The sequence below is a fragment of the Corynebacterium testudinoris genome (assembly GCF_001021045.1).
Taxonomy (GTDB): Bacteria; Actinomycetota; Actinomycetes; order Mycobacteriales; family Mycobacteriaceae; genus Corynebacterium; species Corynebacterium testudinoris.
In genome coordinates this window covers 1488343-1603685 of the sequence record NZ_CP011545.1, presented here as the reverse complement: position 1 = coordinate 1603685, position 115343 = coordinate 1488343, and the positions used below count along the sequence as shown (strand labels likewise).

108 protein-coding genes and 7 tRNA genes (2 of these 115 only partly in view) are annotated in these 115343 nt (G+C 62.6%); 70 read left to right on the top strand and 45 right to left on the bottom strand.

Features of this window, described 5'->3' with window-relative positions:
* The 3 genes in view from hflX to CTEST_RS07710 are tightly spaced (at most 38 nt apart) and all read left to right on the top strand, a layout consistent with a single transcriptional unit that may run on beyond the window.
* Positions 1-437 carry the final stretch of a GTPase HflX gene (gene hflX / locus CTEST_RS07720; RefSeq protein WP_047253252.1) on the top strand. It extends 1108 nt beyond the left edge of the window, so 437 of the gene's 1545 nt are visible here — the last part of the coding sequence; its start codon lies beyond the left edge, outside the window; it ends in the stop codon at positions 435-437.
* Positions 438-475: 38 nt separating this feature from the next.
* Positions 476-1762: a uracil-xanthine permease family protein gene (locus CTEST_RS07715; RefSeq protein WP_047253251.1), complete on the top strand. Its 1287-nt coding sequence runs from the start codon at positions 476-478 to the stop codon at positions 1760-1762.
* Positions 1763-1796: 34 nt separating this feature from the next.
* A complete protein-coding gene (locus CTEST_RS07710) occupies positions 1797-2678 on the top strand; it encodes an ADP-ribosylglycohydrolase family protein (protein WP_047253250.1) in 882 nt (293 codons plus the stop codon).
* On the opposite strand, the gene CTEST_RS07705 is transcribed toward CTEST_RS07710, so the two are convergent.
* The 5 genes from CTEST_RS07705 to CTEST_RS07685 all read right to left on the bottom strand — a co-directional run bounded on the left by CTEST_RS07705 (position 2675) and on the right by CTEST_RS07685 (position 9504).
* Positions 2675-4696, bottom strand: coding sequence for a YhgE/Pip domain-containing protein (locus tag CTEST_RS07705; protein WP_047254307.1), 2022 nt, complete (start codon positions 4694-4696; stop codon positions 2675-2677). The two genes, CTEST_RS07710 and CTEST_RS07705, sit on opposite strands and share 4 nt — an antisense overlap.
* Positions 4696-5532, bottom strand: a complete 837-nt coding sequence (locus tag CTEST_RS07700) for a hypothetical protein (protein WP_052844326.1) — start codon at positions 5530-5532, stop codon at positions 4696-4698. Before CTEST_RS07700 ends, CTEST_RS07705 begins: the two co-directional genes overlap by 1 nt.
* Before the next feature lie 607 nt (positions 5533-6139).
* Positions 6140-6403 carry an HPr family phosphocarrier protein gene (locus tag CTEST_RS07695; RefSeq protein WP_047253249.1) on the bottom strand — a complete coding sequence of 88 codons (264 nt, stop codon included), beginning with the start codon at positions 6401-6403 and terminating at the stop codon, positions 6140-6142.
* A gap of 53 nt (positions 6404-6456) precedes the next feature.
* Complete coding sequence (locus CTEST_RS07690) at positions 6457-8517, bottom strand: PTS fructose transporter subunit IIABC (protein WP_047253248.1); 2061 nt, start codon at positions 8515-8517, stop codon at positions 6457-6459.
* A gap of 9 nt (positions 8518-8526) precedes the next feature.
* Positions 8527-9504 carry a 1-phosphofructokinase family hexose kinase gene (locus CTEST_RS07685; protein WP_047253247.1) on the bottom strand — a complete coding sequence of 326 codons (978 nt, stop codon included), beginning with the start codon at positions 9502-9504 and terminating at the stop codon, positions 8527-8529.
* 334 nt (positions 9505-9838) lie between these two features.
* Between CTEST_RS07685 and ptsP the strand changes: the two genes are divergently transcribed.
* Positions 9839-11521, top strand: a complete 1683-nt coding sequence (gene ptsP, locus CTEST_RS07680; RefSeq protein ID WP_047253246.1) for a phosphoenolpyruvate--protein phosphotransferase — start codon at positions 9839-9841, stop codon at positions 11519-11521.
* 72 nt (positions 11522-11593) lie between these two features.
* On the opposite strand, the gene CTEST_RS07675 is transcribed toward ptsP, so the two are convergent.
* Together CTEST_RS07675 and lexA are read right to left on the bottom strand one after the other, a co-directional pair.
* On the bottom strand, positions 11594-12373 hold the full coding sequence (locus tag CTEST_RS07675; protein ID WP_047253245.1) for a DeoR/GlpR family DNA-binding transcription regulator: 780 nt from the start codon (positions 12371-12373) through the stop codon (positions 11594-11596).
* 321 nt (positions 12374-12694) lie between these two features.
* Positions 12695-13423, bottom strand: a complete 729-nt coding sequence (gene lexA / locus CTEST_RS07670; RefSeq protein ID WP_047253244.1) for a transcriptional repressor LexA — start codon at positions 13421-13423, stop codon at positions 12695-12697.
* A gap of 788 nt (positions 13424-14211) precedes the next feature.
* Between lexA and nrdR the strand changes: the two genes are divergently transcribed.
* The gene (gene nrdR, locus CTEST_RS07665; protein ID WP_047253243.1) at positions 14212-14685 is read left to right on the top strand and encodes a transcriptional regulator NrdR; all 474 of its coding nucleotides are present in this window, start codon (positions 14212-14214) and stop codon (positions 14683-14685) included.
* 13 nt (positions 14686-14698) lie between these two features.
* On the opposite strand, the gene hrpA is transcribed toward nrdR, so the two are convergent.
* Positions 14699-18604, bottom strand: a complete 3906-nt coding sequence (gene hrpA / locus CTEST_RS07660) for an ATP-dependent RNA helicase HrpA (protein ID WP_047253242.1) — start codon at positions 18602-18604, stop codon at positions 14699-14701.
* A 74-nt stretch (positions 18605-18678) separates the two neighbouring features.
* Here hrpA and CTEST_RS07655 point away from each other — a divergent pair, with 74 nt between their 5' ends.
* Positions 18679-19563 (top strand): hypothetical protein, encoded by an 885-nt coding sequence (locus CTEST_RS07655; protein WP_047253241.1) that lies wholly within the window; start codon positions 18679-18681, stop codon positions 19561-19563.
* Here the strand turns inward: CTEST_RS07655 and CTEST_RS07650 are convergent.
* A complete protein-coding gene (locus CTEST_RS07650; RefSeq protein WP_047253240.1) occupies positions 19554-20495 on the bottom strand; it encodes a hydrogen peroxide-inducible genes activator in 942 nt (313 codons plus the stop codon). The two genes, CTEST_RS07655 and CTEST_RS07650, sit on opposite strands and share 10 nt — an antisense overlap.
* A gap of 181 nt (positions 20496-20676) precedes the next feature.
* Here CTEST_RS07650 and CTEST_RS07645 point away from each other — a divergent pair, with 181 nt between their 5' ends.
* Both CTEST_RS07645 and CTEST_RS07640 read left to right on the top strand, forming a co-directional pair.
* Positions 20677-21273 carry a peroxiredoxin gene (locus CTEST_RS07645; RefSeq protein WP_047253239.1) on the top strand — a complete coding sequence of 199 codons (597 nt, stop codon included), beginning with the start codon at positions 20677-20679 and terminating at the stop codon, positions 21271-21273.
* Between the two features lie 3 nt (positions 21274-21276).
* Entirely contained in the window at positions 21277-21801 is a 525-nt protein-coding gene (locus CTEST_RS07640) for a carboxymuconolactone decarboxylase family protein (protein ID WP_047253238.1), read from the top strand.
* A gap of 71 nt (positions 21802-21872) precedes the next feature.
* Here CTEST_RS07640 and CTEST_RS07635 read toward each other — a convergent pair whose 3' ends face one another.
* From CTEST_RS07635 to CTEST_RS07625, 3 genes are all read right to left on the bottom strand, one after another.
* On the bottom strand, positions 21873-22433 hold the full coding sequence (locus CTEST_RS07635; RefSeq protein WP_376701788.1) for a PepSY domain-containing protein: 561 nt from the start codon (positions 22431-22433) through the stop codon (positions 21873-21875).
* A gap of 130 nt (positions 22434-22563) precedes the next feature.
* A complete protein-coding gene (locus CTEST_RS07630) occupies positions 22564-25098 on the bottom strand; it encodes a DEAD/DEAH box helicase (RefSeq protein ID WP_047254304.1) in 2535 nt (844 codons plus the stop codon).
* 65 nt (positions 25099-25163) lie between these two features.
* The gene (locus tag CTEST_RS07625) at positions 25164-26168 is read right to left on the bottom strand and encodes a PAC2 family protein (protein ID WP_047253237.1); all 1005 of its coding nucleotides are present in this window, start codon (positions 26166-26168) and stop codon (positions 25164-25166) included.
* A gap of 368 nt (positions 26169-26536) precedes the next feature.
* Here CTEST_RS07625 and CTEST_RS07620 point away from each other — a divergent pair, with 368 nt between their 5' ends.
* Positions 26537-27670 (top strand): DUF4192 domain-containing protein, encoded by a 1134-nt coding sequence (locus CTEST_RS07620; protein ID WP_158408154.1) that lies wholly within the window; start codon positions 26537-26539, stop codon positions 27668-27670.
* Positions 27671-27682: 12 nt separating this feature from the next.
* Here the strand turns inward: CTEST_RS07620 and galE are convergent, their stop codons facing one another.
* The 6 genes from galE to CTEST_RS07590 form a co-directional block, all read right to left on the bottom strand.
* Complete coding sequence (gene galE / locus CTEST_RS07615) at positions 27683-28666, bottom strand: UDP-glucose 4-epimerase GalE (protein ID WP_047253235.1); 984 nt, start codon at positions 28664-28666, stop codon at positions 27683-27685.
* A 43-nt stretch (positions 28667-28709) separates the two neighbouring features.
* A complete protein-coding gene (locus CTEST_RS07610) occupies positions 28710-29390 on the bottom strand; it encodes a metal-dependent transcriptional regulator (RefSeq protein WP_047253234.1) in 681 nt (226 codons plus the stop codon).
* 188 nt (positions 29391-29578) lie between these two features.
* On the bottom strand, positions 29579-30571 hold the full coding sequence (locus CTEST_RS07605) for a sigma-70 family RNA polymerase sigma factor (RefSeq protein ID WP_047253233.1): 993 nt from the start codon (positions 30569-30571) through the stop codon (positions 29579-29581).
* A gap of 87 nt (positions 30572-30658) precedes the next feature.
* Positions 30659-31081 (bottom strand): D-aminoacyl-tRNA deacylase, encoded by a 423-nt coding sequence (dtd, locus tag CTEST_RS07600; RefSeq protein WP_047253232.1) that lies wholly within the window; start codon positions 31079-31081, stop codon positions 30659-30661.
* A complete protein-coding gene (locus CTEST_RS07595) occupies positions 31078-32601 on the bottom strand; it encodes a N5-glutamine methyltransferase family protein (protein WP_047253231.1) in 1524 nt (507 codons plus the stop codon). The genes dtd and CTEST_RS07595 overlap by 4 nt, the downstream gene beginning before the upstream one ends.
* On the bottom strand, positions 32598-33068 hold the full coding sequence (locus tag CTEST_RS07590; RefSeq protein WP_047253230.1) for a DUF3099 domain-containing protein: 471 nt from the start codon (positions 33066-33068) through the stop codon (positions 32598-32600). The genes CTEST_RS07595 and CTEST_RS07590 overlap by 4 nt, the downstream gene beginning before the upstream one ends.
* A 44-nt stretch (positions 33069-33112) precedes the next feature.
* On the opposite strand from CTEST_RS07590, the gene CTEST_RS07585 reads away from it, so the two are divergent.
* The 4 genes from CTEST_RS07585 to CTEST_RS07570 all read left to right on the top strand — a co-directional run bounded on the left by CTEST_RS07585 (position 33113) and on the right by CTEST_RS07570 (position 37130).
* Entirely contained in the window at positions 33113-33364 is a 252-nt protein-coding gene (locus CTEST_RS07585) for a DUF3039 domain-containing protein (RefSeq protein WP_047253229.1), read from the top strand.
* Positions 33361-35070, top strand: a complete 1710-nt coding sequence (locus tag CTEST_RS07580) for a DEAD/DEAH box helicase (RefSeq protein WP_047253228.1) — start codon at positions 33361-33363, stop codon at positions 35068-35070. Before CTEST_RS07585 ends, CTEST_RS07580 begins: the two co-directional genes overlap by 4 nt.
* A 132-nt stretch (positions 35071-35202) precedes the next feature.
* Positions 35203-35832: a hypothetical protein gene (locus CTEST_RS13075; RefSeq protein WP_052844324.1), complete on the top strand. Its 630-nt coding sequence runs from the start codon at positions 35203-35205 to the stop codon at positions 35830-35832.
* 38 nt (positions 35833-35870) lie between these two features.
* Positions 35871-37130 (top strand): DUF418 domain-containing protein, encoded by a 1260-nt coding sequence (locus CTEST_RS07570; protein WP_047253227.1) that lies wholly within the window; start codon positions 35871-35873, stop codon positions 37128-37130.
* Between the two features lie 67 nt (positions 37131-37197).
* Here CTEST_RS07570 and CTEST_RS07565 read toward each other — a convergent pair whose 3' ends face one another.
* Both CTEST_RS07565 and ppgK read right to left on the bottom strand, forming a co-directional pair.
* The gene (locus tag CTEST_RS07565; protein WP_047253226.1) at positions 37198-38604 is read right to left on the bottom strand and encodes an RNA polymerase sigma factor; all 1407 of its coding nucleotides are present in this window, start codon (positions 38602-38604) and stop codon (positions 37198-37200) included.
* A gap of 236 nt (positions 38605-38840) precedes the next feature.
* Entirely contained in the window at positions 38841-39593 is a 753-nt protein-coding gene (gene ppgK, locus CTEST_RS13735) for a polyphosphate--glucose phosphotransferase (protein WP_047254302.1), read from the bottom strand.
* Positions 39594-39629: 36 nt separating this feature from the next.
* Between ppgK and CTEST_RS13730 the strand changes: the two genes are divergently transcribed.
* Both CTEST_RS13730 and CTEST_RS07550 read left to right on the top strand, forming a co-directional pair.
* A complete protein-coding gene (locus CTEST_RS13730) occupies positions 39630-40487 on the top strand; it encodes an inositol monophosphatase family protein (RefSeq protein ID WP_047253225.1) in 858 nt (285 codons plus the stop codon).
* Positions 40488-40576: 89 nt separating this feature from the next.
* Positions 40577-40870 (top strand): DUF4193 domain-containing protein, encoded by a 294-nt coding sequence (locus CTEST_RS07550; protein WP_047253224.1) that lies wholly within the window; start codon positions 40577-40579, stop codon positions 40868-40870.
* 75 nt (positions 40871-40945) lie between these two features.
* Here the strand turns inward: CTEST_RS07550 and CTEST_RS07545 are convergent, their stop codons facing one another.
* A complete protein-coding gene (locus tag CTEST_RS07545) occupies positions 40946-41500 on the bottom strand; it encodes a DUF3093 domain-containing protein (RefSeq protein WP_047253223.1) in 555 nt (184 codons plus the stop codon).
* Positions 41501-41576: 76 nt separating this feature from the next.
* On the opposite strand from CTEST_RS07545, the gene dut reads away from it, so the two are divergent.
* From dut to dxs, 4 genes are all read left to right on the top strand, one after another.
* Positions 41577-42032, top strand: a complete 456-nt coding sequence (gene dut / locus CTEST_RS07540) for a dUTP diphosphatase (protein ID WP_083985496.1) — start codon at positions 41577-41579, stop codon at positions 42030-42032.
* Between the two features lie 91 nt (positions 42033-42123).
* Positions 42124-42837, top strand: a complete 714-nt coding sequence (locus CTEST_RS07535) for a DUF3710 domain-containing protein (protein ID WP_047253222.1) — start codon at positions 42124-42126, stop codon at positions 42835-42837.
* A 34-nt stretch (positions 42838-42871) separates the two neighbouring features.
* A complete protein-coding gene (locus CTEST_RS07530) occupies positions 42872-44092 on the top strand; it encodes a class I SAM-dependent RNA methyltransferase (RefSeq protein WP_047253221.1) in 1221 nt (406 codons plus the stop codon).
* A 117-nt stretch (positions 44093-44209) separates the two neighbouring features.
* Complete coding sequence (dxs, locus tag CTEST_RS07525; RefSeq protein WP_047253220.1) at positions 44210-46105, top strand: 1-deoxy-D-xylulose-5-phosphate synthase; 1896 nt, start codon at positions 44210-44212, stop codon at positions 46103-46105.
* Here dxs and CTEST_RS07520 read toward each other — a convergent pair.
* Positions 46094-47302: an HRDC domain-containing protein gene (locus CTEST_RS07520; protein WP_047253219.1), complete on the bottom strand. Its 1209-nt coding sequence runs from the start codon at positions 47300-47302 to the stop codon at positions 46094-46096. The genes dxs and CTEST_RS07520 overlap by 12 nt on opposite strands.
* 4 nt (positions 47303-47306) lie before the next feature.
* Positions 47307-47909, bottom strand: a complete 603-nt coding sequence (locus tag CTEST_RS07515; protein ID WP_047253218.1) for a DUF3000 domain-containing protein — start codon at positions 47907-47909, stop codon at positions 47307-47309.
* A 308-nt stretch (positions 47910-48217) separates the two neighbouring features.
* Between CTEST_RS07515 and hemQ the strand changes: the two genes are divergently transcribed.
* Positions 48218-48886 carry a hydrogen peroxide-dependent heme synthase gene (hemQ, locus tag CTEST_RS07510; protein ID WP_047254300.1) on the top strand — a complete coding sequence of 223 codons (669 nt, stop codon included), beginning with the start codon at positions 48218-48220 and terminating at the stop codon, positions 48884-48886.
* A gap of 296 nt (positions 48887-49182) precedes the next feature.
* On the opposite strand, the gene msrB is transcribed toward hemQ, so the two are convergent.
* The 9 genes from msrB to CTEST_RS07465 form a co-directional block, all read right to left on the bottom strand.
* Positions 49183-49587 carry a peptide-methionine (R)-S-oxide reductase MsrB gene (msrB, locus tag CTEST_RS07505; RefSeq protein ID WP_047253217.1) on the bottom strand — a complete coding sequence of 135 codons (405 nt, stop codon included), beginning with the start codon at positions 49585-49587 and terminating at the stop codon, positions 49183-49185.
* 30 nt (positions 49588-49617) lie between these two features.
* Complete coding sequence (locus CTEST_RS07500) at positions 49618-50910, bottom strand: glycosyltransferase family 87 protein (RefSeq protein ID WP_311775627.1); 1293 nt, start codon at positions 50908-50910, stop codon at positions 49618-49620.
* 31 nt (positions 50911-50941) lie between these two features.
* A complete protein-coding gene (locus CTEST_RS07495; RefSeq protein ID WP_047253216.1) occupies positions 50942-51634 on the bottom strand; it encodes a dihydrofolate reductase family protein in 693 nt (230 codons plus the stop codon).
* Between the two features lie 49 nt (positions 51635-51683).
* A tRNA-Gly gene (locus CTEST_RS07490) sits at positions 51684-51759 on the bottom strand.
* A gap of 19 nt (positions 51760-51778) precedes the next feature.
* Positions 51779-51850: transfer RNA gene (locus CTEST_RS07485), tRNA-Val, on the bottom strand.
* Positions 51851-51863: 13 nt separating this feature from the next.
* Positions 51864-51934, bottom strand: a tRNA-Cys gene (locus tag CTEST_RS07480).
* 43 nt (positions 51935-51977) lie between these two features.
* Positions 51978-52050, bottom strand: a tRNA-Gly gene (locus CTEST_RS07475).
* Positions 52051-52069: 19 nt separating this feature from the next.
* Positions 52070-52141 (bottom strand) — tRNA-Val (locus CTEST_RS07470).
* 36 nt (positions 52142-52177) lie between these two features.
* Positions 52178-52250, bottom strand: a tRNA-Gly gene (locus CTEST_RS07465).
* A 200-nt stretch (positions 52251-52450) separates the two neighbouring features.
* Between CTEST_RS07465 and CTEST_RS07460 the strand changes: the two genes are divergently transcribed.
* From CTEST_RS07460 to CTEST_RS07400, 12 genes are all read left to right on the top strand, one after another.
* Positions 52451-52522 (top strand) — tRNA-Val (locus CTEST_RS07460).
* Between the two features lie 781 nt (positions 52523-53303).
* The gene (locus tag CTEST_RS07450) at positions 53304-54653 is read left to right on the top strand and encodes a TrkH family potassium uptake protein (RefSeq protein WP_047253214.1); all 1350 of its coding nucleotides are present in this window, start codon (positions 53304-53306) and stop codon (positions 54651-54653) included.
* Complete coding sequence (locus CTEST_RS07445; protein ID WP_047253213.1) at positions 54646-55326, top strand: potassium channel family protein; 681 nt, start codon at positions 54646-54648, stop codon at positions 55324-55326. Before CTEST_RS07450 ends, CTEST_RS07445 begins: the two co-directional genes overlap by 8 nt.
* Before the next feature lie 188 nt (positions 55327-55514).
* Entirely contained in the window at positions 55515-56063 is a 549-nt protein-coding gene (locus tag CTEST_RS07440) for a copper resistance CopC family protein (RefSeq protein WP_236686057.1), read from the top strand.
* Between the two features lie 8 nt (positions 56064-56071).
* The gene (locus tag CTEST_RS07435; RefSeq protein ID WP_047253211.1) at positions 56072-56656 is read left to right on the top strand and encodes a copper chaperone PCu(A)C; all 585 of its coding nucleotides are present in this window, start codon (positions 56072-56074) and stop codon (positions 56654-56656) included.
* A 19-nt stretch (positions 56657-56675) separates the two neighbouring features.
* Complete coding sequence (locus CTEST_RS07430; RefSeq protein WP_047253210.1) at positions 56676-57914, top strand: Dyp-type peroxidase; 1239 nt, start codon at positions 56676-56678, stop codon at positions 57912-57914.
* A gap of 140 nt (positions 57915-58054) precedes the next feature.
* On the top strand, positions 58055-60112 hold the full coding sequence (gene thrS, locus CTEST_RS07425) for a threonine--tRNA ligase (RefSeq protein ID WP_047253209.1): 2058 nt from the start codon (positions 58055-58057) through the stop codon (positions 60110-60112).
* Positions 60072-60674 carry an HIT family protein gene (locus tag CTEST_RS07420; protein ID WP_047253208.1) on the top strand — a complete coding sequence of 201 codons (603 nt, stop codon included), beginning with the start codon at positions 60072-60074 and terminating at the stop codon, positions 60672-60674. The genes thrS and CTEST_RS07420 overlap by 41 nt, the downstream gene beginning before the upstream one ends.
* Positions 60667-61317, top strand: coding sequence for a phosphatidylinositol phosphate synthase (gene pgsA, locus CTEST_RS07415; protein ID WP_047253207.1), 651 nt, complete (start codon positions 60667-60669; stop codon positions 61315-61317). The genes CTEST_RS07420 and pgsA overlap by 8 nt, the downstream gene beginning before the upstream one ends.
* Positions 61317-62195 (top strand): phosphatidylinositol mannoside acyltransferase, encoded by an 879-nt coding sequence (locus CTEST_RS07410; protein ID WP_047253206.1) that lies wholly within the window; start codon positions 61317-61319, stop codon positions 62193-62195. The genes pgsA and CTEST_RS07410 overlap by 1 nt, the downstream gene beginning before the upstream one ends.
* On the top strand, positions 62192-63286 hold the full coding sequence (locus CTEST_RS07405; protein ID WP_047253205.1) for a glycosyltransferase family 4 protein: 1095 nt from the start codon (positions 62192-62194) through the stop codon (positions 63284-63286). The genes CTEST_RS07410 and CTEST_RS07405 overlap by 4 nt, the downstream gene beginning before the upstream one ends.
* Positions 63283-63729 carry a LemA family protein gene (locus CTEST_RS07400; protein WP_047253204.1) on the top strand — a complete coding sequence of 149 codons (447 nt, stop codon included), beginning with the start codon at positions 63283-63285 and terminating at the stop codon, positions 63727-63729. The genes CTEST_RS07405 and CTEST_RS07400 overlap by 4 nt, the downstream gene beginning before the upstream one ends.
* On the opposite strand, the gene CTEST_RS07395 is transcribed toward CTEST_RS07400, so the two are convergent.
* Entirely contained in the window at positions 63700-64929 is a 1230-nt protein-coding gene (locus CTEST_RS07395) for a glycosyltransferase 87 family protein (RefSeq protein WP_047253203.1), read from the bottom strand. The genes CTEST_RS07400 and CTEST_RS07395 overlap by 30 nt on opposite strands.
* A gap of 116 nt (positions 64930-65045) precedes the next feature.
* On the opposite strand from CTEST_RS07395, the gene pdxS reads away from it, so the two are divergent.
* A complete protein-coding gene (gene pdxS / locus CTEST_RS07390) occupies positions 65046-65909 on the top strand; it encodes a pyridoxal 5'-phosphate synthase lyase subunit PdxS (RefSeq protein WP_047253202.1) in 864 nt (287 codons plus the stop codon).
* A gap of 7 nt (positions 65910-65916) precedes the next feature.
* On the opposite strand, the gene CTEST_RS07385 is transcribed toward pdxS, so the two are convergent.
* Positions 65917-66384, bottom strand: coding sequence for a DUF3817 domain-containing protein (locus CTEST_RS07385; protein WP_047253201.1), 468 nt, complete (start codon positions 66382-66384; stop codon positions 65917-65919).
* Between the two features lie 94 nt (positions 66385-66478).
* Between CTEST_RS07385 and CTEST_RS07380 the strand changes: the two genes are divergently transcribed.
* From CTEST_RS07380 to CTEST_RS07325, 12 genes are all read left to right on the top strand, one after another.
* Complete coding sequence (locus tag CTEST_RS07380) at positions 66479-67339, top strand: acyl-CoA thioesterase (RefSeq protein ID WP_047253200.1); 861 nt, start codon at positions 66479-66481, stop codon at positions 67337-67339.
* A 117-nt stretch (positions 67340-67456) separates the two neighbouring features.
* Positions 67457-68209 (top strand): YebC/PmpR family DNA-binding transcriptional regulator, encoded by a 753-nt coding sequence (locus CTEST_RS07375; protein ID WP_047253199.1) that lies wholly within the window; start codon positions 67457-67459, stop codon positions 68207-68209.
* A gap of 78 nt (positions 68210-68287) precedes the next feature.
* The gene (gene ruvC, locus CTEST_RS07370; RefSeq protein WP_047253198.1) at positions 68288-68830 is read left to right on the top strand and encodes a crossover junction endodeoxyribonuclease RuvC; all 543 of its coding nucleotides are present in this window, start codon (positions 68288-68290) and stop codon (positions 68828-68830) included.
* Positions 68827-69435, top strand: coding sequence for a Holliday junction branch migration protein RuvA (gene ruvA, locus CTEST_RS07365; RefSeq protein WP_047253197.1), 609 nt, complete (start codon positions 68827-68829; stop codon positions 69433-69435). The genes ruvC and ruvA overlap by 4 nt, the downstream gene beginning before the upstream one ends.
* Before the next feature lie 16 nt (positions 69436-69451).
* The gene (ruvB, locus tag CTEST_RS07360) at positions 69452-70528 is read left to right on the top strand and encodes a Holliday junction branch migration DNA helicase RuvB (protein WP_047253196.1); all 1077 of its coding nucleotides are present in this window, start codon (positions 69452-69454) and stop codon (positions 70526-70528) included.
* Between the two features lie 58 nt (positions 70529-70586).
* Complete coding sequence (gene yajC, locus CTEST_RS07355; protein ID WP_047253195.1) at positions 70587-70901, top strand: preprotein translocase subunit YajC; 315 nt, start codon at positions 70587-70589, stop codon at positions 70899-70901.
* Positions 70902-71080: 179 nt separating this feature from the next.
* Complete coding sequence (gene secD / locus CTEST_RS07350; RefSeq protein ID WP_236686056.1) at positions 71081-72898, top strand: protein translocase subunit SecD; 1818 nt, start codon at positions 71081-71083, stop codon at positions 72896-72898.
* Positions 72899-74020: a protein translocase subunit SecF gene (gene secF, locus CTEST_RS07345; RefSeq protein ID WP_047253194.1), complete on the top strand. Its 1122-nt coding sequence runs from the start codon at positions 72899-72901 to the stop codon at positions 74018-74020. It begins immediately after the preceding gene.
* A gap of 58 nt (positions 74021-74078) precedes the next feature.
* Positions 74079-75707, top strand: a complete 1629-nt coding sequence (locus CTEST_RS07340; RefSeq protein WP_311775545.1) for a periplasmic substrate-binding domain-containing protein — start codon at positions 74079-74081, stop codon at positions 75705-75707.
* A 1-nt stretch (position 75708) separates the two neighbouring features.
* A complete protein-coding gene (locus CTEST_RS07335) occupies positions 75709-76257 on the top strand; it encodes an adenine phosphoribosyltransferase (protein ID WP_047254297.1) in 549 nt (182 codons plus the stop codon).
* Entirely contained in the window at positions 76254-78542 is a 2289-nt protein-coding gene (locus CTEST_RS07330; RefSeq protein ID WP_047253192.1) for a RelA/SpoT family protein, read from the top strand. The genes CTEST_RS07335 and CTEST_RS07330 overlap by 4 nt, the downstream gene beginning before the upstream one ends.
* 24 nt (positions 78543-78566) lie before the next feature.
* On the top strand, positions 78567-79118 hold the full coding sequence (locus CTEST_RS07325) for a DUF421 domain-containing protein (protein WP_047253191.1): 552 nt from the start codon (positions 78567-78569) through the stop codon (positions 79116-79118).
* Here the strand turns inward: CTEST_RS07325 and CTEST_RS07320 are convergent.
* The 3 genes from CTEST_RS07320 to CTEST_RS07310 all read right to left on the bottom strand — a co-directional run bounded on the left by CTEST_RS07320 (position 79115) and on the right by CTEST_RS07310 (position 81976).
* Positions 79115-80392, bottom strand: coding sequence for an HNH endonuclease signature motif containing protein (locus tag CTEST_RS07320; RefSeq protein ID WP_047253190.1), 1278 nt, complete (start codon positions 80390-80392; stop codon positions 79115-79117). The genes CTEST_RS07325 and CTEST_RS07320 overlap by 4 nt on opposite strands.
* Positions 80393-80596: 204 nt before the next feature.
* Entirely contained in the window at positions 80597-80905 is a 309-nt protein-coding gene (locus CTEST_RS07315) for a hypothetical protein (protein WP_047253189.1), read from the bottom strand.
* Positions 80906-81127: 222 nt separating this feature from the next.
* The gene (locus CTEST_RS07310; RefSeq protein ID WP_047253188.1) at positions 81128-81976 is read right to left on the bottom strand and encodes a peptidylprolyl isomerase; all 849 of its coding nucleotides are present in this window, start codon (positions 81974-81976) and stop codon (positions 81128-81130) included.
* Between the two features lie 94 nt (positions 81977-82070).
* On the opposite strand from CTEST_RS07310, the gene tpx reads away from it, so the two are divergent.
* From tpx to hisS, 3 genes are read left to right on the top strand one after another with little or no spacing between them, the layout of a single operon-like run.
* Positions 82071-82568, top strand: a complete 498-nt coding sequence (gene tpx / locus CTEST_RS07305; RefSeq protein ID WP_047253187.1) for a thiol peroxidase — start codon at positions 82071-82073, stop codon at positions 82566-82568.
* An 18-nt stretch (positions 82569-82586) separates the two neighbouring features.
* Entirely contained in the window at positions 82587-83228 is a 642-nt protein-coding gene (locus CTEST_RS07300) for an MBL fold metallo-hydrolase (RefSeq protein WP_047253186.1), read from the top strand.
* Between the two features lie 18 nt (positions 83229-83246).
* Positions 83247-84533 carry a histidine--tRNA ligase gene (gene hisS / locus CTEST_RS07295; protein WP_047253185.1) on the top strand — a complete coding sequence of 429 codons (1287 nt, stop codon included), beginning with the start codon at positions 83247-83249 and terminating at the stop codon, positions 84531-84533.
* On the opposite strand, the gene CTEST_RS07290 is transcribed toward hisS, so the two are convergent.
* From CTEST_RS07290 to CTEST_RS07275, 4 genes are all read right to left on the bottom strand, one after another.
* Positions 84530-85885: an L-serine ammonia-lyase gene (locus tag CTEST_RS07290; RefSeq protein WP_047253184.1), complete on the bottom strand. Its 1356-nt coding sequence runs from the start codon at positions 85883-85885 to the stop codon at positions 84530-84532. The genes hisS and CTEST_RS07290 overlap by 4 nt on opposite strands.
* 49 nt (positions 85886-85934) lie before the next feature.
* Positions 85935-86579, bottom strand: coding sequence for an FMN reductase (locus tag CTEST_RS07285; protein ID WP_047253183.1), 645 nt, complete (start codon positions 86577-86579; stop codon positions 85935-85937).
* Positions 86579-87718 (bottom strand): LLM class flavin-dependent oxidoreductase, encoded by a 1140-nt coding sequence (locus tag CTEST_RS07280; RefSeq protein ID WP_047253182.1) that lies wholly within the window; start codon positions 87716-87718, stop codon positions 86579-86581. Before CTEST_RS07280 ends, CTEST_RS07285 begins: the two co-directional genes overlap by 1 nt.
* Before the next feature lie 79 nt (positions 87719-87797).
* Entirely contained in the window at positions 87798-88523 is a 726-nt protein-coding gene (locus CTEST_RS07275) for a CBS domain-containing protein (RefSeq protein WP_047253181.1), read from the bottom strand.
* Positions 88524-88547: 24 nt separating this feature from the next.
* Between CTEST_RS07275 and CTEST_RS07270 the strand changes: the two genes are divergently transcribed.
* Positions 88548-91154 (top strand): DEAD/DEAH box helicase, encoded by a 2607-nt coding sequence (locus CTEST_RS07270; RefSeq protein WP_047253180.1) that lies wholly within the window; start codon positions 88548-88550, stop codon positions 91152-91154.
* Here the strand turns inward: CTEST_RS07270 and ypfJ are convergent.
* Entirely contained in the window at positions 91151-92035 is an 885-nt protein-coding gene (ypfJ, locus tag CTEST_RS07265; RefSeq protein ID WP_047253179.1) for a KPN_02809 family neutral zinc metallopeptidase, read from the bottom strand. The two genes, CTEST_RS07270 and ypfJ, sit on opposite strands and share 4 nt — an antisense overlap.
* Before the next feature lie 143 nt (positions 92036-92178).
* Between ypfJ and aspS the strand changes: the two genes are divergently transcribed.
* From aspS to CTEST_RS07180, 17 genes are all read left to right on the top strand, one after another.
* Positions 92179-93966 (top strand): aspartate--tRNA ligase, encoded by a 1788-nt coding sequence (gene aspS / locus CTEST_RS07260; protein ID WP_047253178.1) that lies wholly within the window; start codon positions 92179-92181, stop codon positions 93964-93966.
* 24 nt (positions 93967-93990) lie between these two features.
* Positions 93991-95214, top strand: a complete 1224-nt coding sequence (locus CTEST_RS07255; protein WP_047254296.1) for a phosphotransferase — start codon at positions 93991-93993, stop codon at positions 95212-95214.
* Positions 95215-95216: 2 nt separating this feature from the next.
* Positions 95217-96560 (top strand): replication-associated recombination protein A, encoded by a 1344-nt coding sequence (locus tag CTEST_RS07250; protein WP_376701783.1) that lies wholly within the window; start codon positions 95217-95219, stop codon positions 96558-96560.
* A gap of 74 nt (positions 96561-96634) precedes the next feature.
* Positions 96635-99301, top strand: coding sequence for an alanine--tRNA ligase (gene alaS, locus CTEST_RS07245; protein ID WP_047253177.1), 2667 nt, complete (start codon positions 96635-96637; stop codon positions 99299-99301).
* A gap of 142 nt (positions 99302-99443) precedes the next feature.
* The gene (ruvX, locus tag CTEST_RS07240) at positions 99444-99941 is read left to right on the top strand and encodes a Holliday junction resolvase RuvX (protein WP_047253176.1); all 498 of its coding nucleotides are present in this window, start codon (positions 99444-99446) and stop codon (positions 99939-99941) included.
* Positions 99938-101131 carry an endolytic transglycosylase MltG gene (gene mltG / locus CTEST_RS07235; protein WP_047253175.1) on the top strand — a complete coding sequence of 398 codons (1194 nt, stop codon included), beginning with the start codon at positions 99938-99940 and terminating at the stop codon, positions 101129-101131. The genes ruvX and mltG overlap by 4 nt, the downstream gene beginning before the upstream one ends.
* Entirely contained in the window at positions 101128-101955 is an 828-nt protein-coding gene (locus CTEST_RS07230; RefSeq protein WP_047253174.1) for a shikimate dehydrogenase, read from the top strand. The genes mltG and CTEST_RS07230 overlap by 4 nt, the downstream gene beginning before the upstream one ends.
* 10 nt (positions 101956-101965) lie before the next feature.
* Positions 101966-102388: a prepilin peptidase gene (locus CTEST_RS07225; protein WP_083985491.1), complete on the top strand. Its 423-nt coding sequence runs from the start codon at positions 101966-101968 to the stop codon at positions 102386-102388.
* A 47-nt stretch (positions 102389-102435) separates the two neighbouring features.
* Positions 102436-103650, top strand: a complete 1215-nt coding sequence (aroC, locus tag CTEST_RS07220; RefSeq protein ID WP_047253173.1) for a chorismate synthase — start codon at positions 102436-102438, stop codon at positions 103648-103650.
* Positions 103650-104159, top strand: a complete 510-nt coding sequence (locus tag CTEST_RS07215; protein ID WP_047253172.1) for a shikimate kinase — start codon at positions 103650-103652, stop codon at positions 104157-104159. The genes aroC and CTEST_RS07215 overlap by 1 nt, the downstream gene beginning before the upstream one ends.
* A 27-nt stretch (positions 104160-104186) precedes the next feature.
* Entirely contained in the window at positions 104187-105272 is a 1086-nt protein-coding gene (aroB, locus tag CTEST_RS07210) for a 3-dehydroquinate synthase (protein WP_047253171.1), read from the top strand.
* Positions 105269-105697: a type II 3-dehydroquinate dehydratase gene (gene aroQ / locus CTEST_RS07205; protein ID WP_047253170.1), complete on the top strand. Its 429-nt coding sequence runs from the start codon at positions 105269-105271 to the stop codon at positions 105695-105697. The genes aroB and aroQ overlap by 4 nt, the downstream gene beginning before the upstream one ends.
* A gap of 80 nt (positions 105698-105777) precedes the next feature.
* Positions 105778-106869: an aminopeptidase P family protein gene (locus tag CTEST_RS07200; protein WP_047253169.1), complete on the top strand. Its 1092-nt coding sequence runs from the start codon at positions 105778-105780 to the stop codon at positions 106867-106869.
* A 50-nt stretch (positions 106870-106919) separates the two neighbouring features.
* The gene (gene efp / locus CTEST_RS07195; protein ID WP_047253168.1) at positions 106920-107483 is read left to right on the top strand and encodes an elongation factor P; all 564 of its coding nucleotides are present in this window, start codon (positions 106920-106922) and stop codon (positions 107481-107483) included.
* 14 nt (positions 107484-107497) lie between these two features.
* Positions 107498-108118, top strand: coding sequence for a transcription antitermination factor NusB (gene nusB / locus CTEST_RS07190; protein WP_083985489.1), 621 nt, complete (start codon positions 107498-107500; stop codon positions 108116-108118).
* 46 nt (positions 108119-108164) lie between these two features.
* On the top strand, positions 108165-108563 hold the full coding sequence (locus CTEST_RS07185) for a DUF1304 domain-containing protein (protein ID WP_047253167.1): 399 nt from the start codon (positions 108165-108167) through the stop codon (positions 108561-108563).
* A gap of 29 nt (positions 108564-108592) precedes the next feature.
* Entirely contained in the window at positions 108593-109444 is an 852-nt protein-coding gene (locus CTEST_RS07180; protein WP_047254292.1) for a PPK2 family polyphosphate kinase, read from the top strand.
* Here CTEST_RS07180 and CTEST_RS07175 read toward each other — a convergent pair.
* From CTEST_RS07175 to CTEST_RS07165, 3 genes are read right to left on the bottom strand one after another with little or no spacing between them, the layout of a single operon-like run.
* Positions 109441-109911: a YbjN domain-containing protein gene (locus CTEST_RS07175; protein WP_047253166.1), complete on the bottom strand. Its 471-nt coding sequence runs from the start codon at positions 109909-109911 to the stop codon at positions 109441-109443. The genes CTEST_RS07180 and CTEST_RS07175 overlap by 4 nt on opposite strands.
* The gene (locus CTEST_RS07170; RefSeq protein WP_311775544.1) at positions 109901-110413 is read right to left on the bottom strand and encodes a YbjN domain-containing protein; all 513 of its coding nucleotides are present in this window, start codon (positions 110411-110413) and stop codon (positions 109901-109903) included. The genes CTEST_RS07175 and CTEST_RS07170 overlap by 11 nt, the downstream gene beginning before the upstream one ends.
* A gap of 25 nt (positions 110414-110438) precedes the next feature.
* Positions 110439-111815 (bottom strand): TIGR01777 family oxidoreductase, encoded by a 1377-nt coding sequence (locus CTEST_RS07165; protein WP_047253164.1) that lies wholly within the window; start codon positions 111813-111815, stop codon positions 110439-110441.
* Positions 111816-111939: 124 nt separating this feature from the next.
* Between CTEST_RS07165 and pyrR the strand changes: the two genes are divergently transcribed.
* The 4 genes in view from pyrR to carA are tightly spaced (at most 33 nt apart) and all read left to right on the top strand, a layout consistent with a single transcriptional unit that may run on beyond the window.
* On the top strand, positions 111940-112515 hold the full coding sequence (gene pyrR / locus CTEST_RS07160; protein ID WP_047253163.1) for a bifunctional pyr operon transcriptional regulator/uracil phosphoribosyltransferase PyrR: 576 nt from the start codon (positions 111940-111942) through the stop codon (positions 112513-112515).
* Entirely contained in the window at positions 112512-113456 is a 945-nt protein-coding gene (locus CTEST_RS07155; RefSeq protein WP_047253162.1) for an aspartate carbamoyltransferase catalytic subunit, read from the top strand. Before pyrR ends, CTEST_RS07155 begins: the two co-directional genes overlap by 4 nt.
* Before the next feature lie 13 nt (positions 113457-113469).
* Positions 113470-114816, top strand: coding sequence for a dihydroorotase (locus CTEST_RS07150; protein ID WP_047253161.1), 1347 nt, complete (start codon positions 113470-113472; stop codon positions 114814-114816).
* A gap of 33 nt (positions 114817-114849) precedes the next feature.
* Positions 114850-115343 carry the 5' end (the start) of a glutamine-hydrolyzing carbamoyl-phosphate synthase small subunit gene (gene carA, locus CTEST_RS07145; protein WP_083985703.1) on the top strand. 700 nt of this gene lie beyond the right edge of the window, so only the first 494 of its 1194 coding nucleotides appear in the window; the start codon lies at positions 114850-114852; its stop codon lies off the right edge, out of view.

Below are 115343 nucleotides of genomic sequence, written 5' to 3'. Positions count from 1 at the left end.
TCGATGGTTCGGATCCGTTCCCGCTCAAGCAGATCGACGCGGTGAACAAGGTCATCTATGACATTGTCAAGGAAACCGGTGAGTCGGCCCCACCCGAGATCATCGTGGTGAACAAGATCGACGCCGCTGACCCCCTCGTGTTGGCGGAGCTGCGCCACGCCTTCGATCGCGAGAACGTTGTCTACGTCTCGGCCTTGACCAAGGAAGGCATCCCAGAGCTGGAAGCGCGGATCGAGCTCTTCCTCAATTCCCTCGATGCCCACGTCGTTGTGCTCATCCCCTTCACCCGAGGAGATATCGTCTCCCGGCTGCACGAATACGGCACAGTCCGCAAGGAGGAGTACGGCGCCGACGGCACGCTTATCGACGTCCGCCTTCCTCGCTCCCTAGCCGCCGAGCTCGCGGAGTTCATCGTCGAAGACAATCCAGGGGACTAGCACCAACAATCCGGTCCGTCGGCGGTACGCTACATCCCGTGACTAACAAGTACTTCGGCTGGACCGTCCACGGTGACGGCAAGAAGATCCTCCCCGGCGCCGTCGTCGCGCCCGAAGAACGACTCAGCTGGCCCCGCACCATCGGGATCGGCATGCAGCACGTTATCGCCATGTTCGGCGCGACGCTGCTCGTGCCAACTCTGACTGGCTTCCCCGTCAACACCACCTTGCTGTTCTCGGGCCTGGGCACGATGATCTTCCTGCTCATCACCCGCAATCGGCTGCCGTCGTACCTCGGGTCCTCCTTCGCCTTCATCGCCCCGCTGGCCGCGAGCCAGGCCTATGGCCCCGGGGCGCAGATCGGCGGCGTTCTGGTCACCGGCCTGGTGCTCATCGCCGTCGGCTTCATCATCAAGGCAGCGGGCAGGCGAGTTATCGACGCCGTCATGCCGCCCGCCGTCACCGGCGCCATCGTCGCGCTCATCGGGCTCAACCTGGCGCCGACCGCGGCCACGAACTTCGAGGCCCAGCCCCTCGTCGCTGCGGTGACCTTGATTGCCATTCTTGCCGCCACGGTCGCCGGTCGCGGCATGGTGGCTCGCCTGGGCATCCTCATTGGTGTTGTCGTCGGCTGGGTCTTTGCCGCCTTGACCGGAAACCTCGCCCCCGGTGCCACCGAAGCCATTCGGGATGCCGCGTGGTTCGGAATGCCCGAGTTCCACTCGCCCGAATTCCAGCTCTCGGCCATCCTGGTGACCCTGCCGGTGATCATCGTCCTCATCGCGGAGAACGTTGGTCACGTCAAGGCCGTCTCGGAGATGACCGGCCGCAATCTCGATGATCTCGCCGGTGACGCGCTCGTTGCGGACGGCCTCGCCACGACCCTCGCCGGTAGCTTTGGTGGTTCCGGCACGACGACCTATGCCGAGAACATCGGTGTCATGGCCGCCACCCGCGTCTATTCCACCGCCGCCTATTGGGTGGCAGCGGCCACCGCAATCGCCCTCGCCTTCATTCCGAAGTTTGGCGCACTCATCTTCACCATTCCCGCCGGAGTGCTGGGCGGTGCCACCCTGGTGCTCTACGGCCTCATCGGCATGCTGGGCATCCGCATCTGGCAGGACAACAACGTCAACTTCAACAATCCCGTCAACTTGACCACGGCCGCGGTGGCCCTCGTCGCGGGCATCGGCAACCTCACCCTCTCCATCTTTGGCGTCGAGCTGGAGGGCATTGCGTGGGGTTCGGCCGGCATCATCATCGCCTACCCCATTCTCAAGCGTCTCTACCTGTCCGTCGGTGAGGGGAAGAACGCCACCTTCTAAGAAGCGGTGCCCAGCTTTCTCTATTCTGGGCATTATGACGTCAACTGACACCGCCCTGCTGCGCGATCGTGCCCGCGGGTGCCTGCTCGGCCAGTTCATCGGTGATTCGCTGGGAAGCTTGGTGGAGTTCAACTCCGCCAGGCAGATTGCTCAGCGCTATCCCGACGGCGTCCGCGATATGGCCGATGGCGGCACGTGGGACCTCATCGCCGGGCAGCCCACTGATGATTCGCAGATGGCGATGATGCTCATCCGCAGCCTGCAGCGTCGGGGTATCTTCGACGCCGAGGATGTTTTCACGGGCTACGTCTATTGGTATTCGACGGGGCCCTTCGATATTGGTGGCACCTGCGCGGTGGCGCTATCCGGCGGGCCGATCAATGCTGATTCTCAAGCAAACGGTGCCCTCATGCGGGTGTCACCGCTCGGGGTGTACGGAGCGCGCAGCGACGTCGACCTCGCTACCGCTGTGGAATGCGCCCGAGCTGATGCCCGATTGACCCACCCACACCCCGTTTGCCTCGACGCCAATGCCGCATTTGTCGCAGCTCTGGTTACGGGCATTCAGGGTGGTAGCCCAGAGCAGATGATTGAAGCGATGGAAGCCACCGCCACGGAGGCACCAGTCCTCGAAGCCATCGCTGCGGTCCGTCAACTTCTGCTTGTCAACGATCCCGAGTCCGCCCTGATCGAAGCCGTCGGCATGGGCGGGGACACCGACACCAATGCCGCTATTGCTGGCGCGTTGTTGGGCGCGGCCCACGGCGCTACGGCGTGGCCCAGCCGGTGGGTCGACACCGTCCTGGAGTGCCGACCCGAGGGGGGTGCACCCGGTGTGCGTCACCCGCTGGGTCGAGAATTCTGGGCCACCGAATTGCTGGCCCAGGCTGACGAGCTGGCAGGGGTGGCCGACTAAACGGCGACCTCCGGGTGGAAGTCCTTCATCCGAATGTGGCGTTCGCGGCGTGCTGCCAAACTAGAGGCCAAGAACATGCCGAGCGCGATGCACACGAGTACGATGATGGCTTGGTAGGCGCGGTCGTCGCCAGGCGATATTCCGAACATTGCCTGTCGGATGAGGTTGACCGAATAGGTCATCGGGTCGTAGGTGTGGAACCACTTCAACGGCAGCGGCTGAGTTTCTGGCGGGTAGATGCCACCTGAGGAAACGATCTGCAGGCTCATGAGGGCGATGCACAGCACGCGGCCGACGGTGGTGCCGAACACCACGTTGAGGCCTTGGGTGATCGCCATGAAGGCCATGGACGTCAGGCACATGGCTGCCCACATGCCCAGCTCGCTCACCGCATGCACACCGATGAACAGTCGCTGGATGCCAAACATGACGGTGGCTTGGGCCAGGCCAACCAACATGGCGGGAATGTAGGAGGCCATGACGACGCGCAGCGGATTGGCTCCGGCGTCGACAGCGCGACGCTGAAGGGGGCGCAAGAGCATGAAGCAGACCGTGCCGCCCATGAAGAGACCCAAGCTGATGAAGATGGGGGCGAGGCCTTCGCCAAAGAGCTGGGTGGAGGCCTTGGTGTAGTTAAGTGTGGCCGGGCTGGAGACATTCCGGGCGGAGTCATCCAGGGTGTCCTCGGGGAAATGAGGCACCTGGGTAGCGCTTTCATTGAGCTTGAGGGCAAGCTCGTTGCTGCCATCGTCGAGCTGCACCAAGCCCGTAGCCAGCGAGTTGGCGCCGACGGTGAGTTGGTTGGATCCCTCCACTAGTTTCGACGTTCCATCTGCCAGCGTTTGGGTGCCCACGACCAGTTGTTGGGAACCATCGGCCAACGTGTGGAGGCCGGTTGCCAATTGGCCCGATGCGGCCGTGGCCGAGTCAACGCCGGAGCGATATGCCGCGGCGGGGTCTGCCAACTGAGTGTGAATCGTCTTAGCGCCGGCATTGAGCTGATCGAGTTTGCTGATGAGCTCGGAGACGTTGTTGCCGTTGGGGTTCTGCAGACCCGCAATGATCTGATCCGCTTGGTCCGCTGCAGCCATGGCCTGGGGCAGACCCGTGGCGCGCAAAGAGGCTGACAGATTGACCAGGGGAGCGAGCAGTTGCTGTTGGGTCTGCTCGATGCCACTGGCAAAGCCAGTGAGCTGGTCCACGCCGTCGGCGACTTGGCCCGCACCAGCACCGAGCTCATCGGTGGCCGACTGTAGTCGGGTCAATCCGCTCGCGAGCTGATCAGCGCCGGAAGCGGCGGTGTTGATGCCGTCGTCGAGCTGCTGCGCGCCGTCGGCAAGCTTATCGACGCCGTCCTGGGCGGTGGTGAGGCCATCGTTGAGCTGGGTCGCGCCGTCGGCAAGCTGGGTGGCGCCGTCTTCGGCGGTGCCGGTGCCTTCGGCGAGCTGGGAAGCGCCATCGCCTGCCTGCTGCAGGCCATCGCCGATGGTGTTGAAACCGACCAAGAGCTTGGAGGCGACCTCGGCACCGAGTTCTTCATTGATGGTGTCGATGATCCGCACGACAACCTGATTGCCCAAGGTCATGGCCATGAACCCGTTGTTGGTGTTAAACACCACATTGAGCTTGGCCTGGTGGGGAGTATCAGAATTCGCGCTGACCGCGGCTTCGGAAAAGTCGGTCGGGAATTCGATGGCGAAGTAGTAGGTGCCATCGTTGACGCCGGACATCGCATCCTGGCTGCTGACCTGCTCGAGTCGAACTTGGTCAGATTCCTGGAGCTTATCCACGATCTGGGAGGCCGCGTTGAGCTGCTGGCCATCCACCGTCGCACCTTCGTCGGAGTTGACCAACGCGATGGGCATCTTATTAATGCGGTCGACCGGATCCCAATACGACCACACAAAAAGACCGCCGAACAACAGCGGCAACATGACAATGACCGTCAAGGCCAAGGGGGGCAGCTTGCCTCGGCTGAAGCGTTTGAGTTCAGATCCCAGATGCAATCCATTGAGCATCATGATTGTGCCTCCTGGTTCATCTCAATCTGTGCGGTCACTACGCTTCCGTCGGAGTGCGCCGCGTCGTATTCATCACTGGTCACGGAGATGAAGTGATCACAGATGCCGTCGATATCGCTATTGGATGTCACAGCGATGCAGCTCAATCCCGCTTCAGCGTTGTCGTTGGTGCCGTGCCACTCGCGGGAGAGCCGGCGCAGCGCGAGCAGCACCTGCTTGCGTGCCCGCAGGCTGCGCAGCTGATCGATGTCATCAAAAATGAACAGCGAAGGATTTGGGCGGGCGATGAGGGCGAGGACAATGCCGAGCTTCACTCGATCGACGACTCCCAAATGGGAGATGCGGTGATGGCGGACGAAGTCATCGCTCCAGTCCAGCCCCATCACCTCCAGCGCCTGCAGGCAACCGGGGATGGCCGACAGGGACCGCGGTCCAAATTTCCACCACGGGGAGACCCAAGAGGACTGCTCGCTGATGACAGTCCATAGGTCCACTTCCCGCTCGAGCTGGTGGTGGAAGTCCACCCCAGCGAAAGCCACCCGCTTGTGCAACATCCCCGGCGTCATCTTTTCTTCGTGGTAGACGCGCTGAGGTGCCTGCTCAAGGTCCTCGGTGTCATCCTCTGCCTCGTAGAGGTAGAAGTCACCGCCCTCGGGCTTCATCCGCCCGGCGAGCACCATGGATAGAACCGTGGCGCCTTCTTCTCTACCGGCATGGACCATGGTCAAGCCGCGCTCGATTTCGAAGCTCTCGCGGGTCCCGCCTGCCGGCAGTTGTAGATCGTGCACTCGGAAAACCAATTCTTCCAAGCTCTCATCGTGTGTAGCTTGCATTGATTTTCACTCTCCCAACGTCAATGTCAATCTTTTGGTCTTTCGGGTGCCGGTGACATCGGTCAATGTGGCGGAATTCATGCGGCATTGCCACTGGTTACTTACTAGGTACTAACTAGTACATTCGCCCCACCGAAGTGAAGCGTGGAAGTTAGTTCGTTTCGGAGCCCTACTGAATTCCACTCGGCAGCGTTGTCGCACCCCTGTTGTTTCAAAACATCTTGGAAACAAGCTACACCTCATATGGACAACCGAGAAGCTGGGAAACGCCTGGCAGGATATAAATCAATTGCATGCGCGACGCAGGTGCGGGCTGGGGTGCTGGGGAAATGGGCTAAGGGAATCTGCAATTCATGCAGGGGTGATGGGGATATGCACTCAGTCGGCGCAGAGGTGGGGTGAAACTCAGGGGAGAGTGTGAGGTAACTCACAGTGGCCGACCGTTCGCTATTGCGTAGTGAAAGTCATCATCGATATTTCTCGCGATAGCCCATGAAAAACTCCCCGGAGCGTGAAACTGATTTCTCAGTCCCAGTATCCGGGGAGTAGTTCGCTAGCTAGAACTAGCTACAGCGAGCTAGAACAAGCTGTAAGGGAAACCGAACGATTAGGCGTCCAGGTCGGACTCAATCAGAGCGGCAATCTTCTCAACAGCCTCGGCGTTGTCAGAGGTGACGGTGACCTTGTCACCCTTCTCAGCGCCCAGGGCCATGATCATGAGGGAGGACGCGGCGTCCGCTTCCTCATCTTCATCATCGGCCATGGTGAGGATGATGTCCTCATCGTATTCGCCAGCGGCGTCAGCGACGAGGGAAGCAGGACGGGCATGCAGGCCGACGGAGGAGCCGACGACAACAGTCTTAGAAGCCATGGGGCTGGGGTCCTTTCAGTTAAGGGATGGTGTTTCCCAGTGTAGGCAAAGTGCTAGGCGGCGGCCACGACGGAACCGCGAGCGGCGGCTTCCTCAGCGGCCTTGTTTGGCCAGAACTGCTTGAGCGCGATGACCGCGACGGCGGAGACGATCGTGCCCGCAGCGATGGACAGCAGGAAGCCCCACCAGGGGTCGATGGCGAAGAGAACGAACACGCCACCATGGGGTGCGCGGGAGCCAACTTCGAAGGCCATGGACAGGGCGCCAGTGGTGGCACCGCCGACCATCATCGCCGGAATGACGCGCAGCGGATCAGCGGCGGCGAAGGGGATGGCACCTTCAGAGATGAAGGACAGGCCCAGCAACCAGGCAGACTTACCGTTCTCCTGCTCGGCCGGGGTGAACAGGTGCTTACGCACGAGGGTGGCCAAGGACAGGGCGATCGGGGGAACCATGCCGGCGGCCATGACGGCGGCCATGATCTGCATAGAGGCCTCGTCGCCGGTGGACAAGCCCGCGGTAGCGAAGAGGTAGGCGGCCTTGTTCACCGGGCCACCGAGGTCGAAGCACATCATGAGCCCGAGGATGACGCCGAGGAGAATGGCGGAGGAACCGGACATCGTGCCCAGCCAGTTGGTCATGCCGGTCATCGCGGCGGCGAGCGGGCGGCCAAGCAGGAGGAACATGATGAGACCGATCGCGAGCGAGGTCAACAGCGGGATGATGACCACGGGCATGAGCGAGTTGAGGATCCGCGGAACCTTCCAATTGCCGATCCAGTAGGCGATGAGACCGGCGAGGATACCGGTGACCAGACCGCCGAGGAAGCCAGCGCCGATGAGAACGGAGATCGCACCGCCGACGAAACCGGGGGCGATGCCGGGGCGACCGGCGAGGGAGTAGGCGGTGTAGCCGGAGAGGGCAGCGACGATGAAGCCCATCGCCATCTGGCCTGTGGCGAACAACACTGCGCCGAGGTACAGCGCAAGCCCGGAACGATCGAAGGTCATGGCGACCCCGTCGACGTCGACAGTATGCCCGGGAAGGTTGCCTAAGGAGTGGTTCGTGGCGATCGCTTGCCAGCCGTTGGCCATGTCGTAGCCGCCGATGAGGAAGCCCAATGCGAGGAGGAGACCACCTGCTGCAACGAACGGGATCATGTACGACACGCCGGTCATGACGGCCTGTTGGATGCGTCGGGCCCAGCCCAGCTGCTGGCCTTCTTCCTGGGTGGCAGATGACGCTGCCCCGGCGGGCACCTTGCGGGCGTTGGGGTTGTGAGCGGCGGCGATGGCCTCGTCGATCATGACCGTCGGCTCGTTGATGGCCCGCTTGACGCCGGATTCGATGACGGGTTTACCGGCGAAGCGCTCGCGGTCACGGACCCCGACGTCGGTGGCGAAGATGACGGCGTCGGCGGCGTTGACCAGCGAGGAGTCAATCGACTTGGTGGACGACGACCCTTGGGTTTCCACGACGAGTTCGACGTCGTCGCGGGCATCGGCTGCCTGGGCCAGGGCGTCGGCTGCCATGTAGGTGTGGGCGATTCCGGTGGGGCAGGCGGTGATCGCGACAATGCGTGTCACCTGCTTATCGACGCCCGCGCCTCCCGCAGGCACGGCAGCAGCCGTTGCTGCTGCGGGCTTCTTCTCCGCGGAGGTGATCTCAATGACGTCGGCGACGATCTCGTCGGCGGATGTGGCGGTACGGAGCCGCTCGAGGAAGTCACCGCGAACAAGCGCCCGGGCAAGCTTGGAGAGGATCTTGAGGTGTTCCTTGCCGCCGCCCTCCGGGGCGGCGATGAGGAACACCAGCTCGGCATCGCCGTCGGGACCGCCAAAGTTGACGGGCTGTGCGAGCCGGGCAAACGCGAGCGTCGGCACGCTTACTGCAGCCGAACGGCAATGGGGAATGGCCACCTTGCCAGGGACTCCCGTGGGAGCTTTCGCCTCGCGGGCGATGGCATCGGCTGCGAGCTGGGCCGCATCGGTGGCCCGGCCGCTGGCAGCGACGGTGGTGGCGAGTTGGGTGATGACGTCAGAGGGGGTGGCGCCCAGATCGACGTCAAGAAGGACCAGGTCAGTCGTGATGATCTGATTGTTCGGCGAGGTCATTGTTGTTCCTCAGATTTCGTGGGAAAGGTCGCGCACTGTTGTGCCCGCCATATTGAGTTGTGATGGAGAAGGAATGGTGGTGCCGGGCAGGCCAGCGGCCGCCGACCCATATGCGACGGCCCGCTGCAAGCACTCGGCCGGCTGAGCGCCTTCGGAGCGAGCAATGAGGTACCCAGCCAGCGAGCTGTCACCGGCCCCGACGGTTGAGACGACGTCAATCGGCGGCGGAGTTGCTACCCAGGCACCGGCCTTGGTGATGAGGGCGGCGCCGGCCGATCCCAACGTCACCAGCACCTCGGCTACCCCACGGTCAACCACTTGCCGTCCAGCCCGGACCGCCGGAAGGAAATCGCCCGCGGATGCCGATGCCTCGATGGCCTCCCCATCCGCACCCACCATTTGTCCCAGCTCAAGCCCATTGGGCTTGATCAGCGTCGGAGCTGCGGTGCCGAGGCGGCGACCGAGGGACGCAATGGCCTCATCGGACGTGTCAACCGCAATGGGCAGGTCGGGGAAGCTAGTGCGCACCAACCCGATGAGATCGGTGTACCAATCGATCGGCACACCTGGGGGGAGTGAGCCGGCGAGAACGAGGCAGGTCACCTCGCCAGCCAGCAGCGAGAGCAAGGACTCCTCAACGTGTGTGCGTGCCGCAGAGTCGAGGGACGCTCCGGCACCGTTGATCTTGGTGGTGGTGCCGTCAGATTCCGTGAGGGTGGTGTTGATCCGCACGCTTTCGGCGACATGAACAGAACGGAAGGGGATGCCCGTCTTAGTGAGCAACGCGACAAAGGGGTCGCCCTCATCGGCAGGGAATAAGGCGATGCTGTCCACCCCAGCCAACAGGAGCGCATGGGAAACATTGATCCCCTTGCCTCCCGCCACCTGCGAAATTGATACCGGGCGGATGACGTGTCCCCGTTGCAACGGGGTGTCCAATTCCATCGTCGCGTCGATGCTGGGATTGGGGGTCAAAGTAACAATCAAGGGGTGCTCCCTGTCCGTTCGGAAACCGGCGACACCCGATTGGTGGTGTCTGTGGGCGGATTCTGCCTCCTGGCTGTCTAGATCCTGCCGTTATGTCTACGATGCCATTGAACTGGGACAATGGCGACCTTCAGGACAATCTAGCTAGCCAAAGGGTGGTTCAGCCTGGACTCGTGCGGTTAATTTTCGTGCGGTGGATCACATTCAATACCTGAATGTGTTTTTAGTATTGCCCGATTGTGTCCGCTTGTCAAGAGTTCAGGCCCGGAATTCAAAGAATTGGTAGGCTGGTCGCATTACGTGAGTACTCCTCAACCCGAGATGGGAGACAACCATGGAGGCTGTTCACAGCACCTCTATTAAGGGAACTGGTGTCGTTGCCGGCATCGCCTACGCACCCGCCGTTTGGGCCCGACCGCGGCCCGAGCTGCCCACCCCTGCCGACGAGGTACCGGAGGAGCAACGAAGTGGCGAATACGAGCGCTTCGTTGCCGCATCCGACACCGTTGCTGAGCGTCTGCTGAAGCGATCGTCACACCTGGAGGGATCCGCAGCCGAAGTCCTCAAGGCCACAGCAGGCATGGTCACCGACCGTGGCTGGCGCAAGACCGCCCAGAAGTTCATCAACAAGGGCCAGCCGGCAGAAAACGCCACCGCCGCTGCCACCGACAAATTTGTCACGATGTTTGAGGCCGCGGGCGGCCTCATGGCTGAGCGCACGACCGACCTCAAGGACATCCGTGACCGCGTCCTGGCAGAACTTCGGGGCGAGCCGGAACCCGGCCTCCCGGAGATCGAAGGGGAGGGTGTGCTCTTCGCCGATGACCTCTCACCGGCCGACACCGCCACCCTGAACACCGAAAACATCGTGGCCCTGGTCACCGAGCTCGGTGGTCCGACCAGCCACACGGCCATCATTGCCCGCCAGCTCAGCCTCCCGTGCATCGTTGCCGTAGGCTCCTCCATCAGCTCCGTCGAGCAGGATGAAATGGTGCTCATTGACGGCGCGATGGGAACCATCACCCTCAATGCTGACCCGGTCCTGTCGCAGGAAAAGGTCCGGGAGTCCCGCGAGACTGCTGCGCTTGTCGCCCAATGGCGCGGACCGGCTAAGACCAAGGACGAGTACCGCGTTCAACTGTTGGCCAACGTGGCCGACGGCAGCGCCGCCCGCCTCGCAGCCGAAGGACAAGCCGAGGGCATTGGTCTCTACCGCACTGAGCTGAGCTTCCTGTCCGCATCCGAGGAACCCAGCGTTGATGAACAGGCCAAGATCTACCGCAAGGTGTTCGAAGCATTCCCCGCCTCCAAGGTAGTCATCCGTACGCTTGATGCCGGCTCTGATAAGCCCATCGCGTACGCCAACATGATCGCCGAGGAGAACCCGGCGCTTGGTGTTCGTGGCCTCCGTATTGCTAACAACAATGAGCCGTTGCTCACCCGCCAGCTCGACGCCATCGCGCAGGCCGCTGAAGGCCGCGGCGATGAAGCCCCGACGTGGGTCATGGCTCCCATGGTGGCCACTGCCCGCGAAGCGAAGTGGTTCGCCGGCCTGTGCCGGGAGCGGGGCCTCGTCGCGGGCGCAATGATTGAGGTTCCGGCTGCTGCTCTCATGGCTGACAAGCTCATGCCGTACCTTGACTTCGTCTCCATCGGTACCAATGACCTCACTCAGTACACGATGGCTGCGGACCGTCTTTCCCCGCAGCTGGCCTACCTGACTGATCCGTGGCAGCCGGCCGTCCTTCGCCTGATCCGCCACACCTGCATCGTCGGCAATGACACGCAGACCCCCGTCGGCGTGTGTGGTGAAGCCGCGGCGGATCCGATGTTGGCCTGTGTTCTCACCGGCTTGGGCGTGAATTCACTCTCCGCCGCATCCACGGCCTTGCCGGGCGTCGGCGCCCAGCTGGCCAAGGTTGATTTGGAGACCTGCAAGAAGGCCGCTGATCTGGCTCTGGAGTCCGTCGGCGCAGCCGCCGCACGTGAAGCAGTGCGTGAACTCCTGCTGGGTTAAGCCGCTTCGCTCCCAACGAGGCAATCCCCTCCGAACTCGCAACAGTTCGGAGGGGATTTTCCGCTGTGGGGACTAGTCGGCGATGATGACGTCGACTTCCCGCTCGCGAAGGGCCGTGACATAGGACTCTGGGGCGGACGCATCAGTAATGACCACGTCGATGTCACTGATGCTGGCGAAACTAACCAGGTAGTCATTCCCGAGCTTGGTCGAGTCACAGAGCACCACGACCTTGTGGGCATTGGTCACCATCGCAGATTTGATCGCCGCCTCTTGGGCATCAGCCGTGGACAGGCCGTGATCCAAGGTGAGAGCATTAGTGCCGATGAAGGCAACGTCTGCCCGCATGAGTGCCAGAGTTCGCAGCGCGGTATCACCGACGACGGCCTGGGTGATGGCGCGCACCGAACCGCCGAGTAGTTGAACTTCGGCCAGCCCCTTGTTGGCGAGGTTCAATGCGATAGACAGGCTATTGGTGACGATTGACCATTGCCTGGCGTCCTGCTGCTCGGAGATGAGTTCAGCCAAGGTACCAATGGTGGTTCCGGAGTCGAGGAACAGCCCGCCGTTGGGTTCGGGCAGAAACTCCAGTGCAGCTCGGGCGATTGCGGACTTGGCGGTGGGAGCGGAGCGAAAACGTGCGTCAAGGGAAAACTCAGCGGTTTGGAACGTCTGGCTGGCAACCGCTCCGCCGTGGACTCGGTGGACGACGCCCTCTCGGTCGAGAACTGCGAGGTCGCGACGAATCGTCTCGGCAGTTACGTCGAATCGGCTGGCCAATTCAGTGACATTGACCCGCCCTTCAACAGCGGTCAAAGATGCAATTTGCCGACGACGCTCTTCTGCATACATCACAATTTCCTCGCGTTCCCACACAATCGGTCGATTAGATGCCCGTTTGTGCCATTCTCCCAAAAACTCGGGTGTGAAGCCCAACAAAGCGCCAAGCAATTGGTCTCAATCGGGCAAACATGCGTCAAAATCTGTGAAACAACCGCTCAGGGCGTTGAGTTACGTCCGTTACATCAGGCGATTGGCGGGATGTGAGAGGCCGCTATTCCCGAATTCGGGGGTAGTGCCGTGGCGGGATGGCGCAGGGTAGACGCGGATCGAGGGGGTTACATCAGACATCTGATCAGTGGCCGATGGGGCCCTAACGGGCCCCGGCGACCCCTACAGCTTGCGAAGGACCGACACGATCTTGCCCATGATTTCTGCATGCTCGGCGGGAATCGGGGCGAAGTCATCGTTGTGGGGGAGGAGCCACACGCCAGTGGAGTCAGTGTGGAACTCCTTGGCCGTTGCTTCGCCCTCAATGAGTGCGGCCACGAACTCACCCTGTTCTGCCACCGGCTGGGAGCGAACGACAACCCAGTCGCCGTCCAGGATGCCGGCATCCTTCATGGAGTGCCCGACCACCTTGAGCATGAAAAGCTCTCCATCGCCCACGATGTCCGAAGGGAGCGGGTAGTACTCTTCGACATCTTGCTCCGCGAGAATGGGGGACCCAGCCGCAATCTGCCCCACGACGGGGATGAAGTTCGTCGGGCTCGCATCGGCGGGCGCATCGGACTGCTTTGCCGCAGCGATAGCGGCAGAAGAGCGCCGACCTGGCTTGGTCGCCATATCCGTGGTGGGCAGGGTCCGCACATCGACGGCTCGCGGCTTATTGGCGTCCCTGCGCAGGAAGCCCTTCTTCTCCAGCTGCTTGAGCTGGTAAGCCACGGAAGAGGTGGACTGTAGGCCGGCGGCATCACCGATCTCGCGGATGCTTGGCGGATAACCGCGCAGCACCACGGCGTCGCGGATGACCTCCAAGATGCGACGTTGGCGATCAGAAAGTTCGGAGGGGTCGGGCCTGCCTGACGGATCAATCTTCGGAGTTGAGCTGTTTCGTGCCATGGTCCTTGGTCCTTTGCGTGGTTGATGTTGTGCGGTTGGGGTGGTTCAAAGAAGCGGGCGGTCGACGTGTCTTATTCGAATGGCGAGTCCTGCTGAGTCATCGGTGCCATCCATCACCTACATGTCTACCACGACTTGGTACGAATGTTCGACCTTTCCGCGCGACGTGTGGACATTTTTTCGAACGGGTGCTATAAATCGAACATAGCACCTACATCGAACATATGAACGCCGATCGTGTTCGATGATGTCTGGGCCGTTAGATACTCTAGCCCACATAATCGAAAGGACGTCATCATGACTATCTCATTGAATCGCACTGTCGCAGGTACGCCCGCTCCGCGTCGCCGTTCCATCCCAGCCTCCGCAGCGGCTGTATGGGAGCCGTCGGGCTTCCGTGAGGCGGCAGCGGAGCACCGGGTTGTTCGAACCCTCCGGGTCGCGGATCGAATGGAGCGGCGAGGGGATAGCGCCGTTGGTGTTCGAACAAATCCGGAGTCACTAGGAAAAGTTTCGAGCCGTCGGCGTCGGGGTTTGCAGACGTTAGGTACGTATCTCTTGGGAGCCGTTTTCGGGGTGTGCGTTGTCACCGCCGCGTTGTCCCAAAGTGAGGTTGACAGCACGCCCGGTTCACTCGACATGGGTGCCACCTACACAGCGAGCACGGGCGCTGTCTCGCGCTAGGAGGTTCACCCGCCTCATCAGGGTGGACGGGTACGATGATCTGTGAGTCGGGCCTGAGATGGCTCCCCTGAACTCAATCCCTGCGTTAGTTGAGGAACCCCACGTTGTATTGCCCGTTTTGCCATCACGATCATTCCCGAGTCATCGATTCCCGCATCATAGATGCAGGCGCCGCGATACGTCGTCGGCGGGAGTGCACTGCATGCCAAGGGCGATTCACCACCATCGAGAAGGCCGTTCTTCTGGTGGTCAAGCGTAACGGCGTGACCGAGCCATTTAGCCGCGACAAGGTCGTCCTCGGTGTGCGCCGTGCCTGCCAGGGGCGTGATGTGTCAGATGATGCCCTGAAACGACTTGCCCAAGAGGTCGAGGAAACCGTGCGCAGCCACGGCAGTTCCCAGGTCCACGCCAACGCTATCGGCTTGGCCATCCTCGAGCCGCTCCGGGCACTGGACGAAGTCGCCTACCTGCGATTCGCCTCGGTGTACAAATCCTTCGAATCGGCCGAAGACTTCGAATCAGAAATTCGCCTCATGCACCGCAGAGCCAGAGAAGAAGACTCGGCCGCAGGTAGCTAGGCCGAGCGCCCAGCTAGCGGAGCTTATCTACCGCTTTCTCGATCCTCCGCAAGGAAATGGGACGGGCTGTGCCCAATCGCTGCGCGAAGAGGCTGATGCGCAGCTCTTCAATCATCCAACGGATGTCCTTAACCTCTCGCGTTTTGGCTCTCCCCGCGGGGAGTTTGGCCAATGCGATGTCGAGGTAGGTTTGCGCCTGCTCAATCTCGTCCTGCCGGTCGGCATCCTTGCCCGGGTCCAGGGACATCTCCTCTAGCCGAATGCGTATCCCTTGGAGGTAGCGGGGGAGGTGGCGAAGATGCTGCATTCCATGGAGCGTGATCGCGTTCTTCGGCAGCAGGAAGGCAAGCTGGGCCTTCATATCGTCTATCGCCTCACCATCCCAACGGGATAATTCCTCGGACACGTTGTGATAGTCCACCAATGCTGGAGCCAGTGCCACGACGGCGCGTCGCACAGCCCCCGCGACCTGAGGCTTGATGGTGTCTCGCAGCGCGGCGAACTCGTCCGGATCTCGGACGGGGCCGCCGTTTTCCATCATGAGGTCACGCACGGCAGCCACTCGGGCGTCGTCGACGAGCCCAGTGGCACCGCCGTGCGGGTAGTTGTCCACGGCCACTCGTTGTTGCAAGGGCAGGCCCTTGACCATGGGGCTGGTTCCCACGCTGATCTCGCGGAGCAACAGCGTCAACGTCGCGGTGAGCATGGAACTATCAGCGGCCGCCTTGGTCGGATGTACCCGCACCTCGACCCCATCAGGGGTCGCCACCAGGGCGGGATAGGCCATGACTTCATGTCCGTCGACGACAGTGGAGACTTCTTCGGCGATGGCGCCGAGGGAGTCCTCGGTCCACTCAGGAACGGCTTTCGACTCTGCTTTTCGGCCGACGCGACTGACAGAGGACGTGATGGATCCTGCCTGTCGTGCGACGAGGGCGGGCAGATCTTTGTCGGCGTCGATGACTTTGCCGCGTTTATCTACCGCCGCGTAGGTCATCTTCAAATGTGGTGGAAGGGCGGAGGGGCGGAACGAGGCGGCGTCAATGGCCGGGCGACCCATGGTGTGGAGGACCTCGGCCATCTGTCCCACCAAAGTTCCTGCATAGGGGATGAGGCGGGGAAGAATCCGCGCGGCGAAATCCGGGGCGGGCACCACGGTGCGGCGTAGTTCCTTGGGCAGAGTGCGCAGGAGCTCGGTGATGAGTTCTTCCCTGAGTCCTGGGACGAGCCAATCAAAGCCTTCGGTATCCAGCCCTGCGAGCAGGGGAACCGGAATCAACACACTGACTCCGTCTTGTGGGTGCCCGGGCTCGAATCGATACCTCAGGTCGAAGGTGAGTGAGCCGGTGGACCAGCGGTCGGGGAAGGCTTCCTCGGTGATCGCTTGGGCGTCGGCGCCGACCAGTGCGTCTGGATCAAAATCGAGGAGGTCGGGGTTGACTCGCCGTTCCTTCTTCCACCAGGAGTCGAAGTGGCGGCCGGTGGTGATCGTGGCAGGCAGGCGGGTGTCATAGAAGTCGAAGAGGGTGTCTTCGTCGACGACGATGCCGCGGCGGCGAGCCTTTTCTTCCACCTCGGCGGCTGATTCGAGCTTGTCCACATTCGCGTGGAAGAAGGTGTGGTGGGTGGTCCAATCGCCTTCGATGAGCGCATGCCGGATGAACATGTCCCGGGCGGCCTCGGGGTCGACCACGTGGTAGGGAACCACTCGGTCAGCGATGATGGTCACGCCATACAAGGTCGACTTTTGGTGAGCGATGCCGGAGGCGCGCTTGCGCGACCACGTCGGCTCGGAATACTGGTGTTTGAGCAGGGGGCCAGCAAGTTTTTCCACCCAGGTGGGCTCGATGGAGGCAACATCGCGCGCCCACAGGCGGGAGGTTTCCACGAGCTCGGCGGCCATGACAAACTCCGGTGGCTTTTTGGCCAGGGAGGAGCCGGGGAAGACCATGAAGCGGGTGCCGCGGGCGCCCTTGAACTCACGGGTGTTACCGTCGCGGGCGCCGATGTGGGAGAGCAATCCAGCGAGCAAGGATTGGTGGATAGCGTCGGGATTGCGCTCGTCAGCGGATTCGTGGCGGGTGCTCCAGCCCAACTGTCGGGAGACCTCACGGAGCTGGCGGACGAGGTCGTACCACTCGCGGATGCGCATGTAGTGAAGGAATTCCTTCTTCATTTGCTTGCGGAAGGCATTGCCGCTGAGATCATCACGTGATTGGCCGATGTAGTCCCACAGCTTGAGGAAGGAGAGGAAATCGCTGGTCGGGGACTTGAACCGGGCGTGGGCTTGGTCGGCTTGGGCCTGGAACTCCAATGGCCGCTCGCGGACATCCTGGATGGTCATCGCGGCGACGATGACCAGGACGTCGTCAAGCGCTCCTAGTCGGTTCGCCTCGACGAGCATGCGCGCCATGCGCGGATCGACGGGTAGGCGGGCGATATCGCGGCCGACGGCCGTGAGCGTTGGCTGGCCGTCGCGCTCGTGCTCCTGCAGGGCGCCCAGTTCGTGGAGGAGCAGGAGGCCGTCGCGGATAGCGCGGTTGTCCGGTGGTTGGACGAAGGGGAACTCGGCGATATCGCCCAAGCGCATGAGTGCCATCTGCAGGATGACGCTGGCGAGGTTCGTGCGCAGAATCTCCGGGTCCGTGAACTCGGGGCGCGACTCGAAGTCATCTTCCGAGTAGAGACGGATAGCGATGCCATCGGCCACGCGGCCGCAGCGGCCAGAACGCTGATTGGCGCTGGCCTGCGAAATCGGCTCGATGGGAAGGCGCTGGACCTTGGTGCGGGTGGAGTACCGGGAGATTCGGGCGGTGCCGGTGTCGACAACATAGCGGATGCCTGGAACGGTCAGGGAGGTTTCGGCGATGTTGGTGGACAGCACGATTCGACGACCCGCGTGAGGTTGGAACACGCGGTGCTGCTCTTGATTGGACAGGCGGCCGAAGAGGGGAGTGATCTCGACGCCTTTCCACTTACGGGCTGCCATTGCCTCCATGGCGTCGCGGATATCGCGTTCGCCGGGGAAGAAGCACAGAATGTCTCCGGGGCCCTCGAGCATGAGTTCCTCGCAGGCTTCGCATACCGCGTCGAGTGGGTCCTGGTCGATGGTTTTGCCGTCGACGTCAAACTCCATCGGCTCGTAGCGGATTTCCACGGGGTAGGTTCGCCCGGAGACCTCGATGATCGGCGCGGGTTCACCGGCGGAATCGCGGAAGTGGTTGGCAAAACGCTCGGGATCGATCGTGGCCGAGGTGATAATCACTTTGAGGTCTGGGCGTTTCGGCAGGAGTTGACGCAGGTAGCCGAGGATGAAGTCGATGTTGAGGGAACGTTCGTGCGCCTCGTCGATGATGATGGTGTCATAGGCGTTGAGGTAGCGGTCGCGCTGCATTTCTGCGAGCAGGATGCCGTCGGTCATGAGCTTGACGGCGGAGGTGGGGGAGACGCGGTCGTCGAAACGAATCGCGTAACCGACGGTCTCACCGATGTCCTGTCCCAGTTCCTCGGCGATGCGTTCGGCGACCGTCCGGGCAGCGAGACGGCGCGGTTGGGTGTGGCCGATGAGGCCGCGGCGCCCGCGCCCCAAGTCGAGGCAGATCTTCGGGATCTGGGTTGTCTTGCCGGAACCGGTTTCACCAGCGATGATGACCACCTGGTGTTCCTCGATCGCCTCGGCGATGTCGTCCCGCCGGGCCGATACGGGCAAGGCCTCGGGGTAGGTGATCTCCGGCACAGCAGCGTCGATGTGGGCTTGCTTGTCGACGGCCGCGTCAATGTCACGGTTGATCGCAGCCAGCGCCTTCGGCGCCTTTGCCTTGTGCAGGCGCCGGCGGAAGGCGCGCTCGTCGGCAAGCGACACCTCAGGCAAGCGGGCCAGAAGATCGGCGCGGGTGGGGGAGAAAGATTCTGTAGTCATAGCTGTTCCTGGATGTTACCCCGTGCGAAAGGCGGTAACCTTAGGCACGAATCGACGAAAGGACTTTGTTTTACATGGACACGCCCGGAAACGACCCCTACCCTTCCACCCCGCACCCCGAGGACCAGCCCAATTACGGGTACGGGAACTGGCAGCAGCCGCATCAGCCACCAAACTCGGCCCCGATGGGCACGGGAAAGGTCAATATTCTCGACGCCGTCGGTTGGGGGTTTAGGGCCACCTTCCGGACGCCGCTCATCTGGATTCTCGGATCGTTTCTGGTGCTGGCGGGCTCGACACTTCTGAGCCTGAGTGTGGACTGGTTCTTCCGCAGTGACTCGGCCGACCTCACGTACCAATTGAGCACGGGCTACCAAGCGGCGCAGATCCTGTTGTCTCTGGCCTTGGCGGTGTTGGGCATTTTTGTTCTCCACGGCGCGCTGCGGCAGGTGGACCAGCCCAAGGTGAGGTTGGCTGACTTCTTCCACAACGTCAATGTTGTCCCCTCCATCATCACGCTTGTGCTCGCACAGCTGATCAATGGGGCGATCATGGCAGTGGTCGTGTTGCCGTTCCTCTTGCCGGTGATTAATTCGGATCCGACGACGTGGGGCAATGACACGGAGGCCATGGCGGTTCTGGGTCAGTTGCTAGGCGGTCTGGCTCTGCTCGTGCTCGTCGCAGTGCTGCTGGCTCCGCTGATGTCATACATCGTCTATTACGTCCTGGATCGCCGGGAAGGCGTCGTCGGGGCATTCAAGGCCGGAGTGCGCAACAGCCTCAATAACTACCCCAAGCTGCTGTTGTTCCACTTCCTGGGCATAATGGCGATGGTGGTGGCGGCCCTCATTACCTTTGGATTGGCCCTCATCATCCTCATGCCGGCCTGGACTCTCATATCGACGATGCTCTATCGCCAGATGGCCGGGGGCGCCTTGCCGGTGGACGTTCAGCGGTAGGAGGCAACGGCCTGCGAGTATGCCGTGGTGGCGAGTGTCCCGATGGTCTCGAATTCCTTGGTCCGGGAGCTGGAACTGCGGTATACCAGGCCGATTTCGCGCTGAGCGGTGACATCCTCACTGAAACGCGCGGTGGCTAAGCCCGGTCGGGTGCATTCGGTCTCCACGGCTGACAGGGGCGCCAACGTGGCGCCCAGGCCACTGGCAACAAGCTGCGTCACGGTGGTCAGCGATGATGCCCGGGTGATCGAGTTGGTCGCCTCCGAAGGATTCAGGTCAGCCGCCCGGCACAGATCGATGATCTGGTCGTGGAGGCAGTGGCCGTCATCGAGCAGCAACAGGTCAAGGCCGTCAAGCGCATCCAGCTGCAGATCAGTCCGGCCCGCCAACGGGTGATCCTGGGGGACAACGAGGACAAACTCCTCGTCATAAAGATGCTTTTCGACGACGCTCGGAGCATCCGAAGGCAATGCCATCAAGGCCAGATCGACGTGGCCATCCCGCAACATCTCCAGCAGATGGCGGGTTTGATCCTCAACGATGCGGGGCTCGAGGTCGGGGAAAGAATCCGACAGCGACGTGAGCAAGGCCGGCAGGATGTACGGCGCGACCGTAGGAATGATGCCGATGGTCACGGGGCCGCTCATGGCGCCACCATTGCCCCGCGAATGAACGAGAAATGCCTCGGCGGCATCGAGGGTCGCTTTCGCGTAAGGCAGGAGAGTTTCACCCGCGGAGGTGACGATCACCCGGCGGGTGGAGCGCTCAATGAGCTGAATGTTGAGCCCCTGCTCTAAGGCAGCCAGCGCCTGCGACAACGACGGCTGGGAAATTCCCAATTTGGCGGCCGCCGAGCCAAAATGCTTGTTCTCTGCGATGGTGACAAACGTGCGCAGTTGAGACAGGGTCGGACGGTACTCCTTATTGTGCATGCCTATCACTATATACTCCACTTGCAGGATTTGTTTATTGACGTGGGCGGGGAAGAAGCGCATAATGGACGGCGGCCGTCACCGCGTTGCCCTTCACAGGGCGAGCACGATGGCGGAGAGTTGCACCGGTCACATCGGCCGGTTGCCCCCACATTTTTCGACGTTTCTAGAGGAGACAAGCATGGCAATCCTGACCGTTGGCGAGAAGTTCCCCGAGTTCGAACTCACCGCATTGAAGGGCGGTGACCTGCACGGAGTCAACGCTTCCCAGCCCGAGGATTACTTCGAGACCGTTTCCCTGGACAAGTACGAAGGCAAGTGGAAGATCGTCTTCTTCTACCCGAAGGACTTCACCTTCGTCTGCCCGACCGAGATCGCTGCCTTTGGCAAGCTCGACGAGGAGTTCCAGGACCGCGACACCCAGGTCCTCGGCGGCTCCACCGACAATGAGTTTGCTCACTTCAACTGGCGCGCCACCCACCCGGAGCTCAAGGAGGTGCCGTTCCCGATGTTCGCCGACGTCCGCCACGACCTCATCCGCGCACTGGGCGTCGAGAACGCTGACGGTGTCGCCGATCGCGCCACCTTCATCATCGACCCCGATGGCATCATCCAGTTCGTCTCCGTCACCCCGGACGCCGTCGGCCGTAACGTCGACGAGGTTCTGCGCGTCCTCGACGCCCTCCAGTCCGAAGAGGTCTGCGCCTGCAACTGGCAGGCCAACGACCCGACCAAGAACATCGACAAGCTCGCCGTGGTGCAGGAAGGCCTGAAGTAACCGATGTCGATCGATAACCTCAAGGCCGCTCTGCCGGAGTACGCCAAAGATCAAAAGCTCAACCTCGGTGCCCTCACCCGGTCCACCGAGCTCAACGAGCAGCAGCTCTGGGGCACGATGCTCGCCTGCGCCGCCGCTACCCGCAACGACACCGTGTTCGCCGAGATCGCCGACGAGGCCAAAGAGCACCTGTCGGAAGCAGCGTTCGAATCTGCGTTGGGTGCCGCCACCGTCATGGCGATGAACAACGTCGGCTACCGCGCCAAGCACTGGCTCGGCGACGATTTCGCCCAGGTCAAGTTCGGCCTGCGCATGAACATCATCTCCAAGCCCGGAGTTGACAAGGCTGACTTCGAACTGTGGTCACTGGCTGTCTCCACCATCAACGGTTGCGAGTTCTGTGCCGTCGCACACTCCAACACCGTCCGGGAAGAGGGACTGACCAAGGAGCAGGTCTGGGAGTCCGTCAAGGTCGCTGCCGTTATGCAAGCAGTGGCACAGGCCATTCAGGTTGAGGCCGCCCGCTAAGTAGCGTGCGCACCCAATGGGCCCCGGAACATCAATGATGTTCCGGGGCCCATTGTCATGGTCACTTCAAGCTAGTTGGCCGGGATATTCAGCTCAACCAAGTCATTGCGGGACTGATCGTCGAGGCTGATTTCCCACTGGAGGCGGCCATTGTCCTCGTCGAGCTCGGCATCATCGAGCACGCCATCCGGGTGCTGCTCCAGAGCCTGACGGATAGCATCAGCAGCGCTCAAAGTCGCGTTCTGCGCCTTGCGAATATCGTCGCTGTCTGAGTCACGGTCATCCTCGGACACCTGACCGGCATAGTCGACCTTGAGATCAAGGACCTGGTCGCCGACCACAACATCCACCTCGTAGTGCTCGTCGCGGTAATCGCGGTCGATGCTGACAATGACACCGCCGGCATGTGCGGCGAGCACCGCATCAATGGCGCCGAAGGCGGGATCCTCTTCGGTGCCAGCCACCTCCGCAGAGGAGGAGGGAGCCGGGGAGGTCGCCTCAGCGGTCACGGTGGCAGTCGTCGTGCTGGGCGGGGCAGCCGTGTCGGAAGAATTCGAGCAGGCGGAAAGAACCAAGCCAGCGGATACTGCGAGGGTGGTGAGGGTGAGGGCGCGGATAGTCAAGTCATTCACTCCTGAGTCGATGCGTGGATAATGCTGTACTTAAAAGGCTACAGGGATAGTTCGCGTGGAACTATTAAACTTCCTTCATGTAGCAAGGTGGACGTCGATAAGCACACCCTCGCAGAGGGTGACGGACGCGCTAGACCTGCACCAACTGCAAAGAACTCAGGCGTACCTCCCCAGCCTCATCAGAGGCATCGAGATCAATCGTGGCGACGAATTGGAAGGAATGATCCCCTTCCGGATCCTTGATGATCTGCCGGGCCGTCCACAGCCGACCACCCTCCTGTGAGAGCTGGAAATACTGCGCGGACCGGGCATCCAGACCAGTATCCATATCGGCGTACTCATCAAAATAGTCATCCATCGCGGCCGCAAAGTCCGGCTTGTCATCCCGCTCAAGGTACTCCGTGAGACGGGCAAGGTCCGTCTCCTTCTCATAGGCAAACAGCTCAACAAACCGCCACATGAGATTGCGCACCATGATGGTGAAAGCCCGGCGATTCGATGTCAACGCCGAAGGATCCTCGACGCCGAAGGCCAGCTCGCGCTCCAGAGCCTCCTTCGAAATCGGCGTGTCCTCATCCGCCATGTGCGCCCACTCATCAACCAGCGAGGAATCGACCTGCTTAATCAGCTCACCGAGCCACTCCACCACGTCCTCGAGCTGCTCCGTGAGGTGCTCCTGCGGAACGGAATTCTTCAGCGTGCGCCACGCATCAGTGAGATAACGCAGGACAACGCCCTCGGAGCGCGCCAAGCCATAGGTGGCGATGAGGTCGGAGAAGGTCATCGCCCGCTCAATCATCTCGCGAATGACAGACTTCGGGGACAGCTCAAACTCCCGCGCCCAGGGATTGCCCTCGGCGAAGGTGGTGTACGCCTCCTCGAGCTCCTCCGCCAGCGGCTTGGGCCAAGTGACATCCTCAATGATCGCCATGCGCTCGGTGTAGTCGACGCCTTCGGCCTTGAGCGCCGCAATCTCCTCACCTCGCTCCGCCTTCTGCTGGGCGATGAGGACCTGACGCGGATCATCGAGGATCGCCTCATAGGTGGAAATCACGTCGAGCATGTAGCTATCCGACTCCGGATCCAACAACGTCAAAGCAGCCAAAGCGAAAGGCGACAGTGGCTGATTGAGAGCAAAGTCCCGCGGCAAATCAAGGGTGAGGTGGTACGGCCGGCCGTCCTCATCGACGCCGTCTTCGGCCTTGACCACAACCTCAGCGTCGAGCAACCCCTGAAACAACTCCAGAGCAGTGAGGATATCGCGGTTCTGTTTCGCACGAGTGTCATGATTACCGCGGAGCAAGTGTTTCAGGTGCTCGTAGCCGTCGCCGGGCCGGGCAATAACATTGATGAGCATGGAATTGGTGACCTTAAACTGCGAGGTCATCGGCTCCGGTTCCGCAGTGGTCAACCGCTCGTAGGTCTTCTCCGACCACGTCACCTCGCCCTCCCGGGCGGACTTCTTACGCAGCTTCTTCAGCTTCTTGGGATCGGAGCCAGCGCGCTGGCGCAACCGCCAATTCTCAATCTCATGTTCCGGGGCCTCGATGACGACGGTGCCGATGGTGTCGAATCCTGCCCGCCCGGCGCGCCCGGCGATCTGATGGAACTCACGAGACTTCAAGATCCGCTGCTTCACGCCGTCATACTTGGCCAACCCGGTGAACAGCACAGTGCGGATGGGGACATTAATGCCGACGCCAAGAGTATCGGTGCCGCAAATGACTTTGAGCAAACCCGTTTGAGAGAGCCGCTCGACGAGGCGGCGATACTTCGGCAGCATACCCGCGTGGTGCACGCCGATGCCCCGACGCAGCAGCTTAGAAAGGGTCTTGCCGAACGTCGTGGTGAACTTGAAATCACCAATCTCGGCGACGATCTTCGCTTTAGTCTCATCGTCGATGATCTTCAGCGACGTCAGCGCCTGCGCCCGCTCCGTCGCCTCCCGCTGAGAGAAGTGGACGACATAGATCGGGGCCTTGCCATCCTTAAGCAGTTCCTCGATCGTCTCGTGCACCGGCGTGTAGACGTAGGAGAACTCCAGCGGAACCGGCCGATCTGACCCCGCCACCAAGGTTGTGGTGCGGCCAGTCCGCTTGCTCAGGTCTTCCTGGAGGAAACTCGTATCGCCCAAGGTGGCGGACATGAGCAAAAACTGGGCCTTGGGCAGCTCCAACAGGGGAACCTGCCACGCCCACCCTCGCTCCGGGTCGGAGTAGTAGTGGAACTCATCCATGACGACCTGGTCGATGTCCGCATCTGCGCCATCACGCAGCGCGATGTTGGCGACAATTTCCGCAGTCGCCGCAATAATCGGCGCGCGCCCATTGACGGTGGCGTCACCCGTCATCATGCCGACATTCTCCGGCCCGAAAATCTCACACAGCGCGAAAAACTTCTCGCTGACCAGAGCTTTGATCGGCGCGGTATAAAACGACCTCTGCCCGCGCGCCATGGCGATAAAGTGCGCGGCGTTGGCCACCATCGACTTTCCCGAACCCGTTGGCGTGGCCAAGATGACATTGTCCCCGGCCAGGATCCCCAAAGCGGCTTCCTCCTGCGCGGGATACAGGGAAATGCCACGTCCCCGAACCCAAGAAATGAACGAATCAAAAATCGACTCATCCAACAGGGATTCGGGGACATCGGTCAGGTCGGGCAGCATCTGGGCGAGGTTCACACCATCAAACCTAGCCGGTCACCCCGACATGGCGGCCGAACTACGCGGACTTACTCATCATCGCTGAGGTCATTGCCCACTTCCGGGTCAGCGGATCCGCCATCAACGCCACCGCCTCCCTCGCCGCCATCGACGTCGTCGAGGGTGGCGAGGAATCGCTCGAACTCCTCGCCGATCTCATCGCCGGTGGGCATATCGCGTTCGCTGGGCAGCATGGCCTGCGGGTTCCGGGAGCGGTAGTTCTCCAACTCCTCATCAAACTGGTGCTCTAGCTGGCGCACCACGTGCTGGATCTCTGCGGAGTCCTCGATCTGCTCGCCCAGCTGGGCGGCGACGCGTTCCATGTCGTGGGTGAGACTGCCCAAGGGGAATTCCAAGTCGGCCGCCTGGGCAACAGACGTCAGTAGCTCGCGGGTGGCTTCCGGGTAGGAGGAGGCGGCTAGGTAGTGGGGGACATGAGCGGTGTAGCCGCCCACGTTGCGCCCCCGCTTGTGCAGCGCGCGTTCAATCATCATGGAGGCCGACCCCGGCATGACCAGCTTCGAGTCATAGGTGAACATCCCGCCCATGAGGGCTGGGGAGTTTCCATGTCCGGACACGACGAGGGGGCGGGTATGGGGCACGGCCATCGGTGCCGAGTACAGGCAGATGGTCTGCTCGACGCCAAACTTCTCGGCGAGGTCCGCTACTGCCTCCGTAAAAGCTTCCCAACGCAAGTCCGGCTCAGGTCCGGAGAGAAGCAAGAACGGGGTGCCCGCGTTGTCCTTGACCACCCGCATCCCGAGGGAAATGTCCTCGATATCGGTAATCCGATGGTGATCCATCGTTACGGCGGGACGTCGGGAGCGGTAATCGATGAGCTCGTCATTGTTAAACGACGCCACGGGACGAGAATCGAGCGCGGCCAACAGGTGGTCGGCGCTCGCCTCCACCGCGTGCCCGGCGTCAGCATATCCCTGCAGCGCGACGATGAGGGTCGGGCCATTCTTTGCTCCGGCCCCCATTTCCGGGGTCGGGTATTCCAATTCGTACATACCACGCTCGTTGTCCTGCATACCCATCATCCTCCTTCATCTAACGCTAATACCGCTGCTAGAAGCTTCCTTATCCGCTTGGCCGGGCCCCTTGGTCGGGTACCCGATTGCTGCTGCGGAAGATGGAACTAGAACGGCAGATACCTTCTTCAACACAGCGGATGTGGAACTTAATCCCACGGGTTGAGCACGGGCTTCACCCTGACAACTCCGGCTCGATTACGGCAACCAGATGGCAACAGTGTATTCGGTCCATCGTGCCCGAATCGGTTTCAACGTGCCACTGCCACCCCGGCTGGCTGTGGATAACTCGAAAATCCTTCCACAGACCTGCGAGCACGCCTGCTGCGCCCGCGCGCCAGGATTGGCCAGCTTGCATGATCGACACCATGACCAGAACCCATCGCACCCCACATGACCCACTCCACGACGCCGGCCAATTCTTCGCCTCCCTCCCGGGGCTCCTTGGCTTCTATCCTGAGGATTCGGTGATTTTCGCCGCTTTTGAAGCTACTGCCACAGAAGGGCGTTACCGCCTTGGCCCAGTCCTGCGGATGGATGTGGTTAACCACGACATGATGCCGCATGTTCTATCTAGCCTCAATGACCACGACTTTCCCACGTCCATGGTGATGTCTTTTATTATCTCGGATCGCGAGCCGGATGACATCACTACCGTCGCCATGAAGATCCTGGAAGTCGCGGTCAGCCAGAATATTCCCTTGGAGGGCTGTTGGTGGGCCGAGCATATCCTCCAGGGCGAGCCGTACTGCTTGATCATCGGACCGCACGAATCTCTCCCAGCACCGTGGGTCAGCGGGGTCATCGCCCCGGTGACTCAGACAGCATCAATGAGGCAGCTGACAGACCTGGGTGAGCTGCCCGAGATCAACCGTGAGGACACTTTCCGCCATCTTGCCCGGAACAATCGCCACATCAGCGAGCTCGAGGCCGAGCACCTCGCCTCGTTTGCCCGCCGCTACGCCATCGAATTGGTCGACCGCATCTCCGACCGTCTGTTCTTTGCGCCCTACGTCCGCGGTGGACAGTGGGACACGGTGGGAGGAATAGTGCTGGACGTCGGCTATCTCCTCAGCGAGATCGAGGAACAAGATCTTAGCGTCGAGAACATCATGGAGAACACAGAAGAGCTGATCACTACCGCCATATTTCTTTCCGCCACCATGCTGCGGGACACGATCTTCGAAGACCTCATTGCACGCCCGGGGCCAGCTGCTCGTCTCATGCTGGCTGTGGCTCGCACCTTCGGGGGCGAAGTCCGCGCTAATGCACTATGCAGCTACGCACTCGCGTATGTGCACATGGGGTTGAACATGCGGGCGTTGCCTGCTTGTGCTTTGGCAGTCGAGGAGTTTCCCCAACACGAGCTCAGCGCCCTGCTGTGGGATTATTGTCGAAACGGCAGGAATGAGGAGCTCGTCACGAGCGTGCGGCAGTCGAGCCGGGACCTTCGGTTAATGCATGGGATCGATGATCCCGGGCTTTCCGACGCCGCGGCTTAGACCAGCGTCACCTCAGCGCCGCGCAGAATAGGCCCGCTCGCCGAGCTGGCTGGTGAATGCCCAGGCATCGTCGACGATGGTGGCGAGGTCGGTGCGGGACGGCGCCCATCCCAGTTCAGACTTGATCTTCTCCGAAGAGGCGATGAGCACCGCTGGGTCTCCCGCGCGCCGAGGGGCTACCTCGGCGGGGATGGGATGCCCGGTCACCCGACGACATTCCTCAATAACCTCGGCTACGGAGTAGCCGTCGCCCGAACCCAGGTTGAAGATCCGGTGAGTGCCGGGGGTATTGGTCTGGAGGGCGAGAACGTGGGCATCTGCCAGGTCGCGGACGTGGATGTAGTCGCGTACGCAGGTGCCATCTTCCGTGTCCCAGTCATCGCCGTAAATGAAGATCTTGTCGCGGTGGCCCAGAGCTACTTGGAGGACAAGGGGAATGAGGTGGGTCTCTACCGGGCGGTTTTCCCCGATCAGGCCGTACGCACCAGCCACATTGAAGTAGCGCAGGCTCGTTGCCCCCAGACCATGGGCCTGGGCGTAAGAGGTGATGGCGTAGTCGATGGACAGTTTCGTCGCGCCATACGGGTTGGTTGGCGCAGTCGGCATGTCCTCGGTGATGGGGACCTGCTGCGGCTCACCATAGGTGGCGGCGGTGGAGGAGAACACTAAGTTGTCCACCCCGTGTGCTCGCATGGCGTCCAGCAAACGGAGAGTGGTCACCACATTGTGCTGCCAGTACTCTTCTGGCTTGTCCATTGATTCGCCGACGAGTGACCGGGCCGCGAAATGCACCACGCCATCGAAGCCGCCCTCGGAGAGGACCTCTTCAGCGACGTCGCGAACATCTCCTTCCACCAACTGGGCACCGGAAGGAACCGCGTCGCGGTTTCCGGTGGAGAAGTTGTCGATGATGGTGACGTCGTGGCCTGCTTCCAGCAGCACCGTGGCGCAGACACTGCCGACATAGCCGGCGCCGCCGGTGACAAGTAGCTTCATGGGTGAGTCAGAGACCTTTCCTTATGTCCTTAAGACAATGCTGTTACAGGCGTTCGACCCGGATGGCATGGGCCAACTCGGGGGAGACCTTCACTTCTTCCGAACCGGCGGTGAGAACAACGGAGCCGTTGCTGTTGGTCACCGTCGCGGTGTCGCCGACCTGGATGCCTGCATCGCGCAGCAGGGCGAATTGCTCGATGTCGACCTGCAGGATCTCGTTGAGCTGCACAATGCGGACCTCGACGGCTTCGTCTTCGGGGAGATCGACGACGCGGACGCCGGCATCGGTCGAGCTGACGTTGCCGGCCCCGAGCTCTTCTAGTCCGGGGATGGGGTTGCCGAAGGGGGAGCGGGAGGCATCATCGAGCACCGCCACGAGGCGCTCTTCGACGGCCTTGCTCATCACGTGCTCCCAGCGGCAGGCCTCCTCATGGACCTGCGAGATTTCCATGCCGAGGATATCGGTGAGGAGCAGCTCAGCGAGCCGGTGCTTGCGCATAACTGCTGTGGCGAGTTCGCGGCCCTGGTCCGTCATTTCCAGGCTGCGGTCCGGGCGGACGACAACGAGGCCGTCGCGTTCCATGCGGGCCACGGTTTGGCTGACGGTGGGGCCGGACTGCTCGAGCCGCTCGGCGATGCGGGCGCGCAGGGGAGTAATGCCCTCTTCTTCGAGTTCGTAGATAGTTCGCAGGTACATCTCGGTGGTATCGACCAAGTCTTTCACGAGGAAGACCCTTTCTGCAGTGAACTTTGGGGACTTACCGTCGGAGGTTCCGGCGGGAGTCAATGCGTCTAACTTTAGCCTAAATACCCTCACTCGTCCCTGGGTTCGATCCCAGGGGTGAGGGCGAACAGGGGAGAAGACCCGCCAGCTCCGGGGATCGGAATGGCTGGCGGGTCGGGGTGGGATGGTTACATTGCGTATTCGCGCAGACGGTCGGCGCGGTGCCCGTCGCGGAGCTTGCTCATCACTTCGCGTTCGATCTGGCGGACGCGTTCGCGGGAGAGCCCGAAGCGGCGGCCGATCTGGTCAAGGGTGCGGGGTACACCATCGTCGAGGCCGTAGCGCAGACGGATGACGTCTTGCTCGCGCTCTTCCAGCGTGTCCAGGACGGCGCGGATATCGGAGTGACGCATGGAAGCGACCACGGCAGTCTCCGCGTCGGTTGCTTCCGCGTCCTCAATAAAGTCGCCGAGGGGAGCTTCTTCGTCCGCACCGACCGGCATGTCCAAGCTCACCGGGTCGCGGGATTGGCGCAGGAGCATCTCGATCTTCGATTCATCGATGCCGGATTCTTCCGCGAGTTCCTCATTGGTGGCTTCGCGCCCGAGGGATTGGTAGAGCTCGCGCTTGATGCGGGAGAGCTTATTCACTTGCTCAACCAGGTGAACGGGCAGGCGAATGGTGCGGGACTGATCAGCCATACCGCGGGTAATGGCCTGGCGGATCCACCACGTTGCGTAGGTAGAGAACTTAAATCCCTTGGCGTAATCGAACTTCTCCATCGCGCGAATGAGGCCCAAGTTTCCCTCCTGAATGAGGTCCAGGAGCGGCATCCCGCGGCCGGTGTAGCGCTTGGCCAGGGAGACAACGAGGCGCAGGTTAGCTTCCAGCAGGTGGGAGCGAGCCTTGTTTCCCTCCTTGACCAGGACTTTAAGGTCGCGCTTCATGGCGCGGGTGAGCTGCTTGTCCGGGGCGGTCAGCAGGTAATCGGCATAAAGCCCTACTTCAATGCGCTGGGCGAGTTCCACTTCATCTTCTGCGGTCAACAGAGCGGTTTTGCCGATTCCGTTGAGGTATACGCGGACGAGGTCCGCGGAGGGGTTGTCATTAGTTTGCCCACGACGGCTGCCGCGGTCGCGGGGCTCCTCAACATCCAATTCCTGCGGGGAAGGGTTTGTCATGAGTGCAGCCTCCTGTGGTTTCGCCGGTCTTACTATGACAACGCACTACCGCTGTCATTTGTTCCCGGAAACTCTCAGTCGTCTTTTTCAGCATTCGACGAGGACGGTAAAGGGTCCTTCGTTGACTGAGGTGACCTGCATCATGGCGCCAAATCGGCCCTGCTCCACGTGGATTCCTCGGGCGCGTAACCCTTCGGCAATTCGCGCGATGATGGGTTCAGCCATGTCGCCTGGGGCGGCGTCCGACCAGCTGGGTCGGCGACCTTTGGCGGTCCGGCCGTGCAGGGTGAATTGGCTTACCAGCAGAACTGACGCGCCGGCGTCTTCGACGCTGAGTTCTCCGTCGAGGATGCGTAGTTCGGCGATTTTGCGCACCATGGTGTCCCAGGCGTCGGCAGCATCATCGCGGCCTACTCCGACCAGGGCCAACAGGCCGGTGCCGATCTGTCCGACGATTTCGCCGTCGACGGTGACAGACGCCGAACTCACCCGGGTCAGTACCGCTTTCATTTCTGCCCGTCCAGATCGGTCGGGACGATCATCCCGCGCCGAATGAGGTCGACGAACGGCGGTAGTGCCACGTGCATGAGCTCCTCCTCATCGACACCTTGCGCCATCGCGTAGAGCCCGATGGTTTCGCCCAGGCTGAGGCCCTGCGGGTGGAGCCCGGACACCAACGCTGCAACATGCTTATCGACGTCGTGACTCCACCGCGGCCCATCGGTCCGGGTCAGCCGCAATGCGGCTTCCACGAAGCCGACCCCTGCTTCTGCGTCGGACATGGAGATGTTCTCTTTGACGAGGCCAGGTCGGGCGAAGAACCGAGCGGACATGATGTCCTCGACCCCGCGGTTGCGCAGCCACTGCGCCCGCTCGAAGTACTCCTCGACCTCGGGGCCTAAGGGGTCGGTGAAGGTCTGGGTCATCGTTTCGGCGACGACCTCGGAGGGGGAGTCACCGATGTTGCGTAGGGCGACGAAGCCAAAGCCAATGCCGGTGACATGGTGAGCATCGAAATGATCCAGCCACGCGTTCGTGCGGGCCTCGCCTTCCGGCGATAGGGGATCGACCGTCTCATCGCGCAGCCACGTGCCCACGTACAGGGCCGGGTCGGCGACGTCTCTTTCCAAAAACCACGCCGACACGCCATGGTCAGGGATCCACGAGGCTACCCGCTCCTGCCACGTCGATTCCGGCGTGTGCACCCAGGCAGCCAACACATGTGCCGTGCCGCCGCCATTCAAATGGTCGGCAGCCTGCGACACGACGAGCTCGCTGGCGGCATCGAGGTTGAGGCCCGAATCCCGGTACACGTGTCCCACCTCAGGGAGGCCCACGACGAAGGGTGGATTGGCCACGATCCGGTCAAAGCGGCGCCCGGCCACTGGTTCGAACCACGGCCCTTCGAGTAGCTCAATGTCGGTGGCCCCAGCCCCGGCAAAGGTGGCCTCGGCGAGGTCGAGGGCGCGGGGGTGGATGTCCGTAGCGGTGATCGATTCGGCGTAGCCCACCTGACCGAGGGCCTGGACCCCGGAGCCGGTCCCCAGATCGAGAACAGATCCGGTGGGGGTGGCGGGTGTGGCCTGCAACAACGACAGGCTGGCCCCGCCGACGCCGACAACGTGGTCGGCGCCGGGGGCCTGCCCGGTGAACGTGGCATCTCCATCGGAGAAGACCCACCGATTGACACCAACGATGGTGTGCGGCTGGACATCCAGCGTGACGCGGACGGTGCCGTGTGGGTCGACGTCTGCCACGCGGGCGTCGATAAGCGAAGCCGCCAGGCTCGCACCAACTAGATCGGCGAAGGCGGTGGCCGGGAGGGGATCCCGGAGGATAAAGGTGCGGATGAGGCCCGCGAAGCGGGAACCATCCGCCGTGGCGCGCCGGACGACGGCGGGCTCCCGGCGATACAACGCAGCGTGGACATCCGGACCCACATAAGCGGCAATGCCGTCGGCGGTGAAACCGGTGTCCTGGAAAACCCGGACGAGCTCTGGAGCAAGGTGCGTGAGGGGAGAACGGGTCACTGGTGGTGGCCTTCCGGGGTGTCGTCGTGATCAATAACGTCAGGGGCAGTCGCTGGCGGCAAGCCAGGGGAGGAGGGGGCTTCTAAAGCTTCCAGACGCTTCGCCTCCAGCTGCGCGTAATACTCCCGCGCCGCCGCCGGTTTATAGATCTGAGCTTGGCGTTTATCCCGCGGTTCCCCATGCCCATTGGCAATGACCACCGCTATCCACGGTAGCGGAACAGAGATAAGGAACAACACACCCGAGACCCACCAATTCTCCCACCACAGGTAGGTCGCCGCGCTGAGAAAAAGAAAGGGCAGGCGGGACAGCTGCAACCAGGAATACACCCGCTCGCGATGTCGCCGGTCTTGGTCGGGGGAGCGGCGGGCATCCGTAATCAGTTGGGCATTGCGACGCCCAAATCTTCGCTGACGACGTTGCGGCTGCCCATTGTCGGGCTCGTCGTCGAAGGTGTCCTGATTCATACTGCTCAGGGTAGCCCTGTGTGCCAAAATGGACCCCGTGGGGCATGATGGTGGGCGTGAGAACTAGTACGAAGACCATCGAACGCCCCGACGTCAACGAAGACACACAGCTCGACGACGGAACCCCGAAGTTCTTCCACTATGTCAAGAAGAACCAGATCGTCGATTCTGCGGTGAGTGGGAAAATGGTCGTCGCCCTGTGCGGCGAGACCTTCCCGGTGACTAAATCTGCCAAGCCCGGTTCCCCCGTCTGCCCCGACTGCGAACGGATCTACCAGGGCCTGCGCAAGAAGTGAGTGGGGGAAACACGGGGCAGCTGCGCGCCTGGCAGCGGGCGGCTCTGACCAAGTTTCTGCTCCACAAGCCAAAAGACTTCCTCGCCGTCGCAACCCCGGGGGCAGGCAAGACCACCTTCGCGCTGCGCGTGGCCACCGAACTGGCCTCCACGCGCGTCGTCGACCGCATCATCGTTGTCGTTCCCACCGAACACCTCAAGGTGCAGTGGGCCGACGCGGCCGCCCGGGTGGGCCTGTCCCTCGACCCTTACTTCACCAATTCCTCGGCGGTAAACCCTGCCTACGACGGCGTCGTGGTTACCTACGCCCAAGTCTCCATGCACCCCTACAAGCACCGCGGGGTGTGCACGGCGAAGCGCTCGCTGGTGATTCTCGATGAGATCCACCACGGCGGCGACGCCAAGAGCTGGGGCGATGGCATCCGCGAAGCCTACGACGATGCCGTTCACCGCCTCGCCCTCACCGGTACGCCCTTCCGTTCCGACGATTCCCCCATCCCCTTCGTTCGCTACGAGGAGGACGGGGAAGGCCACCTCGTATCCCGAGCCGACCATACCTACGGCTACGCCGATGCCCTCGCCGACGGCGTCGTGCGTCCCGTGGTCTTCCTCGCCTACTCCGGTGAGGCCCGCTGGCGCACCAGTGCTGGCGAGGAATATGCGGCTCGTCTCGGGGAACCGCTCAGTCCCGAACAAACCGCCCGGGCGTGGAAAACTGCGCTTGATCCCAAGGGGGACTGGGTCCCGGCGGTGCTCGCCGCCGCCCACACCCGCCTGCAGCAGCTGCGGCGCAACATGCCCGACGCCGGCGGCCTCGTCATCGCCACCGACACCACCACGGCTCGCGCCTACGCCTCCATCCTGCGCACCATGTCCAGCACGCCCGTCGCGGTGATCCTCTCGGACGAGCCAGGATCGTCGAAGCGCATCGAAGAGTTCAACGCTTCCACCGATGAATGGATGGTGGCCGTACGCATGGTCTCCGAAGGCGTTGACGTTCCCCGGCTGGCCGTGGGAATTTACGCCACCTCGGCCTCCACCCCGCTCTTTTTCGCCCAGGCCATCGGCCGTTTCGTGCGTTCCCGCATGCCGGGGGAGACCGCTTCGGTCTTCCTCCCCAGCGTGCCCGTCCTCTTGGATCTGGCGGCCAAGCTAGAAACCTCCCGTGATCACGTCCTGGGCAAGCCCGACCGGCCCAAGGAAGGCTGGGATGACGAAGCCCTGGCGGAGGCCAACCGGGAACAAACGGAGAAGGACGACGAGAAAGGCTACGAATCCCTCGGCGCCGACGCGGAGCTGGATTCGCTCATCTATGACGGTTCCACCTACGGCACCGCCACGCTCTCCGGCTCCGATGAAGAGGCCGACTACTTGGGTCTGCCCGGCCTTCTCGATGCCGAACAGATGAAAGCCTTGCTGCGCAAGAGGCAAGAAGAGCAACTCGACGCCCGTGAGGCCGCAGCAAAGGCGGACGAGCAAGCCCGGCAGTCCTCCGGCAACCAGGCAGCCGCCTCCCGCGTGGCCAGTGAAGAGATCCCGCAGCTAAGGAAGGAACTCAACGCGCTCGTGTCCATCACCGCCACCCGCACCGGGCGGCCCCACGGCGCGGTGCACACCGAAGTGCGATCCGCGTGCGGAGGACCGCCGACCGCGCTGTGTTCGGCGGAGCAATTGCGAGATCGAATCGCCTATTTGCGGAAGTGGTAAACCCACCCAGGAGATGTCGGGTGCCATATTGAATCTAGGTAGCGCAACATAAGTTGGTTACCCTAAGGTTTAGAGTTGAATAATCGAAACCTACCTGATTGATTTCTCGTGCCTTAAGAAAGGTGACTCCATATGACTAACCCTTATGATCCTCACAATGCCAACAACCCCGACCCCCAGCAGCCGAAAGACGTCTCGCCGGAAGTAGAGCAGGGCACCCCGGACTTCGGTAGCTACCACAACCCGCCGGTCGACGGAGCGGAGTCCTCCGCCGCATCTGCCGCATCTTCCGAGACTCCGTACAGCGCCTATGACCCGAACGCAGCCGGCGCCGCTGGCTACGCCGGACAGGCTGGCTACGGCGGGGCCGCCTATGACAACACCGGGTGGGCCACCGCCGACGAGCGGAAGAATGCCGTCGCTCCGTGGGCTCTGGGTGTGGGAATTGTGGCCATTGTGGCCGGCGTATCCATCGTCGGTTCGGGCTTCGCGTTTGTGCCCGGCCTCATCGGCCTGATTCTGGGCATCATCGCTGTGGTCAAGGCCCGCGGAATCCAGGGTCCTGGTCGACGCATGGGCATGTCCATCACCTCGATCATTTTGTCCATCCTCTCCATCGTCGCTGCTATCGCTTTCTGGGTGATCGCGTACTTCGTCATCACCGAGACGGGGATAGCGGATTGCCTGAGCATTCAAGATCCCGCCGCTCAGCAGGCCTGCTTGGAAGACGTTGCCAGTAACGCAAGTAACTCTGTCCAGTAGGGCCCGGTACTTAGATCACTGAAGGAACTTGTGTATTGATGAGCACCCCCGCGCCCACCCGAGAAGTGAAGATCCGCTACGTTGCGCCGGACATGGCCCGAGGAATCGCGCTGTTGGGCATCGCTTTGGCCAACATCGGCACCGCTTGGGCTCTGACCAACTCTGCGGATTACGCCAACTACTTCGGCGGCATCTTCGGTCCCGGCACCGTCGTGGATAAGGCGGCGGTCGTTTTCGCCGCCATGTTTGTCCATGTCCGCGGCATGCCCATGTTTGCCACCCTCCTGGGTTTCGGCGTTGGGCTCATTGCCATGAGCTTGTGGCGCCGCCAATTCCCCCTGGACAAGGCCAAGCGGGTGTTGTGGCGCAGATACGGTTGGCTGGCACTTTTCGGCATTGTGCATATGCTTCTCATTTTCTTTGGCGACGTCATGTTTGCCTACGGTGTGTGTGCCATGGTCGTCGCCGCGATGATCGGGCTGAAAGATCGCACCCTCATGGTCATCGCGTGGTGCATGCTGGGCGCTTACCTCATCTTCACCATCGGATCGTCCGTCGCGATGTTGCTGTACCCCGACGCGATGGCTTTTGACACCTCGTACTTGATCCGCAGTGACAGCGTCGCCGCCTTCGTCCGCTTCAACCTGTTGGGCGCCCTCGGTCAGGCTGTCATGCTGCCGCTGGTCATGCTCATGATCATCCCGCTCATCCTCATCGGCTTCGTCTGGGCCCGCCGCGGAGTGCTCACCAATGTGGACGAGCATCTTTCAACCCTGCGGGCCTGGATGCTGGTCACCGTCGTGGTCATCATGATCATCGGGCTGCCCTGGGGATTGGCCGCCATCGGCGTGTTGCCGGAAAACCTCGAGCCGTTCCTCATGACGCTGAACTCTGGTTTTGGTCTGCTCACCGGCCCGGGGATCCTCGCCGCGATCACGCTGGCCACCCACGGCATACAACAGCGTATCGACGCCGCCCGTGCCCGAGGCGAGCACTACCAGCCGTCCCCGCCGGTCGTCGCGATCACTGCTCTGGGAAAGCGCTCCATGAGCGGCTATCTTTTCCAGTCCATCCTCTTTGTCATCTTTACTCAGCCGTTCATGCTCGGCTGGGGCATCGACGTCGGCATCGTCAAGCAGATGGGCATCGCGTTCCTCATCTGGGTTATCACCGTCGTCGCCGCCTACGTCTTTGAGTTGGCCGGCTGGCAAGGCCCCTTTGAACGCCTGCACCGTCGACTCTCCTACGGCAAAGAGGGGCTACCGCAGCACTATCCCGCAGCAGTAGCGACCTCCTAAGCCCACCAATAAAGCCGCCCTGTCGTTCCCAATAGGAAACGACAGGGCGGCTGCTGCGTGGAAAACCCTAGTCCAGGTAGTCGCGCAAGACCTGCGAGCGCGACGGGTGCCGCAGCTTCGACATCGTCTTGGACTCGATCTGGCGGATGCGCTCACGGGTGACCCCGTACACCTGGCCAATCTCATCGAGCGTGCGCGGCATACCGTCGGTGAGGCCGAAGCGCAGGCGGACCACACCCGCCTCACGCTCGGAGAGAGTCTGCAGCACATCCTGCAGCTGATCCTGCAGCAACGTGAAGGACACGGCGTCGACGGCGACCACGGCCTCAGAATCCTCGATGAAGTCACCCAGCTGCGAGTCACCTTCATCACCGATGGTCTGGTCGAGGGAGATGGGCTCACGAGCGTACTGCTGGATCTCGAGGACCTTCTCCTCGGTGATGTCCATTTCCTTGGCCAGCTCACCCGGGGTGGGCTCACGGCCTAGATCCTGGAGCAGCTCACGCTGAATGCGACCCAACTTGTTGATGACTTCGACCATGTGGACCGGGATACGAATCGTGCGGGCCTGGTCCGCCATCGCGCGGGTAATGGCCTGACGGATCCACCACGTCGCATACGTGGAGAACTTGTAGCCCTTGGTGTAGTCAAACTTCTCCACCGCACGGATGAGGCCCAGGTTGCCTTCCTGGATCAGGTCGAGGAAGGCCATGCCGCGGCCGGTGTAGCGCTTGGCCAACGACACCACGAGTCGGAGGTTGGCCTCCAGCAGGTGGTTTTTGGCCTTCCGACCGTCGCGGGCAATAGCCCGCAGGTCACGCTTCACCGCGGGGGTGAGCTTGGCATCCTTATCGCCACCGGCGAAAGCGGCTTCCATCTGCTCCATGCGATGGGTGGCGTACAGGCCGGCCTCAATGCGCTTAGCCAGGGACACCTCTTGCTCGGCGTTAAGGAGGGCGACCTTACCGATCTGCTTGAGGTACGCGCGCACGGAGTCAGCCGACGCGGTGAGCTCGGCGTCCTTGCGGGCCTGGCGCAGCGTGGCTGATTCGTCCTCGTCCCAAACAGAAGCGCCCTCGTCCTCGGCGACCTCTTCGGTCTCAGCTTCGTCCCCCAACTCGTCTTCGTCGAGGGTGACCTCCGCGTCATCGTCCTCAGCCAGCTCCGGGTCGAAGTCAACATTAACGTCAGTCTCGTCGTCAGCGGTGTCCTGCTCGGCGTCCTCCGGGGTGGTGGGTTCTTCCCCGTCAACCACCTCGGCCTTGGTCGTCGACTTAGCCGTTGTCTTCTTGGCCGACTTCTTAGTCGTTTTCTTAGCGGCCTTGCGCGCAGTCTTTTTCGTAGCCTTGCGCGCGGCCTTCTTGGCCACCTTTTTGGCGGCCTTCTTCACCGGGGCGGACTCGGTCGTCTCCTGAGTGGAAACCTCCCCGCCGTCCGTGAGTGCCTTGTTTGAAGAAGATTCCTTGGCTGCCACGTACGCCCTTTCGCCTTACCTAATTCGTTCGTGTGGATCGGGGTGCAAAGGTGCACCCACATCACACTGTTCAACAGTGGGACCGTGCTTTCCGAGGGGACACCACGCAGGCATTATGGAGATTCTGCGGGGTGAGTAGAAAGCGGTGACGGCCCACTGCCGTCACGATCAACCGCCTATTGTAGATCAATTATTCCCGGACTGTTGCACCGGCTACCTGATTGAGCGGGATTTGTCTAGGGGGTGAGATGGTCATGGACGGCCATCGCCGCGCCGACAATACCAGCACGGTTGCGCAAGGTGGCGGGGATGACCGGCGTCTCGACGGTCAGGCGCGGGATCCACTTGTCGTGCAGGCGCGAGATGCCGCCACCAACGACGAAGACAGTCGGGTTAAACAGCCGCTCGTACTCGTTGAGGACCATGGACACCCGCTTGGCCCACTTTTTGTAGCTCAGTTCCTCGCGGTCCTTGGCATGGGAAGACGCCTGGTACTCCGCCTCAGCGCCGTCAATGATGAGGTGCCCGACCTCGGTGTTGGGGAACAGATGGCCATCAGTAATAAATGCCGAGCCAATGCCCGTGCCGAAGGTAAGGAATACCACCGCCCCCTCGCGGGCCTCCGGGGCTCCGAACTTGACCTCGGCGAGGCCAGCGGCGTCGGCGTCATTGAGCACGCTAATCTCACGCTCGGAAAGATACCGGCCGAAAAGCTCCTTGACATCGGTGTTGATCCACGTCGGGTCGATGTTGGCGGCGGTGGTGGCCACCTGGCCCTTGATCACCGAGGGAATGGTGATGCCCACCGGGCCGTCCCATTCGGCCTGCCGAATGATCTCCGCGACCGTCTCTGCGACCGCGTCCGGCGTCGCCGGCTTCGGGGTGGGGATCTTAATTCGCTCGCCGACGAACTCACCGTCGTCGAGATTGACGCGGGCACCCTTGATGCCGGAGCCGCCGATGTCGATGCCAAAACCGATGTTGCTCATGGTGCCCAGCATACAAATTATGGGCACAATGAGAAGGTGACTTTAACCCCACTAGAGCTAACCCATCTGCGCACCACCGCTGTCGAGGTAGCCACGCTGGCCGCCGAACGCATCCGAACCAAGCGGGCGGAACTGGCCACAGCAGGTGATATTCGGGATTTTTCCACCACGAAGTCCACGGACGTGGACCCCGTGACCATCGTCGACACCTTGGCGGAAGACCTCATTGCGGATGAATTGCAGCGTCGGCGGCCCGCCGACGGGATGATTGGGGAGGAGGGGCACGCGCGGGCGTCGATAAGCGGGGTGTCCTGGATTGTGGACCCCATCGATGGCACGGTGAATTTCCTCTATGGAATCGGCGAATATGCCGTCTCCATCGGAGCGGCTATCGACGGCCGCGTTGTCGCCGGGGCAGTGATCAACGTGGCCACGAGCGCGGTGTACTCAGCTGCCAAGGGGCAGGGGGCCACCCTGGTACGACACGGCGCCACGGTGGCCCTGCGCGCCAACCACCTCACGGAGCCCTCCCAGGCCCTCCTCGCCACCGGCTTTGCCTACGCCTCCGAACGGCGCCGCGCCCAAGCCGAGCTGCTCACCCAGATCCTGCCGCAGGTGCGCGATATCCGACGCATGGGAGCCGCAGCGCTAGACCTGTGCCGCGTGGCGGAAGGAACCGTCGACGCCTACTATGAGCACGGCATCAACAGCTGGGACTATGCAGCAGGAATTATCATTGCTGCGGAGGCGGGCGCTATAGTGCGAGCACCAGATCTGTCTACACCTGGGCAAGCAGGCGAGATTACCTACGTTTCGGCCCCACTCTTGGCACCATCACTAACCCACATGTTGGAAGAAGCAGGCGCATTTACACCCCTTGACCTGCAGGGATGACAGGGAAGGAAAATGCGCTTAATATGCGCCTCGACACGTTGGTTAGATACAAACAAGAGATACCGACTTAGCCAAAGGACACCAAACGCATGGCCACTGATTACGACGCCCCCCGACGCCGGGCAGAGGACGAGATCGAGACCGACTCCCTTGAGGGCTTGAAGGCCGCGGAAAACCAGAACACCGACATGGACGACGACGGCGACATCGTCGAGCCCTTCGATCTCCCCGCCCTGGACCTCACCGGCGAGGAACTCAACGTCACCGTTGTGCCCAAGCAGGCCAACGAATTCACCTGTTCAGTCTGCTTCCTCGTGCAGCGCAACAACCTCAAGTCCCATACCGAGCCCGACGGCTCCGACGTCTGCCTCGACTGCGCATAGGCTCAAGAACGAAAAACAGATCCCCGCTCACCAAGTGAACGGGGATCATTTGCTGCGCGCTGCTACGACGCGCTGCTACGACTCGGAGCGATAGTGCGCCAAAGACGTATCCGTTTGCTCCGGCAGGAAGGCCGTCAACACGGCCTCCGGATTACGGGTACTAATCAGCCAGTAGGGGGTGGGGTCCTCCGGGTCATCGAGAACCAGCATGACCATCTCGTGCACCCAGCCGTGGGAGACGACGAACGCGGCGGGGTCGAGCTGGCGGCCCATGGCGTTTCTCTTCGCGGTGGCGGGCACCGCCAGGGAACGTGAGACGACATCGGACGGCAGCGACGCGGAGCGCACCGTTAGCCACCGCGTACCATCTGGATCCTCTTCCACCGTGAGCACCGTGGATGACCACGTCGTGAGCACCCACACCGCGACGGCGCTCAACACAATGGCGGGGACGATGAGCCACCAAATGTTGCGGTTGTTGGCCAGCTGCGCGGTCGTGAGGGCTGCGAGCAGCGCCGCCAGGACCCACCAATAGGCGGGCACCCACTGGCGTTCCCGGTAGAGAACGCGGGGCGCCTGCTTCTGTGCAGTCTCAGGAGCAGTCTCAGGAGAAGAAGAGGTGTCACTCACAAGGAAACACTCTACTGCACCCCACTTGGGGCACCCTCCGCTGCGTCAGCACGAGCGATCCGTATCCTTGGGAGCCGTGAGCGAACAATCAGACTTCAGCCCCGTCCGCATTCTTCGTCTGGACAAAGATCTTCCTCTGCCCAAGCGCGCCCATCGCGGCGATGCGGGAGCGGATCTCTATTCCACCGAGGACGTCACCCTCGCTCCGGGGGAGCGTGCACTCGTCAGCACGGGCATCGCCCTCGCCTTGCCGCTGGGCACGGTTGGGCTCATCCACCCGCGCTCCGGGCTGGCAGCGAAGCACGGATTGAGCATTGTTAACGCGCCGGGCACCGTGGATGCTGATTACCGCGGTGAGATCAAGGTGTGCCTGATCAACCACGACCGGGAGACACCCATTGCGATCACCCGCGGGATGCGCATCGCGCAGTTGGTCATCCAACGGGTGGAATTGGTCGACTTTGCAGAGGTCGATGAACTCGATGAGACGGTTCGCGGCGGCGGGGGCTACGGTTCCACTGGAGTCAACTAAGCGTCCGCGTTCTGCCCCGGCGGTACAGTGGTGACCAAGTACGAGCGCATGTTACGAGCACAGTTTCGCTATTTCCGAGGAGATCAGTCCCATGGCAATGTGGCCATTCGGTAAGAAGAACCACGACGAGCCCGCCGAAGCACGCGAACCCGATGTCGCCGACGAGGTGACGGAAGAGGTTCCGGTGGCGGTCGTTGAGCAGCCGGTCCATGATGCCGTCAGCGGCGACACCGGTCCCTTCGATGGCGATTCAGTCAATATCGACGACTTTGATTTCAGTGACTTCTCCATCGGGGTCCTCAATTTGGGCTCCATGATCATTCCGCTGCCGAAGAACTCCCAGGTCCAGGTGGAGATGGGAGAGGATGGCCCGCGGATGGTGCACATCGTCACCGAGTTCGGCCGCGTCACCCCGGTCGCGTTTGCCGCCCCCAACTCCGCTGGTCAATGGACCGAATCCGTCGAGCAGATCACCGCCGGGATGACCGGCGATGGGCTCAACGTAGAAACCGAACAGGGGCCGTGGGGAACGGAGATCGTAGGCGCCGGCGCCAACGGCTCCATCCGCGTCATCGGCGTGGAGGGCCCGCGCTGGATGCTGCGGATGACCACCACCGCGCCCCCCGAGCGCGTCGACAAGCTGCGGGACCTGGCGCGTGAGATCACCGCCCGTACTTTCGTCTACCGCGGCTCCGACCCAGTCCTCGCCGGCAATTCCTTGCCGGTCACCTTGCCCGGCCCGCTGGTGGAGCAAGTCCAGCAGGCCATGGAGCAGCGAGCACAACAGGCAGATCCTCATCAATAATTCTTCTCAACCCAGCAATCAAGGAGCACACATCGTGACCGAGCTCGAGCGGGGTACCACCCGGGAACTGCACATCACCCGGATGGCCCACGGCGGCGAGGGGATCGCGGAGATCGACGGGCGAGTCGTTTTCGTCCGTGGCGCGTACCCCGGCGATACGGTCTCCGCGACCATTACCAAGGTGAAGAAGAACTTTGCCCGCGCCGAGGCAGAGTCGGTCATCAGCGCTGGTCCCTACCGGGTGGAGCAGTCGTGCCCGGCGGCGGCAGCGGGGGCGGGGTGCTGCGATTTCGGCGATCTCGACCCGGCGAAGGAACTTGACCTCAAGGTTGGTGTGCTCGAAGGCCAGCTCACTCGGCTGGGCAAGGTCGTTGACCTGCCGGTGGTGGAACCCCTCGACCTGCTGCCGGCGCGCGGGTGGCGCACGCGGGTGCGACTGGGCGTCGATACGCAGGGACATGCGGGCTTCCGTGCCCGCGGCTCCAATGACATCATCACCGTGGCCTGCACACAGGTCGTGGACACGCTTCTCGACGGCCTCGTCGGCCCCGGCGCCCGTAGCTTCACGCCCGGTGCGGAAGTCATCGCCGTCCTAGACGGCGAAGGTCAACGCCACGTCGTTGAGACTCGCCGCGCCCCGCGCGGTCGCCGCGTTGAGCGGATCACGGAAGTCCTCGACGGTTCTGGCACCGTCACCGAGCTTGCCGACGCCCACACCTTCCGCTTCCCAGCCACCGCCTTCTGGCAGGCACACCGCAACGCACCCGATGCGTACACCGGCCTCATCCGCCGCTGGCTCGCCGACCTCGCACCCCGGGAGGACGTGAAGGCCATCGGATGGGATCTCTACGGCGGCGTCGGCCTGTTTGTCCCCGCACTGGCCGACAGCCTGGGGGAGCAGGCTGCCATCCACTCCGTTGACTACTCCGCCGCCGCGAGCAAGCTGGAACAGCCGGACCTCGACCGCTATGACGTGACGATGCACAACCAGCGGGTGGAAGCCGCCGTGGGCACGCTCCCGAAGCCGCGCATCGTCGTGTTGGACCCGCCGCGCACGGGCGCGGGCGATGCGGTAGTCGCGGCCGTCGCCAAGCAGGAACCGGAACGCGTCATCCATGTTGGCTGCGACCCGGCGACCTTCTCCCGCGACGTCGCCGCGTGGGCCGAAGGCGGATACCGCCTGAGCAGGCTCGCAGTTGTCAATGCCTTCCCCGGCACGCACCATTTTGAGATTGTTGGCGAACTGACGCGCTAAGGCCCGTTAATGCCACTGCCTGGGGATGTCCAGGATTCCGGACATTCCCAGGTACCATGGACGGATACTGGCGGCTGCGGTTTGTACACATTGAGACAAGGAGACGATTACACACCAATGGGTATTCTCAGCGGATTGTCATCGCCCGCCGATCTCAAGGCAGTCGATGCGGATCACCTCGATGACCTGGCGGAAGAGATCCGCCACCTGCTCGTGGACAAGGTCTCAGCGACCGGCGGACACCTCGGCCCCAACCTCGGCGTCGTCGAACTGACCATCGCCTTGCACCGCGTCTTCAACTCGCCCGCCGATCCCATCATTTTTGATACGTCCCACCAGTCGTATGTACACAAAATCCTCACCGGACGGGCCGATCAATTTGATACGCTCCGGCAATCCGGGGGGCTATCCGGCTACACCGATCGCGGCGAATCCGACCACGACTGGACCGAATCCTCCCACGCCTCCGCCGCGCTGTCCTACGCCGACGGCCTGGCCAAAGCCTTCGACATCACCGGCCAGAAGGAACGCAAAGTCGTCGCCGTCGTCGGCGATGGCGCCCTCACCGGCGGAATGTGCTGGGAGGCGCTGAACAACATTGCCTCCGGACATGACCGCAACGTGGTCATCGTGGTCAATGACAACGGCCGCTCCTACTCGCCCACCATCGGCGGATTCGCCACCAACCTCGCCCAACTGCGCATGCAACGCAGCTACGACGAAATCATGGAGCACGGCAAGAAGACCCTGAAATCCATGGGCTGGGTGGGGGAGCGCACCTTCGAAGCCCTGCAAGCCTTCAAAGAGGGCGTCAAATCTCAGGTCATCCCCACCGAGATGTTCCCCGAGCTCGGCATGAAATACGTCGGCCCGGTGCACGGCCATGATCTCTCCATGCTCATCGACGCCCTCACCTACGCCCGCAACTACGACGGCCCCATCATCGTCCACGCCGTCACCGAAAAGGGCCACGGCTTCGCCCCCGCCGTCAATGATCTCGCCGACCAGATGCACGCCACCGGAGTCATTGACCCCATCACTGGCGAACCCAAATCAGCGTCCTCCCCGGGCTGGACCAACATCTTCACCGAGGAGATCGTCCAGGCCGCCGAGGAGCGCGAGGACATCGTCGCCATCACCGCCGCGATGGCCGGGCCGACGGGCTTGTCCGAATTCGCCGAGAAGTTCCCCTCCCGATTCTTCGACGTCGGCATCGCCGAGCAACACGCGCTGACCTCCGCCGCCGGCCTCGCCCTCGGTGGGCTGCACCCCGTCGTGGCCATCTACGCCACCTTCCTCAACCGCGCCTTCGACCAGCTGGTCATGGACGTCGGCCTGCTCGACTTGCCCGTCACCTTGGTCCTCGACCGCGCAGGTGTCACCGGCACCGACGGCGCCAGCCACAACGGCGTGTGGGACATGGCGATCACCTCCATCGTGCCGGGCATCAAGGTCGCCGCCCCTCGCGATGGCTCCCAGCTGCGCGAGCTTTTCCGCGAGTGCCTCGACGTTGCCGACGGTCCGACCGCCGTGCGCTACCCCAAGGGCTCCCTGCCCGAGGAACACCCCGCACTCATGCGCCTGGATGATGGCGTGGACATCTTGCGCTACACAGATTCCGCGGAATCCGATGGCCTCGACGTGCTCATTGTCTCCGTCGGCTGTTTCGCCGGCCTCGCGCTCGACGCGGCCGAACGCATCGAAGCAGAAGGCGTCAATGTCACCGTCGTCGATCCCCGATGGATCACCCCGGTTGCCCCCTCGCTCATCGCGCTTGCCGACGACCACGACCTCGTCGTCGTCATCGAAGACGGCATCGTCCGCGGCGGAGTCGGCTCCCTCATTTCTGAGGCCCTCGACGCCGCCGAGGTGAACACCCCGCTGCGCCGCCTGGGCTTCCCGGACTTCTATCCCGCCCACGCCTCTCGCGATGAATTGCTCGCCGAGGTCGGCTTAGATGTGGACGGCGTGGTCGACTCCATTACCGCATCGCTGGAAGCCCTAACGGACTAAAGCGTCTACCAGCAGGGGAGCGACCAGCTCCACCTGCCATTCGCGGGCGCCGTGATCGTGGAGCCACCCCACGAGATCATTCTCGGTGCCGATCTCCCGAGTCTCGGTGGCGGCCCAAATAGCCTCGCGGGCCATGGACGGCTGCAGAAGATTCTCCACCGGGATACCAAGGTCGAGAGAAATCTCCTCGATGCCCGCGCGGAAGTGAGTCAACGCCTCCCACGCCTCCGGGTGATAGTTCGCCCACGTGCTGTGATGGGGCGCGCCGCGGGAAGAACGCTCCCGCTTCGGCCACGTGCTCGGCTGCGACGTCCGCGCACGGTGGATAATCTGAAACCAGAACCCGGTGGAAGACTGGCGCTTCCGCGGGAACCCCTTCACCCGGGCCAACTCCGCGACGGAGTCCGGCAACACGCGGGCGATCTCCACGAGCACCTTGTTCGGCAGCACCTTCGACACCGCGCGATCATTGTCCACCGCGATGGACTGTCGTGCCAGCCACAGCTCCCGCGCCACCGCCAACTGCTCCGGGCGGGTCAACGTGGACACGCCCTTCGTGTCACGCCAGGTGAGCGTCGCGGGCTCGACAATGTCGGCATGCTCAGCACGAATGTAGGCGAACTCCTCCTCAGCCCACTCCAACTTGCCCTGCTGATCCAGAATCTCCGCCATCGCCTCCGCCAGCTCCAGAAGCAACTCCACATCCAGCGCGGCATAGGACAACCAATTCTCCGGCAGCGGCACCTTCGACCAATCCTCAGCCCCGTGCCCCTTGGCCAGCTGCTGGTCAAACACCTCCGAAATCATGGCCGCGAGATTGACATGATCAAAGCCAGCGAGACGTCCCGCAAGCTCCGTATCAAACAGCGTCCCCGGGTACAGGCCAAGCCACGCGAGACTCGGGAGATCCGACGGAGCAGCATGAATCACCCACTCCTGCCCGTTAAGCACGGGTGCGAGTGCCGCGGTGAACTCATCCCGGAGGCCCTCCGGGGCAAACAACAGCGTGCCGACGCCGCGCCTACGCACCTGGATGAGGAAAGCGCGGTCGTCGAAACGAAAGCCGGAGGCGCGTTCCGTATCAATGGCAATGGGACCCGTGCCCGCCAACAGCCTTGCTGCAGCAGACTCGAAATCTTCCACCGTGTCCAGCACCGCCGGAATCCCCTCACGCGGGGCAGACAATTCAGACGCCATGCCACTAACGCCCAAGCTGGGTGACGCCCTCCGGCGGCAAACCGGCCACATTAGCCAACACGCGCGAAAACGCCGCCACGTGCGGAGCCAAATCAATACCCTCCGCCGTCCACGACGCGCGCATCTCCAATTGATGAGACCGCGGCGGGCCACCAATCTCCCCAAAGCGTACCGACGCCGTCGCCGTCACCGTCCCACCCAAATTCGTGTGGTCCGCCCCAGCCTGCGCCAAACCCTCCGTCAGCCACTCCCACGCCACATCCGGCAGCAACGGATCCGCCGCCACCTCATGATCCATATCAGCCTGAATATAGGCAACCAGACGCATCGACCCCGTCCACGCCTCCTCCGCACCCGGATCATGCAGCAGAATCAACCGACCAAAGGCATCGCCCTCCGAATCAGTCGCAATAGCCTCATCATCCTGCTCCACCTCCAGCCCAATCGCATGGCTAAACGGCGCCAAACGCTGCGGCGGACGAATCGTCCCCAACGTAATCTCCGGCCGCAGGGTCGCGCGATGCATCGACTCAACAGCCTCCGAAAACGCCGGAGGAGTCGTATTGCCGGAAATCGTCTCGGTCATCTCGTTGGCGTCCTTAGTCATGTCTTGAGTGGCGCCGGGAGCGGAGCGCTGGGAAGTACGTGAAGACAACTGACTCAGCTTCGGCGTAGCCTCTAGCTTTGCCTTTTGCGTTGCCTTTGGTGTTGTCGAAGTGACATCGTTGAACACGACACCAAAATAACAACCTGCCTGGATAACCCGGGGAGGCGCGCCGATAAGGGAGGGGCGAACTACCTCCCCACCCGTATCCAACTTATGATTGACCCAAGGCCGGATACACGGCGAGTCATTTTCTCGAAAGGACACGTGAGAACTCCGTGAGCAAACTCGATTTCAACGAGCTCAACAGCATGCAGCGCTACACCCAATGGGTCACCTTCCGCGCCATCCCCGGCGCCCTCGGCTCCGAGCGCGACAACATCATCGCCGAAGTCCGCACCTACCTCACCAACCTCGAAGCAGAAGGCAACGTCGTCGTCCGCGGCATCTACGACATCTCCGGCATCCGCGCCGAAGCCGACATCATGATCTGGTGGCACGCCGAAGAATTCGAACAGCTCCAAGAAGCACTCAACCGACTCCGCCGCACCACCGTCTTCGGCCAGGCCGTCGAACTCTTCTGGATCGGCAACGGCCTCCACCGCCCCGCCGAATTCAACCGCTCCCACCTGCCCTCCTTCATCATGGGCGAAGAAGCCGAACGCTGGATCACCGTCTACCCCTTCGTCCGCTCCTACGACTGGTACCTCCTCGACCCCAAGGAACGCCGCCGCATCCTCTCCGAGCACGGCCAAAGCGCCCGCGACTTCCCGGATGTCCGCGCCAACACCGTCCCCGCCTTCGCCCTCGGCGACTACGAATGGCTCCTCGCCTTCGAAGGCCCCCGCCTTGACCGCATCGTCGACCTCATGCACAAGATGCGCTACACCGATGCCCGCCTCCACGTCCGCGAAGAGATTCCCTTCTTCTCCGGCCGCCGCGTGGACGATGTCGCTGAAGTTATTGAGATGCTGCCCTAAATCTGGTTTGTCTCCTGGCCCTGCTCCGGTTCCCCTTGGGGTGCTGGGGTGGGGCCTTGTTGCGGGCCGGTTTCGGGGTTCACGTCGCGATCAGGGCGTCGGGATCTGCCAAAATTCTCGAGAATACGAAAACCGATTCTCCGCGACCTGCGGAAACAATAAGTAACATCATTCATTCTAGAGAATTTTGGCACTCTGCCCTCCGCTCGGCCCTCCGCTCGTCCCTCCATTCGGCCCAAATCACCCCATGAAGAAGCGCCGGGAGCCCTCGATAGGGTTCCCGGCGCCAGTGGATATTACTCAGCTTCCTCCAGCTGCAAGCTGATGGAGTTGATGCAGTAGCGAAGATCGGTGGGCGTGTTGTACCCCTCGCCCTCAAAAACGTGCCCCAGGTGCGATTCGCAGTTGGCGCAGAGAACCTCGGTGCGGGTCATGCCCAGGGAGGTGTCGGTGCGCTCGATGATGCGACCTTCGGCGAGCGGGGAGAAGAAGGATGGCCACCCGCAGTGGGAGTCGAACTTCTCGGTGGAGCGGAAGAGTTCGGCGCCGCAGGCGCGACAGGTGTAGATGCCCTCGGCGGTGGTGTGGGTGTATTCGCCGACGCCGGGCGGCTCGGTGCCGGCTTCGCGGAGGACGTGGAACTCTTCGGGGGTGAGGCGTTGGCGCCATTCGTTGTCGCTGATGAGCTTGAAGTCAGTCATCGTGGTCCCTTCCGTGGTTTTCCGCAGCCGTTACCGATGGCTGCGCGGGCTCAATGCGGGCTCGGTGCCCTTGCCTTTGCTCCAACGCCGTCCGGCATCATCGTATTCCGCGCGCCACCAAGAAAGTGCGCAGGTGGTGATGATGATCAGTAGCATGGCCCAGCCGGCGGTGCCGCGGAAGTATTCGAGCCAGCGGGTGAGGTCGGGGGCTTCGTTGGTGATCCATCCGTCGGGGGTAAGGAAGAGGTAGGCGGCGAGCCAGGCGGGCCAGGTGTGGAAGACGCTGGTGCGCAGCAATAGGGTGAACATGAGGGGGAACAGGGTCATGGAGTAGTACATCTGTCCCAGGGAGGAGAGGAAGAAGACGCCGGTGAGTAATAGGCCGGAGGTGGTGGTGGCCCAGAGGAGGGGGTCGGTGTAGCGCCAGCGGAGGAGCACGATGACGCCGATGCCGACGATTGCCGCGAAGATGAGCCATAGGATTGACTCGAGTGCGGGGGGCATGCCGAAGTAGACGGCGAAGCCGGCGAGTGAGGAGTTGGCGTAGTCGCGGACGTCGCCGAGGTAGGGAACGAGTCTCGTTAGGTAGTCGGAGGCTCCGGGCACGAGTGGCCACGCGACGATATTGAAGGCGACGGGGACGGTGATGCCACCGACGACCGTTTTCCAATCCAGCTTGACGGCTGGGAGGAACAGGAGCGGCGCGAATTGGGGTTTGACCAGGATGGCCAGGCCAATGACGATTCCGGCCCACCAGCTGTGCCCGTGCAGCAGTAGCCACAGGAAGGCCACCAAAGCCAGCAGGAGAATGCCGTTGATGTTGGAGAAGATGAGGGTGTTGCGGACGGATTCGGTGAGGAAAGCCAGCGCGATTGAAGTGGGCCACACCAGTGACCGGAGCGAAAAGCCGAACAGCCTGGTCAGTAGCGCCATGGCCGCCACGATGGCCAGGGCGTTGACGATGATGAATCCCAGCCGTGCGCTATCGAAGTCGGTGGACCAGCCCAGCGGGGTGAGCAGGAGGGTCGCGCCCGGGTTGTAGAGGTAGTGCGGGTCGACGTGGTGGTAGATCTCGTTGTAGACCGGCACGCCGTCGATGGAGCGGCGGATTGCGGAGTAGACGGTGGTGAAGTCGTCTGTCACGGATCCGTTGACGGCCAGGATGAACACTCGGTGCAGGACGAGCATCACGGCTAGGGGCCAGGCGATGGAGTTGCCGATGAAGTCCCACCGCGTGCGGCGGGGTTGCGCCTCGTCCACGCTGTCGGTCAGCGGGGAAGATGCCACCCACAGGCGTTTGAGTCTGGCTGTTGGCGAAGTCACGTGGCTTACCCTATCTGACCTGCTGGCTACCTTAGGGTTCAACACTCCTGCGATAGCGGAGGAAGAGCGTGCTGTCCTTGGTCGCGGCGTGGTAGTCGAGGTTCATCCGCCGGTGGAAGCCGTCCCCGTCCGGACGGACATGGAAAAGCTGCTTATCGACGGGCGCGTTGGCCACCGGTGCCACCGTCAGGTGCCACACGTCAACCAGGTCGGCACCGAACATCATGGCGTAGATCCCTGGCCCACCTTCGCAGGTGACTCGGACAAGACCTTCGGCGTGCAAGGCGCCGAGGATTTCCGCCGGGGTGCCTTCCCCCGTTGCTACGATGCGGGCACCAGCTGCCACAAGAGCTTCTCGACGCCCCGCTAACCGCGGGTCGTCGAGGGCTTCAGCGGGCGCCAGCAGTAGGGGAGCACCAGCCATGACCTGGTGCTCCGGGTCGAGGCTGAGGCTGCGGGTGATGATGGCGATGGGTGTCGCCGAGGCGTGATAATTTTCGGCGATGACGGTGCGGGCGCCGACGAGGATGACGTCAGCCCAGTCGCGCAGGCCCAGCAGGAGCTTCGTGTCGGTTTCATTGCCCAGGGCGCCGGACGTGCCGTCGACCGAAATGCTGCCACCCGGCGTGGTCACGGTGACTGCTCGGAGCTCGGCCACGCCGGGCGGCTGAACCGGGCCGATGAGCTCGGTGAGGTCAAGGTCGGTGGGGTAGGGGCGCGTCATAGGGAAAACGTACCAAAAGTAAAAGCCCAGCGATCATCGCTGGGCTTCATGGAGCGGATGACGAGACTCGAACTCGCGACCCTCACCTTGGCAAGGTGATGCGCTACCAACTGCGCTACATCCGCATCGAGGTTTGATCCTCTGTGCGCGATACTGGGATTGAACCAGTGACCTCTTCCGTGTCAGGGAAGCGCTCTCCCGCTGAGCTAATCGCGCTTGGTCTAACTAGAGGTGGAAACGGGAATCGAACCCGTGTGCACGGTTTTGCAGACCGTTGCCTCACCACTCGGCCATTCCACCGTGGCGTGTTACCGCCTCCGGTATCTTGATGAGAAGATACCAGAGCGGATGACGAGACTCGAACTCGCGACCCTCACCTTGGCAAGGTGATGCGCTACCAACTGCGCTACATCCGCATCGAGGTTTGACCCTCTGTGCGCGATACTGGGATTGAACCAGTGACCTCTTCCGTGTCAGGGAAGCGCTCTCCCGCTGAGCTAATCGCGCGGGTTCATTTCATACCGATTGGCCCGGTGAAATGAGAGCGGATGACGAGACTCGAACTCGCGACCCTCACCTTGGCAAGGTGATGCGCTACCAACTGCGCTACATCCGCACGCACCACGCTGTTGCTTGGTGCGAGACAAAACTCTATCGGTATCCCCATACACAATACAAATCCCCTGGTTGAGGACGATGTCCTCATGTGAGGACGCCCATCAAAGTTACGTTGGTGTCATTTTGGCGGACAACCTGCGGATTAGGAGCCGACAAAGCTGGCAGTGTAAAGTCTGTTAGCGCACGCTACGGCGTTGCGGTCCTATGGCTCAGTGGAAGAGCGTTCCGTTCACACCGGAAAGGTCGCTGGTTCGAACCCAGCTAGGACCACTTTATATCCGTCGGTGGAGCCGACGGATTTTTCTTTTGGTCCAATGTTTTTTGCGCCTCTGACCCACGGTGCTAGCCGGGCTTAGGGGGAATTCAGCTCCGCGGAATAGCAACTACTTCTCAACGGTTGGTAACGTAGCTACACGTAGGTGGCCATCCCGCTGAGCAAGGGTGCTGCTGGATCGGAGGGATACCCACATGACCATGATCGCGCTAGCCATTGCGATTGCTCTAATCTCTGCCCTGGGAGTCCTGCAACTACTCGTGGCAGCGGGCCTCCCTTTGGGGCGATGGGTATGGGGAGGGCAACACCGCGTGCTGCCGCAGCGGTTGCGCCTGAGTAGTCTCATGACAGTGCTGATTTACTTAGTATTTGGGGCCATTCTTCTCTGTCGGGCAGGGGTGTTACCTGGCGGAAGCAACTTGGCGGTGGTGATCCTCACCTGGGCGCTTTTCGCATTTTTTGGGCTGAGCGTCTTGGTGAATGGGATTTCACGAAGCCCAGCCGAACGGTGGACGATGACGCCGATAAGTGCCGCACTGGCGGTAGCAACATTGGTCATTGCCCTCGGCTAGCCTGCAGGCCTTCTTCATTACCCACTCGCTTTCTTTTGGGGCTGCGAGTCGGGTGTTTCATGGGGTGGTAGTCAAGGCCTTTTTGACCTGCCACGCATGCACGGGCTGTGGCAAATTGCCTATTTAGCTGGGGATATATTAGTAGCTGACCGATGAGAAGTTGTTCCGATTCCACGTAGATGAAAGTAGGTCTACGATTCTGTCCATGTCGTTTCGCTGGCGCGTTCGCCCTACAACCGGGGTTGCCATGGGCTTCCTCGGCGTCATCGTGGTGGGCACTGTCGTATTGATGTTGCCGTGGGCGTCGAGAAGCACTCCGACATCGTTCCTTGATGCTCTTTTTACCGCGACCTCTGCGACGTGTTTGACGGGCCTGATCACGGTGGATACAGCTCAGCATTGGTCGGCGGCCGGGCAGGTCACGATCATGGTTCTCATTCAGCTGGGTGGCCTGGGGTTCATGACTTTAGCTTCGCTGTTGGGGCTGTTTCTGGCCGGGCGTCTTGGTTTGCAACAGCGGTTGGGGGCGAGCGCGGAAGGGCGAGGAGTCGACCTCGGGGAAGTGTCCTGGGTTATTAGGGCAACGATTATCTTCACGCTGGTCGTGGAAGTGGTGGTCACCGTTGTGTTGGCCCTCCGCTTTCACGTGGGTTATGGGTACTCCTGGGGGAGGTCGTTGTGGGAGGGGTTGTTTCACGCGATTTCGAGCTTCAACAATGCTGGGTTTGCCCTGTATACCGACAACGTCATGGGGTTTGTTGCCGATGCGTGGGTGCTGCTGCCACTGGCGTTTTCCCTCATGGTGGGCGGGTTGGGCTTTCCTGTGTTGCTGGAAGCTTATCGACGCACGCGTGGCATTCTGTTGGGCTTCCACCCGCGACGGTGGAGTCTGACGGCGAGATTCACGTTCGTCGGCACGCTGTTTCTCACGGTTAGCGGAACGTTGCTGTTTGCTGTCGCCGAATGGCGCGGAGCCTTTGCCCACTTGGGCTCCCCTGGGGCCAAGATCCTCAACGCCTTCTTTGCCAGCGTGAGTCCACGCACCGCCGGATTCAACGCGGTGGACTACGCCGATTTTCACCCGTCGACGCTGTTGGGTACCGATTTTCTCATGTTCATCGGCGGTGGCTCGGGCGGTACGGCGGGTGGCGTGAAGATCACCACGGCGGCCGTACTCCTCGCCGCCATCATCGCCGAAGTGAAGGGGCGCGACGCGGTCTCGGTGCACGGTCGCTCGATTGAGGGAAGGATCATTCGTCAAGCGTTGGCTGTGTTGACCGCCGCCGTGGGAATGGTGGGGCTATCCACCATGGCGATCCTCTTCCTCGCCCCGCAGTTCACCACTGACCAGATCTTGTTCGATGTAGTGAGCGCCTTTGCCACGGTGGGCCTATCCACGGGCATCACACCGTATCTACCGGCCCCGGCGCAGCTCATCCTCATCGTGCTCATGTACGCGGGCCGGGTGGGACCTCTCGTCCTCGCGTCGGCGCTCGCGGGCCGCTCACGTCCGCGACAGTTTGAATACCCAGCAGAAAGGCCGTTCATTGCTTAAACAATTTCGCCAGTCATCTCAGGAGAGCGGGCCGGTCTTCATCCTGGGTCTCGGCCGCTTCGGACGTGCCCTCGGGGCGGAGCTCATCGCCGGGGGCGTGGAAGTCCTGGGCGTCGATGCTGACTCGAAAATCGTTCAGGAGGTGTGCGCAACCTTTGACCATGTCGTCACCGCTGACACGACCAACCCCGAGGTCCTGCGACAGCTGGGGATTGAAGAGTCGAGCCGGGTGGTCATCGCCATCGGCCGGAAGATAGAGAATTCCCTCCTGACTGCCTCCGCGGTGGTGGACATGAACGTCGCGTCGGTGTGGGCGAAGGCCGACAACGACGCGCATGCGAAAATCCTGCGGCAGATCGGTGTCCATCACGTCATCAGGCCCGAGGCCGATTCGGGCCGCCGAGTCGCTCACCTCATGGGCGGACGCCTGCAGGACTACCTGGAATTCGATCGGGATTTCGCCGTAGCAAAGATAGCCCCGCCCGTGTCAGTACTGGACCGGACGGTCGAAGACATCCACACCCGCACGAAGGGGAAGATCCAGATCCTGGCACTGCGGGACCCGGATGGGTGCTTCCACCGGGCGGAAAACGGCGATGTAGTTCGACCTGGCAGCTTGATCATCGTGGCCGGCCGGGTGAGCACGATCGAGGATTTCGCCGGCCAGAGCTGAGTGTGCGGCAGATCACGAAAGTGATGCCGAGTAGGCTTCCTGCAGGTAGGCAATCGAAAATGAATAAAACATGGCTGCGGCCGCGCTGACGGCAGGGAACTAGAAGAAGGGGTTGTCCGACTGCTCTAATGATGCTCGCACTGAGCGAGTATCGTGACCCCCAAACCAGTGAAGGTAGTTAAACAATCGTGAAGTTGTCCCGAATCTCTGTGGCACCCAGCGCCGTTGCCGTAGCAACAGCCGGACTCTTGCTCGTCGGTGCTCCGGCCGCATTCGCCCACGACTCGGTCATCGGCGGCGACCCCGCCAATGAGGCCGTGTTGGAGGAATTCCCCGACAAAGTGACCCTGGAATTCTCCGGCAACATCAAAGATGACTTCAACACCTTTGCCATCTCCGACGTAGATTCTGGCGACATCCTCTTCACCGGGGAACCGACCACGGATGGACGTTTCGCCTCCCTCGAGCTGCCCACCGACCTCAACCCCGGCGCCGGTGACTACCGCATCGGGTTCCAGATCACCTCCTCCGACGGACATTCCACTCGTGGAATGACGACCTTCAGCGTGGTTGAGGGAGAAGCGGAGACGACGGCTCCGGCGGACGTCGATAGTGAGCAGCCGGCGGATACCGCAACGGAGCAGGGCATGGGCACGTGGCTGATCGCTGGCTTGGGAATTGTCGCTTTGCTGGGAGTCATCGCCATGGTGATTTTCCGGGGCCGAAACAACACATAGGAGCATCAATGTTCACTCGCGGTCGAATCGCAATTTCTGCCATCGCCATCGCTGGGCTCGCACTAGCTGGCTGCAGCCCCTCGGGGGAGAGCGCCTCCGAGTCGAAGGTTAACACCGCAACCTCTGCGGCCGCCCCCTCAACCGGCGCCCACGACAACGCCGAAGACACCCTCACCTTTACCGACGGCGTGGTCCGGGCCAAGGGCACAGACAAAGACATGACCGGCATTTTCGGCGTCTTCCACAACTTCAGTGACTCCGAGGTCACCGTCGTCGGCTTCAAGGCTGGATTTGACGATGCCACATACGAAATCCACGAGGTGGTCGATGGGGTGATGCAGCAGAAGGAAGGCGGCATCACCATCCCGGCTGGCGGTACGCATGAGCTCAAGCCGGGTGGCGACCACATGATGATCCTCGACCACAAGGAAGAGATTCCCGCGGGCGATGAGATCGACCTGGTCATCGAACTGGGCGACGGCAGCACCGTCGAGGTAGACAACGTCCCCGTGCGCACCATGAACTCGGGCGATGAAAACTACGGCGAAGACGGCGACTTGGTCGGGCATTCTCCCGCCCACGATTCTCACTAATTAAAAGGAGCGCGAGTTCATGTCGGGGATTTCCCGTCGAGGCTTCCTCACTGGGCTTGGAGTCACCGCGGGCGGCGCGGCACTAGTCAGCTGCGCCGCCGGTGACGAAGAACAAGCCGTGATGTCCCAAGGGCACGACACGGATGCGTATCTGCAGGACGCCATCGTTGCTTTCGATGATGTCCATCAGGCCGGAATTGACACGCCAGCCCAGTCCACCCTCAACCTCATTGGCTTCAATCTCGTCGATGGAGTGGATCGGGCCGGGCTCACCCGGCTCATGCGATCGTGGACTCAGGACTCGCGTTCGATGTGCACGGGGGAAACACCCCTCGGCAGCCTCGAGCCGGAGCTGATGGTCGCCCCGGCCAACCTCACCATCACCTGTGGCCTGGGTGAAGGCGCGTTCTCCAAGGCCGGCCTGGAGGCAGAAAAGCCCGAGTGGCTCGCGCCCATCAAGGCATTCCAGCGAGACAAGTTAGAGCCCGCGTGGGGCCAAACCGACCTCGTGATCCAGATCTGCTCCGATGATCCGCTCATGGTCTCCCACGCCACTCGGCACCTCGTGCGGACCGGCATTGACTACGCCACGGTCGCCTGGATACAGCAGGGTTTCCTGCATGCCAATGGCTCCGTCGAAGCGGGCACCACCCCGCGCAATCTCTTCGGTCAGGTCGACGGCACCGTCAATCCCCGCAGTGCAGAGCAATTCGATGAGCAGGTCTGGATCGATGATGCACCCGCCGGGCAGCAAGGATCAACGTGCCTGGTGGTGCGTCGCATCAACATGAACATGGATACCTGGGAAATGCTCGATCGCGGCTCCCGGGAGGAGTCCGTAGGACGACGACTGGACAACGGTGCCCCCCTGACCGGCGAAAACGAGTTTGATGAGCCGGACTACGCGGCCGTCGATAAGTATGGTTTGCCGATCATTGACAAAGACAGCCACATGGCTCGCTCGAAGCCCGCAGACGGCCACCCAGAGCAGCGACTTCTGCGGCGCGCCTACAACTACGACCTCGCTCCCGAGCCGGGCAGCGAGCAGCTGTCCAACTCGGGCCTAGTGTTCATCTGCTTCCAGCGCGACCCGATTACCCAGTTCACCGCCATCCAGGAACGACTGGATGAATCGGATCGACTCAACGAGTGGATCACTCACATTGGATCGGCCGTCTATTGGATTCCACCCGGGACCAGCGCCGACGGGCGAGAGCGGGATCGTTTTTGGGCAGAAAGTGTGCTCGCGGACTCTTAACTCTGGTCGTGTGTGGGCGAGGGGGTAGGATAATCGACGAACGTTTTGCGGCCTTGGTCGCACACGTGCCCACATGTTGAGCAGGCGGCGGCCAGGTATGCCGCCGCCTGCGCGAGCGCAGTTAGGAGCGCAGCACAACCATGGTGAATGTCACCTCTGTCATCGAGCATCCCTCCTTCCACGTCGAAGCAGGTACTGCTGTCGGAACGGCCATGCGGGAGCTGGAACTCCCCAACAAGGGCGCCGACGCTATCGTCTGCGTGAAGGATGCGGAGGGCAACCTCAGGGACTTGTCTCACGTGCCGGATACAGCTGGTGAATTCACCCCGGTTCCTGCGAACTCGCCGGAAGGTCGCAGCGTCATTCGTCACTCCTGCGCGCACGTCCTCGCTCAGGCCGTGCAGGCGGAGTTCCCGGGTACGAAGCTCGGCATCGGACCGGCCATCGAGAACGGCTTTTATTACGATTTCCAGGTCGCGGAACCCTTCACCCCGGAAGATCTGAAGACGCTGGAAAAGCGGATGAAGAAGATCATCAAGTCCGGCCAGCGCTTCGAGCGACGCCTCTATGCCTCCGCTGAGGCGGCGGCGGAGGAACTGAAGAACGAGCCCTTCAAGCTGGAGCTCATCCAGGACAAGGGCAACGTTGACCCCAATTCGGATGAGGCGACGGAGGTCGGCGCCGGTGATCTCACCGCCTACGACAACGTCAATCCCCGCACGAATGAGGTCGAGTGGTCGGATCTGTGCCGCGGACCGCACATCCCGACGACGCGCTACATTCCGGCGTTCGCGCTGACGCGATCCTCGGCGGCGTATTGGCGCGGCAATCAGGACAACGCTGACCTGCAGCGCGTGTACGGCACCGCCTGGGAGACGAAGGAGGCGCTGGAGGAGTACCAGCTCATGCTGGCTGAGGCGGAAAAGCGCGATCACCGCCGCCTGGGCAACGAGCTGGATTTGTTCAGCTTCCCCGATGAGATTGGATCCGGCCTGCCCGTCTTCCATCCCAACGGGGCGATCGTCCGCCAGGAGATGGAGGAGCACTCGCGCCGCCGCCACATCGAAGACGGCTACTCCTTTGTCACCACCCCGCATATCACCAAGGCGGACCTGTACGAGAAGTCGGGACACCTCGGCTTTTACAAGGACGGCATGTTCCCGCCGCTGCAGGTCGACGCGGAGTATGACGCCGAGGGCAAGGAAACGAAGCCGGGCCAGGATTACTACCTCAAGCCCATGAACTGCCCGATGCACAACCTCATCTTCGATTCCCGGGGCCGTTCCTACCGTGAGCTGCCGCTGCGCCTGTTCGAGTTTGGCACTGTGTACCGCTATGAGAAGTCCGGCGTGGTTCACGGCCTTACCCGTGCCCGCGGATTCACCCAGGACGATGCCCACATCTACTGCACGGATGAGCAGCTGGAGCAGGAGCTGACCAGCGTCCTTGACTTCATCATCTCCTTGCTCAAGGACTACGGCCTCGACGATTTCTACCTGGAGCTTTCCACGAAGGACCCGAAGAAGTTCGTGGGATCCGATGAGATCTGGGAGCGCTCCACCGATATCCTGCAGCGAGTGGCCACCAACTCTGGGCTGGAGCTGGTGCCGGATCCGGAAGGCGCCGCGTTCTACGGCCCGAAGATTTCCGTCCAGGCGCGCGACGCGATTGGCCGAACCTGGCAGATGTCGACGGTGCAGCTCGACTTCAACATGCCCGAGCGGATGAACCTGGAGTACACCGCCTCGGATGGCACGAAGAAGCGTCCGATCATGATCCACCGCGCGCTGTTCGGTTCCATCGAGCGGTTCTTCGGCGTGCTGCTGGAGCACTACGCCGGCGCCTTTCCCGTGTGGTTGGCTCCGCACCAGGTCATTGGCATCCCCGTCGCGGACGATTTCTCCCCACACCTGGAGAAGATCACCGCCCAGCTGCGCAAGCGGGGCATCCGCGCTGACGTGGATACCTCCGATGATCGGATGCAAAAGAAGATCCGCAATCACACCACCGGCAAGGTGCCCTTCATGCTTCTGGCGGGTGCCCGCGATGTGGAAGCCGATGCGGTGAGTTTCCGTTTCCTCGACGGCACCCAGGTCAATGGCGTGCCCGTGGACGAAGCCGTGGAACTCATCGATGCGTGGGTGAAGGAGCGCATTAATGACCAACCGAGTGAGCAGTCTCTTGCAGCCCGCCGCTAATTCACCCTCGGAGAACGGGACCTACGTCGACACCGGCATCGGCATTGATGATCCGCTGACCCGCCTGTGGGCGCCGTATCGGATGGGCTACATCCAGAAGTGCCCGGAGGATGGCGCGCTCAACCGCCCGGCCGACCCATTCTTGGTGGCCCCGCAGCTCACGGACGAGGAAGCCCTCATCATTGCCCGCGGCGAAACGGTGTACGCGATCCTCAACTTGTACCCGTACAACGCCGGCCACCTCATGGTGATTCCTTATCGCAAGGTAGCCAATCTGGAGGACCTGACGGCGGAGGAATCCCAGGAGCTCATGGCGTTTGCTCAACGGTCGGTGCGTGCGCTGAAGATGGTGTCCCGGCCGGAGGGGATCAACGTGGGCTTTAACCTTGGCAAAGCTTCCGGCGGCTCGGTGGGGGATCACCTGCACATGCACGTGGTTCCTCGCTGGTCGGGTGATGCCAACTTCCTCACCATTCTCGATGGCACGAAGGTCCTCCCGCAGCTGCTTAGGGATACGCGGGCGTTGTTGGCCAAGGCCTGGATCGAGTTGGACGATGCTTAGCGTGCACGGCCGCAAGCCGGCCGCGGTGATCGTCGAGCCCGCCGCAAAGGCGATGCTCAAGTTGGGTCTGAGCCCCAATATCGTGACGGTGGCGGGTGCCATTATCACCATCGCTATCGCCGTGGTGTTCATTCCCACTGGTCACCTCGTGTGGGCGGCGGTGTTGTCGGGGTTGTTCGCCGCCTTCGACATGGTTGATGGCACGATGGCCCGGCTGCGCGGGGGTGGCACGAAGTTCGGTGCGACCCTAGATGCGACGTGTGACCGCATCACCGACGGCGCCTTGTTCGCCGCCATCACGTGGTGGCTCATCTATTCCTATGACGCGCACCCTTCGTTGGTCATTGCCTCTTTGATCGTCCTCGTGTCTTCTCAGGTCATTAGCTACGTCAAGGCCCGCGGTGAGGCGAGCGGTTTCACTATGGTCGGTGGCCTGGTTGAGCGGCCCGAGCGGCTTATCCTCGGCCTGGGTGGCATTGGCCTCCAGGGGCTGGGCGTGCCTTATGCCATCGACATCGCGTTGTGGATCCTGGCGGTTGGCTCCATCATCACCATCGTCCAGCGCCTGGTCATTGCGGCGAAATCGCCCAATGCCCAAGATGTCATCGCCCCGCCAGCCGGGGCTAAGGAGGCTGCCCACTGATGCGGGCCAGCCTCGATCCCGTGGCGCTGGGCTACCTGGCCGGTTGGTCGTTGGTGCGCCGCGTGCCGCTCCCGGTGGCGCAACGCTTGTTCCGCTGGGGTGCTGACCAGGCCAGCAAGCAGGGCATGGGAATGGAGCAGCTGCGCAAGAATCTCACCCGGGTGGTCGGGGCGGAGAACGTCACCGCGGAACTGGTGCGGAATTCCGTGCGCTCTTATGCCCGCTATTGGCTGGAAGCTTTCCGCCTCCCGTCGATGAAGGATGATCCGCGGCTGCTCGGGCAGCTGGTTGATAGCGTCGAGGGCCTGGAGTACCTCGATGCGTCGATTCAGTCCGGGCGCGGTGTCGTGCTCACGCTCCCGCACTCGGGGAATTGGGATATGGCGGGGTTGTTCCTCGTCCATCAGTTCGGCCAATTTGCCACTGTCGCAGAGCGGCTCAAGCCGGAGGAGCTTTTCGATGCTTTCGTGGAGTATCGCCAGTCCCTCGGCTTCGAGGTCTTAGCCCATGCGGGCGGTCAGCCGCCCTTTCCGCGCCTGCGGGAGGTGCTCATCGACGGCGGCGTCGTCTGCCTGCTGGGGGAGCGCGACCTCAAACAACACGGTGTTCCGGTGCAGTTTTTCGGCGAGGCCACCACCATGCCGGCGGGTCCGGCCCAGTTGGCGGTGGAGACCGGGGCGGCGCTTCACGCCGTCCACTGCTGGTTCACACCCGATGGGTGGGGTTTTTCCGTCTCGCCGGAGGTCACCGTGGATGAGCTTGGTCCCACGACCCAGCGCGTCGCGGATCACTTTGCCGCCAACATTGCCCAGCACCCAGCTGATTGGCATATGCTCCAACCCCAATGGACCGCCGATGTGCGAAGGAGGCGCGGATGAGAATCGGGATCGTGTGTCCGTATTCCTTCGACCTGCCGGGTGGAGTTCAAGCCCACATCCTTGATTTGGCGCAGGAGCTCATCAACCGGGGCCACCACGTCGAGGCGATTGGCCCGGCTAACCCCGACACGGTGCTGCCGTCGTTTGTCACCAAGGGTGGCCGTTCGGTGTCTATTCGCTACAACGGTTCGGTCGCCCGCTTGGCCATTGGCCGGCATGTCACGGAGCGGCTACGAGCGTTCATCACTGAGGGCCAGTTCGATGTTCTTCACATCCATGAGCCGAATTCGCCCAGCTATTCCCTCGCCGCCCTGCGCATCGCCACCGGGCCCATCGTCGCCACCTACCATGCCTCCAGTGCGGGCTCGCTCGCGCTTTTGGTCGCCCGCCCGATCCTGCGTCCCTCCTTGGAGAAGATCCGCGGAGGCATTGCGGTGTCGGAGATGGCCCGCCGGTGGCAGGTCGAGCAGCTCGGTGGCGATCCGGTGCTCATCCCCAACGGGGTTGATACGTCCCGTTACGCTGCCAGCCGGGTCCTGCCGACCGACGGCGGCCCAGTTGAGATCGTGTTTCTCGGTCGCCTCGATGAGTCTCGCAAGGGCCTCGACATTCTTCTTGATGCCCTCCGCACCGTCGACCGCGACATCCGCGTCACGGTCATCGGTGGGGGAAAGCACCGCGAGGTCCCCGGGGTGGACTTTGTCGGCCGCGTCAGCGATGACGAGAAGGCCGAGATCCTCGGGCGCGCCGACATCTACGTTGCCCCGAACACTGGCGGCGAGAGCTTCGGCATCGTGCTGGTGGAGGCGATGGCGGCGGGCTGCGCGGTCGTCGCCAGTGATCTGGAGGCCTTCGCCAGCGTCTGCGACGCCGCCTCGGATCATCCCGCGGGCCGGCTCTTTGAGACGGGTTCCGCACCGGCGTTGGCCGCCGCCCTCACAGAGCTTATCGACGACCGCGCGCAGCGCGATCAGCTCATCGCCGCCGGCACTGCGCGTGCCCGGCGCTACGACTGGGACACCGTGGCCAGCGATGTGCTGCAGGTGTACGAGACGGTGGCGGATGGCACCACAGTGGGAGTGGCCCGATGATCTGGTACATCCTCCTGGCCATCATTCTCACGGCCATTGCCCTGTGGGCCTACTTCACCGCCCAGCGGCTTAACCGACTCCACATCCGCACCGACGCGGCGCTGGCCTCCCTGCAGGCGGCCCTGGACCGCCGTGCCGCCGTGGTCGCCGTCGTCCTTCCTGCGGCCCGAGAGATCGCCGCCTCGGCCGAATCGATTCCCCTGGCCAGCGGAAGCTTCGAGGAAAGGATTAGCCGGGAGTCTGAACTGACCACGGCGATGGAGCCGGTGGCGGAGAAGGTGCCCGTCCAATTGGCTGACGCCGACGTCCGCGTGCAGCTAGCCCGCCGTTTTTATAACGAGGCAGTCGCCGATACGCGGGCATTGCGCCTGCGCCCCGCCGTCCGGGTGCTCCGGCTCGGCGGCACCGCGCCGCTACCGGAGTTTTTCGAGTACCGCCCGTGAGGTCGCGAACAAGCGGCGACATTCTTCCACCATCCAGGCCACAGCCCACCACAACAACACGAGCATGAGCACGTTGCGCACCACCAAGAAGGTGAGCGCAATCGCCCCGGACGTCGATTCAATGTACAGGAAGAGCTGGTCGTAGAACAGGGGGAAAATCAATAGGCTCAACACGGCGATGGCGACGGACAGCCACGCCATCTTCCGGACATAGGGGGACGCCGACAGACACAAACACACCGCGATGAGCGGACCGAACCACACCGTGTACTGCGGCGAAAAAACCTTGTTGGTAACGATGAGCACGAGGACCAACACCAGCGCGAACGCGACTGCGGGGCGCGGGTGCCAGCGCTGGGTGAAGAAAAGAAAAGCAGCCCACGCAATCGCCGCCAGGAGAGCGCCGTACATGATCGCGTCGATCACCACGACCGCGACATCGGTACCGGGGCCCACGATCTCAAAACTCTTCGACGCAGCGTAGTCAATCGGGAAAGACTCCGGCCGAAAATGGGCCGCGACCATGAACGGGGTGGCCACGAGGGACTCAATCTGCAGGCCACGGTCGCCCTGGTACTGCAAAGGGCTGAGCAGGCGATCTACCCCGGAGGTGAGGACGGTGATCACGCTCAACGCCGTCAGGGTGCCAAAGAACACGGCCAACCGCACCCACGTGGCAGAAGAGCGCCAGCCGCCCACAAGCGTCGCCGCTAACGCCGCAGGCCAAAGCTTGACGGCCGCAGCGCCCGCGAGCAAAGCCGGAGCAACCCGGGGGTGGCGGGTGAGCAACGCTGCGAATGCCGCAACGAGCATGCCTGGGAAGATATCCAGCCGATAAACCAGGACCGGACCCACGGCGAGGCCGAAAGCACTCCAAAACCATGCCGCCTCAAAGCGGCGGGTACCGCCGAAGCGGAGGAGGAGCGCGAGAAAGACGGCGTCGACAAGCAGACACATGGCGGGAAACGCCAACCGGAACAGCTCCGCATTCTCCCCAGTCACCATGGCAAGCAGGTGGACCGGCCACACCCCGGCGTGCGGGTACTCCGTCATATCAGTGGGATTAGTGCCATAAACGCCAGCGAAATAGTAATCAACATCCCCGAGAGTCTGGGGTTTGATGATCAACAGGGCTATTAACCCGAGACGGGCGATGACCCACCCAAGCCACACGCCGGCCACGGACTTCAGTTTGAACATGTTGGGAATAGTAACCCTGGCACGAATAGAAAGCCGCTTTGGTGTCACTAGATCGACCGCGTGCCGCCTATGGTTGTCGGAACAGACATTGTGGACTCTCGAAGGAGCAAAAGTAGATGAGCAATTTCACATCCGTGGATCAATTCGCGGGCGGCGTCATCATGGACGTGGTCAACCCCGAGCAGGCGCGCATCGCCGCCGACGCCGGGGCCGTCGCCGTCATGGCCTTGGAGCGCGTACCGGCCGACATCCGTGCCGAGGGTGGCGTGTCGCGGATGTCCGACCCCGACATGATCAACGGAATCATCGCGGCGGTGGACATCCCAGTCATGGCCAAGGCTCGCATCGGCCACTTCGTCGAGGCCCAGGTGCTCGAAGCCCTCGGCGTTGATTTCATCGACGAGTCCGAGGTCCTCACGCCCGCCGACTACGCCCACCACATCGACAAACGAGCCTTCCGCACCCCCTTCGTGTGCGGCTCCACCAACCTGGGTGAAGCGCTGCGACGCATCAATGAGGGCGCCGCGATGATCCGCTCCAAGGGTGAGGCCGGTACCGGCGATGTCTCCAATGCCGTCACCCACATGCGCACCATCCGCGCGGAGATCGCCCGCCTGACCACGCTGGCCGAGGACGAACTATTCGTCGCCGCCAAGGAACTGCAAGCCCCCTACGACCTCGTCGTCGCCGTCGCGCGCGAAGGACGCCTGCCCGTCCCGCTGTTCACCGCCGGCGGCGTGGCCACCCCGGCCGACGCCGCCATGATGCGGCAGCTGGGCGCCGACGGCGTCTTCGTCGGCTCCGGCATCTTCAAATCCGGCGACCCCGCCAAGCGCGCAGCCGCCATCGTTGAAGCCGTGAACAACTACGACAACCCTGAGGTCATCGCCCGGGTGTCCGCCGGGCTGGGCGACGCCATGGTGGGCATCAACGTCGATGATCTGCCCGTCTCACACCGCCTGGCCGAGCGCGGCTGGTAGGGCAGGTCTAGCCCGCGATCGACTCAGGATCGTAGGGCTGGCCCATCGCCAGCAAGAGGACAAACACGATCGCGATGATGACCAGCAGGATCACTCCAGAGCGCAGCGGGTGCCGCACGAACTGAGCGAGGACCTTCTCCGGCAGGGTCTGCGGCTGCTCGGCGGGATCGCGGAAGCGCCAGTTCCCCTCGAGTAGGCCCCGTCGTTCGGCCCACAGCGAGTAGGGCCACGCGGCCCAGGGAATGACCGATACGGCGAGGCCCGCGATGCCGTGGGCGAAGGACCAGCGATTATTCACCCACAGCAAGATGGTGATGGCGACGAAGCAGAGAAAGCCGAAACCGTGTATGCCACCAGCGAAGGGCATCACCGCCTCCGTCGTCCCGCTGTACTTGAGGATCATTCCCACGATGAGCACCGTCCAGGTGAACATCTCAGTGGCAGCGGCGAATCGGTGAAGCTTCATCGGTGTCATGATGCTTCATGCTACTGGGTGGCACTTTTTTCCTCCGCGTAGACTCGGCTGCTGAATTGTGGACTAGTTGACCGGAGAAGGAGACTGCCCCGCCGTGAGTGACATTGAGTACATTCTCAGCCTGGAAAAGATCGACCGCGACATCTTCCGCGGTCCGGCGGTGAAATCGACGTTGGCCCGCACCTTCGGCGGGCAGGTGGCAGCTCAGGCGCTCGTCGCGGCGACAGAGACGATTAGCGATGGGGGCAAAGACGTCCACTCCTTGCACGGCTACTTCGTGGCCCCCGGTAAATCATCGGTGCCGACAGTCTTCCTCGTTGATCGCATCAGGGATGGTCGCTCCTTCTCTTCGCGGCAGGTCCGTGCGGTGCAGGACGGGGAAACGATCTTCTCCATGCAAGCTAGCTTCCATCAGCGCGGCGATATCGGTCCCGAGCATTCGGACATCATGCGCGATGTCCCAGGGCCTGAGGAATTAGAACCCTTGGATGGCACCGCGCCCCACAGCTCCCGAGCGCTCCTCGATGAGTGGGGCGATTGGGACATCCGAGTGGTCCCGAGTGACCGCTACGAGCACAATAGGTACACCCCCAGCCAGCAGGTGGTGTGGTTTCGATCCAAACGCCCACTGCCGGACGATGACACCTTGCACGTGTGCACCCTGGCATACATGTCAGACATGACGCTGTTGCATTCTTCCTTGGTTCCACATCCCGGGCATCGGGTGCAGATGGCCAGCCTCGACCACGCGATGTGGTTCCTTCGCCCCTTCCGGACGGACGAGTGGCTGCTCTATGACCAGGTGTCCCCGTCGGCGTCTGCCGGCCGAGCCTTGACCCACGGGCGGATCTTTGACCGGGCCGGCAACTTGGTGGCGATGGTCACCCAGGAGGGTCTCACCCGCACGCTTCGCGACGGCGCGGAATCCATACCGCTGCGTCGTCCCGAAAGCTAAGCAACCTGCTGCGTATAGTGGAGCGAGTCACAACATCAACGACGTCACCGTGCTCCCTGCCGTGTCAGGCAGGTTGAGGGTCGAATGATGGCGCAAGTTTAGAAAGGTAGTGAGCAGATGTCAGGCCATTCCAAGTGGGCAACCACCAAACACAAAAAGGCTGCGAACGACGCCAAGCGGGGCAAAGAGTTCGCCAAGATGATCAAAAACATCGAGGTGGCAGCCCGACAAGGTGGTGGTGATCCATCGGCCAACCCCACCCTCGATGACATGATCAAAAAGGCCAAGAAGGCCTCCGTCCCCAATGACAACATCGAGCGCGCCCGCAAGCGCGGCTCCGGGGAAGAAGCCGGCGGCGCCGACTGGGAGAACATCACCTACGAGGGTTATGGCCCCAATGGTGTGGCCATGCTCATTGAGTGTTTGACGGACAACCGCAACCGCGCCGCCACCGAAGTACGCACGGCGATGAACCGCAATAACGGCAACCTCGGCGAGTCCGGTTCGGTCGCCTACATGTTCACTCGCACTGGCCTCGTCTTCGTGGCCAAGGGGGAGCTGGCCGAAGACGATGTGCTCATGGCCGTCCTCGATGCCGGCGCCGAGGAGGTAGTGGACCTGGGGGAGAAGTTCGAAGTCATCTGCGCGCCGACCGATATTGCCGCCGTCAAGGCTGCCTTGGAAGAAGCTGGAATCGAGGTCGACGACACCGACCAGGATTTCCGTGCCTCCGTGCAGGTGCCCCTGGAGGTGGATGACGCGAAGAAGGTTCTGCGGCTTATCGACGCCCTGGAAGATTCGGACGATGTCCAAAACGTCTACACCAACATGGAGCTTTCCGACGAGGTCATCGCTCAGCTCGACGACTAGTTCCACTTTCGGACAAGTGTGCTATACATTGAGGTGGTTGTGCGTCTAGCAAGATGAACGGAAAGGGCGGTGGGTCGGATGGACCTCAATGGCTTGCGAGTCATGGGCATCGACCCCGGCCTCACCCGCTGCGGCCTTTCTGTCGTGCAAGCTGGACACGGCCGGGCGGTATTCCCCGTCGCCGTTGGCGTGGTGCGCACACCGGCGGCCGAAGATCTCACCGGGCGCCTGCTCCGGCTGTCTAATTCCGTCAACGAGTGGATGGATGACTATCAGCCGGACGTCGTGGCCATTGAGCGAATCTTTGAACGCGGCAACGTCTCCACCGTCATGCACACCGCTCATGCCGTGGGCGTCCTCGTCCTATCTGCTGCTCAGCGCGGGATCCCGGTGCATATGTACACCCCCTCCGAGGTGAAAAAGGCCATCTCGGGAAACGGCCGCGCGGACAAGAAGCAGATGACCATCATGATTACCCGCATCCTGGGTCTCAGTGAGCCGCCCAAGCCTGCCGACGCCGCCGATGCACTCGCCTTGGCTGTTTGTCACTGCTGGCGCGCCCCACTCTTAGCCCGTCAAGCAGCCTTAACCTCCGTTCCCCGACAAGGACAACACCCATGATCGCCTCTTTGCGCGGCCGCGTGCTCTCACTTGGCCTCGACCACGCCGTCATCGAATGCTCTGGCGTCGGCTATCGGGTGGAAGCCACGCCCTCCACTCTGGCCACCCTGCGCCGTGGGGAGGAACAGACGGTGCTGACCTACCTGGCGGTCAAGGAAGACTCGCTGACTCTTTACGGCTTTACCTCCGATGAAGATCGCTCGATGTTCCACCTATTGCAGACTGTGACCGGTCTCGGCCCGCGACTAGCCGTCGCATCCTTATCCGTCATGAACGCAGGCGAGATCTCGCAGGCCATTGCTGGGGGTGATGCCAAGGGATTGCAACGGATCCCCGGAGTGGGCAAACGCATGGCCGAACGCCTGGTGTTGGAACTCAAAGACAAGGTGGCAGCCTTTGCCCCGGCACCCGAAGACGAGGCCATTCAGGTCACTCTTCCGTCGACGGCGGAGGCCGTGGCCGCCCAGGTGACCGAAGCGCTCGTGGGGTTGGGATTCAGCGACCGGATTGCCCAGCCAGTCGTGGAGGGGTTGTTGGCTGATAACCCGGAGCTGGATACCGCGTCAACGTTGCGGGCTGCTCTGTCCGAACTGGGCCGGAAATAGGGGAGTGGCCTGAGCAATGTCGGATATTGAGCGCACAGAGTTCCAGCTGCCTGATTCAATAAAGCCTGCGAGTCGCGCGGTGGATGCGGCTGTCGCGCCGCAGCAACAACCGGGGGAGCAGGATCCCGAAACCACTCTGCGTCCGCGGAGCTTGGACGAGTTCATCGGGCAGCGCAAGGTCCGTGACCAGCTTTCCCTGGTCCTCACCGGAGCTAAGCGCAGGGGAGTCACCCCGGACCACGTTCTCTTATCGGGACCTCCCGGCCTGGGCAAGACCACGATGGCGATGATCATCGCCCAAGAGCTGAACACGAACTTGCGGATGACGTCGGGACCGGCCTTGGAGCGCGCCGGTGACCTTGCCGCCATGCTGTCCAACCTCATGGAGGGCGATGTCCTCTTCATCGATGAGATTCACCGCATCGCCCGCCCGGCCGAGGAAATGCTCTACATGGCGATGGAGGACTTCCGGATCGATGTGATCGTCGGCAAGGGTCCGGGCGCTACGTCCATCCCTCTGGAAATCCCGCCCTTCACTCTCGTCGGCGCCACCACCCGCTCGGGAATGCTCACCGGACCCCTGCGGGATCGCTTCGGCTTTACCGCGCAGATGGAGTTTTATGACGTCAACGATCTGACCCGCGTGGTTACCCGCGCCGCCAAGATCCTCGATCTCACCATCGACCCGGATGCCTCTGTTGAGATCGCTTCCCGCTCCCGGGGCACACCCCGCATTGCCAACCGCCTCCTGCGGCGAGTGCGGGACTTCGCCGAGGTTAACGCCGACGGTCACATCAATCTCTCCGCCGCTCAAGGGGCACTCAAGGTTTTCGATGTTGATGAAGTCGGCCTCGATCGCCTCGACCGCGCCGTCCTCAGTGCACTCATCAAGGGTCATGGGGGAGGGCCGGTGGGCGTGAACACCTTGGCCGTGGCCGTGGGCGAGGAAGCTTCCACGGTGGAAGAAGTGTGTGAGCCTTATCTCGTCCGCGCCGGCCTCATCGCCCGCACCGGCCGAGGGCGGGTGGCTACCGCCTCGGCGTGGCGTCACTTGGGGTTGGTCCCGCCGGAAGGAACCCTCGGGCTGCATTAGGGGATCCCACCTGAGCCAAGTAGTCCTGTGTCCTGGTCGTCTGGCACACTAGGTGACCATGGAATCCCTTCTCCTTGTCCTCCTGTTGGCCGTGTTTCTCCTTCCCTCCTTCTTCATGATGCGCTCCCAGCGTCGTCGCCAGACCGCTATGCGCGAGCTGCAGAACAGTGTTTCCGTCGGTGACCGCATCGTCAACGTCGCCGGTATTCATGGCACTGTCGTCGCGGTTGAGGGCGACCTCGTGACCCTGGAAGTTTCCCCGGGCGTCGAGATGACCATGGACCGCATCGGCGTCATGCGTGTTCTAGAAGCTGCCCCCGTGGAAGAAGTGACGGTGGTCGAGGAGATTGAGGATCACCCCGAAAACCGTTAAACACGGTTCGTTGTTTTCCGGGGTGCGGTCGCTTGTCGCCAACACTCCGGGTTCCTTCCATGACGTAGCATGATGAGCTGTACATCCGCTTCGGCGGTCCCATGCTTGTTTCAACCTGCCACCCCGCCACGCCTGCGCGCGGTTTGAGGGTGGTGCTTGTTCCCAGAGGAGTTACCTCATTGTCCGCATCATCCCGACTCGCCTCCAGCGGTAGTAGTCAGAGGACATGGCCGAAGCGAGCTATCGCGATCTTCGTCCTTATTCTCGCTGTCGTGTACGCCCTCGTGTTTTTCACGGGGGATAGGCAGGCTACCCCGAAACTTGGTATTGACCTGCAGGGTGGTACTCGAGTGACTCTCGTTCCGCAGGGCGATGAGCCGACTCAGGAGCAGCTGTCCCAGGCCCGGGTCATTCTGGAAAACCGTGTCAACGGCATGGGCGTGACCGGCGCTAGCGTCGTCACCGATGGCAACACCCTCGTCATCACGGTCCCGGGCGAGGACACCTCGGAGGCCCGCGCAGTGGGGCAAACCTCTCAGCTGCTGTTCCGCCCGGTCGCTCAGCCCGGAGCGCCGAACATGGCTACCCTGCCGGATGTGCTCGGTGAGATGGCGAATGAGTGGGTCAGGCTCGGGGTCATCACCAAAGAGCAGGCGGACGAGTCGATTGCGGTCCTGGTCAACGCGATCAATACCCAGCAGGCTGAAGGAACCGAGCAGGTTCAGGCCCCGCAGGTCACGGCTACGGCGTTGCCGGATCCGGCTAACTCCATTGAGGCGACTGAGCGGCGTCAGCAGATCACGGAGCAGTTGAGGGCGGATCGTCAGTCGACTGATCCCACCGTGCAGGCAGCGGCCAGCACGCTCCTGCGTTGCGACGCTGTGTCGGATCCCATCTCCGGCACCGACGACCCGTCCCTCCCGCTGGTCACCTGCGAGGCGGCCAGTGGCCAGGTGTACCTGTTGGACCCCGCCCCGCTGCTCGCGGGCGTGGAGGATCCGCAGGGCCCGCGCCTCACCGGCAATGAGATCAGCACGAGCGATCCCATCACGGGCGGCTTTAACTCCCAGACGGGTCAGATGGAGATCAACTTCTCCTTCAAGACCGATGGTTCCCCCAACGGTTCTGAGACCTGGGCGCGGCTGACCACCCAGTACCTCCAGCAGCAGATCGCCATCACCTTGGATTCTCGGGTCATTTCGGCCCCGGTCATCCAGTCGGCGACCCCGTTCGGCTCGGCCACCTCCATCACGGGGCAGTTCACGCAGCAAGAAGCCCAGGACTTGGCCAATAACCTCCGCTACGGCGCCCTGCCCCTCTCCTTCGCGGGTGAGGATGGCGAGCCGGGTGGCACTGCCCAGTCCGTGCCGGCCTCCCTCGGTGCGGCCTCGCTCCAGGCTGGCCTCATCGCTGGCGTTGTCGGATTGCTCCTCGTGGCAATCTTCGTCTTCGCCTACTACCGGGTGTTCGGCTTCATCTCCCTGGCGACCCTGTTTGCCGCGGGCCTGCTGGTCTACGGTTCGCTCATCCTCCTGGGACGCTGGATTGGCTACTCCCTCGATCTGTCCGGCGTGGCTGGCCTCATCATCGGTATCGGTACCACGGCTGACTCCTTCGTCGTGTTCTATGAGCGCGTCAAGGATGAGGTCCGGGAGGGCCGCACCTTCCGGTCGGCGATGCAGCGTGGTTGGGATCGCGCGAAGCGCACCATTGTTACCGGCAACATGGTCACACTCATCGGCGCGGTGGTCATCTACTTCCTCGCGGTGGGCGAAGTGAAGGGCTTTGCTTTCACCCTCGGACTGACCACGGTCTTCGACCTGTTGACCACGTTCCTCATCACCGCTCCGCTCATGCTGCTGGCGGCCCGCAAGCCCTTCTTTGCCAAACCATCGGTCAATGGCATGGGGAAGGTCTTCGAGCTGGCGGAAACGCACCGTCGAGAAGCAGCCGAAGGCGCCACTGCAGACGCAACCACCACCACCGAGGAGAAGTAGATGAGCACCACAACCAACTCACGTGGCACGTTCAATCGCCTCTACACCGGTGAAGGCGGCATCAACTTCATTGGTCGCTCAAGGCTGTGGTACCGCATCGCGGCAGCGCTGGTGATCCTCAGCATCGCGGCGATCGGCTTCCGCGGCTTCGACCTCAGCATCGATTTTGAGGGCGGCACCAAGATGAACATGCCGGCCGCCGAGCTCACCACCGAACAGGTGCAGGAGACCTTCATCGACGCCACTGGTGTCACCCCGGAGATCACCCAGATCGTCGGCTCGGGTGATGCCCGCACGCTGGAAATCAACTCCGAGCGCCTCACTACCGAGCAGGTCGATTCGGCCCGGGCCGCGATCTACGAGCAGTACCAGCCGTTAGATGCGCAGGGGCAGCCCTCGCCTGACGCAATTGGTGATTCGACAGTGTCGGAGTCCTGGGGCTCGACGATTACCCAGCGCATGCTCATCGCGATGGCCGTCTTCCTTGCTCTAGCGTTCCTCTACATTGCCCTCCGGCTGGAGAAAGAAATGGCGGCGGCGGCGATGATCGCCCTCGTCATCGATGGCATTGTCATCGCCGGCATCTACGCCGTGTTCGGCTTCGAGGTATCCCCGGCGTCGGTCATCGGCTTGCTCACCGTGCTGTCCTTCTCCATCTACGACACGGTCATCGTCTTCGACAAGGTGCGGGAAAACACGGCCGGGGTGACGGACTCGCGGCGTAGTACCTACGCGGAAGAGGCGAACCTGGCGGTCAACCAGACGGTCATGCGCTCGATCTCTACCTCGGTGATTTCCGCGCTGCCGATCATTGCCCTCATGGTGGTCGCCGTCTGGATGATGGGCGTGGGCACACTCAAGGATCTGGCGCTCATCCAGCTCATCGGCGTCGTGGAAGGTGTCTTCTCGTCCATCTTCTTGGCCACCCCGATCCTCGTGTCGCTGGCTAATCGCCGGAAAGACATTCGCGCCCACAACCAGGAAGTTGCGGATTACCGCAACGGCATCGTTGACGGTGAGGAGGCGACGGACGTCGACGACGCGGACGTCGATAAGCGGACCGTGGCTTCTCCGACGGCTCCTCCGTCAGTGGGAACCAGCTGGCGGCCTGAACGCCGCTAGTCCCTGCGCCTATAATGATTTGATCATTGGAGAATTGGGCGAAGGAAGCGGGGCCTTGGTGGCACGACGATCTTGGCAAACGATTGTGGCGGCGGCGCTGGTAGCGGCAACCGTCGGCCTCAGCGCTTGCACGCCCGGCGACGGCGAGGGCGCTGATACGGACCAAAAGTCCAGCACAGAGCACTTCGGCTACCTGGTGGATACCCAGCTGGTGACCACGAATGCGGGCACTGTCGTCGGCGCATCCTCCAACACCGAAGCACTGTCGGGGCGGCTCTACCCGGCCGTTTTCGTGCCCGGGCCATCGGGGCAGATGATTCCCAACTCGGACATGGTGCAGACCCAAGTGCTGCCGGGGGTACATCGCAAGGTCATCTACACCCTCAGCGACAACGCGCAGTACTCCGATGGCACGCAGATGACGTGCACCGATTTTCTGTTGTACGTCGTCGCCGGCCAAAACCCCGACCTGTTCGGATCGCACCTGCCGCTGACGAAGCAGGTGAGCAACATTGAGTGCGAACCAGGAGTCAAGCGGTTCACCGTCGAGTTTGGTGATGACGGTGGTGGACGCTGGCGTCATCTCTTCGGCCCTGGATCGGTGATGCCCGCACACGCGATCGCCAGGAAAGCTGGCATGAGCGTGAATGATCTCCACGGGGCGCTGCGCAATCGTGACGTAGCGGCGCTGCAGGAGCCGGCCCGGATCTGGCGCGATGGTTTCAGCCTCCAGGAGTTCGACCCGGAACTGCAAGTCAGCTCGGGGCCGTTCGTGGTGGAGCGAGTCGGTGCGGACGGCGAGGCAATCCTCGGCGTCAACCCGCATTATTACGGCGACAGCCCGCGCCAGGACAGCCTCGTCGTGTGGCCGCACACGGCAGACCCAGCCCAGCTGGCCGAGGTCGGTGCTCTGCGCATCGCGGATATTCGCAGCGAGAACCCAACATGGGTGAATCGGGATGACCCGACGAACAAGTTCATCATTGAGGCGCAAGCTGGTGATCTCACGGACACGCTCATGCTCGGCGAGCTGGGGATATTCCAGCAGAGGACGTCACGCGCGGCGTTTGCGGCATGTGTGGACCAGGCGGCAGTGGCGGGGGCATCGTCCGAAGTGTCTGGCATTGAGGTGCCGCCGGTGCTGTTGCGCACCGTCATGCACCATGACCCCGTGACGGCGCAGATGCAGGATATTACTGACCGCCAGGCGGGCGTGGATATCCCCAAGGCGAGTGTGCTCGCCGGCTACACCATCCGGATTGGCTACCCCGGCCCGGATGAGCGGAAGGCGGCGATGGTGCAGGCGATTGCGCGTTCCTGCGAACCCGCCGGAATCACCGTGGTGGATGCTTCCGCCGAGGGATCGACCATGGCCGACATGCCGCGGCGGGAGACCTCCGAGTGGGGCGGACAATTCATCACTGAGGGCACGGTGGATGCGGTTCTCAGCGCGGTGGATCCCCTCGCTGAGTACGGCACGGTGTCGGCGCGTGCCCCGGAGATTGACGGCCTGCGCGCGGCGGAGGACTATCTCTGGGAGGAAGTTCCCACGATCCCGCTCTCAGCCCAACCCCGACGATTCGTGATCGACCGCACAGTGGGTAACGTAGTTGTGTACACGGGACTGGCCGGTATTGGCTGGAACATGGACCGCTGGCATGTGAGTGAGGACGGCAATGCTCGATAAGATGTCGAATCAGGATAGGAAGTACGCCACGGCCAAGGAGGCCCTCGCGGAAAAGATCCGGTTGGTGCAGGATTTCCCAGCTGAGGGCATCTTGTTCGAGGACCTGACACCAGTGCTTGCCGACGCCGATGCTTTCCACATCGTCGTCGACGAACTCGCCGCCGCCTGCCGCGACCTCAACGCCGATCTCATCGGCGGGCTTGACGCCCGCGGCTTCCTGCTCGGCTCCGCTGTCGCCTACGACTTGGGGCTGGGCATCTTGGCCATCCGCAAGCGGGGAAAGCTCCCACCGCCGGTCCATTCCCAGGAATACCAGCTGGAATACGGCACCGCCGCCCTCGAGATCCCTGCCGATGGGCAGGATCTCCAGGGCAAGCGGGTTGTGCTTGTCGACGACGTCCTGGCCACCGGTGGCACACTCGTCGCCGCCCGCAAACTCATTGAAAAGTGCGGGGGAGTCGTTGTCGGATACGTCGTTGTCCTCGAAGTACCGACGCTAGGGGGTCGTGAGAAGCTCACCGGCTCGCCGCTGGTGGTGATCAACGCATGACGCAGGAACGCCCCCGCAATCGATCCAATGTCGGCGTGCGCAGCATGTCCGCGCGCCTGGCCCGCAGCCTCACCGGCAACCGCGGTCGCACCAACCCGGTCCTCGACCCGCTGTTGTCGATCCACCGGCAGTTCCACCCCAAAGCCGACGCCGAGTTGCTCAGCCGCGCCTACGAAACCGCCGAGCGCCTCCACGACGGGGTGTTCCGCAAATCCGGTGACCCCTACATCACCCACCCGCTGGCCGTGGCCACCATCGCCGCCGAAATTGGCATGGACACGACCACGCTCGTGGCTGCCTTGCTCCATGACACCGTCGAAGACACCGACTACGGCCTGGAGCAGCTCACCGAGGAGTTCGGCGCTGAAGTTGCCCGCCTCGTCGACGGCGTGACCAAGCTGGACAAAGTCGCCCTCGGCGCGGCCGCGGAGGCTGAGACGATCCGCAAAATGATCGTCGCCATGGCCCAGGACCCACGTGTCCTCGTGATCAAGGTCGCCGATCGCCTGCACAACATGCGCACCATGCGTTTCCTCCCGCCGGAGAAGCAGGCCAAGAAGGCTCGCCAAACCCTCGAAGTCATCGCCCCATTGGCGCATCGCCTGGGCATGGCCAACGTCAAGTGGGAGCTCGAAGACCTCTCCTTCGCCATCCTCTACCCCAAGAAGTACGACGAGATCGTCCGCCTCGTCGCCGACCGCGCCCCCTCCCGAGATCGGGCCCTCAAAGAGATCATCGAGCAGGTGACCTCCGCTCTCCGGGAAAACAACATTGAGGCTGAGGTCGCTGGGCGCCCCAAGCACTATTGGTCGATCTATCAGAAGATGATCGTCCGCGGCCGTGACTTCGATGAGATCTTCGACCTAGTCGGAATCCGCATCCTCGTGGACACCGTGAACAACTGCTACGCCGCTATTGGCGTGGTCCACTCGATCTACTCGGCTCTGCCCGGTCGCTTCAAGGACTACATTTCCTCGCCTCGCTTCGGTGTCTACCAGTCCCTCCACACCACCGTGCTCGCCGATGGCGGCAAGCCCCTCGAAGTCCAGGTCCGCACCAACGAGATGCACTACAACGCCGAATTCGGCGTGGCCGCGCACTGGCGCTACAAGGAGACCAAGGGCTCCCACAAGGGCGACCGCGAAGAAGTCGACCAGATGGCGTGGATGCGCCAGCTGCTTGACTGGCAGAAGGAAGCCGCCGACCCCAACGAGTTCCTCGATTCCCTCCGCTACGACCTCACCGCCAAGCAAATCTTCGTTTTCACCCCCAAGGGCGATGTGGTCAACCTTCCCGCCGACTCCACGTCTGTGGACTTTGCCTACGCAGTCCACACTGAGGTGGGGCACCGCTGCATTGGCGCCAAGGTCAACGGCAAGCTCGTGGCACTGGAATCGAAGCTGAAGTCCGGCGACCGAGTCGAGGTCTTCACATCGAAGGACCCCAACGCTGGCCCTTCCCGGGACTGGCAAGATTTCATCGTGTCCCCGCGGGCCAAGGCGAAAATCCGTCAATGGTTTGCCAAGGAACGCCGCGAAGAGCATCTCGACGCCGGCCGTGACGCCCTCGCCGCCGAAGTCCAGCGCGGTGGCCTCCCGCTGCACCGCCTCTTCACCGCGCAGTCCATGAAGACCGTGGCCACCCAGCTGCATTATCCCGACGTCGATGCCCTCTATACCGCCATCGGCGCGGGTAATGTCTCCGCCCAACATGTGGCCAATCAGCTCATGGCCATCTTCGGCGATCAAGACGACGCCGTCGATGCCCTTGTCGCGCGCTCGCCCATTTCGGAGATCATCAGCTCCCAGGCAAAGGCGGCGGATTCCGAGTCCGGCACCGGCATCCTCGTCGAGGGAAGCCCTGACGTCATGGCCAAGATGGCCAAATGTTGCCAACCGGTCCCGGGCGATGACATCTTCGGTTTCGTCACCCGTGGCGGGGGAGTCTCTGTCCACCGCACCGACTGCACCAACGCTGACAAGCTCAAGGAAGAACCTGAACGCCTTATCCAGGTCTCCTGGGCGCAACAAAGCGTTCAGGGCGGAGCGTTCGCCGCAACGCTGCAGGTCGAAGCGTTGGATCGCCAAGGCCTGCTCTACGAGATCACCCGCGTTTTCAGCGAGCAAAAGCTCTCCGTCATGTCGATGAACTCGCAGGCCTCCGACGATCACATCGCCATGATCCGCATTACGTTCACTGTCTCTGACACCAAGCAGCTCGGTCAGCTGTTGACGACCCTGCGCAACACCGAAGGAGTCTTCGACGTCTACCGCGTCAATTCCTAATATCAACGCGTAACGTGGGCAGGCGTGGATAGGCTGCTTGGTGAACTGACCATCGAACCCTGGCGGATACCCGTCGTCGTCATCTCCGCCGTGGGTATCTATTTGGGCTTCATGGTGTTGGTGAAGCTCTTCGGCTCCCGGGTACTCACCTCGATGACTGCTTCCGACGCCGTCGTGGTCATCATGTTCGGCGCTGTCGGTGGTCGTGTCATCCTGGGGCACCCGCCGACCCTTGCGGCTGGCCTGATCGGTTTGCTGACACTGATGCTTCTCGAAGCCGCCTTTGGCACCCTCCGCCGCTACACCGGCTGGGGAAAGATGATTAACCGCCAAGCCGTTCTCATTGTCGCGCACGGTGAACTCCAGTCCGACCTCATGCGTCAAGCCCACGTCAGCCGCACAGACGTGTACACGGCGGTGCGACGAGCTGGTCTGGGATCGTTGGACCTTGTGCAGGCAATGTTCCTTGAACCCACCGGCACCCTCTCCCTCATCCGGACGGGTCAGAGCATTCAGCCAGAGATTCTCCGCAGCGTTCAGGGGGCTGAGCGACTGGAGAGTGGGAAGGCTTCTTAGATCGGTGGTGGCTCGGGTTTGGGCGGGGGACCGGCCCGTTCCACCTCATCGGCCCTTTCTGCTTGGGACTGGGCCCTGATCCTCGCGCGGCGTTTTTCTATTCGTTGAGATACTGTCTGCATCCATCGCCGCTCGCTGTCTGCCAGCGGCCCATTTGCCTCAGCCTCGGCCCATGTTCCGTCTTCGAACAGGAAGAACTTGTGTCGGGTGTGCGAGTCCATGACGTACGTCATCCGACGGTCAGTCTTCATCGTATGGTGCTTCACACACAGCGGCGCAAGATTCGCGGCAGTGGTGGGGCCACCATCGGCGAAGTTGATTCGATGGTCCATCTGCGCGGAATGCGCAGGGGCGCCGCAGCCGCCCATCGCGCACGTCCCCTCTAATCCGACAACCATGGAGCGGATATCCGGCGGCGTCGTATATGCGGAAGAGACCTTGTCCCGGAGGGAATCGATATCAACTTCTTTGGTACCGCGATCTAGCAACTGTTTTGTCGCGGTTGCGCTGAGATAGCCGATCCCGGATAGCCACCCTGGGGCCTTCCGGATGTCACTGGCCTTGAAGAGATTGATCGTCACATTTGTTGTGCCTTCGCCCTTGAGCAATGCGACCAATGCCTCGGCCTGGCTGATCCCATGTGCCAGGGCATGTTTCCTCACTCGGAGCTCGATCTCATGGGCACTGACAGCATCAAGATCTGCCCTGATCACGCCCCTATCTTCGTAGTAGCCAACGCCGAAACTATCAGAGGGAGCTGGGGCCGGATCGTTCTCACTAATCGACTCATCCAACATCGTGATGATTGCGTTGAGACGGTTCTTAATCTTGCCTGCCGAAGGGAGGATCTGGTTTGGCCGGGACGTCATGAGAAACTCCGTCAGCGCCGAGTCAATGAAGCCCAAATGCTCGTCGATCGAGATGTCCGCTTTGCACAAGACACTATCGATGGCCTTCAACCGCTCTAGATCAAGGTGAAACCAGCATTGCTGGAGGTCATGCAATTGTGGCAATTCCCGAAGCCGATAATGAGCGTTGATCGCGGACATGAGGTACTGATCTCCCCGGCCTAGTAGCTTGCGTAGACGGGCGAGAACAATCTCAATGTCTTCGTCATTGCTGGGGAGCGCGGACTGCCACAAGAAGTAGTCTTCGCGCCGCATACGAGTGCCCAGGATCGAGATCGGATCATGGATCGAGCTCACTGCGAAATAATTGATCGGATCGAGCATCCGGTGGCGCTCAAACTCAAACAAGCTCTGGTGAAGATCCATGATCCCCCCTCCCAAAGTATCGTTCGGATGTTCTAATGATAGAACAGATAGACGACACTGACAAGGCCCGGTAGAAAATAATTTCGATACTCTGGTCGGTGTGGGCTCCCGGCTGTAGTTCATGGGTGGATGGGGAGTATCCCCATGCAAAAAGCCGCCTCCCCCAAATGGGGAGGCGGCTGAAGCTTAGCTTCTGCTACGTGCCTACTTCAGGTACTTCTGCACGAAAGCGAAACCGGCAGAAAGGGCGCCGATGATGGCGGTGAAGAGGCCGATCCAGGTCTTCCACTGATCAGCGGTGGTGTTTTGGATGGAGGAGCCCTGTTCGTTGCCTTCTTCGCCTTCCTTTTCGGACTTGGAGGAGCCAGGGAAGGAGTCAAAGCTGGAGCCGCTGGCGGCCGTCGTCGGCGGGTTGTCCCCTTCGGCAGCGAAGGCCGGTGCGGACATGCCGGAGGTGGTCAGGGCGAGAGCGGTAGCAGCGGCAACCAGGGCCTTGCGAGAAGTAAGCTTCATGAATTTTCCTTCGGGAAGGGTAGTACTTGGACGGTTGAACTTTAACCCGCCACCTGCAAGTTTGCAACAGTTTGATATCAACCATTGGGTACCCTGTGAATTCTCGCAGGTCACGGCCATTCGATTGTGTTCGCTGTTACAGAAAATCATTCCCAAACCGCGTCAAAGTCGGGATTGATTACACCATAGTGGGGGTGGTCACTTACGGTTTTGTCAGGTGAACTATCCGACTGTGGCGGTTTGGATGCGTACTTCCTCGGCGGGGGCGCCGTCAGCTGCACCGTTGGTCACTCCGACTCCGGCGATATCATCGAGGACCTTGAGGCCGCCTTCGGAGATCTGGCCGAAGTAGGTGTAGTCGGGGGCAAGGGGGGAGTCGAGGTAGTTAAGGAAGAACTGAGAACCGTTGGTTCCGGCGCCGGCGTTGGCCATGGCAATGGAGCCGCGCGGGTAGATGACGGGGGAGGTTGCTGCGCCGTCGGTTTCGTCGGTGGGGTACTCGTTGGCGAATTGGAAGCCGGGGCCGCCGGCGCCGGAGCCGGAGGGATCGCCACATTGGAGGACGTGGATGCCGGAGGTGGTCAGGCGGTGGCAGACGGTGTCGTTGTAGTAGCCCTGTTCAGCCAGGTGCTCGACGGCATTGACGGTGCACGGGGAGACGGAGCGATCGAGTTCCATGCCGATGTCGCCCTTGTTGGTGGCCAGGGTGACGGTGACGGTGCCGGTGGCGGGGACGTTCTCGGTGGTGGGGGTGCTTACCTCGCGGGAGGCGTCTCCGGCTGGCTCGTAGGTGCAGGTGACTGTGTCGGCGAGGGGGGTGGTGCGCACCATGGCGAGGGGTTCCATCTCGGGGGCCTCGGCGGTGGTGGGGGCCGTGGATTCGGAGGCGGTGGTGGCTTCTTCGTCGCCATTTTGGGTGGCCAGGTACCAAATGCCGCCTACCAGGGCGAGGATGACGGCTGCTGCCGCGAGGCTGACCTTGAGAGGCTTGGATTTTTCAGCGCGGTCGCGCGATTTGATTTCGCGGTCGAGCTTGGCGAGGGCTTCCTCGCCGCGATTCTGATTTGTCACCGTAGAAACTTCCTCTGGTTGGTGGTCGATGAGGTCTTGACGGGTCAGTCTAGCGCCCGTGGCACGAGACCCAGAACACCTCTACGCTTGTGGCATGGCTAACGTAACCTTCAAGAACACCGAGACCTCTACTTCTGGCAACCTTCCCCAAGTTGGTGATCAGCTGCCCGCTTTCAGTCTGGTAGGAACCGACCTCAACGAGGTCACCAATGGTGATTTCGCTGCTAAGCGCCTCGTCCTCAATGTCTTCCCGTCCATTGACACTGGCGTGTGTGCCCAGTCGGTCCGCGAGTTCAACAAGCTGGCTGCTTCCCTCGACAACACTGTTGTGCTCGGCGTATCGAAGGATCTTCCGTTCGCGCACGACCGCTTTTGCGCGGCTGAGGGCATCGACAATGTTGTGACAGCTTCTGCGTTCCGCTCGTCCTTCGGTGAGGATTTCGGGCTCACCCTCGAGGGCTCCCCGCTCAAGGGGCTGCTGGCTCGGGCGGTCATCATCGCTGATGAGAATGGCAAGGTCATCTACACGCAGCTCGTCGATGAGATCACTGAGGAGCCCGACTACGACTCTGCTGTCGCCGCTTTGGCATAAGCACTAGAATCCGGGAGCATGCAGCTTCTCGGATTCGCCGGTGGTCCTTATCAGACCAATACCTATCTCCTTGCCGATGAGAAGTCGGCGGTGGTGATTGACCCGGGCATGCACAGTCATGGTCGGGTCATTGACCTGCTCGAGGAACATGGTGTTGAGCTTGAGGCAATTGTCCTCACCCATGGCCACATCGATCACACGCGGGACGCGGGCGATCTAGCTAAGCGTTTCACCGTTCCGGTCTATATCCACCCGGATGATGCGTTCATGCTGGAGGCGGGTGAGGGAGTCTCGCAGCAGTCACAAGTGCTTTTCGACGCCGCGCATATGACCCCCATCGCTGATGTGCGGATGCTGCAGGATGGGCAAACATTGACCCTCGCGGGCGTCGATACGCAGGTTGTGCACGCTCCCGGGCATTCGCCCGGCAGCGTGCTTATTGTGGCTGACACGTTTGCCTTCACCGGCGATGTTGTCTTTCAGGGGTCTATTGGTCGCACTGACCTGCCACATTCGGACCCGGCGGCGATGGATGCGACCCTCGCCGGTCCGGTGTGGGACCTGGCGGACACGCTGCAGCTCTTGCCTGGGCATGGTCCGTTGACGTCAATGCGCGCGGAGCGCACGAGCAACCCCTTCCTCCGGGGAGTGGGGGAGTAGCAGGTACTCTTAATCCCTGTGAGCGAGAAAAAGGCAGCTAAATTCCAGGCCCTGTCCGCGCCCAAGGGTGTCCCGGACTATGTTCCGCCGGCATCGCCGGTGTTCCAATTTGTGCGCGATACCCTCGTGCACCAGGCGCAACTGGCGGGTTTTCAGCACATTGAGCTGCCGATTTTCGAGGACACGGCGCTGTTCGCCCGCGGCGTGGGGGAGTCCACCGATGTGGTGAGCAAGGAGATGTACTCCTTTGCCGACCGCGGCGAGCGTTCTGTCACCTTGCGCCCGGAGGGTACCGCGGGTGTTATGCGCGCGGTCATCGAGCACAACCTCGATCGCGGCCAGCTGCCGGTCAAATTGGCCTATGCAGGTCCGTTCTTCCGCTACGAACGCCCCCAGGCCGGGCGCTACCGCCAGCTGCAACAGGTCGGTGTCGAGGCGATTGGTATTGACGATCCTGCGCTCGATGCCGAGGTTGTGGCCTTGGCTGATCGTTCCTTCCGTGCCCTCGGACTGCGGGAGTTCCGCCTGGAGCTGACCAGCCTGGGCGATAGCACCTGCCGACCGGCCTACCGGGAGAAGCTGCAGGAGTTCCTGTTCAAGCTGCCCTTGGATGAGGAGACGCGGCACCGCGCGGAGATCAATCCGCTCCGGGTGCTCGACGATAAGCGTGCGGAGGTCCAGGAGATGACTGCGGACGCGCCCCTCATGCTGGATCACCTGTCCACGGAGGCGCGCGAGCACTTTGAAGTGGTCACGGGCCTGCTCGACGACATGGCAGTGCCCTACGTCATCAACCCCCGCATGGTCCGAGGCTTGGATTATTACACCAAGACCTGCTTTGAGTTCGTCCACGATGGCCTCGGCGCGCAGTCCGGCATCGGCGGCGGCGGGCGCTACGACGGCCTCATGGCCCAGCTCGGCGGGCAGGATTTGTCCGGCATTGGCTACGGTCTGGGCGTTGATCGTGCGTTGCTCGCCCTGGCGGCGGAAGGCGTCGAGGTGGAAGGTTCCCAGCGTCGCGTCGATGTTTATGGCGTGGCACTCGGCGCGGAGGCGAAGCACCGGATGGCGCTGCTGATCAATGAGCTGCGCGCCGCCGGGATCTCTGCCGACATGGCCTACGGTGACCGCGGACTCAAGGGTGCAATGAAGGGCGCTGACCGGGCCGGAGCCCGTTTCGCGCTTGTGCTCGGCGAGGCGGAGCTAGCGGCCGGGGAAGTCCAGCTCAAGGACCTCGGGGCGCACGCGCAGGACAGTGTCGCGATCGAGGCAGCGGTCGCGGAGATCGCCAGCCGCCTGATTTAGCATTCGGTGATGTTCACCGGCAGCCCCAGTGTTACTGCGAGGCCGCCGGTGGATGTCTCTTTGTATTTGGTCATCATGTCGCGGCCGGTTTCCGCCATGGTGGCCACCACGTCGTCCAGCGTGACTCGGTTGGTGCCATTGCCCAGGCGGGCGAGACGGGCGGCGTTGATAGATTTGACGGCGCCAATGGCGTTGCGCTCGATGCAGGGGATCTGCACGAGGCCGCCGACGGGGTCGCAGGTGAGGCCGAGATTGTGCTCGAGGGCGATCTCGGCGGCGTTTTCGATCTGAGCGGCGGAGCCACCGAGGATGGCGCACAGGCCGGCCGCCGCCATGGCGGATGCCGAGCCGACTTCGCCTTGGCAGCCCACCTCAGCGCCGGAGATGGAGGCGTTTTCCTTAATGATGATGCCAATCGCCCCGGCCACGAGAAGAAACTCCCGGGCCTGGGGCGCGGTGAAGTCGCCGAGGAAGTCGCGCGCGTAGTGCATGACCGCCGGGATGATGCCCGCAGCTCCGTTCGTGGGGGCGGTGACGATGCGACCGCCCGCGGCATTTTCCTCGTTGACTGCGAGGGCGTAGAGGTTGACCCATTCGATGGCGCCGAGTCCGCCGCCATAGTGGCCATCGATCTGTTCGAGCAGCTGCGTGTACAGGCCAGGGGCTCGTCGCACGACGCCGAGGCCGCCGGGCAGCATGCCGGAGGTGGAGATCCCGGCGGTGACGCACTGGCGCATGGTCATCCAGACCTCGTCGAGGTGGTCATTCATGCTGCCGCAGGGGCGCAGGGCTAACTCGTTGCGTTCCATGAGTTGCGCGATGGAGAGTTTCTCCCGGGCGCAGTGGGCGAGCATCTCCGCGCCGGTGGAGAAAGGAAAGGGGATCTCGCCGCCCTGCGGTGCCGCGGTTGCTGCTCCGGCGGGCAGTGCGGCGCTGGCGCGGGCATCGAACTCTGCTTGGGAAAGGATGAAGCCACCGCCGACGGAGAAGTAGCGGTCGCCATTGAAGGAGAGGCAGTTGGGGTGTTCGGCGACGGGGACCGGGTCGAAGGTGACCTGGTAAGTGGTGGAGCCATCGATCTGACCCGTCGGGGGAATGGCCGTGCCGAGGGCCGGCTCAGCATCAGCCGGAACGGTGGTGGGGGTCCAGCCGGCGAGGCCCAGGAGTACGGCGCGATCGGTGCCGTGCCCGGCACCCGTGGCAGCCAGGGAACCGTAGAGAACGATGTCAACGTGGTCGGGAAGACCGCCGAGTTCCTCCACCCAGGCAACGGCGGCCCGCATGGGGCCGACCGTGTGGGAGGAGGAGGGGCCAATACCGATGCTGAAGAGATCCACGACACTGATCGTCATGTGTCCTAGCTTACAAATTACTTAAGAGACATGCGTTTAGCAGCGGGTGTTAGACCCCGTCGTGGCCCTTGAGCAGGGAGGCGAAGCTGGGCACATTCTCATCTGGCGAGACGCCCGTGCGGCGGGCGGTCACACCACCCAGTCCGCCGACGCTGGCGGTGTTGACAATCTGGTCAGCCAGTTCCCCGGCGGCGCGGCTAATCCGCGAGTCGAGGCCCTTGCCGTCGTCCGAACCGAAATCGTCAGTGGCGACGAACACGCCGGTAGGGACGACGAATGCCCTCATGTACGTCATCAGGGGCCGCAGCGCGTAGTCCAACACCAGTTGGTGGCGGGCCGACCCGGCGGTGGCGGCGATGATGACGGGCATGCCGTTGAGGGAATCCTGATCCAGCACGTCAAAGAAGGTCTTGAACAACCCCGAATAACTGGCCTTGAACACGGGTGACACCACGACGAGGCCGTCAGAGGCGGAGACCTTCGTCTTCACCTCGTCGAGGGCGGGCGAGGAGATGCCGGTGGTGAGGGATTGTCCCAAATCGTTGACCAGATCCCGCAGCTCGATGACATCGACCTGGAGGGATTCGCCGCGGGAGGAGACGGCGGCGGTGACCGCCGCGGAGATGGAGTCAGCGACCTGGCGGGTGGACGACGGCGTCGATAAGCCAGCGGTGATGACGGTGAGCGTGCGCATTATGCTTCCTCTTTGACAGATTCTTCAGCAGATTCTTCCACCGGACGAACCTTGAAGTGCGGCGAGTCCGGGGTGGCCTTGAGCGAGGCGTGGGTCGGGGGGTTGGACGGGACGTGGTCGGGGCGGCGGGCCTCCATGCGGCGACGCAGCTCCGGGACGACCTGGGTGCCCAGGAGCTCGACCTGCTCCAAGACCATCTCCAGCGGCAGGCCGGCGTGATCGACGAGGAACAGCTGGCGCTGGTAGTCGCCCACCCAATCGGCGAACTCCATGGTGCGGTCGATGACCTGCTCGGCGGTGCCGACGGTCAGCGGCGTCATGGCTTCGAACTCCTCGAGCGAGGGGCCATGGCCGTACACCGGAGCGTTGTCGAAGTAGGGGCGGAACTTCTTCTTGGCCTCTTCTTCGGTGGCGCCGATGAAGACGTGGCCGCCGAGTCCGACGATGGCCTGGTCTGCCTGGCCGTGGCCGTAAGACTCATAGCGGGTGCGGTAGAGGTTGACCATCTGGGCGGTGTGCTCTTTGTTCCAGAAGATGTTGTTGTGGAAGAAGCCATCGCCGTAGAAAGCGGCCTGCTCTGCGATCTCGGTGGAGCGAATGGAGCCGTGCCAGACGAACGGGGGAACCCCATCGAGCGGCGCCGGGGTGGAGGTGTAGCCCTGGAGCGGGGTGCGGAATTGGCCCTGCCAGTTGACCACGGGCTCGCGCCACAGGCGGCGCAGGAGGTGGTAGTTTTCCACGGCCAGCGGGATGCCTTGGCGGATGTCCTTGCCAAACCACGGGTAGACGGGGCCGGTGTTGCCGCGGCCCATCATGAGGTCGACGCGCCCGCCGGAAAGGTGCTGGAGGAAGGCGTAATCTTCAGCGATCTTGACCGGGTCGTTGGTGGTGATCAGCGTCGTGGAGGTGGACAGCAGCAGGTTCTTGGTCTGGGCCGCGATGTAAGCCAGATGCGTCGTCGGGGAGGAGGGCACGAAGGGAGGGTTGTGGTGCTCGCCGGTGGCGAAGACGTCGAGCCCGACTTCCTCGGCCTTGAGGGCGATCTGGGTCATGGCCTCGATGCGCTCACCTTCGGTGGGCTTGGTGCCGTTGGTGGGGTCCATGGTGACGTCACCGATGGTGAAGATGCCGAACTGCATTGTTCTGCTCCTTGTCTCGATTCTGATCTGGCTAGCTAACTTTCTATCTATATGTCATGTCAACAACTCTATGGGGGGATTATTCCCCGCTCACCACATCCAATAATAACGCCAGGTCAGCACCCCCAATGATGCGCAAGGGCCGCTGATGCACCTTCCCATGCTCGGTGATCACCGCCGCGCGGGGGAGGGAACCATCCTTGGCCGGGGTGGTCAGGGCATCGAAGGCATGCTGCGCCGTGGCCTCGCGGGGCAGGAACACCGCCCGGTCACTCCCCTCAGCAAAACGCAGCACCTCGGCGACCGTGCGGGCGTCCAGGTGCTCGTTGTCATCCAAATCCGCCGCCACCCACCGCGCAATCGTGTTCGTCGTCAGCAGGTCGACATAGCGGGCCTGATCGTAGATGGGGAACTGGCTGATCGTGGTCGTTCGCACCACTCGCAGCACCTGCCGAATGTCATCGCCCGGCGTGAAAACCTGCACTTCATGCTGGCCCAGTACCCCCAGTGCGGTCGGCGGATCACGCAACAGGTCCCGGATATGTTCGATCTCAGCAACGGTTTCCGGCAGCGGCTCCGCAATGGGCCGGAAATCTGTCGTGTATTGCCCGTGGCTAATGGCATTGCGCAGCTCGGCGAACTCCTTGAGGTCGTCTCCATGCCGCTCGGACACGAGGTGTCGGCGCTTCGCCTGATCCACCATCCACCGGAAGCTATCGGATTTCTTCGCATCCAACGTCTCCCGCAGGTGGGTCTCGATGTCATTGAAAGCGGCCAGAAAGGCGATTGCACGGTTCTCAGTCACACCCCCAGACTAGACTGATCCACCATGATCAACCGCGCGGATTTGCAGCGACTCCTCAATGACAGCGACCAGCTCACCGCCTTGATCGCCCCGTCTCGCTTGCTTATCGACGCCCTCCGTACCCCACGTTTGCCCACCGTCACCGCCGCCGTCCGCTTCGACGACGGCACGGTGCTGCTCCCTCCGGGAGCCATCACCTGGCCGTCGGACTTTTACGCCACGGTGGAGCTGTCTTCCCTGCCCGGAGCGCGGGACAGGCTCGAGGAGTTCGTCTTTCAGGCCTCGAACCTGGCCCCCATTCGGGCCGTTGCCCGCGACGCGGCCCCCGGGTTCTTCGGGCGGCTGCTGGGCTCCGGTGGAAAGACCGCGATGGCGGAGGCAGCGGCATCCGACCTCTCGCGGCGCGTGGCTGAACTATCGCCGCTCGCATCGGATATCCGCACCTACCTGGAGATCGCCTCCGTCTCCGCCGACCGGCAGCGACGCGGGGTGCCCCTCTTTCCCGGCTCTCATGGCACCCCCGATCATCTCCTCGCCGCCGCCATGTCAGCCGTGGCTGGCGCGGTGGGCACCACGGGTGAGTTCACCGCTTACGATGCCTCCACCGCGCGACCCGTGCTCGCCGCCGCCCGCGCGCTGCGCGATGACCCCAACTCCGAACCAGCCTTGCGCTGCGACGCCGAACGGCAGCTCGATGCTCTCACCGATGAGCGGGCGCAGGTCCTCTTGGAGCAACTGCCGGTTGAGGCGCTGAAAACTGCTACCGCCGAGCGGCTGCGGTTCAGTGGCCTCGACCAGGTCCGGGTGACCACGGTCGCCGATGTCTTGCGCGCGCCGCTTGGGTTGCTCACCCAGGTCTCCGGCATCGGTGAGCAGACCGCCCGCCGGCTCAAGGCCGCCGCGGAGTCCTTGCGCCGGGAGGCTGTGGCCACCCACACCACCGGCATCGGCGACACCCCCACGGCCGCCGCCACCACCTTGGTGAGAACCCTGGCCCGCTTCGATCAGATCAATGACCTCGATGAGGTCGAACGCGCCCGGCGCCGCCGAGTATTGGGATACGTCGACCAGCTGGGTACGCCCACCAGCCTGGAACCCTGGACCGTCGTGGGAGATGGTCCGGAATGGGAGCAGTTCCTCGACGACATCTCCTGGGCGCAGGCACATCCCCGAATCCTCGAACCGGCCCGCCCGGTGAGCCTCAGCGGTGAAACGTGGACCGATTACCTCGTGCGCCCCGCCCACTACCAAGCGCTGTTGGCCACCCTGCTGGGACTCGAGGTCGAAGGCGGCGACGACCTCGCCGCCGACATTCTCACCCGCATCCGCTCCCTCAAACTCGACCAGACCCACCTCACCGACCTCCACCTGCGCGGCTACCAATCCTTCGGTGCCCGATTCGCCCTTGTGCAGGAGAAGGTCATCCTCGGCGACGAGATGGGCCTGGGTAAAACCGTGCAGGCGCTAGCAGTAGCCGCCCACCTCGGAGGCCGGACGTTGGTGGTGGCTCCGGCATCAGTGATTACCAACTGGGTCCGCGAATCGCGCCGTTTCACCGACCTACCCGTGTACAAAGCCCACGGTGAAGGCAAGGAATCGGCCGTGGCGGCGTGGGCCGAATCCGGCGGCATCTGCGTGGTCACTTACGACGGTGCCCGCACCATGACCTTGCCGGCCCCGCACCTCATCGTCGTCGACGAGGCCCACATGATTAAAAACCCCGCCGCCGCCCGCACCCGCGCCTGCCGCACGCTCATCGACCAGGCTTCCCACGCCCTGCTCATGACGGGTACGCCGCTGGAAAACCGGGTCTCGGAGTTCGCCACCCTCGTTGGTTATGTTGCTCCCGATCTCGTGGTGGCGGGTATGGAATCGCTCAGCGCCGAGGACTTCCGCGTCCGCGTCGCGCCCGCCTATTTGCGGCGTAATCAAGCAGAAGTGCTTGACGAGCTCCCCGATAAACTCGACCAGCTCGACTGGGTCGACCTCACCCCGCAGGATCAAGCGCACTACGCCTCGGCTGTTCAGGCGGCAAATTTCATGGCTATGCGCCGCGCGCCGATGACCACCCCCGATGCCATGCCCGCCAAGCTGGAACGCATCCTCGAGATCGTCGCCGAATCCGAAGAAGCGGGACGGAAAGTCCTTATCTTTACCTATTTCCTCGACGTCCTCAGCGTGCTCGAACACGCGTTGGGGGAGCGCGTCGTGGGCACCGTCTCCGGGTCCGTCGCCCCCGCCGCGCGCCAAGAGCTTATCGACGCCCTCGGTACCTCCGCCCCCGGCTCCGTCCTCCTGGCACAAATCACCGCTGGCGGCACCGGCCTGAACATCCAGTCCGCCTCCGTGGTCATTCTCGTGGAACCACAGGTCAAACCCTCCATCGAAGCCCAGGCCATTGCCCGGGTCCACCGCATGGGCCAGACGTCATCGGTGCTCGTCCACCGGCTCATCGCCGACGACACCGTCGACGAGCGGATGCTCGACATGCTCGCCGGCAAGAGTTCGCTGTTTGAGGCGTACGCGCGGCCGTCGGAAAGCGCCGCCGTCCCCGACGCCATCGATGTGACGGAGGGACAGCTAGCATCCGCGATCATCGCGGCCGAACGGGCGCGATTGGGATACTCCTAGCGGGAGTAAGCGTTGCGCCCGAGGGTGTCGCAGGACGCCATGGTGCCATTGTTGTAGCCGGCGAGGAAGGCCTCTTGGCGCTGTTCAGAGGAACCGTGGGTCCACACATCAGGGCGGACCTCGCCGCTGGTGCGTTTCTGGATGTTGTCATCGCCGACGGCCCGGGCAGTATCGATGGCGGTGGCCACCTGCTCGCGAGTGACCGGCTCGAGGTAAGGGTTCTCGCCCTTGTCGGCCTGGGAGACCCAGAGGCCGGCGTAGCAATCGGCCTGCAGCTCGATCTTGACGGCGTTGGAATCGGCGCCTGGGTTGTTGTAGTTGCTCAAGCCTAGGGTGCCTTCCAGCTGCTGGATGTGGTGCCCGAACTCGTGGGCCACGATGTACATCTGCGCCAGCGGAGAGTCAGATCCGCCGAGCTGGTTGAGCTGATCAAAGAAGGAGACATCGAAGTAGGCGGACTGATCGGCTGGGCAGTAGAAGGGGCCCGTCGCAGACGACGCCATGCCGCAGCCGGACTGGACGGAATTCTGGAAAACGACGCGGCCCGGCTCGGTGTACTGAATACCGGCCTGCTCCGGCAGCATCGTCTCCCACATCTGATCCACCGACTGAGCGGTGAAGTCGACGCGGCAGTCGGCGTATTTGTTGCCATCCTCGATGGTGTTGCAGTGCTCCAGCTGGCTGGAGGTCCCCGAGGGCAGTTGCTCCTGCTGGCCACCCCCAAGAACTTGCCCAATGTCGTTGGGGTTGCCGCCCAAAAGGAGGAAGAGGCCGACGAGGAGGAGCGAACCAATGCCGCCGCCGACTGCGATTTTGCCGCCACCGCCACCGGTTGTGGCGCGGCGGCCACCGGTGACATCGGCATCCTTACGGAATGTCATGGCTGTATCTTTACACACCAGCCCGACGTTGTGGGGGAGTGGAAAGGGGAAATTTCCAGGCGGGGTAGACTCCACCGGAGGAAGGACTGCCTTAGGCTCCTTATATAAAACGATCAACAATCCTGGAAGGACGTAGAACGAACGTGCTGCGCACTCACCTCGCGGGCGACCTCCGCAAAGAAACCGCTGGCCAGACCGTCACCCTCACCGGTTGGGTGGCCCGCCGCCGCGACCACGGAGGCGTCATCTTCATCGACCTGCGCGACCGCTCCGGCCTCGCCCAGGTTGTTTTCCGCGAATCCGATGTCGCGGAACGTGCGCACGACCTGCGCTCGGAGTACTGCGTCCGCGTTACCGGTGTGGTGGAGCCCCGCCCCGAAGGGTCCGAGAACCCGAACCTGGCATCCGGCGACATCGAGCTCAACGTCACCGAGCTGGAAGTTCTCAACGAGTCCGCTCCGCTGCCCTTCCAAATCGATGACAGCTCGCAGTCCGGCGGCGAGGTCGGCGAGGAGGCGCGCCTGCGTTACCGCTACCTCGACCTGCGCCGTCAGCGCCAGGCAGAGGCCCTGCGCCTGCGCTCGGCCGCAAACCGCGCGGCACGCGATGTCCTTGACGCGCATGATTTCGCAGAGATCGAGACCCCGACGCTGACCCGTTCCACCCCCGAGGGCGCCCGCGACTTCGTCGTTCCGGCCCGCCTCAAGCCGGGTAGCTTCTACGCCCTGCCGCAGTCCCCGCAGCTGTTCAAGCAGCTGCTCATGGTCGCGGGCATGGAGCGCTACTACCAGATCGCTCGGTGCTACCGCGACGAGGATTTCCGCGCCGATCGCCAGCCGGAGTTCACTCAGCTCGACGTCGAGATGAGCTTCGCCGACCAGGACGATGTCATCGCCCTGGCCGAGGAGATCCTCGTGTCGCTGTGGAAGCTCATTGGCTACGAGATCTCTACGCCGATCCCGCGCATGACCTACGCCGAAGCCATGCGTCGCTACGGCTCGGACAAGCCGGACCTGCGTTTCGACATCGAGATCACCGAGTGCACCGAGTTCTTTAAGGACACCTCTTTCCGTGTGTTCAAGAACGACTACGTCGGCGCTGTGGTCATGGCCGGTGGTGCTTCGCAGCCGCGCCGTCAGCTCGACGCCTGGCAGGAATGGGCCAAGCAGCGCGGCGCGAAGGGCCTCGCCTACATCCTCGTCGGTGAAGACGGCGAGCTGGGTGGGCCTGTGGCCAAGAACATCACTGACGCCGAGCGCGCCGGCATTGCCGCCCACGTTGGGGCGAAGCCGGGCGACTGCATCTTCTTCGCTGCCGGTGACACCAAGTCCTCCCGCGCCCTGCTGGGTGCCGCTCGCGGCGAGATCGCCAACAAACTGGGCCTCATCAAGGAGGGTGACTGGGCCTTCACCTGGGTCGTCGACGCCCCCATGTTTGAGCCCGCCGCCGAGGCCACCGCTTCCGGCGACGTCGCACTGGGTCACTCCAAGTGGACCGCCGTGCACCATGCCTTCACCTCCCCGAAGCCGGAGTGGCTCGATAGCTTCGACTCCAACCCGGGAGAGGCCACGGCCTACGCCTACGACATCGTGTGCAACGGCAACGAGATTGGTGGCGGTTCCATCCGTATCCACCAGCGTGCTGTCCAGGAGCGCGTGTTTGAGGTCATGGGTATTTCCAACGAGGAGGCTCAGGAGAAGTTCGGCTTCCTGCTCGACGCTTTCGCTTTCGGCGCCCCGCCTCACGGAGGCATCGCTTTTGGCTGGGACCGCATTGTTTCCCTGCTCGGTGGATTCGACTCCATCCGCGACGTCATCGCCTTCCCGAAGTCGGGTGGCGGCGTCGACCCGCTGACTGAGGCCCCGGCTCCGATTTCCGCGCAGCAGCGCAAGGAAACTGGGATCGACGCCAAGCCAGCCAAGCCCGAATAAGGAAAACCCTGAGGGACCATGACATTGCTTAACCAAGACGCCATCGTCGCCGTAGCCCAAGACACGTTGTCCCAGCGCTTCGGCGGGAACCAGCTGTTGTCGGATGTGACGCAGCTCAGTGGCTCTGGCAGTGCCATGGTCCTTCGCGCTCGGGTAGCGCCGTCGCCTTTCCTGCAGCAACGTTCGGTGATCCTCAAATACTCGCCGCAGTCGGGGGACACTCTCAACGATGCCGCCCTCATCCGCGAGATCGTCGCCTATCAGTTCACAACATCACTGAGTGAATCCGTCCGCCCCGGTCCGGTCCTGCTTGCTCACGATGTTGATCAGCGCATCATTGTGCTCAGTGACTCCGGCGATGGCGATACCTTTGCCGATTTGCTGCAAACCGATGATGCCGAGCGCCGTGTCCACATCCTGCGCAACTTGGGCACCGCCCTGGGGCGGATGCACGCTGGCACCGCCGAGCATGAGCAGGATTTTGACATTCTGTTCACGCGGATGATGCGCAATCACTCCGGCTCTCAGGAGATCCAACAGCTGCGGAGCACGGCCTTTAGCCAGGCCATTCAGGTGGGGGAGGAGTTGCTGCGCAGCGCAGGATTCGAAATCCCCGATCTGGTCAGCGAGTACTCCACGGAGGCTCGCAACCGCCTGCAGATGGCCCGCCACCGAGCCTTTTCCCCCTTTGATCTGTCCCCGGACAACATCATCGTGGCCAACAAGACGCACTTCCTCGACTATGAGTGGGCCGGGTTCCGGGACGTGAGCTTTGACCTGGCATGTGTCATCGCTGGGTTCCCGCAGTTCATCTTCTCCCACCCCATTACTGATGACGAAGCGGACGTGTTCGTCGACTCCTGGGTCCATGAAGTCAGCGCCCTGTGGCCGAACTTCACCAACGAGGAGAACCTGTACAAGCGGATCGCCGGGGCTTTGCTCGGTTGGGCCCTCTCCAGCGTGGCTCTCATGCACTTCGGTTCCCTCTCGGAGGCGATGCACACGCTGCATGAGGAGGGCGATGATTTCGACCCCACGCAGGTCACCTCGGATACTCGGCTGCTCAGGCCCGCCGATCACGGGCCCTTCACCCGCGATGAGATCATCTTCCGCCGGGATATGTTTGAGACTTTTGAGGCGCTATCCCGCTACGCTGCCCGGGGTGCCGATCCGTCCTTCGGTGTCATTGCGTTGTTTGCCAAGGAGATCGCCGACCGCCTGGCTGAGCCCCGCCTGCAGGCCTATTAATCGTGGCTCAGGACGCGCTGTTTGGCCAGGAATCGGGCGGGCCAGAGAAGGCCAATTTTTTCCATGCGGGGGATCATTCCCCGTTGGCGGCGCGGATGCGGCCCCGCACGCTCGACGAGGTGGTCGGCCAAGAACATCTCCTCGGTGAAGGTCGGCCGTTGCGTCGCCTCGTCGAAGGCTCCGGCCACGCCTCGGTCATCCTGTATGGCCCGCCCGGCACCGGCAAGACGACCATCGCATCGCTGGTGTCTACCGCGACTGACCGCAACTTCGTGGGCCTCTCGGCACTGAACTCCGGGGTCAAAGAGGTCCGCGAGGTCATCACCAAAGCCCGGCGCGATCTTGTCCACGGTGAGCGGACCGTCCTCTTCATCGATGAGGTCCATCGCTTCTCCAAGACTCAGCAAGATGCGCTGCTGTCGGCGGTGGAAAACCGCACCGTTCTGCTGGTCGCCGCCACGACGGAAAATCCGTCGTTTTCCGTCGTGGCGCCGCTGCTGTCACGGTCGCTGTTGCTGCAGCTTAATCCGCTTGACGACGCCGCCGTGGCCGACGTCATCACCCGCGCCGTCACCGACGAGCGCGGCCTGGGCGGCCGGGTCACGCTGGAGGACTCAGCACTCGAACAACTGGTGTTGTTGGCGGGCGGTGACGCCCGCCGGGCCTTGACTTACCTGGAGGCAGCCGCGGAAGCGGTGGACGACGGGGCGTCGATAAGCGTGGACGTGATCAAAGAGAACGTCAACCGGGCGGTCGTGCGCTATGACCGCGATGGGGACCAGCATTACGACGTCATCAGCGCGTTCATTAAATCGCTGCGCGGTTCGGACGTGGATGCTGCCCTGCATTACCTGGCGCGGATGCTGGAGGCCGGTGAGGACCCGCGTTTCGTGGCCCGACGGCTGGTTATCCTCGCCTCGGAGGACATCGGGATGGCCGATCCCACCGCCCTGCAGACGGCGGTCGCGGCGGCGCAGGCCGTCCAACTCATCGGCATGCCGGAAGCCCAGCTGACGCTGGCGCAGGCCACGATCCACTTGGCCACGGCCCCGAAATCCAACGCCGTGTACACCGCGATTGCCGCCGCCCAGGCCGATGTGCGCGCGGGGAAGATCGGGCACGTGCCCGCCCACCTGCGAGATGGCCACTACGAAGGTGCGAAAAAGCTGGGACATGCGGTGGGCTACATCTATCCCCACGATGACCCGCGGGGCGTCGTCAAGCAGCAGTACCTGCCGGATGAGCTGGCAGAGGCCATCTACTACGAACCGAAGGAACACGGCTCGGAGAAAAGGATCGCCGATTACATTGGCAGGCTGCGCCGAATCGTGCGAGGCCGAGATTAACGCCCCATAAAAAGGGGGTAAGGTAGGACGCTGTCATAGCACCACCAGCGACACCTTTGAAAGGACCCCCTGACGTGCAGACCCATGAGATCCGGGAGCGTTTCACCCAGCACTTCGTCGACGCCGGCCACGAGGCCGTGCCGAGCGCGTCGCTAATCTTGGAGGATCCGGACCTTCTGTTCGTCAACGCGGGCATGGTGCCGTTCAAGCCCTACTTCCTTGGCCAGCAAAATCCCCCCTTCCCCAACGGCACCGCCACTTCGATCCAGAAGTGCGTGCGCACCCTGGACATCGAGGAAGTGGGCATCACCACCCGCCACAACACCTTCTTCCAGATGGCCGGAAACTTCTCCTTCGGCCAATACTTCAAGGAAGGTGCCATTACCCACGCCTGGGAACTGCTGACCAACCCGTTGTCTGAGGGCGGGTATGGCCTGGACCCGGAGCGGCTGTGGGTGACTGTCTACCTCGACGACGATGAGGCCGCGGAGATCTGGGAGAAGAAAATCGGCGTGCCCGCCGAGCGCATCCAACGTCTCGGCATGGCCGATAACTACTGGTCCATGGGCGTGCCCGGGCCGTGTGGCCCGTGTTCGGAGATCTACTACGATCGCGGCCCAGAGCACGGTAAGGAAGGTGGCCCGGCTGCCGACGACACGCGCTACTTGGAAATCTGGAACCTCGTCTTTATGGAGAAGATCCGCGGCGAGGGCACCGGCAAGGACTCTTTCGAGATCCTGGGTGATCTGCCGAAGAAGAACATCGATACCGGCATGGGTGTGGAGCGCGTCGCTCTGCTGCTCCAGGACGTGGAAAACGTCTACGAGACGGACCTGCTGCGCCCGGTCATCGATGTCGCCGAGGAAATTACCGGCGCCAAGTACGAGGGCGATGGCCCGGATGCCATTCGCTTCCGCGTCATCGCCGACCACTCCCGCACCGGCATGATGCTCATTCTTGACGGCGTGACCCCCTCCAACGAAGGCCGTGGTTACATCCTGCGCCGCCTGCTGCGCCGCATCATCCGTTCGGCCCGCCTGCTCGGCGCCACCGGCGAAACTCTTGAGCGGTTCATGAACACCATCATGGACACGATGACCCCCTCCTACCCGGAGATCGCCGACAACCGCGACCGCATCGTGCGCACCGCCGTCGCCGAGGAGAAGGCCTTCCTCAAGACCCTCGAGTCCGGCACGCACCGCTTCGACGAGACCGCTGCCCGCCTCAGCGCAACAGGTCAGAAGATGGTGTCCGGCGAGGATGCTTTCTCCCTGCATGACACCTACGGGTTCCCCATCGATCTGACACTGGAAATGGCCGCCGAAGCCGGCCTGGACGTTGACATCGATGGCTTCGAGGCCGCCATGAGCGAGCAGCGAGCCCGCGCCAAGGCCGACAACCGGGCCAAGAAGCACGGCAACGCTGACCTGTCCGTCTACCGGGAATGGGTGGACAACAACCCGACCGAGTTCGTCGGGTTCTCCGAGCTGACCGCTGATGCCAAGGTGCTGGGGCTGGTCATCGATGGCCAGTCGGTCACCCACGCCACCCAAGGCGATGAAGTCGAGGTCATCCTCGACGTGTCCCCGCTCTACGCCGAATCCGGTGGCCAGACCGCCGACCGCGGGCGCCTGGTGTCCGGCACCACGATCCTCGACGTCAATGACGTGCAGAAGATCGGCAAGAAGCTGTGGGTTCACAAGGCCACCGTGACCTCCGGTGGAATCGACCTGGGCCAAGCCGTGCGCGCCGAGGTGGATCCGCAGTGGCGCCACGGTGCCCGCCAGGCCCACACCGGCACGCACCTCATCCACGCTGCCCTGCGCCAGGTGCTCGGCCCCACCGCCGTCCAGGCTGGCTCGCTCAACCGCCCCGGCTACCTGCGCTTTGACTTCAACTACACCGAGCAGCTCACCCCGGCGCAGCTCAGTGAGATTGCCACCATCACCAACCAGGCCGTGGATGCGGACCTGACCGTGAACACCATCGAAACCTCGTTGGACGAGGCGAAGAAGATGGGCGCCATGGCTCTGTTCGGGGAAAACTACGGCTCCGAGGTGCGCGTCGTCGAAATCGGCGGACCCTTCTCCATTGAGCTGTGTGGCGGTACCCACACCGAGCACACCTCGCAGATCGGCCCCGTCGCCGTGCTGGGCGAGTCCTCCGTGGGCTCCGGCGCCCGCCGCATCGAGGCATACTCCGGCCTGGACTCCTTCCGCTACTTCTCCAAGGAAGCCGCCCTAGCCACCGGGCTCGCTGCCTCCCTCAAGGCTCCCACCGAGGAGCTGCCGGAACGCGTCTCCCAGCTGACCGAGAAGCTCAAGGCCGCCGAAAAACAGATCGCCGACCTCAACCGCCAGCAGTTGGCCTCCCGCTCTGGCGAGCTGGTGTCGCAGGCAGTGACCGTGGGCAAGGTGACGGCGCTCCTGCACCGGATGCCCGATGGGATCTCCGGCGGCGACCTGCGCTCCCTCGCTTCCGACCTGCGCGGACGCCTGTCCGGCAAGCCGGCCGTGGTCGTCCTGGCCTCCGCTGATGGCGACAAGCTGCCGTTCATCGTCGGCGCCACGAAGGAAGCCCTGGACCTGGGCGTGAAGTCCGGCGACCTAGTGAAGGTGCTGTCGGGATACGTCAACGGCCGCGGCGGCGGAAAGCCCGACATGGCTCAAGGCTCTGGCACGGACGTTGCCGGCCTTGAGGCTGGTTTCCATGCTGTGCGTGAGGAGCTGGGTCGCCTGTAGGACAGGTAAGATCAGTCAAAGATCACGGATTGATCACGAGACACGCCGGGGCGAAAACTCGCGTCGGCGTGTCTCGGGGTTACCGTGAGGTGTATCACCGAGTTAGCCCCTCGCCGTCGTCGACGAAAGGTCTCTGCCTGACATGAAGGTCACTCCTGACACCCCGGGGCTCGATGACCCTGGGGAGGGTCGCCGAATCGGGCTCGATGTGGGCACGGTGCGCATCGGCGTCGCGGTGTCTGATCGTTCCGCGGTGTTGGCCACTCCGGTGGAGACCGTCGCGCGGGAGACCGGGTTCAAAGACCGCGACCAGGCTGACATTGATCGGTTGGTAACACTCATCGATGACTATGGCGCCGTCGAAGTGGTCGTGGGATTGCCCCGTGACCTCAAGGGCAATGGCTCGGCGAGTGTCAAACACGCGAAGGAAATTGCCTTCCGCATCAAACGCCGCTTACCAGATGTCCCCGTGCGCATGGCCGATGAACGCCTCACCACGGTGGCCGCCACTGCCGCCCTGCGCGCCTCGGGGGTATCGGAGAAAGCCGGACGAAAGGTGATCGATCAGGCTGCGGCCGTCGAAATCCTCCAATCGTGGCTCGACGCCCGCGCCGCTACCTTTACCCAGGAGAACTCATGAGCAACAGCACCCCCGTCAGAGGCCTGGGAGGCCGTCGCATGGACCCCAAGTACGTCAAGCGCCGTCAGCGTGGAGTGGCCGTGCTCATCGCCTCGATTATTCTCATCATTGGAGCCATTATTTACATCGGCGTGCAGTTTTCTGGAGGTTCCGGCGGTTCTCGCGATTTCGAGGGCAGCGGCAATGGCACGTATCAGCTGGTGGAAATCCCGGAGGGTTCGGCCGTGTCCTTGCTGGGGCCGGAGTTGGCGGAGCGGGGCATCGTCAAAACGGACGGTGCGTTTCAAACTGCCGCCGCGAACAATCCCAACGCCGGCAGCATCCAGCCCGGTTTCTACCGTCTCCAGGAGGAGATGAGCGCTGCCTCTGCGGTCCAGGCGCTGCTGGATCCGGCTAATCAAGTGGACATGCTTGACATTCACGGCGGCTCGACGCTGCTCGATGTCCGCGTCATTGCCGGGCAGACCCGCCAGGGAATCTACAGCCAGATCTCCAGCGTGACCTGTACCCAAGGATCGACCAACTGCATCTCCGCTTCTGACTTGCAGCAGGCGGGAGCCACTGCAAGCTTGGACACCCTCGGGGTTCCCGACTGGGCCCGCGAGGCCGTGACTGCCCGCGGCAATGACCCCAAGCGCCTGGAAGGCCTCATCGTCCCGGGCCGCTACGTGGTCAACCCGCAGATGAACGCGGAGGAAATTCTCACGGACCTGGTCACCCGCTCGGCCAACCAGTTCAATGAGTCCGGGATCGTCGATCGCGCCGCCGCCCTCAATCTCACTCCCTATCAGCTCCTCATCGCGGCCTCTTTGGTCGAGCGAGAGGCGCCGGCCGGGGACTTTGACAAGGTCGCTCGCGTCATCCTCAACCGACTGGAGGAGCCAATGCGCTTGGAGTTCGACTCCACCGTCAACTACGGGCTGGAAGATGTCGAGGTGGCCACCACCGACGAGGACCGCGCCCGCGTCACCCCGTGGAACACCTACGCCATGGACGGTCTGCCGGCCACTCCGATCGCCGCTGCCTCGATGGAGGCCATCTCCGCCATGGAAAACCCCGCGGAGGGCAATTGGCTCTTCTTCGTCACCGTTGATCAGGATGGCACAACGCTGTTCAATGACACCTTCGAGGACCACCTGCGCGACACGCAGCAAGCTCTCAATTCCGGAGTCTTGGACACGAATCGATGACGTCTCCGTCGGCTCAGCAGGTGACTCGGCGGGCAGCCGTGTTGGGTTCGCCCATCGAGCATTCTCGCTCGCCGATCCTCCATAACGCCGGCTACGAAGCCGCTGGACTGGAGGAGTGGGAATACACGACGATCGAATGCACTGCGGAGGACCTGGCCCGCATCGTCGGCGAGGCCGATGACAGCTTTCGGGGTTTCTCCGTCACCATGCCGGCCAAGTTTGCGGCGCTGGAGTTCGCTGATGAGGTCAGTGAGCGGGCTCGCTCCATTGGTTCGGCGAACACGCTGGTGCGTACGGAAACGGGCTGGTTCGCGGACAACACCGATGGGGAAGGCATCATCGGTGCGCTGGGGGAGCTGGTCGGTTGTCGGCCCATCCATCGCGCGCTGGTCATTGGTGGAGGTGGGACGGCTCGCCCGGCGCTGTGGGCTCTGCGCCAGGCCGGGGTGGAGGAGATCACCGTCATCAACCGCACTGACCGCAGTGAGGAGCTTCGGCCGTTGCTGGAGGGGGTGGCGTTCGAGGTGGTCTCCTTCGATGCCGATCTTGCTGCGTTGGCGTTGGCCGCCGATGTTGTCATTTCCACCGTGCCCACCGCGGCACTTGACGGTCACGAGGCGGCTTTGGCCCACGCGCCCATCCTCGACGTCATCTATGATCCCTGGCCCACCCGCCTGACCACCGCCGCGGCGTCGAATGGTTACGTCACCGTCGGGGGCGATGTCATGCTCGCCTTCCAGGCCTACCGTCAGTTCGAGCTTTTCACGGGGGTGGAGGCCCCGCGGGAGGACATGCGCCGCGCGCTGAAGGCGTCATTGCGCTAGTGTCTCGGGCATGTGGATGCTCGGGGGAGCTGTCATTGTCGTCGTCGCCTGGGCGGTAGCTTTATCGCTTATCGACGTCCGCGTTCGTCGCCTCCCCAATCACCTCACCGTCCCCGCCGCCTGCGGCGCGGTCATCGGTGCCGTGGGCACCGACCCTCTTCTTCTCCTGGGCGGGGTGGCGTGGGCTGGACTGTATATGCTGACCGGGGGTTTTGGGGGAGGGGACGTCAAGCTCGCTGTGTCCCTCGGAATCCTCGCGGCGTCGGGAGGGGAAGTGGTGTGGTTCGGCGCAGTGATCGGCGCCAGCGTCATCACCGTGATCCAGGGACTGGTTTCCTCCCAGCGCACCCTGCCGCACGGCCCGGCCATGATCGTGGCAACATTCGCGTCCCTGGCCGTGGCGGCCTCCATCGCCGCTGTCAATGGGCCCTAACTCGAGTCCATCGCCGCTATGTCAGGGGTACATGACACAATGTGGCTATGCTTCGATGGACTACTGCAGGGGAATCACACGGTCAAGCATTGATTGCTCTGCTTGAACACATGCCCGCCGGCGTTCCGGTCACGCGCGAGGAGATCTCGGCTCAGCTTTCTCGTCGCCGACTCGGCTATGGTCGCGGGGCGCGGATGAAGTTTGAAACTGATGAGTTAACGCTGCTCACAGGTGTGCGCCATGGCCTCACCCTCGGTAGCCCCATTGCCATCATGATCGGCAACGCTGAGTGGCCGAAATGGACCACAATCATGTCGGCCGATCCGCTGGACCTGGACGACGAGGACGTCGTTAAGGCAATGACTTCGGGCCGGGGTGCCAAGCTGACGCGGCCGCGCCCGGGCCATGCGGATTTCGCCGGAATGATCAAGTACGACCAGGACGAGGCCCGCCCGATTCTGGAGCGGTCCTCCGCTCGGGAAACCGCCGCCCGGGTTGCCGCTGCCACCGTCGCCCGCAGCTTCCTGCGGGAAACCCTCGGCGTCGAGGTGCTGAGCCACGTCATTTGCATCGGCCGATCCGAGGTCGTGGACGGGGAGCGGCCCACCTTCGCAGACCTGGAAAAGATCGATGAGTCCCCAGTGCGCGCCTTCAACCGCCTCGCCGAGGAGTCCATGATCTCTGAGATTGAGGCTGCGAAGAAGGCCGGCGATACCTTGGGCGGCATCGTCGAGGTCGTCGTGGAAGGGTTGCCAATTGGACTCGGCTCGCACGTCTCCGGCGAGGATCGGCTCGACGCGCAGTTGGCCGCAGCCCTCATGGGTATCCAGGCCATTAAGGGCGTTGAGGTCGGCGATGGGTTCGAGGAAGCCCGTCGGCGCGGCAGCGAAGCCCACGATGAGATGGTGCGTGGCGCCGACGGAATTGAGCGCCTGAGCAACCGGGCCGGTGGACTCGAAGGCGGCATGACTAATGGCCAGACCCTGCGTGTTCGGGCCGCCATGAAGCCGATCTCTACGGTGCCCCGCGCCCTGAAGACCGTCGATATGGCCGACGGCTCCGCCGCCACCGGCATCCACCAGCGGTCCGATGTCTGTGCTGTCCCCGCTGCCGGCGTCGTGGCAGAAGCCATGGTCGCGCTCGTGCTGGCCCGCGCCGTGCTGGAGAAATTCGGCGGTGACTCTCTGGCCGAGACCAAGCGAAACGTCGATTCTTATCTGGTGTATGTCGGGGAACGGCTGGACTTCGGAGAGGACGAATGATGATTGGGCCCAAGGTCGTTCTCGTCGGCCCTCCCGGAGCCGGCAAGTCCACCATTGGACGGCGACTAGCTCGGGCCCTGGCCCTCCCGCTCATCGACTCTGATCAGCTCATCGAGGAAGAAGCCGGGAAGTCCTGCGGTGAGGTCTTCTCGGAGCTGGGTGAACCCGACTTCCGCACCCTTGAGGCGCGCCACGTGGCGGCCGCCTTGAACAGCAACGGAGTCGTCAGCCTGGGCGGGGGAGCAGTGCTCACCGACTCCACCCGCCGCCTGCTCGCCGACCACGATGTCGTGTGGGTCGATGTCTCCGCCGACGAGGGCGTCCGCCGAACCGCCAACGAAACCTCGCGCCCCGTCCTCGCCGCTGATGATCCTGCTGCGCACTACCGCCAGCTCCTGGAAAACCGGGCCCCCTTCTACGACGAAGTGTCCGGCTACCGCGTCCGCACCGACGGGCGCACCCCTCAACAGGTCGTGGCGGATATCCTCGGCTACTTAGACTCCCTGTGACTTACTGTGAAAGGACACCGACCCGCAGTGACCACCATCAAGGTACATAGCCCCAACCCATATGAGGTCGTCATCGACCACGGCTTGGACGCGGCCATCGCTGATCGCGTAGTGTCCACCGGCGCCGCCAAGGTGATGATCATTCATCAGCCGACGCTCACCCAGCCCGCCATCACGCTGGGTGAGGCGCTCACCGACCGTGGCATTGACATCGTGCTCGCCGAGGTACCTGACGCAGAGGCCGGCAAAGTGTTGTCCGTCGCCGGTTCCCTGTGGGATCACCTGGGCGAGGAAACCTTTAGCCGAGGCGACGCCATCATCGGACTGGGGGGAGGCGCCGTCACCGACCTCGCCGGGTTCGTCGCGGCGTCCTGGATGCGCGGGATCAAGGTCATCCAGGTCCCCACTACGCTGCTGGCCATGGTTGATGCCGCCGTCGGCGGGAAAACCGGGATCAACACCGACGCGGGTAAAAACCTCGTCGGCGCGTTCCATGAGCCCGACGCCGTGTTCATCGACCTCGATCATTTGGCTTCTCTCCCTACCGAGGAGATCGTCGCGGGTTCAGCCGAAATCATCAAGACCGGCTTCATTGCTGACACCGCGATCCTCGACCTCTACGAGTCCGACCCCGCCGCGTGCCTGCGCGTCGACGGCCACCTCCCCGAACTCATTGCCCGCTCCGTCAGCGTGAAGGCCAACGTCGTCGGCCAGGACCTCAAAGAATCCGGCCTCCGCGAGATCCTCAACTACGGCCACACCTTCGGCCACGCCGTCGAGCTGCGAGAGAACTTTCATTGGCGCCACGGCAATGCCGTCGCCGTCGGCATGATGTTCATCGCCCATCTGGCCCAACAGAACGAGCTTATCGACTCCGCACTGGTCACCCGCCACCGCGACATCCTGCAATCCGTCGGATTGCCCGTCACCTACGAGGGTGGACACTTCGACGAGCTCTACGCCGGCATGACCCGCGATAAGAAAAACCGCGATGGGCACATCCGGTTCGTGGCGGTGGATGGCCAGGCCGGTGCAACCACCCGTCTGGAAGGCCCGTCGGTGGAGCAGCTGCGCGCGGCCTACGATGCCCTGGTGGAAGGCGGCACACGATGAAGATCCTCGTGATCAACGGCCCCAATCTCAACCGCCTGGGCAAGCGCCAGCCCGAGGTCTATGGCACAACCACGTTGAGCGACGTGGAGGCTCTTATCGCGGCCCACGCCGCGTCGCTCGGCCTTGAGGTGGAATGCCGCCAGTCCAACCACGAGGGTGACCTGCTCGACTGGGCGCATGAGGCTGCCGACAATGGCTGGGGGGTCATCATAAACCCCGGCGCTTTCACCCATACGTCGGTGGCGCTGCGTGATGCCCTCGCAGAGGTCGCCGATGGCACAGGCTTCGTCGAGGTGCACATTTCTAACGTTCACGCCCGCGAAGAATTCCGTCACCACAGCTACCTTTCCCCGATTGCCCGCGGCGTCATCGTCGGCCTCGGAGTGCGCGGATACCTGTTAGCTCTCGACTCTTTCGTGGACTAAGCGGGTGTGCCGCGGCCGGGAGGCCGGGGCAGTTACTGTGGTGAGAATACTTGTAGCTTTTGACTGGGAAGGGACCCCACATGGCCTACGCTGACACCCGTTTTGCCACTCGCCGCCGAGCACTTTCGGCCAAGCTCTCCGGCATGCGCATCGATGAGATGCTGGTGACCAATCTCCTGCATGTCCGATTCCTCTCGGGATTCTCCGGATCCAATGCCGCGTTGGTCCTGGCCAAGGACTTGACCGCCTCCATCTGCACCGATGGCCGGTACATCACCCAGATCGCGGAGGAAGTGCCGGACATCCCGGCAATCATTGACCGTCCCTCCGCCGAAGCCCTGCTCCGCCGCATTGAGGGCCCCCGCCGCGTCGGATTCGAAGCTGACTATGTCTCTGTGGCCGAGCTGGAGAACCTTCAGGAGGCCTGCAACGAGGATGTCACCCTCGTGCCCGTGACCGGAGTCATCGAAGACATCCGCCTCATCAAAGACACCACCGAGCGCATCCGCCTGGTCGAAACCGCCGAGATCGCCGTGGAGGCGTTCGAAGGCCTGTTGGCCAATGGCGAGGTCGCGATTGGTCGCTCCGAGCGGGAAATCGCCGCGGACCTTGAGCACCGCATGCGCATCCTCGGCGCCGAGCGCCCCAGCTTTGACACGATCGTCGCCTCCGGCGAGAATTCCGCCAAGCCCCACCACAGCGCCGGCGATCGCATTCTGCGCCGCGGCGACTTGGTCACCATTGATTTCGGAGCCCACGCTCGTGGCTTCAATTCGGATATGACCCGCACCCTCGTGATGGGCGAGGCTGATGAGTTCTCCCGCGAGATCTACGACATCGTTCTGCGCGCTCAGCTCGCCGGTGTCGATGCCGCCACTCCTGGGACGTCGCTTATCGACGTCGATGCCGCCTGCCGCGACGTCATCGACGAGGCCGGCTACGGCGAGTACTTCGTCCACTCCACCGGCCACGGCATCGGCCTCGAGGTCCACGAACGCCCCTACGCCTCCAAGGTGGGCGAGGGTGAGTTAAAGGAGCACATGACGCTGACCATCGAGCCGGGCATTTATGTTCCCGGCCGTGGCGGCGTCCGCATCGAAGATACGTTGCTGATCACGCAGGGTCCGGCGCGCATCATCACCCCGCTCAGTAAGGAATTGCACGTGGTGTAGGCTGGTAAAGCTGATATACCAGGACAACAAACACCAAGGGAGATAGCTTCGTGGCGTCCACCGCTGATTTTAAGAACGGTCTTGTGCTCAAGGTCGACGGCAAGTTGCAGCAGATCGTTGAGTTCCAGCATGTCAAGCCGGGCAAGGGCCCCGCTTTCGTGCGCACCAAGCTCAAGGACGTTGTCACCGGCAAGAACGTCGACAAGACCTGGAACGCTGGCGTCAAGGTTGAGACCGCTACGGTCGACCGCCGCGACATGACCTACTTGTACAACGACGGCACCTCTTACGTTGTCATGGACGACAAGAACTACGAGCAGGTGGAGCTGTCTGAGGACAAGTTCGGCGACGCTGCCCAGTTCCTCCTGGAGAACATGCGCGTGCAGGTCTCCTTCCACGAGGGTGAGGCTCTGTTCGCCGAACTCCCGGTATCCGTTGACCTGAAGATCACCCACACGGAGCCGGGCCTGCAGGGCGACCGCTCCACCGGTGGCACTAAGCCCGCCACCTTGGAGTCCGGCGCTGAGATTCAGGTTCCGCTGTTCCTCGAAATCGGCAACGTGGTCAAGGTCGACACCCGCACCGGTGACTACCAGTCCCGCGTCTCCAACTAAGGCATTTACTAACTGTGAGTGAAACCTCTGAGACCGGCGTCGACAAGAAGAACTGGCGCCGCCATGGTGCGCGCTACCGCGCCCGCCGCCGAGCAGTCGATGTTCTCTTCGAAGCAGAAGCCCGCGACATTGATCCCGTCGCAATCATCGAGGACCGAGTTGCGCTAGCGAAGCTGCCTGACTCTCAGGTGGCGCCGGTGGCTGACTACACGCGCGTCATCGTCGTTGGTGCTGCCGAAGAACTCGATACCGTCGACGAAGCCATTGAGCGCTACCTGGCTGATGATTGGGAATTGGATCGACTGCCGGCCGTCGACCGTGCCATCCTGCGCGTCGCGGCTTGGGAGATCCTTTTCAACGATGATGTGGATGCCGCGACGGCTGTTGTGGAAGGCGTGGAGCTGGCCTCGCAATATGGAAACGACGTCGCCGCGCCGTACATCCATGCTGTCCTGGATGACATCGCGCAGTCGACGTCCGCTAATAACCCCATGCTGGCGGAGCCGATCGTTGACTCCGAAGCCGATCCCGAGTTCACGCCCGACGAGCCCGGAATGGACGCGGAGCCGCGACCCTCGAACGCCGCTGATCCTGGTCCCGGCCCGGTTCGATCTCCCGAGAGCCCAGATGTTTAGTCGCTGCTGACTTAAACTCTGTGGCTAAAGGTGTAGCCTGCTGAGGGTGTCTTCGTTACTCATTTTTTTAGCCCTGGTATCGGCGGCCCTTGCTTCCGCGCTTCATGTTTTCATCTTCTACTTGGAATCACTCGCGTGGACGACATCCCGGGCGAGAGCTGTTTTCGGGATATCCGAACAGGCGGCATTAGATACCAGGGAGATGGCTTTCAACCAGGGGTTTTATAACCTCTTCCTTGCGATCGTCACGGCAATTGGCATCGCCTCGTGGTTAGTCGGTTCCACAGGAATTGGCGCTGCGCTGATCTACGCTGGTGCTGGTTCGATGCTCGCTGCTGCCGCTGTGCTCTGGTTGAGCTCACCCGATAAGCGGGGCGCCGCTGTGAAGCAGGGAATGTTTCCCTTCCTCGCAGTTGTCCTGATGACTGCGGCGTTGCTGTCCTAAAGTAGCGATTGATCCTTACGATGGGGAGCATGGACAAATTCACCATGGATGAAGCCCTCCAGCATCGAGTCACACCCGATTTCCGGCTCGCGGACGTGGACCCGACTTCGACTCCCGGTTTTAAGTGGAACAAGAAGGACTGGGAGCGGGAGTTCCACCAGTACGACGACGAGCTCGATGAGCTCCAGGAGAAACTCTTCGCCAATGGTCGCGCCAAGGTTCCTGGAACCGGGGCGGTCTTGCTGGTGCTCCAAGGAATGGACACCTCCGGCAAGGGGGGAGTAATCCGGCACGTATTCAACGCCTTCGACCCACAAGCACTCAGCATTTCCTCTTTCGGTGCGCCGACGGCTGAGGAACGCAAACACGATTTCTTGTGGCGTATCCGTCCGCACGAGCCGGCGGTCGGTCAGATTGCTGTTTTCGATCGCTCGCACTACGAGGACGTGCTTATTCAGCGGGTCCGGCAGATGGCGTCGCTGGAGGAAATTGAGCGTCGATACGGGGCGATCGTCGATTTTGAGCAGGATCTCGTGTCCCGGAACGTGAAGATCATTAAGGTGATGCTCCACATTTCGAAGGATTTCCAAAAAGAAAACCTCATCGAGCGGCTGGACAACCCGGACAAGTACTGGAAGTACAATCCGGGAGATCTGGATGAGCGGGAGCTGTGGGATGAGTACCAGGAGGCGTATGAGATCGCTATGCGGCGGACCTCGACGGATGACGCCCCGTGGTACTGCCTACCGGGTGACAATAAGCGCTATGCCCGGATGTCGGTGAAGTACTTGGTCTTGGACGCGCTTCGGTCGATGAACCTGGAATGGCCCGCCGCGACCTTTGACGTGGCGGCGGAATTGCGACGGGCTAAGGAGGCTTAGTCTTCCTCAGCCAATTGCTTTTCGACGGCCGCGCGGACCTCCGACAAGTCCTCTGCCGCGGCCTTAATACCGTCGTGGGTGGCTAGGACGGCATCGACACCGTCCCGCAGGGTCGCGGAGAGTTGGGCGTCGGTCATGCCAGCGGCGATCGGAAGATCGCGCTCGGTGCGGACGATGAGCGTTTCGGCCCGGTCGACGATGGTGGCGCGGGCGCCGAAGCTCACGCAGTTGACCTGGTTGGCTGCGAGGTAGAGGGTGGGGTCGGCGTCGTTAAGCACCTGATCCGTGACGGAGTCGGCGCGGATGATGGCGGTGGAGCCGAGGACCGCGAAGGTCATGGGAAGGCCGTTGAGGTTGGCGGTGGCCACCTCGTTTTCGGGGTGACGTTCCAACTCGACGTCGAACCCGCGCATGGCGTCGACGATGCGGTCGATTGTTACGGCGTGAATCTCGTTATTAGTGCTCATCAGAATGTGGCTCCTCCCACGTCACCAGCTCCGGCAATTGACCCTCGACCCATTCATAAGCGCGCAAGATGCCATCGAGGGTGGACATCACGAACGCGCCAATTTGATTGCGGCTGAGGCCCTCGCCGATGAAGATCTGGCGATGCGCACTCACCGTGAGGTGGCCCAGGCCGGCGGAGGATTCGAAGAACCGCAGCGTCGGCATGTACTGAGTTTGATTCCACTCGTTGACCATGGCCAACAGGCGTGGAGCGTCCTTTTTGGTTACCTCGCCGCGCCACATGGAATCGGCGACGAGGTAGTCGCCGTCGATGCTCAACGCGATGGCGGCGTTAATGAACCCGGTGCGGACCACGACGGTTGTCGCTTCATCGGCGGCAGCCGGGGCGGCTTCAAGGCGGTGCTGCAGACCTTCTTCAGTCAGGAGTTCGGAGAGCCGCTCCGGGGTGACCGCGGAAACCGGGGTGTCGGGGATGGGGGACATCGGTGGTGAAGTAGTCACCTGGCCCACTGTAGCTATGTCGCCCCTAGAGGTCGGGTATATCTTCCTTGAGCAAGTCTGGGTCGACCAGCTCTTCGCCGCCGAGCTCATGGGCGAGCGCGGTGTCGATAGTCGGGTAGCGGAAGAGGTGGGCGTCGGCGTGGAGCTTGGCGGGTATGACTCGCTGATCGGCCAGTGCCAGCTCTTGGGCGCCCTCTTTGCCCAGCAGGATGGTGGGGCCGAGGGAGGGGATGGGCATGACCGCCGGGCGGCGGAGCTCCTTACCCAGGGCGGCTGTGAAGTCGCGATTGAGCACCGGATTGGGGGAGACAGCGTTGATCGGGCCGGACCAGGAATCGTCGAGGCAGGCCTGCACCATGATGTCGGTGAGATCATCGAGGGCGATCCAGGAAAGCCAGAAGTTGCCGTCGCCGAAGTTGCCACCCAGTCCGGTGGAGAACAAGGCCTTAAGGACGGGGAGGAGGCCGGAGTCACCGGAGAGGACGACGCCGGTGCGGATCTGGATGACTCTTTTGCCGCCCTCGGCGGCGGGTGAGGTGGCTGCTTCCCAGTCAACGACGACGTCGCTAAGAAATCCCTCGCCGCGAGGCGAGTCTTCGGTGAGGACTTCGTCTCCCCGGTCGGAGCCGTAGAACCCGACGGCGGAGGAGGAGATCATGGTGCTCACGGACGGTGAATCGGCGACCAATTCCGCAAGGCGACGAGTCGGCTCGATGCGGGATTCGCGGATGGCCTTCTTGTGGGACTCGCTGAAGCGGCCGAAGATGGGCTCGCCGGCGAGGTGGACGAGAACATCGACGTCCCGCAGCAGGTCCTGATCCGGGTGGAAAGGCTCCCACAGGCGCTGGCCCTCTTTGGGGTTTTTGCGCACGAGCTGGATGACCTGGTGCCCGGCTGTGGTGAGCTGGGCGGTGAGGGCACGACCGACGAGACCGCGGGAGCCGGTGATAGCCACGGTGAGCGGTTCGGTCGGCTGCAGAGGGGCTATCCGGGAAAGAAAGGCCATATCGCCGATGAGCTGGTGCTGACGGTAAGCGAAGAACGACTTCAGGGCGTTGCCGGGGAGGCGGGTGGTCACCGTGTCCGTGATGAGGGTGCCGTCGGGGTGATCGGCGAAATCATGAACGTGGCGCCAATTGGACAGCAACTTCAGGGGAGCGGAGGTGCACACATCGGTGAAGCGGTAGCCGCGGCGGAAATTGGAGAGGTCATGGCGGGCGACCCACTTGAGGCCGGCGGGCAGCCCGAAGATGGTGGTGCCGTCGGATAGCTTGGACGCCTGTTGGATCGGCGTGAAGGAAAGGAAGGGCGGGGTCAGGCGAGAAAGAGCGCCGGGGCGGGTATGCCACTCCCAGACCTGCTCGCGGGGTGCGGGAACGACGTGGCTCACAGTCAGGCTCACGGGGTAGCCGCCTCTCTTAGGGTCGGGGGTGCTAGTATCAGCATCAGTCTTCAAGCATAGACACCATTCGTACTATTCAGACATCCTTTAAATACCGCACAGAGAGGCGGGGAAGGAGGTCACGATGAGTGAACGTAATGGCGCAGTGACAAGTGTCGAGCTCTTGGGCTCGGACGACGTCGCGCGCACTGTCGCACGCATCGCGCACCAGATCATTGAGAAGACGGCGCTGGACGCCCCGGACGCCGTACCCGTCATGTTGTTGGGCATCCCATCGGGGGGTGTGCCCCTGGCTGAGCGTCTTGCCACCAAGATCGAGGAATTCTCCGGTGTCACCGTCCCGGTGGGTGCCCTCGACGTCACCTTGTATCGCGATGATTTGCGTCGCGGACCGCACCGGGCGCTCAAGCCCACCACTATTCCGCCGGGCGGCATTGATGGTGCCACCGTCGTCCTCGTGGACGATGTGTTGTACTCCGGACGCACCATCCGCGCTGCGCTTGACGCCTTGCGGGACATCGGCCGCCCCGAGAATATTCAGCTCGCTGTCCTCGTCGACCGGGGCCATCGGCAGCTTCCCATTCGGGCCGATTATGTGGGAAAGAACCTGCCCACCGCGCGCAATGAGGGTGTCACGGTCTTTCTCGAATCCATCGATGGCCGCGATGCCGTCGAGCTGACCCAGGAGGGCAATCAATGAAGCACTTGCTGTCCATTGCGGACTTGAGCAGTGAAGAGATCATTGGCCTCATGGATGAGGCCGACCGGTTCCGGGAGGCACTGGAGGGGCGTGAGATTAAGAAGCTGCCTACCCTCCGCGGCCGCACGATTTATACGCTGTTCTATGAGAACTCGACCCGCACCCGGTCTTCCTTTGAGACGGCCGGTAAGTGGATGAGCGCGGACGTGATCAACCTGTCGGCATCGACGTCATCGGTGAAGAAGGGCGAGTCCCTCAAGGACACCGCCTTGACCCTGAGCTCTATTGGCGCGGATGCCATCATCATGCGCCATCCTTCCTCGGGTGCTGCGAACCTCGTCGCCGAGTGGGTGGCGCCCGGTGGCAACGGCCCCAGCGTCATCAATGCCGGCGATGGCTCTCACCAGCACCCCACCCAGGCCCTGCTGGACGCGGTCACCATGCGCCAGCGCATTGGCGAGATCGGCGGGCGCAAGATCCTCATCGTGGGCGATGTCCTGCACTCGCGGGTGGTCCGCTCCAACGTGGATCTGCTCTCCCTGCTCGGGGCGGAGGTCGTGCTCGTCGCCCCGCCGACGCTCCTGCCGTTCGGGGTGGAAAACTGGCCGGTCCGCACCACTCAGGACTTTGACGCGGAGATCGCTGACGCGGACGTGGTCATGATGTTGCGGGTCCAGCAAGAGCGCATGAATGGCGGCTTCTTCCCCTCGCACCGCGAATATGCCACCTTCTTCGGCCTGTCGAAGGCGCGCGCCGCGGCGATGAAGAAGGACGCGATCATCATGCACCCGGGTCCGATGTTGCGCGGCATGGAAATTAATTACGCCGTTGCCGACTACGACTCCACGGCGATCCTGCAACAGGTCAACAACGGTGTTCACCTGCGCATGGCCGTCTTGTTCACCCTCCTCGTCGGCGACTCCGCCGCGGCCGGATACTAAAGGAGAATCCCGCATGACCTTTCCCGCTACCGGCCCCCTCTCCGCTGTCGAGCCGGGCACACTGAAGCTTATCGACGTCCGTCCCTACGGCGAGGGCGATCCCGTCACCGTCCTCATCAAAGATGGGGTCATCGTCGATCTCAATGCGTCGGCTGATGCCGACGCCGATCGCACCATCGACGGCCGCGGCAATGTTCTCTTGCCGGGCCTCGTGGATATGCACGTTCACCTGCGCGAACCCGGCCGCGAAGACACCGAGACCATTGTTACCGGCTCTCAAGCCGCCGCCCAAGGTGGCTTCACTGCGGTATTTTCCATGGCCAACACGATGCCCGTCATGGATCAGCCGGTCCTGGCGGAGTCCGTGTGGTTCAAGGGGCAACATGCCGGCATCTGCGATGTCCACCCCGTCGGCTCCATCACCAAGGGGCTCGAGGGCAAGGAGATCACCGAGTTCGGCATGATGGCCACCTCCCAGGCCAAGGTGCGCATGTTTTCTGATGACGGCAAATGCGTCGACGATCCGCTCATCATGCGCCGCGCCCTCGAATACGCCAAGGGCCAGGATGTCCTGCTGGCCCAGCATGCAGAAGATAGCCGCCTCACCGGCGGTGCCGTGGCGCACGAAGGCGAAACCGCAGCCCGACTGGGCTTGCGCGGGTGGCCGCGGGTCGCCGAGGAGTCCATCGTGGTTCGGGATGCGTTGCTGGCCCGTGACTATGGCAACCGCGTCCACATTTGTCACGCCTCGACCACGGGCACCGTGGAACTCGTTGCGTGGGCTAAGAGCCAAGGCATCGAGCTTTCTGCCGAGGTCACCCCGCATCACCTTCTCCTCACTGACGAAAAGCTCACCACCTATGACGGCAATTACCGAGTCAACCCGCCGCTGCGCGAGGAGCACGACACGGTGGCCCTGCGCCAGGCGCTGTTGGATGGCGTCATCGATTGCGTCGCCACCGACCATGCGCCGCACGGCTCAGAAGAGAAGTGCTGCGAGTTCGAGCACGCCCGGCCAGGCATGCTCGGGTTGGAGACGTCCTTGGCCGTCATTGCCGAGATCTTTGTACACTCCGGCCTGGCCGATTGGCGCTGGGTGGCCAAGGTGATGAGCGAGCGTCCGGCCGAGATTGTCCGCCTTCCCGGCCAGGGCCGTCCCATCGCGGTGGGGGAGCCGGCCAACCTCACGATCGTCGACCCGGGTGCGAGCTGGACTGCCCGGGGGGCGGAGATGGCCTCGAAGTCGGAGAACACCCCCTACGAGGGCATGGAGTTCGGCGCCAAGGTGACTACCACGGTGTTGCGAGGTCGCCTCACCTGTGTGGATGGCGTGGCCGCCGAGCCGCGTGAAATGGCGTAGAGTCTCCGTATAAGATACAGATTGCTGAATATCATGCAGAACAATAATGTTGCGAAAGGTGACGCCTTGACGTCCTCGACCGGCCCGAATCGGGTCCCCGCTGTCCTCGTCCTCGCCGACGGTTCCGTTTTCCGCGGCTACAACTTCGGCGCCTCCGGCACCACCCTGGGTGAGGCCGTCTTCACCACCGCCATGACCGGCTACCAAGAGACCATGACGGACCCCTCCTACCACCGCCAGATCGTCGTGGCCACCGCTCCGCAGATTGGCAACACCGGGTGGAACGACGAGGACAACGAGTCCCACCACGGCCAGATCTGGGTCGCGGGCCTGGTCATCCGCGACCTTGCCCACCGTGTCTCCAACTGGCGGGCCAAGCACAGCTTGGCCGAAGAGATGGACAAGCAGGACGTGGTGGGAATTCGCGGCGTCGATACGCGAGCTTTAGTGCGTCACCTGCGAAACAACGGATCCACCGCCGCCGGAATCTTCACCGGCGCGGACGCCCAGCGACCGGTCGAGGAACT

Coding starts and splice junctions, on each gene's coding strand:
- CTEST_RS07710 (WP_047253250.1), top strand. CDS start 1,797: ATGACGTCAACTGACACCGCCCTGCTGCGCGATCGTGCCCGCGGGTGC.
- CTEST_RS07705 (WP_047254307.1), bottom strand. CDS start 4,696: ATGCTCAATGGATTGCATCTGGGATCTGAACTCAAACGCTTCAGCCGA.
- CTEST_RS07700 (WP_052844326.1), bottom strand. CDS start 5,532: ATGCAAGCTACACACGATGAGAGCTTGGAAGAATTGGTTTTCCGAGTG.
- CTEST_RS07695 (WP_047253249.1), bottom strand. CDS start 6,403: ATGGCTTCTAAGACTGTTGTCGTCGGCTCCTCCGTCGGCCTGCATGCC.
- CTEST_RS07690 (WP_047253248.1), bottom strand. CDS start 8,517: ATGACCTCGCCGAACAATCAGATCATCACGACTGACCTGGTCCTTCTT.
- ptsP (WP_047253246.1), top strand. CDS start 9,839: ATGGAGGCTGTTCACAGCACCTCTATTAAGGGAACTGGTGTCGTTGCC.
- CTEST_RS07675 (WP_047253245.1), bottom strand. CDS start 12,373: ATGTATGCAGAAGAGCGTCGTCGGCAAATTGCATCTTTGACCGCTGTT.
- lexA (WP_047253244.1), bottom strand. CDS start 13,423: ATGGCACGAAACAGCTCAACTCCGAAGATTGATCCGTCAGGCAGGCCC.
- hrpA (WP_047253242.1), bottom strand. CDS start 18,604: ATGACTACAGAATCTTTCTCCCCCACCCGCGCCGATCTTCTGGCCCGC.
- CTEST_RS07655 (WP_047253241.1), top strand. CDS start 18,679: ATGGACACGCCCGGAAACGACCCCTACCCTTCCACCCCGCACCCCGAG.
- CTEST_RS07650 (WP_047253240.1), bottom strand. CDS start 20,495: ATGCACAATAAGGAGTACCGTCCGACCCTGTCTCAACTGCGCACGTTT.
- CTEST_RS07645 (WP_047253239.1), top strand. CDS start 20,677: ATGGCAATCCTGACCGTTGGCGAGAAGTTCCCCGAGTTCGAACTCACC.
- CTEST_RS07640 (WP_047253238.1), top strand. CDS start 21,277: ATGTCGATCGATAACCTCAAGGCCGCTCTGCCGGAGTACGCCAAAGAT.
- CTEST_RS07630 (WP_047254304.1), bottom strand. CDS start 25,098: ATGCTGCCCGACCTGACCGATGTCCCCGAATCCCTGTTGGATGAGTCG.
- CTEST_RS07625 (WP_047253237.1), bottom strand. CDS start 26,168: ATGCAGGACAACGAGCGTGGTATGTACGAATTGGAATACCCGACCCCG.
- CTEST_RS07620 (WP_158408154.1), top strand. CDS start 26,537: ATGACCAGAACCCATCGCACCCCACATGACCCACTCCACGACGCCGGC.
- galE (WP_047253235.1), bottom strand. CDS start 28,666: ATGAAGCTACTTGTCACCGGCGGCGCCGGCTATGTCGGCAGTGTCTGC.
- CTEST_RS07605 (WP_047253233.1), bottom strand. CDS start 30,571: ATGACAAACCCTTCCCCGCAGGAATTGGATGTTGAGGAGCCCCGCGAC.
- dtd (WP_047253232.1), bottom strand. CDS start 31,081: ATGAAAGCGGTACTGACCCGGGTGAGTTCGGCGTCTGTCACCGTCGAC.
- CTEST_RS07590 (WP_047253230.1), bottom strand. CDS start 33,068: ATGAATCAGGACACCTTCGACGACGAGCCCGACAATGGGCAGCCGCAA.
- CTEST_RS07585 (WP_047253229.1), top strand. CDS start 33,113: ATGATGGTGGGCGTGAGAACTAGTACGAAGACCATCGAACGCCCCGAC.
- CTEST_RS13075 (WP_052844324.1), top strand. CDS start 35,203: ATGACTAACCCTTATGATCCTCACAATGCCAACAACCCCGACCCCCAG.
- CTEST_RS07570 (WP_047253227.1), top strand. CDS start 35,871: ATGAGCACCCCCGCGCCCACCCGAGAAGTGAAGATCCGCTACGTTGCG.
- ppgK (WP_047254302.1), bottom strand. CDS start 39,593: ATGAGCAACATCGGTTTTGGCATCGACATCGGCGGCTCCGGCATCAAG.
- CTEST_RS07550 (WP_047253224.1), top strand. CDS start 40,577: ATGGCCACTGATTACGACGCCCCCCGACGCCGGGCAGAGGACGAGATC.
- CTEST_RS07535 (WP_047253222.1), top strand. CDS start 42,124: ATGGCAATGTGGCCATTCGGTAAGAAGAACCACGACGAGCCCGCCGAA.
- dxs (WP_047253220.1), top strand. CDS start 44,210: ATGGGTATTCTCAGCGGATTGTCATCGCCCGCCGATCTCAAGGCAGTC.
- CTEST_RS07520 (WP_047253219.1), bottom strand. CDS start 47,302: ATGGCGTCTGAATTGTCTGCCCCGCGTGAGGGGATTCCGGCGGTGCTG.
- CTEST_RS07515 (WP_047253218.1), bottom strand. CDS start 47,909: ATGACTAAGGACGCCAACGAGATGACCGAGACGATTTCCGGCAATACG.
- hemQ (WP_047254300.1), top strand. CDS start 48,218: ATGCAGCGCTACACCCAATGGGTCACCTTCCGCGCCATCCCCGGCGCC.
- msrB (WP_047253217.1), bottom strand. CDS start 49,587: ATGACTGACTTCAAGCTCATCAGCGACAACGAATGGCGCCAACGCCTC.
- CTEST_RS07495 (WP_047253216.1), bottom strand. CDS start 51,634: ATGACGCGCCCCTACCCCACCGACCTTGACCTCACCGAGCTCATCGGC.
- CTEST_RS07450 (WP_047253214.1), top strand. CDS start 53,304: ATGTCGTTTCGCTGGCGCGTTCGCCCTACAACCGGGGTTGCCATGGGC.
- CTEST_RS07435 (WP_047253211.1), top strand. CDS start 56,072: ATGTTCACTCGCGGTCGAATCGCAATTTCTGCCATCGCCATCGCTGGG.
- CTEST_RS07430 (WP_047253210.1), top strand. CDS start 56,676: ATGTCGGGGATTTCCCGTCGAGGCTTCCTCACTGGGCTTGGAGTCACC.
- thrS (WP_047253209.1), top strand. CDS start 58,055: ATGGTGAATGTCACCTCTGTCATCGAGCATCCCTCCTTCCACGTCGAA.
- CTEST_RS07420 (WP_047253208.1), top strand. CDS start 60,072: ATGACCAACCGAGTGAGCAGTCTCTTGCAGCCCGCCGCTAATTCACCC.
- pgsA (WP_047253207.1), top strand. CDS start 60,667: ATGCTTAGCGTGCACGGCCGCAAGCCGGCCGCGGTGATCGTCGAGCCC.
- CTEST_RS07410 (WP_047253206.1), top strand. CDS start 61,317: ATGCGGGCCAGCCTCGATCCCGTGGCGCTGGGCTACCTGGCCGGTTGG.
- CTEST_RS07405 (WP_047253205.1), top strand. CDS start 62,192: ATGAGAATCGGGATCGTGTGTCCGTATTCCTTCGACCTGCCGGGTGGA.
- CTEST_RS07400 (WP_047253204.1), top strand. CDS start 63,283: ATGATCTGGTACATCCTCCTGGCCATCATTCTCACGGCCATTGCCCTG.
- CTEST_RS07395 (WP_047253203.1), bottom strand. CDS start 64,929: ATGTTCAAACTGAAGTCCGTGGCCGGCGTGTGGCTTGGGTGGGTCATC.
- pdxS (WP_047253202.1), top strand. CDS start 65,046: ATGAGCAATTTCACATCCGTGGATCAATTCGCGGGCGGCGTCATCATG.
- CTEST_RS07385 (WP_047253201.1), bottom strand. CDS start 66,384: ATGACACCGATGAAGCTTCACCGATTCGCCGCTGCCACTGAGATGTTC.
- CTEST_RS07375 (WP_047253199.1), top strand. CDS start 67,457: ATGTCAGGCCATTCCAAGTGGGCAACCACCAAACACAAAAAGGCTGCG.
- ruvC (WP_047253198.1), top strand. CDS start 68,288: ATGGACCTCAATGGCTTGCGAGTCATGGGCATCGACCCCGGCCTCACC.
- ruvA (WP_047253197.1), top strand. CDS start 68,827: ATGATCGCCTCTTTGCGCGGCCGCGTGCTCTCACTTGGCCTCGACCAC.
- ruvB (WP_047253196.1), top strand. CDS start 69,452: ATGTCGGATATTGAGCGCACAGAGTTCCAGCTGCCTGATTCAATAAAG.
- yajC (WP_047253195.1), top strand. CDS start 70,587: ATGGAATCCCTTCTCCTTGTCCTCCTGTTGGCCGTGTTTCTCCTTCCC.
- secF (WP_047253194.1), top strand. CDS start 72,899: ATGAGCACCACAACCAACTCACGTGGCACGTTCAATCGCCTCTACACC.
- CTEST_RS07335 (WP_047254297.1), top strand. CDS start 75,709: ATGTCGAATCAGGATAGGAAGTACGCCACGGCCAAGGAGGCCCTCGCG.
- CTEST_RS07330 (WP_047253192.1), top strand. CDS start 76,254: ATGACGCAGGAACGCCCCCGCAATCGATCCAATGTCGGCGTGCGCAGC.
- CTEST_RS07320 (WP_047253190.1), bottom strand. CDS start 80,392: ATGGATCTTCACCAGAGCTTGTTTGAGTTTGAGCGCCACCGGATGCTC.
- CTEST_RS07315 (WP_047253189.1), bottom strand. CDS start 80,905: ATGAAGCTTACTTCTCGCAAGGCCCTGGTTGCCGCTGCTACCGCTCTC.
- tpx (WP_047253187.1), top strand. CDS start 82,071: ATGGCTAACGTAACCTTCAAGAACACCGAGACCTCTACTTCTGGCAAC.
- CTEST_RS07300 (WP_047253186.1), top strand. CDS start 82,587: ATGCAGCTTCTCGGATTCGCCGGTGGTCCTTATCAGACCAATACCTAT.
- CTEST_RS07290 (WP_047253184.1), bottom strand. CDS start 85,885: ATGACGATCAGTGTCGTGGATCTCTTCAGCATCGGTATTGGCCCCTCC.
- CTEST_RS07285 (WP_047253183.1), bottom strand. CDS start 86,579: ATGCGCACGCTCACCGTCATCACCGCTGGCTTATCGACGCCGTCGTCC.
- CTEST_RS07280 (WP_047253182.1), bottom strand. CDS start 87,718: ATGCAGTTCGGCATCTTCACCATCGGTGACGTCACCATGGACCCCACC.
- CTEST_RS07270 (WP_047253180.1), top strand. CDS start 88,548: ATGATCAACCGCGCGGATTTGCAGCGACTCCTCAATGACAGCGACCAG.
- ypfJ (WP_047253179.1), bottom strand. CDS start 92,035: ATGACATTCCGTAAGGATGCCGATGTCACCGGTGGCCGCCGCGCCACA.
- ruvX (WP_047253176.1), top strand. CDS start 99,444: ATGAAGGTCACTCCTGACACCCCGGGGCTCGATGACCCTGGGGAGGGT.
- mltG (WP_047253175.1), top strand. CDS start 99,938: ATGAGCAACAGCACCCCCGTCAGAGGCCTGGGAGGCCGTCGCATGGAC.
- CTEST_RS07230 (WP_047253174.1), top strand. CDS start 101,128: ATGACGTCTCCGTCGGCTCAGCAGGTGACTCGGCGGGCAGCCGTGTTG.
- CTEST_RS07225 (WP_083985491.1), top strand. CDS start 101,966: ATGTGGATGCTCGGGGGAGCTGTCATTGTCGTCGTCGCCTGGGCGGTA.
- aroC (WP_047253173.1), top strand. CDS start 102,436: ATGCTTCGATGGACTACTGCAGGGGAATCACACGGTCAAGCATTGATT.
- CTEST_RS07215 (WP_047253172.1), top strand. CDS start 103,650: ATGATTGGGCCCAAGGTCGTTCTCGTCGGCCCTCCCGGAGCCGGCAAG.
- aroQ (WP_047253170.1), top strand. CDS start 105,269: ATGAAGATCCTCGTGATCAACGGCCCCAATCTCAACCGCCTGGGCAAG.
- CTEST_RS07200 (WP_047253169.1), top strand. CDS start 105,778: ATGGCCTACGCTGACACCCGTTTTGCCACTCGCCGCCGAGCACTTTCG.
- CTEST_RS07180 (WP_047254292.1), top strand. CDS start 108,593: ATGGACAAATTCACCATGGATGAAGCCCTCCAGCATCGAGTCACACCC.
- CTEST_RS07175 (WP_047253166.1), bottom strand. CDS start 109,911: ATGAGCACTAATAACGAGATTCACGCCGTAACAATCGACCGCATCGTC.
- pyrR (WP_047253163.1), top strand. CDS start 111,940: ATGAGTGAACGTAATGGCGCAGTGACAAGTGTCGAGCTCTTGGGCTCG.
- CTEST_RS07155 (WP_047253162.1), top strand. CDS start 112,512: ATGAAGCACTTGCTGTCCATTGCGGACTTGAGCAGTGAAGAGATCATT.
- CTEST_RS07150 (WP_047253161.1), top strand. CDS start 113,470: ATGACCTTTCCCGCTACCGGCCCCCTCTCCGCTGTCGAGCCGGGCACA.